The following is a 108,448-nucleotide window of genomic DNA, read 5'->3' on the forward strand; positions in this document are numbered from 1 at the left end:
AGTCATCACGCAGAACCTCGACAACGAAGACGTTTCCCGTGGCCACTCACCTCGATCACCGCAATAACCTGTCCCTCGACAGCCTGAATTTCTTCCTCGCCGACGTGCGTGACGGGCTCGGTCCTTATCTGGCGATTTACCTGCTGGCGGTTCACCACTGGGAGCCGGCGAGTATCGGTCTGGTCATGACCATCGCCGGGATCGCCGCGCTCATCACCCAGACCCCGGCAGGCGCGCTGGTCGACAGCACACGCTTCAAACGGGCGTTGATCGCGATTGCCGCACTGGTGGTGACCGGAAGCTGTCTGCTGCTGCCGTTCGTGACGTCGTTTACCCTGGTGGCCGTGACGCAAGCCATCAGTGCCGTCGCCGCTTCGATTTTCGCGCCGGCCATTTGCGCGATCACCCTTGGCATCACCGGGCCGCGCGCCTTCACGCGAAGAACCGGGCGCAACGAAACCTTCAACCACGCCGGCAACGCCTGCGCCGCGTTGTTGGCCGGTCTGTCGGCGTACCTGTTCGGTCCGGTTGCGGTGTTTTATCTGATGGCGGTCATGGCGCTGGCCAGTGTGATTGCCGTCTCGTTCGTATCGGCCGACGCGATTGACCACGATCTCGCCCGAGGTCTTTCACCCAGCGAAACGGGGCAGGGCAAACAGCCTTCGGGCTTGTCCGTGTTGCTCACCAACAAGCCGCTGCTGATGTTCGCGATTTGCTGTGCGCTGTTTCATCTGGCGAACGCGGCGATGTTGCCGTTGGTGAGCCAGAAACTGGCGCAGGCCAATCTGCAGATGGCCACACCGCTCACGTCTGCCTGCATCGTCGCGGCACAACTGGTGATGGTGCCGGTCGCGCTGCTGGTGGGGGCGAAGGCCGATCTGTGGGGACGCAAGCCGTTGCTGTTGGCGGGGTTTCTAATTTTGCCGTTGCGCGGTGTGCTGTATGTGCTGTCGAACGATCCGTGGTGGCTGGTTTCGGTGCAGTTGCTCGATGGCATCGGCGCGGGGATTTTCGGCGCGCTGTTTCCGGTGGTGGTGAAAGACCTGACGCTGGGGACCGGCCACTTCAACGTCAGTCTGGGGGCGATTTCGACAGTGTTCGGACTGGGCGCGGCATTGAGCAACAGTCTGGCGGGCATCGTGGTTCAAGAGGCCGGTTACAGCGCCGGGTTTCTGACCTTGGCGGCCGTGGCGCTGGTAGCGCTGGTGCTGCTTTGGGTGGCGGTGCCCGAGACAGTATCGGGTTCCAATGCCGACTCAATGGCACTGCAAAGCAAGGCGTCGCGGATGGTTACGCCTTGACTCAACGGTCCCAAGACCCGTTCAACCGGCGGGAATCGACAGCGTCGCCCGCAGGCCTCCCTCGACCCGGTTTTGCAGTGTGATCCGCCCACCCAGACGGGTGGCGATGGTATTGACGATGGTCAGCCCCAGGCCCGCGCCCTCGGGGTTGCCCCGGCTGTAGAACCGCTCGAACAATCGCGCCCGGTCCGTTTCATCGATACCCGGGCCCTGATCTTCAACGTCCAAATGGTAAAAACCGTCGACGCGGGTCAATTGCACGCTGATCACGCCTTGCTCCGGGGAGAAGTTGGCGGCGTTGGTGATGAGGTTGTTCAAGGCAATGTCGATGGTGGCAGCATCGGCGAACGCTGGAAAAGGTTGGTCGCTGACGTCAAAGGCCAGTTCCAGATGTTTGCTCAGCAACCATGGCGTGAGTTGCACCAGACTGTTGCGCACGGTGTCGCCAAGGTCGATGCGTTGGTTGGCAGGCGCACTGGCCTTGGGTTCGAGGCGGGCCATGGTCAGTAGCTGATTGACCAGTCGGCTGGTGCGATCCACCCCGGCGATCAGAAATTCGAGTGACTCGCGACGTTCCTGCTCGGTGCCAGCCTCCAGCAGGTTTTGCGCATGTACCCGCAGTACCGCCAGCGGCGTGCGCATTTCGTGGGCGGCGTCGGCGATGAACCGGCGTTCCCGACCGAGCACTTCCTGGATCTGCGCAAGCATGCGGTTGAGTGCGGCTTGCATCGGTTCCAGTTCGCTGGGCAGCGGCGTCAGTTGCAGCGGTTCGAGAGCGCCACTGTGGCGGGCGCGCAGGGTCGCCGCCATATTGGCCAGCGGCTTGAGCCCCCAGCCGATGGCCAGCCAGATCATCGCCGCAAGGACCAGACTGCCGATTACGTTCGGCCACAGGGTATGGCGGACGATCCGGTCAACCAGATCCGCTCGCACGTCGCCACGTTCACCCACCCAGATGCGCAAACCGTTCTGTTTGTCTTCCAGGACAAACGCCCGCCAGTGGCGCTTGTTCAGATCCTCCACGTCGCTGAAGCCTGGCTGGATCGGCGGCGTGCTGAAGGAGGGTGCACTGGCGGTGTGTACCAACACCTCGCCTTGGGGATTCCACACCTGAAAGGCGAGTTTTCGTTCGTAGGGGTGGCCATCGCCCCGAGGCACGGCTTCAGCCAGTGCCGAGTTGAAGGCCTGATACAGGTTCGTGTGTTCCGGCGCTGACAACGGCATGCGCATCACGCCTTGCAGCAGACGCGCGTTCTGCGCCAGTTGCGCGTCGTAGACCTCGGCGATTTCGTGGTTGCTGTCGTGCAGGTTGAACAGGCTGAGCACAGTCAGACCAGCGAGCATCAGGCCGATGATCAGGGTCAGGGTGCGGCGCCGGATCGAGGTCATCGGCGCTCCTCCACCAGATAACCCACGCCGCGAATGGTGCGGATCAGGTCGGTGGAGAATTTCTTGCGCAGGTGATGAATGTGCACTTCCAGGGTGTTGCTTTCGGCTTCTTCGTTCCAGCCGTAAAGCAGTTGTGTGAGGTGGTCGCGGGTCATGACCCGACCCGGCGGCGAGAGCAGTTCGTGCAGCAACTGATATTCCTTGGGCGTGAGCACCACCGGCTGCCCCAGATAGCTGACTTGCTGGGTGCCGGGGTTGAGACTGATGCCGGCGTGCTCGATCAGCATCTGCGCGCGTCCGGCACTGCGTCGCAGCAGGGCGCGCAGGCGGGCTTTGAGCTCGGCCAGGTCAAAGGGCTTGATCAGGTAATCGTCGGCGCCGGCGTCCAGCCCCGCAATGCGGTCTTCGGTGGCATCGCGGGCGGTGAGGATCAGCACCGGCAGGTTAGAACCAGTGCTACGCAGACGGCGTAGTACTTCCAGGCCGTCCATGCGTGGCAGGCCGAGATCGAGCACCGCCAGATCAAAGGTTTCGCTGAGCAGGGCGTGCAGGGCGCTGCTGCCGTCCTTGAGCCAGTCGACGGTGTAGCCCTCGCGCCCCAGTGCCTGATGAATGCCCTCGCCGAGGGCCACGTCATCCTCGATCAGTAATAAGCGCACACGGACTCCTGTCAGTCGAGTTTCTTGTTTACGTCCACCAGCAACGCGGCGATCTCTTTGCGGCGCCCGGCATCGGCACTTTCCCGGCCCGGGCGCGGAGCGGCTTGCAGGGCCTTGAGCAGCGCTGCTCTGGCTTCAGCGTAGCGTTTTTGACGGTAAAGGTGATCGCCCCAAAAGTACAAACTGTCGATGCCATCAGGGTTGAGTTGCAGGGCCTGCTTGAGCAGTTGCTCAGCCTTGTCGCTGTCGCCGAAACCGATCGGCCAGCCGGGCACCCGATCGTACAGCGCGGCGAGGCTGGTGTAGGCGGAACCTTGCAGCGCCTTGGGGTCCAGGGTCAGGGATTTTTCCAGATCGGCTTTGGCATCCTTGGCTTTACCCAGAGCACCCAGTCCGCCCTCGGCACCGGCCCAACTGCTGGTGACGATGCCTTTCCAGATCCAGGCCTCGGCGACGGCCGGCCGTTCGGTGGCGAAGTGCGTTGCCTGGACGGCCAACTGTTCAAATGCAGCGGCGCGCTGTTTTTCCGGTGTTTCGTACTGGATGTGTGCCCAGCTCTGCTGGATGCTGTTGAGGCGTTGTTGATCGGCAGCGTCCAGCGCCCAGACACTTTGACTGAGGGCGCCCAGCAGCACACAGGCGAGAAGTTTTTTCATGGTTTCGGCGTCTCGTTCTCGGTTTTTTCACTCAGGCGACGGATCAATGGCAATTGCTTGCGCAGACCGCGATCCACCAGATTGGGCAGCAGGCTGTTGAGGCGTACGAAGAAGCGCTCCGGCCAGCCCAGATAGAGGTCGCGGCGATCACCGGCAATCGCATGAATCACCGCAGCGGCGACGGCCTGCGGATCGTCGACGCTGGCTTTGAGTGCATCGTTCAATGCCTGGGCGGCGGGGCTGTTCATGCTGGTGCGTGTGGCGCGGGGCGCCACGTACAACACACCGACCCGGGTATCCGCCAACTCTCGGCGCAAGGCCTCGGAAAATCCGCGCAAGGCAAACTTGGTTGCGCAATAACTGGCATAACCGGGATAGCCGATCGACCCGTAGGTCGAGCCAACGTTGACCACCATGGCACTGTCGGCCTGTTTGAGCAGCGGCAGCAACAGTTTGGTCAGGCAGATCGGCGCACCGATGTTCACCGCCAGCATGGCGTTGATGTCGCTGTCGTCGAGCTGTTCCAGCATTGCGAAATGATTGACCCCGGCGGCGTTGATCAGCAGGTTGATGCCGCCGATGGCCTCGGCGGCGGCCATTACCTTGCGCCGGTCGCTGAGGAATGTCAGGTCGGCAGCGACCCAGCACAGATTCTGTGGGTAAAGATCGAGCAACGGGCGCAGCGATTCCTGATGTCGCGCCACCGCCAGTACTTGCGCACCGGCGGCGCACAGGGCACGCGTGATCGCTATCCCGATGCCGCCGCTGGCACCGGTCAGCACCACACGGGCTTCATGCAGCTGCATGTTGAACCTCCGCGTCACGGGACAGGCTTCGGAACATGTCGGTGTAGAGCCGATAGACGACTTTCGAGGCATGAATCACCGCCGCCTGGTCGGCCGGATCTTCCAGCTGATTCATCAGCCGGCGATAGGTTTGCATGTGCTCGATGTCCAGCGAGCCGTGGGAGCTGAGGTAGCTGAACGCCGTTTCCGGCAGGGCCAGACGTTCGCGGATGCTGCCTGCCGCGTGTGTGGCCAAAGCGATGCTGGTGCCTTCAAGCACATTCACCATGCCGAACAATCCCACCGGGTTGCCCCGGGCGATCAGGTCGTAAAGGAAACTGACCATCAGCTCGATCGGCAACGAAGGCTGACCGTCCCGGACCGCGTCACGATCACCGCCACAAGCGGCGATGTCGTCGAGTACCCATTGCTCATGACCGTATTCGTCCTCGATGTATTCGCACACGGCTTTGCGCAGCCATTCCAGATGCGTCGGCAGGCGCGCACCACAAGCCATCATCAGTGGTACGGTGTGGCGCACGTGGTAGTAGGCCTGGGCGAGAAACGCGCGATAGCTTTCAAGGCTGACCTTGCCTTGCAGCGCATCGAGGATGATCGGCAAATTGAACAGCTCGTGGCGTTCCTGGTGCGTGGCTTCTTGCAAGGTGTCAAAAAAGCTCATGGTGCGGATTCCTCGGAAAAGGCGGATTCGGTAAGCACGGCGCGGTACTGCGTGACGATTGCCTCGCGGCGGGGGCGACCGTTGGCGGTGAGCAGGCCGTTGGTGGCCGTGAAAGGTTGTTCGAGGCGTGTCCAGTGATGCACCTGGGCGTAATCGGGCAAGGCCTCGTTGGCAGCGGCGACGGCGGCTTCCAGTTGTGCATCGGTGCAATCAGGGCGATGTGGCCAGAGCAGGGCGTGGTTGTGCGGCAAGGCCTCGCCATATACAAAGGCCTGGGCGATGTGCTGGCGCTGAGTCAGTTCGGACTCGACCCATTCCGGGTTGACGTTGCGTCCGAAACTGGTAACGAACTGATGCTTCTTGCGGCCCTTGAGGTAGAGAAAACCTTCCGGGTCGAACTCGCCCAGATCGCCGCTGGGCCACCATTCATCGCTGTACATCGGCTCGCCAAGGTAACCGAGCAAGGTCGAGCCCTTGATCAACACCTCTCCGTCTTCGGCAAGGCGCACGTCGACATGGGGCAGGGGCCGCCCGACACTGCCCGGACGACGTTCGCCGGGTCGGTTGAGGCAGACCACCGAGGCGCACTCTGACAGGCCGTAACCTTCGTAGACCGGCAGGCCGATTCGTTGCGCGCGGTGCAGCAGATCCTCGGAAACCCGTGCGCCACCAACGGCGGCAAAACGCAGCGATTGCGGATCGAAGGCTTTCTGTTCGGCAGCGCTGACCAACAGCAAAAGCAATTGCGGCACCAGGATCAGACTCTCGGGCGCCCGGTGGGCCAGGCAGCCCAGCAAGCGCGGCAGGTCGACGCCGCTGGCGCCCTGGATGCCCAGGGTTTTCTGGCTCGGCACGCTCAGCGTTGCGCCGGCGTACAGAGCCGCGTAACAGCCAAGGTTTTCCAGCAGGATTGCCAGCGGCAGCAACGCCACGTGATGTTGAGGGGCTGTGGGTTTGCTGGCCTCTTCCAGCTCCCGAGCGACCCGCAGCAGACTGTCGGCGCTCAGGCACACGCCTTTCGGTGTGCCGGTTGTGCCGGAGGTAAACGTCAGTTTTGCGGTACCGGCGGGCAGGCGGTTCGGGCCTTCAAAGGCGCGGCACCAGAATTCACCGCGTTGTTCATAACCGGCAGCGAGCAATTCTGGCTCCAGCTCCGGTTCGGCGATCACTCGTTCGGCCTGGCTTTGTTCCAGACAATGGGCACGTTGTGCCGGACTGAAGAACGGCGGCAGGGTCACGCACGTCAAGCCTTCAAACAACGCCGCCAGATCCCAGAGTATGGCTTCGACGCCGTTGTCCAGCGCCAGGGCGATGACCGTCACCTGCTCATCGCGCAGGCGCTGCTGGCGGTACATCACCTCGGCGTACAGCGACGTGTAACTGATTTTCAGCGTGTCGCCCCACAATGCCAAAGCGTTGTCATTGCGCCCTGCATGGCTGCGCAGGGTTTCCTGGAATCGTTGCCGTTCAAGCGACATGGCAGGCTCCTTCGATAGACGTCGGCAATCCCAGCCGGCTGAACAGACCGATGTTGCGCAGATGGATGAAACCGGCGCGGATGTTGCCGACATGCACCCAGGGTTTGCTTTCGTAGTAACTGCCCCAGTGGTGACGGTCATCGCCCAGGCGTTCCGGGTCGGCGGCGCACAGCGTCACGGGTTTCAGACCCAGGCGATGGAAGCTGTTGACCAGCCCGATATTGCCGGTAAACGTCACCCACTCCAGACCGCCCATGGCCAGCAGGTAAGTGATGGCAATGATGCTCAGGCGCGCGCTGCCGGTGTCGTTGGCGGCAAGGTTGCCGACTTCGACAATCGCGCTGCGCTCCACCGGATGGTCTGCCGCCGCGCTGATCAACGGCTCGACCGGTTCATCCAGGTAACGTTCGAGAAAAAGTGGTTCAAGGTGCGCACGACGTACTCCGGCAACCGCGCAAAGGTCGCCGGAGTCGTTGTGCACACCAAACAGTTCGGGCATGAAATGGCGGATATCGGCGCCGTGGGCCTTGCGAAAACGTTGTTGAATAAACGCTTCGAACGCCGCTCGTTGAGCGTCGCCGGGTGGGGCGCTCGACAGTTGCATCTGCGGTGTTTCGCCTTGGCCGAAACGCAGGGGCAGGGAGATGTTCCAGTCAGAATCGGGCATGGGCTGAACGCCTCCCTCAATAGGTTTGAGTGGAGTATCCGGACCATTTCTTAACGAAGTCTGAAGGTGAAAAAAGGTTAACGAACGACGGATCTTCAGATTGTCTTAAGACTGTCACGGCAGGGTGACGCCGTCGGTCCACCCGGCAACCGGATCGAGACAGCCGAACGAATCGGCCTTCGCTTACAACAATCACGAGGCAACTATGACCCGCGACCTGGCCGCACCCCGTTATGGAAAACTGTCGATCACCTTGCACTGGCTGATGCTGGCGCTGTTCGTGGGCGTGTATGCCTGCGTTGAAATAAAAGGCTTCATGCCCCGAGGCAGCGAAGCGCGAGGCCTGTTAATGGGCCTGCACGGAATGTTCGGCGCGAGCATTTTTGTTCTGGTTTGGGTGCGCCTGTTTGGCCGCCTGACGCCACGTCCGCCGATTATCCCCAAACCGCCTGCCTGGCAGACGGCAATCGCGCACCTGATGCACCTGGCCCTGTATGGGCTGATGATTGTCACGCCAGTGCTGGCCTGGCTGATGCTCGCGGCCGGCGACAAACCTTTTCCGTATTTCGGCTTTCATGTGCCGGCGCCGGTGGCGGTCAATCCGGATCTGGCCAAGCAGATCAAGTACTGGCATGAACTGCTGGGCAGTACGGGCTATTGGCTGATCGGCCTGCACGCGGCGGCGGGGCTGTTTCATCACTATTGGGTGCGGGACAACACGCTGCTGCGCATGCTGCCGTTGCGTCAGCGTTGAGTTCGTTATCAAAAAGCCAAAGGCAGTCTGCCGGGCAGGTTGCCGAACGCACGATCAGCGTCCAGTCTGTTGCCTGACAACAGGAAGTGAGGACATCTTCACGATGATCCGGCCAGCGGTTCGTTTTCCGCTGGTCAAACAGCGTATTGACATATCGAATAATCTCGATATTCTCGCGGCATGGACCTGATCGAAGTATTCAAAGCACTCTCAAACCCGGTACGGCTTGAAATCCTGAAAGGCTTGAAAGACCCCGTAAAGAACTTCCCCCCGCAGGACGAGGGCGACGTTCACACGGTGGGCGTGTGTGTGAGCAGTATTCAAGAGGGCATCGGACTCTCGCAGTCAACGGTGTCCGGTTATCTTGCAACGCTGCAGCGTGTGGGCCTGGTTGAAGTCAGGCGCATCGGTCAGTGGACCTACTACAAGCGCAATGAAGCCAACATCAGCGCCTTGGCCGAGGTCATAGGGAAAGAGCTGTAAAAAAATTTACCGCACGATATCGAGATATCTCGATATCCCTTATTGTCGATACGAGGATTCACCATGAAAGCGATGCTGCTTGAATCATTTGGCAACCCGGAATCGTTCACGCTCTGCGACGTGCCCAAACCCGTGCCGGAAGCGGGACAAGTGCTGGTCCGGGTTCACGCTACCTCGATCAATCCACTGGATTACCAGGTCCGACGCGGCGACTATCCGGATCTGGTGCAACTGCCGGCCATCACCGGACATGACGTCTCCGGCGTAGTCGAAGCGGTTGGCCCCGGCGTGACGGCTTTCGCCCCCGGAGACGAAGTCTGGTACACGCCGCAAATCTTCGACGGCCCCGGCAGCTATGCCGAGTACCACGTGGCGTCCGCCAGCATCATCGGCAAAAAGCCTTCCTCGCTCAGCCATCTCGAAGCGGCCAGCCTGAGCCTGGTGGGCGGGACAGCATGGGAAGCCTTGATCGTGCGGGCAGCGCTCAGAGTGGGGGAGAGCATCTTGATCCATGGCGGCGCAGGCGGCGTCGGACACGTCGCCATCCAGCTCGCCAAAGCGATGGGCGCCAAAGTGTTCACCACCGCACGCGAAGCAAACACCGAGTTCGTCCGCCGCATGGGCGCCGATGTGATCATCGACTACGAAAAAGAAGACTACGTCGAAGCCATCCTGCGGGAAACCAATGGCCTCGGAGTAGACGTGGTATTCGACACTATCGGCGGCGACACCCTCGCGCGCAGCCCCGACGCCCTCGCACAACTTGGCCGCGTGGTCTCGATCGTCGACATCGCCAAACCACAAAATCTCGTCCAAGCCTGGGGCAAGAACGCGAGCTATCACTTCGTTTTCACCCGCCAGAACCGCGGCAAGCTTGATGAATTGAGTGCCCTGGTGGAGCGCGGTCAACTGCGGCCCCACGTTGGCGCGGTGTATTCACTTGCAGAGATTCCGCTGGCCCATGCGCGGCTGGAAAGTCCTAACAATGGTCTTCAAGGGAAGATTGCGATTGCGGTCGTGCCGTCGCTTCGGGCGGGTTCCGTGGGGGATGCGTCATGATTTATGAGATCGCTTTGCTGCCTGTTCACGCAGAACGTGTTGATGAGTTCCGGCGTGCATTTGCCGAGGTTGCGCCTTTGCTCCGCCGCGCGAATGGGTATGGCGGGCACATGCTTGCGCAGGGGATTGAAACGCCGGAGCGGCTCAATTTGATCGTGCGGTGGGAGTCGCTTGAGGCTCACACGCAGTTTGAAGCAGGGGAAGACCACAGGGTCTTTATGCTGGGATTGGAGGGGTATTTTTCGGAGGAGCCGCAGGTTTATCACATTGAAGGGGCGGCTTTTACTGCTGGCGAAGGTGATGGGGCTTTTTGGCCAGGAAACTGAAATGTGCTTTTGTGACGAGGGGGCCGGACTGGGTGACAGTCCGGCTTCTGCTCGGAGTTAAACGCGGCGCGCATTGGTTGTTTAAATCAGTCCTGAAGTCACACCCAGATGCCCACAGCGCCTTGCGCCGTCCCCTACACCTAAGACAGAATCCGCCGGCTTGTGCGTCTGGACCTCCGACCGTAACTTGATTCCCGTCACTGCCCATCAGTGATCGGGTCTGCAAGCCCGCCGGAAAACCAGTCGCACAGCCTGCCAAAAGGACGCTTGTTTGCGTCCGCTCAATGGCGGCTTTGTGCGGGAGACCCTCGGGTCTGCCGGGTGCCTGGTTTCCCGGTCTTGCAGACCCGCACATGGCTGCCACCCATCATCTGCAAGTGATGCTGGTAGCTCCTATTGAAAATCAGGAGTTTCACCATGATCAAACCAACACCGAATCCCCCGGAAACCGATCCGGTTTCACCCTACAAATTCCCCGACTCCCGAACCCTGAACGAGGCAGCCGAACGCGCGCTCGACCATTACCTGACTCCGCAGCAACGGGTTATGGGGAGTCATCACAAACATGATCCGATGTATCTGGCCAATCCGGCGTACGACACTGAATCCCTGCTCGCCAATGCCAGCGAATCTCTCGGTTCGGCCAGCGAAATGCTGAACAACTTTGCGGCCACGCTGGAGCCCGCTCACCGTAAGACCGCGATAGGGATTGCGCAGATTGTGATGCTTGGGGAATTGGCGGTGAATCAGGCGTTGGATAACGTCGAACTGAAGACCTAAGGCAGTACTTCAGTAAAAAGGGAGCAGATTCATTACCTGAATCTGCTCCCTTTTTTGTTTGTTTGAGCTCAGCCGTTCGCGTTTGCTCTCTTTTCCGCCGTCACGATGCAAGCCTTGTAGAAATTGGAATGGAAATCTCTGATCGCTTTCTGTTGCAAACTCTCGCTTGAGTATTGAGGAATCTCGTACGCCTCGCGAATCAACGACTTGAACACCTCACCCACATACTCGTTCTGCTTACCTGCCGCTTCGGCCAGTTCCAACACCGAAGCCATGGGCACGCCTTGCTGCCTGGTCTTCATGACCTGTTTGGCCGAGTTTTCTATTCGTTGGCACTCTTCGAGCTCTTCCTGCGGCACAGGAGAGGCAAGAGCGGTAAAACTGATGGCGAAGGTTACTGCTGCTGCCAGACATTGTTTGTGCACGAGGTGTCGTCCCTGGTTTTGAGGCTGAACCATATCATTCGTGGCTCGGCGCCACCATTGCAGGCAGGGAGAAAGAGCGCCAAGTGCTGGCTCGCGGCCACGCCTTGCGCCCCCCGATTTCCGCTGTCACCCTTCGGCCCGTTCTTCAAGGATCAGAAGAAGGAATCAAGGATTGAGTGGCTACATTCCCAACCCGCCAAAAAACTATCGCAACAAAGGAACCGACCCCGTCGATATTCATGCCCAGCGTTGGGCTGAATATGAGAAACACGGGAAGGAACCGGCATCGGCACGTGAAAAAATTGGCATAGCCCTGCGGATCGGAGTGTTCTTCGATGGGACGGGGAATAATGCCAATAACGCGGCGGCCGGGCTTCTGTGCGGTGCTCATCATCCGATTGCGGCTCAAGATATTGATGCGAGTTGCAAGCCGTATATGAGTGATCCGGATAGTAGTTATGGCAACGATGTCAGCAATATCAAAAAGCTGAGTGAGCTGTATGACGCGGTTCCTGTAGCGCAAGGGGGACGAGCCTCCCGCGTTGTCTACGTCGAGGGCATCGGCACGCGATCTGGCGAAAAAGACAGCACACTCGGTGCTGGTACCGGGCGCGGAGAAACAGGTGTCGCAGGGCGAGTCGAGTCCGTGTTTCCCATGATCCAACAAGCGATCAATCGAGTCCTGGAAGATAACCCGGACAGTGAAATCACCTCACTGACGTTCGATACGTTTGGTTTCAGTCGTGGCGCCGCAGCCGCACGGCATTTCGCCAACGAAATTGTTCGCACCAGTCGCGGCCCTCTTGGTCATGTACTGCGAAATCTACCGAGAGCATTCGGTCCTAGATTCAATGACCAGTATAAAAGCGACATCAATATGGGGTTTATCGGCTTATTCGATACAGTGCCCTCGATTGCTGGTTGGTCGAATTTGGGAAACATCAAAAGTCCAATTGCGACGGGTATCAAGCTTTACCTTGATCGTCGTTTTTTCAGTGATGTCGCTCAGTTGGTTGCTCGTGATGAATGCAGAGCCAACTTCGCACTCAGTCGCGTCAAACCTGATCATCTGGAGATTATTCTGCCTGGAGTGCATTCCGACATCGGCGGAGGGTATCTGGAGGAAGCGCAGGAGTGTGTTCTTGTTAGCCCAATGCAAACACTGATCGTGCCATTGAACACCGACGTCGTGACTACCTCGATCTACAGCGATGCGGTTAATGTTAGAAACCAGTGGTTATCCAAGGGATGGCCTGCAGACATGCTTGAGATTGTGACTCCAGAAGCGCTTCTGGTGCCGAATAGTCCGCAAGATCGGCTGAGTCCAAGCGCTAAACGTGTTTACGCAGCTGTACAGCTCAAGCGTCCGGTGAGTGGCATGCTATCCAGGGTTTACCTGAGAGTGATGCATCATCTGGCAAAAGAGAAAGGCGCTCGATTCAACGATATTCCTGACACTCCGGATTTGACCGTCCCCGCAGAACTTCAAGCTTTGTGTGATCGGTTCGTTGCGGGTGACTACAGCACCACGCCTGAAGAGGAGCAGTTGCTGAAACTCAAGTACATTCATATGTCCGCAAACTGGAACCATCCACTCGGCCGCAGAGATGGCAGCGGACTAAATGCGGTATACATCAACGCCCCTACCGCCGATGCCATCCGCGTGCTACACCCACACGTACCTGATTGGACGCTTTGGTAATGAGAGTTTTTGTAACCCTGTTTTGTGCTTTGTTCATGACTGGCTGTCAGTCTGCGGACCCGCTGTCTGCCAAAAGCGACCCTAAGTCCGAGTCGTGGGAGCTCGCATTTACTGAGCCTTACTATATGACAGTGTGGGTGGAGGACAGTGCCGTCGAAGATATAAACGGCAAGCTGTTCAAACGTACGGGAGGAGGTACGGCCGCTGGTGGGGAGCCTGAAGACGGTAAAGAATCTGCACGTGGATGGCACGCTGTAGGCGCTGCTGCAAAGCCAGTAATTGGTGCAGATCTCCCCAAACGCATTTACGTGCGTTGGCAATCGATTGTCGAACCTCAGACCTATAGTGTTTGGTTGGATGTGCCCGAAGAGGCCAGACAATTAATGAGAACGTCGGTCGATCAGCGTTGTCCGGAAACTCCGAAGGAGCAAGCGAGTTATTCCGCTTCTATCTACTTGGGACTGGCTCCCGGCGGGGTTGTACAAGTCTGGGTCAGGGACTCGTGCCACCATCCAGTGAGAGTGGCCAGGGCCAAAGCCGAAATCGAACCGCTTGGTCCGAGCCAGGGTAAGAACCAAGGGCGTTACGCTTATCCGGTCAGTGAGAAGTCGCAACGCTACATTGAGAAATTTGGCATTCCGTACGGCAGCTGGTAACAGTCAGCAAATGAGGCCATTCATAAGTTTTCTATGTGTGGTGTTGATTGCTGGTTGTCATTTGACCGATCCGTTGTCAGGCGAAAATGATCCCAAGTCCGAATGGTGGGAGCTGGGTTTCACAGAACCTCACTACATGAAGGTTTGGGTGGAAGATACTTCGGTGGAAGACATCAAAGGAAGAACGTTCCTACGCACCGGCGGGGGTTCCGCTTCGGGCGGGCAACCAGAGGATGGCACAGAGTCAGCCCGAGGTTGGCATGGCGTAGGCGGCTCTGCAAAAGCAGTAGTAGGCGCCGATCTTCCCAAGCGAATCTTTGTTCGTTGGCAATCTATTGTGGAGCCTCAGACCTATCGTGCTTGGGTGGATATACCGGAAGAAGCCAGGCAACTAATGCTGACATCGATCAATCAGCGATGCGCGAAGACACCGGATCAAACGGCCACCTATATTTCTTCGGTTTATTTAGGGTTGGCGCCGGGCGGAGTTGTGCAAGTGTGGGTTAGAGACTCATGTCATCACCCGGTCAAAATGGCTAGGACGCAAGCTGAGATTGAACCGCTGGGTCCAAACCAAAGCAAAAACCATGGGCGTTACGCATATCCTGTCAGTGAAAAATCCAAGCGTTATATCGACCAATTCGGCATTCCATATGGCAGTTGGTAATTCTGGGAAAACTGGGGGGAGTCGGAAAGATAGGACGGGTCTTTTGATAAATAGATGCGTCCCCATTTTTCTCTATATAGAGAAGTTTGGAATTCCGTAAGGCAATTGGTAATGCTTGAGAAACACGGGGGAGGGGGGGGCTCCCGAGGAGTCCGCCCTTCTTTTGATAATGTGAGCACTATTGTTCTGACCATTCGCGATTTTTTACATATGTCCATCCTTCTCCGCCACGCGTGAGGGTAAAACCTCGAGCACCAAGTTCAATTAACAAACGTCTACAGTTTTCAGGCTCGGCGCCTGTAACCCGACATAGAGTTTCTAAAGAACGACCTTCCGGAAATCTTGAGTTGTCGAGCATTTTTTTCAATAGTTTTTTTCTCAGGTTGTCTAGTGAGTTTGCTCTTTTGTTTTGATACCAATAAATCAATAGGTTTCCAATTATCGATACAATTGAGCCAACCAGTACGCCTAGTAATGCGATCAGTGCTGCCCAGAATTGAGCGTCGCTAGCTATCTTTAATGCGACATCTTGTGTGATTAATTGGTCTGTCATGGTCTGCTTCTCTATGTGGTTGTTTTGCGTGGTTTTGCATTTGTTTTTGAATGGTTACATAGATGTGTAGATTTTTAATTGGATCGTTGTTTTGCTGATTTTGGGATTGCATAAACACGCATGTTTTCTCGTAATTTCCCCATGCTTTCTGGCCACCGGAATCCTGCCGAGTCACCCACGGTAGCAGTTTCAACGGTAGTGTTGTTTATCTGGATTGAGTTTACTTCAAATTCCGAGAAATAAATGTCTCCTTCTATTGCTAGGAAGTCACCAACTGTGATTGTGTTGTTTGTAATGTGCGTGCCGAAGAAATCGGTGAATATTTTGTCTACTGTGCCTATGTATAGGTAGTGGGTTGGAATCGCGAAAATTCGTTGGTGGTGATAAAAGATTGGTTTAATAAATTCTGTTGGCCAGTTGTGCTTTTGCTTGTTGACGACCATTCGGTATAGGTCGAAAGTCGTTAAAAGTCCAAGACCGGTTTCGCCCGCGAAATCCAATATCTCTTTTCGAAATGCATTGGCGTTGTCTCTGTCTAAAGGAGGTATGTTTCTTTGCTGATTGATTATTGATAGGCCTTGTATGTTGGTTTTTTTTAGTTCTCTCATATTGATTAATGCGTGTTTGTTTGCTTGCATTATATCATCGTCGCTTGCGCGCCCTTTAACACCTTTGATGTCTACGACTAACAACGTCTCACCATCTTCTATGCGAAGATCTTCGCGGCGACTTTTGCTCTCGGCGTCCCGAATCTCATCCACATCGATGATATGCTTAAATCCTAACTCCGAAAGAGCGTTTTTAATAGCGGTTACTAAGTCGTCGCCTGTTGTTGTAAGTAAGTCGTGTATCCAGCCATTTGTTTTTCGCTGTGTGGCAATTTCCTTTAGTATTTCATTTATCTCTTTTTCTTTTTCGGATATTATCAGGTTTTTTCTATTTTCTAGTTCTTTAATTCGTTCTAGTTCGTACTCGGGCAGATGAGTCCATTTGCCTCGCTCGATTTCTGTAAATAAGTCAGGTCTTAGTTCTGGAAGAACGCTTTCTAATAGTTCCTCAATGAAACTTGACTTGCTGATGATTTGGGGAACTATTATGACTAGGCCTTTTCCATATTCTGTAATCGCAGAAACGCTCATGTCGAATTTGTTTTTGGCAATCGTTCTCCAAGCGGTATCCTTGCTCCACAAATATCTGAAAGTGCATGTAAATTTTGCATCCTGCAGATGTCGATTGAGAAGCGTTGCTAGCAAGGAGTCTTCGGTAATTTCAATCGTTGATCCTGACTCTGGAATGAGTTCTAATCGTTCGAAAGGAGTTGTTAGATTCCATACTCCTCCTGAAATTTTATTTTCTGTAACTAGATTGTTGCGGTTAGCATATGCCCATTGAAATTTCATTGGACTGTCAGGCGCAGAAAAAGCGATAAGTATTCCTCCGTTTTTGACTATTCGGTCTAGATTTTCTTTTATCAGAAGAGATGTTCTAGTTCGAGCATCAATCCATCCTTTGTCGCATTTTGCCCATAAATCGGTCTCTTGTTCTGGAGCATGTTTCCCGTGTGGCGCATGCATCGTTATTTCTTTTGATGCGAGGTCAACTATTACTATATCCGACTCTTCGAAGTTTTTTAGGGATTTGGGTTGGATTACTGGGTCCCAGTGGCTTGAAGATGAAACATGGTATGGCGTTCCTAATGTGCCGGAGTTCACGCTTGACCATTTTTTTAGTATGGTCTCATGGGCCTCTTTCTCAATATCGATTAAGAATATCTTGGGTTGATGAAACATGTGTCTTGCTCCTGAGTTTTACCACCTAAAGCCCTGAGGTTTGTAATTTATGTTGGTTTTTCTCGGTTGTGTCTTATATTTATTTGGTTTATTGGTTATAGGTGTAATTCGAATGAGGGGGTTTTATAGTTGACGCCATTAATTAAGAGGTGTATTTGATGTTGTCCGGCATGATGCTTCCTCGTAGTGAAATCCTTAATCACCTGTCGCCGCGCAACAACCTCACGCTCAAACCCCGCCAACTCCAACGTCTTCAACTTGAAAACCTTCGCCGAAGTCCCGCCATTCGCCTTCACATAGTCAATCGCATAATCAATCACCAACCGCTGTTCCACCGGCACCAACGACCGCACGGTAAACGACAATGTAATCGTATCCCCAAGCCGCACAACCGCCGGCTCCACTTTCACATCCAGCAATTCAACCTCAGCCTTCGCCCCTGCGCCTATAACCGTGAGCGCCCGCGAATTCCCCTGTTTGATCAAATTCCGCAACGCATGTCTGGCAATCCACGCCGTGTGCCTGTTCTCCAGTGACCACCCCTCAACCGTATCCAGCACCCATTCCGGATGCTCCTTGGTTACATCATTCAAATGATTCGCCACGGACTTGCGCACGTACAAACTTTCATCCGCCTTCAACCGGTCGAGAATCCCGGCAGCCAACAGCGGATCCGCCTGCACCGGTTCCAGCCGAAACGACCACGGCAGGCGAGGGCGGCTGCCTTCGCTGGCTAGTCTTCGGACGTGGTGGTTTTCGTCTCGGGTCCAGTCGTGCATCAGTTCCAGCGAGCGTTCCAGGTCGCTGCGCAGGAAGTGGCGGATGGCGAATTCGGAGGAGCCGAAGGTGGTGAAGTACTTCAGGGCTTCCATCGAAGTGTCGAACGCGTGCGCGCCGTAGCACGCGACGTAGTGCGGCAGGCACATGCTCACGAAGCCGCTGTTCAGTCGCGGGGCAAGTTCGCGCAGCACAGCGAGGGAATCTGCGTAATCCAGCGGCAGCACCGCGTGCAGGCTTTCGCTGACGCGGGCCATGCGTTGCATGACGGAGAGGTCGGCGAGGCCGTCGTTGGCGTGCTTGAGAAATGCCTTGGCCTTGAATGCCGGGTACACGGCGCTCATTTCTGTGGCGATGTGTTGCAGGCGTTCGGCGTTGAAGATTTCTTTGAGGGCCGGGGCGGCGGTTTCGGTGGCGCTCATGGTCAGGTCATCGGGGTGTTGATGAACGCCTGGGTGCTTTCGGCGTACGCGGTGTATTGGGCTATGCGCGGGAAACGTTGAGCGTCGATCTGGTCGGGGACGACGAGGCCGGTGAAGCTCCAGGCGACGGCGAGAGTGATGCCGTCCTGCTGGAGAGGGCCGTCGGTGGGCAGTGGGTGTTTTTCGAGTTCGTGTTCAAGGGCGGTGAAGGCGGCGGCGAGTTGACCTTCGACGCGTTCGACCCACGGCTGGTATTGAATGTCGGCCGGGCGCAGGTTGCGTTCGTAGTAGAGCTGCACGGCTTTTTCGCAGGCGGCAAGGCCGAGGCCGGTCAGGCGCAGGGCTTTGGCGCGTTGCGGCAGGTCGGCGGGCAGCAGGGTTTTGCCGGACAGGGCTTCGAGATAGTCGAGGATCAGGGTCGAGTCGATCAGCACTTCGCCGTCATCGAGCACCAGGGTCGGCGCCTTGACCACCGGGTTGATCTGCTGGAAACGTTCGAAGTGGCGGAACACCGAGACCGGGTCGTGTTCCAGTTCGACCCCCAGGCATTTGGCAGAGATCGCCACGCGGCGCACGTAAGGGGAGTCCAGCATGCCGATCAGTTTCATGACGCGTTCCTTCAAGTCGAACCGGGGAGCGCATAACGTAGCCGAGGTTGGGGGGATTTGTCAGTCTTTGAGAGGGGTGGGTTTTACGGTCAGCGACCGTGACAAATTGCGACAAAGCGCCGCTCGTCTGACGTTTGTCTTCTATATACAGCCGCTCGACTGAATTTCTTGCTATAAACGCACTCCGATGAGCGCTGTGAAGCCTGTGTCAGAGCAGTTTCCGGGCCTTGTCGGACAAATTCCCGGTATTTACAGTTGCTGAGGCCTCAAACGGGCCTTAGACTGCCGCCCCTTCGTAAATTGAGTGCCGGGTGGCGTTTGCAATAAACGATGCCTTTCCGATGACCGCAGGCGGTTCGCCGGAACGCTCCCTAATTCGCCTTAATGCACGTTTTTTATAGAGATATCAATGACAAAGGACAAGTTGCTGGCCATGCCGGCAGATGACTACATGAATGCCGAGCAACACGCTTTCTTTCAAGAGCTGTTGCAGAACATGAAAGTCGAAACCCATGAGCGCATTGAGCAGAACCGTATTGCCATCGAGAGCCTGGACACCCCGGCTGACCCGGCGGACGCCGCATCGGTGGAAGAAGAGCGCACCTGGCTGGTAAACGCGATCGATCGTGACCAGCGCATGCTGCCGCAACTCGAGCAGGCCCTTGAGCGTATCAAGGAAGACAGCTTTGGCTGGTGCGACGACAGCGGCGAGCCGATCGGCCTGAAACGCCTGCTGATCAGCCCGACCACCAAGTACTGCATCGAAGCTCAAGAGCGTCACGAGCAGATCGACAAGCACCAGCGTCAGGCCTGATTCCTGAGGCGACTCCTTCAATGCGGGTCGTCGCGAAAAGATCGCAGCCTTTTGCAGTTTCTCCGGGAACTGCAAAAGGCTGCGATCTTTGCTTTTTCTCGTCTGCCGGAAAGTCTCCCCGCCATTCCATTGACCTGCCACAGACCCACGACTAACGGACCATGGATAATGGCTTTGTAGTGGCGTTTAATGCAGTCACAACAATGAGAACAAGCGTGGGGTAACAAAATGACGAGAGATGGATCTCTGGTTGCGGCTCTGCCTGCACCAGTTGTTTTGCCGAAGAATCGCTGGTTGACGCCGACCCTGCAAAGCATCGCCCTGATGCTGTTGCTGGCCGGGATGAGCCTGGGCGAATGGCCCTTGTACATCGGCATGCCGCTGGCGGTGCTGATCGTCTGGCTGCCGCGCCTGCGTTCCCGGGCGGTTCCCGATGCGCAACCGGTCGACAGCAGCAACGCGATGTCCGAGCTGACTCGCGACCTTTCCTACACCACCAGTCATAACGCGCTATCAGCTGCTGGCGTGGCGTTTTCCGTCAAGGAGCTGGCCGGCAAGCTTCAATCGCAACTCGACGCCGCCGCGCAGATCGTCAACAACGCTGAAGTGATGATCGCCACTGAGCAAGCCACTTCGCAGCTCAGCCGTGAAGCCTTGGGCGCTGCCAGCGAAGCCCATCACAGCAGCGCGGCGGGGCGCACCGAGCTGGTGGATTCCATTTCGCGCATGCATCAGCTCAGCCAGCGCGCCAATGCCAGCCGCGAACTGATCGAAGCCTTGAGCCAGCGCAGCGATGACATTCAGCGCGTGACGCTGGTGATTCAATCCATCGCCAGTCAGACCAACCTTCTTGCATTGAATGCCGCCATCGAAGCAGCCCGGGCCGGCGAGCACGGTCGTGGTTTTGCGGTGGTGGCGGATGAAGTGCGCGGTCTGGCGGCGCGTACCGCGACAGCCACCGGTGAAGTGGGCGAGATGGTCGCCGACATCCAGCAACGCACGGCGCAGGTGGTGGAGCAGATTCGCCAGCTCTCCGACGATTTGCACACGGGCGTCGAGCAGGTCGAACACACCGGTCAGCACCTGGAAAACATTGCGCGACTGGCGGCCGGGGTGGAAACCCAGGTTGGCGAAATCGCCCGAGGCGCGGAAACCAATCGTGAACAGCTCGACAGCCTGTTCACCGCCATCGAACAGATGCGCAGCGATCTGGCGATCAGCGACCAGCAGACCCGGCGTCTGGCCGAGGCCGCCGTGCAGATGGAAGGGCAGGCGGAAACCATCAGCGAGCGTCTGGCCGAAGTCGGGCTGGATGACTATCACCAACGCATCTACGACCTCGCCCGCGAAGGGGCTAGCCAGATTGCCGCGCGGTTCGAGGCCGATGTCGAGCAGGGACGCATTAGTCTTGAAGACCTGTTCGACCGCCAATATCAACCGATTCCCGACACCCAGCCCGCCAAGTTCCAGACTCGTTTTGATCGCTACACCGATCAGGTGCTGCCGGCCATCCAGGAACCGTTACTGCCGCGTCACGAAGGTCTGGTGTTCGCCATCGCCTGCACGCAGCAGGGTTATGTGCCGACCCACAATCAGGCATTCAGCCAACCGCTGACCGGTAATGTGCAGGTCGATACCGTCAACAATCGCACCAAACGCAAATTTGCCGACCGCACCGGAATCCGTTGCGGCAGCCACCAGCAACCGGTGCTGTTGCAGACTTACACCCGCGATACCGGCGAGTTGATGCACGACCTGTCGGTGCCGATCATGGTCAAGGGCCGGCATTGGGGCGGGTTGCGTCTGGGCTATAAACCGGAGAAGCCGCGCTCAGCCATTGTTGCCGGAACTGCAATTAAGCTGTGCAGCGGCGTTGCTGTTTCCTCTTGATCCAAATCATTAACATGCCCACATAGTTAGGTTGCTAATGAAGTTGGGAGGTCAACATGCAATGCAGAGTCGATGTCGCGGTGATGATCGGCAGCGGTGTACCCGCCGGTCTGCGCGCGATGGGGCAAAGTGTCTGCTGGGTGGTGCTGCTCAATGGCGAACGCCGGGGCACTGCGTTTGCAAGTCGTAACGAGGCGGAAGAGTGCAGGGCCGCATGGCTGGCGCAATTGAGCGCTGAAACCGGTGACAGCCTGCACTGATCAAGATTACTTGCCCCGGTGCAGGCGCACATTCAGCTCATCGACCATGATGGCTTCCTCGCCATCGGCCCGCAGCCACTCCTTGAGCATTTGCGCCTGTTGTGGGCTCCAGAAGTCGGCGTCGATCAGCTTGGTATCGGCATCCAGCGGATGGGCTTCGATGAAGTCGTCGATCGCCGTTTCCTCCGAAGGCAGCCCTAATTGGTCGAACAGGGTTGTCAGATTGTACGCAGGCAGTTCCATGGTTTACTCCTTGAAGGATGGTGGGGTCGATCGCTCTCTTTATCTGAGGTGCTCGCTGGCCAGGAGTTCGATCCGGGATTCCAGTGAACGGGCGAGGGCGCAAGCGGCGTTGTGATTCTCACGGAAACCTCTGACAAGCCCCGTCGACTTTTCCCTGATATGGAAAAAGCCGTTGCCCGCCGGGATTACCTGAAACAACGGTGCCTGACCGCAACACTCGATTGCAGGAACAGTCTCGAAGGCTGGAGTGTTCAAGGCAAAGGCGGGTTCGTGAGTCACGGCAAAATGCGTCATAGTGCACATATGAAGTCCTTTTCATGGATTGACCCGCATTTACAGGGTGTTGCGGGTAGTCGCGAACAGCATCGCTGCTCTAGAATCGCCAACACCTGTTGTCGGCATGGCGCTATCTAAAGCAATTTTTTGCGTGCGATATGTCGGAAAAATGCTTTTGTTGGTGAGTTTTTTCCCTAAAGTTCGTAGTCAGTTTTTCCTGGCCGGCCGTGATGCGTTTTCCTTCAACATTTGGAGAACGTCTTTGCAGGTTTCGCGAGTGGCATTCCAGTAGTCTTGTGCAACTCGCGTTGAATGAGCACTTCGCTCGCTCAGGCGTATATTCGAGTCATCGCGCAACACCTTCGGCCCGGCCGACTTTTTCTGCTGTGCGCGCTTTCGCGTATGGCACTCTTTTCAAGTGTGGGGATGTTTCTTTGGCAGTCAGTAACCTCGATATGCATGCTTTGTTCGTGCTGGGTGATTTGCGGGCAAAGCTGGTCAAGCAGTTTCAATCACGTTTTGTTTACATCACCGAGCAAAACGCCGAAGGCATTTACGTTGCCGAGATCGACACCGAAAGCGCATTGGTGGTCGATGACAAACCTGGCCTCAAGCTCAAGGTCGGCGATCATTTCAGCGCGTCGGTACTGCCCAGCCGTGAAGGCGGCAAGATGGACATCCGCTTTCGCGAAATCAAAATGACCGTGTACGGTCTGGGCGACTACGCGTTCGTCACCACGGCCGATGGCCACGCCATCGTGTTCAAGGAAGGCCACAGCGCGGTTACCGTGTTTGCCGCCAATGAACAACTGCAGGAAGGCCTGACCAAAACCCTGAAAGCCGTCACCGCCAAAGCCGCCAAGTGGCGCAAGGGCGAACTGGTGACGTTCAAGGCCAGCGAGTGAGCCGCGCCGATTTCCATTTGCAGAACCTCGACAGCGCCCGTGAAGAAGCACGTCGATTGTTCACTGCAAAGGCTGAGTTGAAGGGCGCCTGGCTGGGGTGGGTCGCCTCGCAGATCTACGCCTTGCAGCCTGCGGAATACGCCAGCATGGTCAGACGCGAGCTGAAGATCCTGCAGGAAATGTCTGAAAAGTAGCCTCGTGCGTGTCATGCCCCTGAAAAAGCAGGAACCTCGTCTACAGTCAGTTGACTGAGTATTCAGAGGCTTGCGGTCTTCTGTCAGGCCATCCTGCTATTGCTGTGAACGGCACGAGGTGCAAAAGCATGAACGGATTTCGACGGTTGCTGGCTGCCGGGTTGACCACATTCGGCCTGATGACGGTGGTGCCTTCGGTGAGCGCGGCACAGGCGCCGATTCACTTTGCCGATCTGAACTGGGAAAGCGGCAGCCTGATCACCGACGTCCTGCGGATCATTGTCGAGAAGGGCTATGGCCTGCCGACCGATACCTTGCCGGGCACCACCATCACCCTTGAGACTGCGCTGGCCAACAATGACATTCAGGTCATCGGCGAAGAGTGGGCCGGGCGCAGTCCGGTATGGGTCAAGGCGGAGGCCGAGGGCAAGGTCGTCAGCCTGGGCGACACGGTCAAAGGCGCTACCGAAGGCTGGTGGGTGCCGGAATACGTGATCAAAGGCGATCCGGCCAAGGGCATCAAGCCATTGGCGCCGGACCTGCGAAGCGTCAGCGATCTGAAGAAGTACAAGGACGTGTTCAAGGATCCGGAAACCCCGAGCAAGGGCCGATTCCTCAACAGCCCGATCGGCTGGACATCGGAGGTAGTGAACAAGCAGAAGCTCACGGCGTATGGCTTGCAGAATGACTTCACCAATTTCCGCAGTGGTTCCGGTGCTGCGCTGGATGCCGAGATCAGTTCATCGATCCGCCGGGGCAAGCCGGTGCTGTTCTATTACTGGTCGCCGACGCCGTTGCTCGGCAAGTTCAAGCTGATCCAACTCGAAGAGCCGCCGTTCGATGCCGAGGCCTGGAAAACCCTGACCGACGCCGACAACCCCAATCCGAAACCGACCCGGTCACTGGCCTCTAAGCTGTCGATCGGGGTGTCCACGCCGTTCCAGAAACAGTATCCGCAGATCGCCGAGTTCTTCAGCAAGGTCGACTTTCCGATTGATGATCTGAACAAGGCGCTGGCCGAGATGAGTGAAAAACACACACCACCTCGGGATGCGGCGACAGCGTTCATGAAGGCGCATCCGGATGTGTGGCAGGCGTGGCTGCCGAAGGATGTGGCAGATAAGGTTTCAGCTGATTTGAAATAGAGGTTGAATCAACGGACCTCATCGCGGGCAAGCCCGCTCCCACAGGTTTTTCGGTGTGCTCTGAGCTTTGAAAACACATCGATTCCTGTGGGAGCGGGCTTGCCCGCGAAGCTTTTAGAAGCGGGTTTGCACAGCCAGCTCAAAGGTGCGCGGTGTGCCGAGGTAATACGCCGGCGATACATGGGCGAACTCGGCATACACCTCATTCGTCAGGTTGCGCACTCGTCCGGTCACGGTGGTGTGCGAGTCCACCTTGTAGCTGAGAAAGCTGCCAAACAACGTGTACGACGGCACGGTCATGGTGTTGGCCGTGTCGGCGAACACCGACGCCACGTACCGCGCATCGACCCCGCCTTGCCACTGCGGCGAGAAATCATAGGTCAGCCACAGATTGCCCACCCGGTCCGGCACGTTGGTCGGTGTATTGCCCTTGCGCGAAACCACTACGCCGGCGGCGTTCTTCTCGTTGAACTCATCGTATTGCGCATCGACCCAGGCGAAGTTGCCTTCGGCCAGCAACTTTTCGGTGATCCGCAGCGAGCTGGCAATCTCGATGCCCTTCGAAGTCTGCTGGCCGACCGGAATGCTGCTGGTCGGGTCCAGTGGATCCGTCACCGCGAAGTCCTTGCGCTCGATGGTGTAGGCGGCCACCGTCGCCGAGCCGCGTCCGTTCAGGTAGTCGAACTTGCTGCCGATTTCCCATTGCTTGCCGGTCGAGACATCGAAGTCCTGCGTGCCATTGGGTTGCTCGGCGGCGGTGCTGTATTGCACGTACACATTGGCTGACGGTATGAATTGGTATGTCATGCCGACACGCCCTGTGACCGGTTCCCAACTGCGCTTCAAATGACGCGGGTTGCTCGCGGTCACCGTGCGATGGTTGGTCACATCGAGGTCGATGTCGTCATAGCGCAGACCGGTTAACAGCGAGAGCTTGTCGGTCAGTGCCAGGCGGTTTTCGGCAAACAGCGCTTTGGTCGTGACTTCGTTGGTCTTGTCGCTGACGAAACCCGGCATCGTTCCGGGGATGTCATAGAAATGCCCCGGTTGGTAGTTGTTCGGGTCCACCGCGCTGGCGCCTTTGACGTTCAGCGGCGAGTTGGTGGTCTGGTTGACCTTGTATTCGAATCCGCCGGACCAGGTGGTGTCGAGGCCGAACAGGGTGTTGTCGTGGCGCAGTTCGAATTGGTTGCCGTTCTGCTCGCCCTGATGTCGCACCTGATACGCAGTGGAGCGGTTCACCGCGCTGTTGTCGGCGTTGTATTGATAGGTTTCCAGGTTGCGGTAATCACGCTGACTGTCGAGGTGATAGAGGGTGTTGCGCAGGGTGGTGCTGTCGTTGATCCGGTAATCGATGATCGAGCGCACCCAGATCGTCCGCTGCTCGTAGCGGCCGTCCTCGACGTTGTAGTTGTTGAAGCGGTTGTGCTTGTCGATCTTCAACTCGCCGGCCTTGGGGTTGAGCACCGGCGTGCCCCAGTACGGGCTGTCTTCGTGTTCGTCCTGATATTCCAGGGCCAGGGTGTGCGACAGGTTCGGCGTCAGATCGCTGAGCAGCGAGAACGCCACGCTCCAGGCATCGCGTTCCTGGCGGTCAATGTAGCCGTTGCTGGTGTTGTGACTGACGTCGAGTCGCGCGTAATGCTGAACGTCGGCACCGGGTTCGGTCAGCGCGTGATTGAGGCCGAACGCGGTTTCGGTGGTGTCGTAGGTGCCATAGCTGACCCGGCCTTCAATGGCTTGCTCGGCGCGGCTGGCCAGTTTGGTCACGTAGTTCAGCGAGCCACCGACCGAGCCCGCGCCGTTGATCAACGATGACGGGCCGCCGACCAGTTCCACCCGGTCATAAATCCATGAATCCACTGGCCGCGCCAGCCCGCCGGAAACGTTGACGCCGTTGAACATCTGGGTGATCTGGCTGCTGGTGAAACCGCGATAGGAGACGAACCCGCCAAAGCCCGGCGGTGCACTGGCGTTCACGCCCGGCAAGGTGTTGGCCGCGTCCTGAAAGTTTTGCGAACCGCGACGTTCGATGTCACTGCGGTTGGCAATGGCCACCGAGGCCGGGGTGTCACGCACGCTGAGGCCGAGGCGCGAGGCCATGCCGCTGGACTGGTCGAGGCTCAGGCCGGGTTCGGCGCCGGACTCGCCGTCAATAGTGATCGGCGCCAGATCCACGGTGGATTGCGCCCAGGCGTTGACGGACAGGCAGCCGCACAGGCTCGCCAGCAAGGTAAGTTGTTTCATTGATTGAATCCTGAATGCTTGTTCTCGGAGTCAGCGCACAGGCGAACGCCGCGCGTTGGCGCAGTGGGCTGACAGATCAAAAAGGCAAGGGCACTCAGGCGAGCGGCGGGGCGCGGGGATTGGCCGAAGGCCAGATAAAGCGGGCAGGAAGGTCGGCGCTGACGATGGCCGGCAGCGGCGGGCTGTGTTGTTCCGGCAGAATCGCCAGGGTCAGGCTGGAGTTGAACGCCGGGCCCATGCCTCCGGTGGAGCACAGCGGACAGCCGAAGGCTTTGGCCAGGGTAGGCAGTTTTTCTTCGGCGGGATTTGAGGCGAGCGGCGCCTGGGTGCTCGGGTCGACGGCACAGAACTGTCCGCCGATACCGTTGAGCTGCATACCGACCATTTGTCCGTGACCGATGCTGCAGGCGAACACGTTGAACAGGACGCAGCAATAGAGCATCCAGGCCAGCAGTGAGCGATCGGTACGGGTGAATTTCATGGGGCGGCACTTTACCGCACCGCCGATCGGTCGTGCACATGGAAAAATGCCGACTAGGATGTTTTGTTCAAATCCCTTTCAAGGATTCTCGACCATGACCTTTGTGTTGGCTCAATGGCTGGTGACGATATTCGCGGTGATCAGCCTGATGCATGTGTATTGGGCGATGGGTGGGCAGTGGGCGGCCGTGGCGGTGGTGCCGCAGGTTCCGGTGGATAACGGCGGGCTGACCCTCAGGCCTGCGTTCAAGCCGTCAGGCTGGATCACGCTGGTGGTGGCGGCAGCCCTGCTACTGATTGCCGCACTGGTGTGCATGCGAGTGGGGTGGTGGCTGCCCGCCGTGCATCACTGGGCGCTGCAATGGGTGATCAGCGCGATTGCGCTGTTGATGTTTGCGCGGGCGATCGGCGATTCGGAGCTGGTGGGTTTTTTCAAGGAAGTGAAGGGGTCGCGGTTTGCCCGGCTCGACACTTGGGTTTACTCGCCGCTGTGTTTGATTTTGGGAGCCGGGCTATTGGCTGTTGCCTGGATCTAGCTGCCGGTTTCAGTACGTCGGCTGCTGACCTCGGCCGGCACATCATCCCCGGCCATACGCTTGCGGAACAACGCCGCCCGCGCCAGCAGCAGGGTGGTCACCGGCACGGTGATCGACAGCAGAATCGGGATCAGCCATGCGTGCAGCACCGGCCCGGACTTGAGTGCGGAAAAACAGATGATCGAGGCTAGCGCCACGCACCACGCGCCCAGCGTCGAGGCCAGCGCTGGCGGGTGCATGCGCTGGAAGTAATCCTTCATCCGCAGCAGGCCGGTCGCACCGATCAGGGCGAAAATACCGCTGAGCACCAGCAGAATCGCCACCGGGATTTCCACCCACAAAGACAGTTCAGCGTTCATTCGATCACCTCGCCACGCAGGAGGAATTTCGCCAGGGCAAACGAGCCGACGAAGCCGAACAGCGCGATCAGCAGCGCCGCTTCGAAGTAGGTGTCACTGGCATAACGAATCCCCAGGGTCAGCATCATCAGCATGGCGACGATGTACAGGTAATCCAGCGCCAGTACCCGGTCCTGCGCCGACGGGCCTTTGAACAGGCGCACCAGCGTGAGGACCATGGCCAGGGAAAACAGGAACAGCGTCAGCAGAATGGCGTTCGACAGCAGCGGGCTCATTCGAAAATCTCCATCAACGGCCGCTCGTAAGTGACCTTGAAGTGCTGGATGAACTGCGCCTCGTCATCCAGATCCCAGACGTGCAGCAACAGAATGCTGCGATCCAGCGCCAGTTCCGACCAGACTGTGCCGGGAATCACCGTGGTGATCATCGACAATGCTGCCAGGCCGTTGGCGTCGCGCAGGTCCAGCGGCACCTTGATGAAGCGCGAGCGAGGCGGGCGGCGACCGGCGTTGAGCACGCCCCAGGCCACCTGCAGGTTCGAGACGATCACGTCACGCCCGACCAGCAGAAACAATCGCAGGATCGTGCCCGGGCGGCGGATGTGAATCCGCTGCGGGCGCAATTTGCGCATCATCAGCGGGGCGCAGAAACCGAGTACGGCACCCAGCAGCAGGTTGCCCGGGCTGACCGACAGGTTCAGCACCAGCCACAGCAACCACAGCGCAAGCGACAACCACGGAGCCGGAAACAGACGCTTCATGGCTGCACCTCCAGCAGCGCAGCCTTGGCTTCCGGGCTCGGCACGGCGCGGGTGCCGAGCACCGCCATCACGTATTGCTGCGGATTGTTCAGGGCATCGGCCGCTGCCTGGGTGTAACGCAGCAGTGGTTCAGCCTTGAAGGTCAGGGCGATGCTCAGACCGAGCAGCAGGAAAATCGGTGTGCATTCCAGTTTGCGCAGCAGCGGCGACGGGCGCTCCTCGGGCGACCAGAAGCGCTGGATCCCCAGGCGCGAGAACGCCATCAGCGAGCCGAGGCCTGTAAGAATCAGCAAGGCCAGTAAGCCCCAGGCGGCATTCGAGATCGGTTCGCCTGCGCCGAGGCCCAGCGGATTGAGCAGGGCACCGATCAGGCTGAGCTTGCCGATGAACCCGGACAGCGGCGGCATGCCGATGATCAGTAGCGCGCAGGCAATGAAGCTCAGACCGAGGAAGGCCATGGTCCATGGGATCACCTGACCGACCACCGCTTTCTGATCGTCGTCGAGGTTGATGCCCTTGACCGGACGCTGCCATTCCTGCGGACGCGGCAGCAGTTCGTTCTCGTCTTCCAGCGGCACTTCGATGGCGGTGCGCGAACGTTCGATCAATTCGGCCAGCAGGAACAGCGCACTCAGCGCCAGGGTCGAGCTGACCAGATAGAACAGCGCGGCGCCGATCAGGTTTGGCTGGGCGAAACCCACGGCCGACAGCAGGATCCCCGCGGACACCAGAATGCTCAGGCTGGCCATGCGTTCCAGGCGTTGCGCGGCAATGATCGCCACGCCCGCGCCGGCCATGGTCGCCATGCCGCCGTAGATCAGCCAGTCACCACCAAAATACGCCGAAGCGCCGGCCTGGCCCGAGAACAGCAGCGTCCACAGGCGCAGCAGGGTGTAGACGCCGACCTTGGTCATGATCGCGAACATCGCCGCGACTGGCGCGCTGGCCGACGAGTAGGCCGGCACCAGCCAGAAGTTCAGCGGCCACATGCCGGCCTTGGCCAGGAACGCCACGGCCAGAATTCCCGCGCCGGCGTGCAGCAGGCCACGGTCGGCTTCCGGCACCAGCGGGATCTTCAGGGCCAGATCCGCCATGTTCAACGTGCCGGTCACGCCGTAGATCAACGCAGCGCCGATCAGGAACAGCGACGAGGCCAGCAGGTTGATCGAGATGTAATGCAGCCCCGACGACACCCGCGCCCGGCCCGAGCCGTGGAGCAGCAAACCGTAGGACGCGGCCAGCAATACCTCGAAGAACACGAACAGGTTGAACAGGTCCGCCGTCAGGAATGCGCCGTAAAGGCCCATCAACTGAATCTGGAACAAGGCGTGGAAGCTCGACCCGGCGCCGTCCCAGCGGGCCATGGCGAACAGCAAGGCGCTGACGCCAATGATTCCGGTCAGCACCAGCATCAATGCCGATAGGCGATCGACCACCAGCACGATGCCGAACGGCACCTGCCAGTTGCCCGGCAGATAAACCCCAATCGAACCGGGCACGCCGGTGGTCTGGGTCCATTGCAGCAGCGTCACCGAGATGCCGAGGCCGAGGAGGCTGGAGAACAGGTTGATTTTCGCCTTCAGCGGACGGTGCTTTTCGCCGAGCATCAGCATGATGCCGGCGGTCAGCAGCGGCAGCAGGATCGGTGCGGCGATCAGGTGAGTCATCGCCGTCATTCCTTGGGCTCCCTTCCGTCAACGTGGTCGGTGCCGGTCAGGCCTCGTGAGGCCAGCAGTACCACCAGAAACAACGCGGTCATGGCGAAGCTGATGACGATGGCCGTCAGCACCAGCGCCTGGGGCAACGGGTCGGTGTAATTGAGCAGATCCTGTGGCACGCCGTCCTTGATGATCGGCTCCTTGCCGATGAACAGGCTGCCCATGCTGAAGATGAACAGATTGACCCCGTAGGACAGCAGGCACAGGCCCATCACCACCTGGAACGTCCGTGGTCGTAGGATCAGCCAGACCCCAGACGCGGCGAGCACACCGATGGCGATTGCGATGACTTCTTCCATCAGGCGGCTCCTTTGGCGGCAGCGGTTTTATGGCCCCGGACCGATTGGTGGGCGAGGGCGGTGAGGATCAGCAAGGTCGAGCCGACCACCACGGCGTAGACGCCGATATCGAAGAACAGCGCGCTGGCGATATGGATATCACCCAGCAGCGGCAGGCTGAAGTGCCAGGTGTGGGTGGTCAGGAACGGATAGCCCACCGCCATCGCCCCGAGGCCGGTGACGGTGGCGAACAGCAGGCCGGTGCCCATCCAGCGCAGTGGGCGCAGGCTCATTTGCGCCTCAACCCACTGAGTGCCGGCGACCATGTATTGGAGGATGAACGCCACCGACATCACTAGACCGGCGACGAAGCCGCCACCCGGCTGGTTGTGCCCGCGCATGAACAGGTAGAACGACACCACCAGCGCAATCGGCAGCAGCAGGCGCACCAGTACCGCCGGCACCATCATGAAACCGAGCGCGGTGTCGCTGGCCGAGCGCGGGTTGACCAGATCGGTCACCACGTCGGGGGCGAGCAAGCGTTGCTGGGCCGGCAGTTGCAGGCTTTCTTTCGGCGGGCGGAAACGACGCAGCAGGGCGAACACGGTCAGGGCCACGGCGGCCAGCACTGTGATCTCACCAAGGGTGTCGAAACCACGGAAATCCACCAGCATCACGTTGACCACGTTGCTGCCGCCGCCCTCGGGCAGGGCGCGACTCAGATAGAATGAGGAAATGTCGTTCGGCGTCTGCCGGGTCAGCATCGCGTAGGACAGCAGCGCCATGCCGCCACCGACGGCAATCGACAGCAGCAAGTCGCGCAGACGTCGAACCCGCGCCTTGCGCAGGCTGCTTGGCAGCGGCGAAACCTCTTCGATCCGCCGTGGCAGCCAACGCAGGCCGAGCAGGATCAGCACGGTGGTCACCACTTCGACCACCAGTTGTGTCAGGGCCAGATCCGGCGCCGAGAACCAGACGAAGGTCACGCAGGTCATCAGGCCGCAGACACTGACCATGGTCAGGGCGGCGAGACGGTGATACTTGGCTTGCCACGCGGCGCCGAGGGCGCAGGCGATTGCCAGCAGCCACAGGGTCACGAACACGATCGAGCCCGGGATCTTCGGCCGGTCGCCCCAGCTCAGGCTGCTGTGCAGCATCGGGATCAGGCCGGCCAGCACCGCCGCCAGCACCATCAGGAACAATTGCGCTTGCAGGCGCTTGGTGCCGATTCGTCGCTCCAGGCGTCGAGCCAGGCGCATCATCGCCACCAGGCTGCGTTCGAACATTCGCTTGCCGTTAAGGCGACCCGCCAGCGGCGGATACTTGAAGCGGCCGCGCTTGAGTTGGTTGCGCAGTAGCAGATACAGCACGATGCCGCCGGACATGGCGATCAGACTCATGATCATCGGTGCATTGAGGCCGTGCCAGATCGCCAGGCTGTATTCCGGCAGCACGCCACCCACCACCGGCAACGCGGCAGCGGCGAGCAACGGGCCGACCACCTGGGCCGGGAAAATCCCCACCAGCAGGCAGGTGAACACCAGCAACTCAACCGGTGCACGCATCCAACGCGGCGGCTCGTGCGGGGTGTGCGGCAGGTCGGTGGCGGTCGGGCCGAAGAATACGTCGACGGTGAAACGCAGCGAATAGGCCACGCTGAACATACCGGCAATGGTCGCGACGATCGGCAGGCTGGTTTCAACCCAGGCGGTGGCGTTGATGAACACGGTTTCGGCGAAGAACATCTCCTTGGACAGGAAACCGTTGAGCAGCGGCACGCCGGCCATGGACGCACTGGCGACCATCGCCAGGGTGGCGGTGAATGGAATCAGTTTGAACAGGCCGTTGAGCTTGCGGATGTCGCGGGTGCCACTTTCGTGGTCGATGATCCCGGCGGCCATGAACAGTGAAGCCTTGAAGGTCGCGTGGTTGAGAATGTGGAACACCGCCGCCACAGCGGCCAGCGGACTGTTCAAACCCAGCAGCAGGGTGATCAGGCCGAGGTGGCTGATGGTCGAGTAGGCCAGCAGCCCTTTGAGATCGTTCTGGAACATCGCGCAATACGCGCCGAGCAACAGCGTGGCGGCGCCGGCGCCACTGACAATGTAGAACCATTCTTCACTGCCGGACAGCGATGGCCACAGGCGGGCCAGCAGGAAAACCCCGGCCTTGACCATGGTTGCCGAGTGCAGGTACGCCGAAACCGGTGTGGGGGCCGCCATCGCGTGGGGCAGCCAGAAGTGGAAGGGGAACTGGGCGCTTTTGCTGAGCGCGCCGATAAGAATGAGGGGAAGCAGGATGGGGTAGAGAGCGTGTGCGCGAATCAGATCGCCGGCGGCCAGGACCTTGTCCAGGTCATAGCTGCCGACCACATGGCCGAGGATCATGACCCCCGCCAGCAAGCACAATCCTCCCGCGCCGGTAACCATCAACGCCATGTACGCGCCACGACGCGCGTCGTGGCGGTGGTGCCAATAGCCGATCAACAGGAACGAGAAAAGGCTGGTCAGCTCCCAGAAAAACACGATCTGGATCAGGTTGCCGGAGATCACCAGCCCGAGCATGGCGCCCATGAATGCCAGAAAGAACGCGAAGAAACGCGGCACCGGATCGTCCGGCGACATGTAATAACGGGCATATAAAGAGACGAGGGTGCCGATGCCCAGCACCAGCATCGAGAACAGCCAGGCGAAGCCGTCCATGCGCAGGACGAAGTTCAGGCCCAGGCTGGGCAGCCAGGTGAATTCTTCGCGGATCACGCCGCCGTGGGCGATCTGCGGATACAGCATCGCGACCGAGACAGTGCCGATCAGTGCGACCAGACCTGCCAGCAGGGATTCGGCGTTACGTGCGTTGTGCGGCAGCACGGCTGCCAGACAACTGCCCAGAAAAGGCAGAAGCAGTAGAACTATCAGGGACATAGGCTTCTAATCTGCGGAAGTTTGTGAAGCATCATACGTGCCAGCTCCCGGATCGCCAAACGCGAGGATGTCTCTGAATCCTACAAAGTAGCCGTAAAACCCCCGTTTAGCCTTCGGTCTCGTGCTCCAATTCTTCCGTGACCGTTTGTGTCTCTTTGCCTTTGGTCTTCAATTCACTGACGATCACGGCCGCCACGATCAGCCCCGCACCCACCAATGCAATCGCTGGCAGACGCTCCCCCGCGATGCGCCCGACGATTCCGGCCCACACCGGCTCACCGGCGTAGATCAAGGTCGCGCGGGTCGGCGAAACACTTTTCTGCGCCCAGTTCATCGCCACCTGAATCGCCGCGCTCATCGCGCCCAGGCCCAGGGCGGTGCTCAGCAACAGCCACGAGAAATCCGGAATCGCCTCGCCGGTCGGCACCACCATCAAGAAAGACAGGGCCGAGGTTACCGCCAGTTGCACCACCGTCACTCGGCGCACATCCACCTGCCCGGCGTAGTTACTGATGAGGATGATTTCGGCCGCAATCGCGATGGCGCTGATCAGCGTGGCGATTTCACCGGGGCTGAAATTCAGCGAAGCCCCGGATGGCCCGGAAAGCAGCATCAGTCCGGTAAACGCCAGCATGATGCCGATGCTCGGCATCAAACCCGGGCGCCGGCCCAGCACCAGCCATTGCAACAGCGGCACGAACGGCACGTACAACGCCGTGATGAACGCCGACTGGCTGCTTGGGATACTCTGCAACCCAACGGTCTGCAAGCCATAACCGAGCAGGATCGCCACGCCGATAAAGGCGCCAGCCTTGAATTCGAACAGGGTCAGTTCCCGCAAGTGTTTCCAGGAGAACAGCGCAACAATGCCTGCGGCGGCGGCAAAGCGCAGGCCGACGAAAAACATCGGGCCGCTGACGGTCATGGCGTGCTGCACCAGCAGGAAGGTGCCGCCCCAAAGCATGGTGATCAACACCAGCACGCACTCGGCTTTGCTGAACCGGGAAAACCGCAGGGGAGTTTGAGGGGAGTTGGCTGACGTCATGACCTTGCGCACTTTTAAGAAGGAGACGCACAATGCGCCAAATGGTGCGCAGTATACTGCCCAACCCCAGCCAGTGAGCAATATAGTGCACAGAGATTCCGTTCAGCGGGCTTCAGTCCTGCAACACGTCAGCCAGAACGTCCGGCGCCTGCGCCACGCCGCCGACATGAGCCAGACGGCCCTCGCCGAAAAGTCCGGGGTCAGCCGCCGAATGCTGGTGGCCATCGAGGCGGGTGAGAAGAATGTCAGTCTGACCACCCTCGACCGCGTCGCCGAAGCCCTCGAAGTGGCCTTCAGCGATCTGATCCAGGCCCCGGACAATCGCGATCCCGGCCGTATCAACGAACTTGCCTGGGCCGGCAGCATCCCCGGCAGCAAAGCCGTCTTGCTATCCAAGGCCAACGCCACCCGCGCGGTGGAGCAGTGGGAATGGTGCCTGCAACCGGGTGAGGTCTATCCGTCGCAACCGGACGCCGAGGGCTGGAGCGAACAGATCTTTGTGTTCGAAGGCTGCCTGACGCTGATGCTCGGCAATCAACCCCAGCGCATCGCCGCCGGCGAGTTTTTCATGTTCGCCAGCAATCAGCCGCACACCTACCGCAATGACGGGGAAGTGGCCGCGCGCTTCGTGCGCAATGTGGTGATCTGACGCCAGTCACCGTCGGTCGGATATAGCCTTTTACCTGTTATTTCTGACAGTAGACGTACATATCTCGTCGCCATTCAATGGTTCCAGGCAACGTCGTTGCTCAGCTCTCCTCTTTGGGCAGAGTTCACCCTCGTTAAGAAGGAATAAAGAAATGGAACCGGAAGCGCTCGAAATGAAAGAAGCAATTGGAACGGTACTCAGCCTGAAGAACGTGCCTGCAAAGGGGGCGACGGCCTTAATTCCAGTTCCTCCTCTTACCGATCCCGACGATCTTGTCGAATTGAGAATCAACGCTAAGGTGGTAGTCCCGGCTCAGTCGCCGGGCCCTGATATTGGTGGTTATTATGAGTTGCTGATTCCACGAACGGCGCTACTTGACAATCTTGGTGCTGGAAGGACGTTCGACTATATTCACTGGGCGGGGGGGGCTAACGACCAAAAATCTAAACCCGTCCAATACGACATCACCCACTGATTGTTAACTCCATGGCAGGTCCCGCATCTTTGGTGGCCTGCATTTTCATGTGTTTGCTGATCAACAGTAAAACCACATTCTGTTGAGTGGTTTCGAGGTACGGGATCAGATTTTTATCTTAACTATTTGATTTAAAACAACTAATAAAGCTGGCACGACTTCTGTATTGACGTCTGTGAAAACATTCTTCGCTGGAGTCGCTTCATGCCCATCTTTGTCCAATGCTTACCTTCCTCTCCTGTTATTCATGGAGTGCAGGGCAGGTACAATTTCAATCGTCACAGAAGTGATGTTTCTTGTGGCAGTTTTCGAATTAGCAGCATTGCTACTCCAATTTTTCGGAGCGCCATCTGATGCCCCGCGAAGTCCGCCTCAACGCCTTCGACATGAACTGCGTCGGCCATCAGTCGCCGGGCCTGTGGGCTCACCCTCGGGATCGCTCCTGGCAATACAAGGATCTGGAGTACTGGACCGATCTGGCGAAAGTCCTTGAGCGTGGCAAGTTCGACGGCTTGTTCATCGCCGACGTGCTGGGCATCTACGACGTCTACAACGGCAATGGCGAAGCGGCGATCCGGCAGGCGGCGCAGGTGCCGGTCAACGATCCGTTGCAACTGATTCCGCCGATGGCGCTGGTCACCGAACACCTCGGTTTCGGCCTGACTGCTTCGCTGTCCTTCGAACATCCGTATCCATTCGCCCGACGCCTGTCGACCCTCGATCACCTGACCAAGGGCCGGGCCGGCTGGAACATCGTCACCTCTTATCTGGAGAGCGGCGCGAAGAACATTGGCCAGCACGCCCAGACCGAACACGATGCGCGCTACGACTTCGCCGAGGAATACCTGGAGGTCTGCTACAAACTGTGGGAAGGCAGCTGGGAAGAGGGCGCGATCCTGCGGGATCGCGAGCGGCGGATTTTCAGTGACCCGAGCAAGATCCACGAGATCCGCCACCACGGCAAACACTTCCAGGTGCCGGGCATTCACCTTTGCGAACCGTCGCCGCAGCGCACGCCGGTTCTCTACCAGGCCGGCGCGTCCAGTCGTGGCAAGCAGTTTGCTGCCGAGCATGCCGAGTGTGTATTTGTCGCGGCACCGTCGAAAGTGCTGCTGAAGAAAACGGTGGCCGACATCCGCCGCCGCGCCGCCGAGGCCGGGCGCGATCCGTCGAAGATCCTGATCTTCAACCTGCAAACCGTGATCCTCGGCGAAACCGACGCCAAGGCCAAAGCCAAATTCGAAGAATACAAATCCTGGGTCAGCTACGAAGGCGCAATGGCGCTGATTTCCGGCTGGACCGGCATCGACTTCAGCCGCTTCAAACCGGACGAACCGCTCAAGCACGTACACACCAACGCCATTCAGTCGGCGGTCGAAGCGTTTTCCACGGCCGATCCGAACAAGGTCTGGACGCCCAGCGAACTGGCGGATTGGGTCGGTATCGGCGGCTTCGGCCCGTTGTTCGTCGGCAGCCCGGAAACGGTGGCGGACCTGTTGCAGGAATGGGTCGACGAAACCGACGTCGACGGCTTCAACCTGGCCTACGCGCTGACCCACGAAACGTTCATCGACGCGGTGGAATTGCTGGTGCCGGAGTTGCAGAAGCGCGGTGTCTACAAGACCGAGTACGCGCCGGGGACCTTGCGCGAGAAGCTGTTTGGCGAAGGGCCGAGACTGCCGGAGATCCATCCGGGCAGCGGCTATCGAAACCTCGGCGAGTTGCATCGGCAGGAGAAAAAGGTCGCGTCTGTCTAGACTCGCTCGCAGCGTCTGCACGAAACTGACTTGAGCAAACCCTCTGCAGCGAGAACGGCATGACTCAAACCGATACGGCCGACATCCTGATTGTCGGTGGCGGCCTCAGCGGCACGATGCTGGCGGTGCAACTGCTGCGCCTGCCGGGTCGGCGACGGATTCTGGTGATCGAGCCCCGGGCCGAACTGGGCCGGGGCGAAGCGTACAGCGCGGTTGAACTGGGCCACACGCTCAATGGCAACGCGGCGCGGATGAGCGTCGACCCGGACAATGCCGATGACCTGACTCAATGGCTGACCGATCACATTGCCGGTGGCGGCTGGCCGGAATCGGATCAGCAGCATGTGCCAGTCAGTGAACTGTTTCCGCCACGGGGCCTGTTTGGCGTCTATGTGCAGCAGCGTCTGACCGAAGCGCAGCAGGTGGGCGCGCAGCACGGTTCGACGGTCGAGCACGTGCGCGCAGAGGTGATTGATGTACAGGCTGCAGTTGATTCGGTGCAGCTCACCTTGAGCGACGGCCAGCGACTGCAAGGCGCTTTTGCGGTGCTCGCCACCGGCATGTTCCCCGCCGCCCGTACGCCGCAAAAGCAATCCAGCGGCCTCAACGCCGCAGGGCTGGATCCTTGGGATGTGGGCGCCATGCGCCAGCTCGATCCGCAATCCACGGTGTTGATCATCGGCTCCGGCCTGACCATGGTCGATGCCGTGGTCTCGCTGGAGCAGGCCGGGCATCGCGGGCCGATCGAAGTGTTTTCCCGGCACGGGCTGTTGCCCCATGTGCGTCGGCAGCCGCCTGCGTGGGTGGACTTCCTCGCCGAGGATCACAGCATCCGCACGCCGCGCCAGTTACTGCGCGAATTGCGCCGGCATTGCCGCGACGCCATCGCCCAAGGCATCGACTGGCAGGCGCCGCTCGACACCGTGCGGGCGCACATCGGTCGCTTGTGGAGCCAGGCCAGCGATGCGCAGCGCCGGCAGTTCGTGCGCCATGTGCGACCGTGGTGGGAAAGTCATCACCATCGTTCACCGCCGCTGAGCGCGGAACTGGTCGAGCGTCTGCACCGGGAAGGGCGATTGCGCATTCATGCGGCGTCTTACAAGGGGCTTGAGCCGGCGCCGGACGGCGTGAGTATCCGCATTCGCCCTCGCGGTGAGGCCGAAACCCGCGTAGTGCAGGGCGCGGCGTTGATCAATTCCAGCGGCATCGAATACGACTGGCGCCGGGTCGCGCGACCGTTGCCGCAGCAGTTGCTGGCGCGCGGTCTGGTTCGGCCGGGGCCATTGGCGCTGGGCATCGCGGCAGCGGTGGACGGCGCTGTGCTGGATGAAGAGGGTCGGGTCTCGAACCGCCTGTTCGCCATGGGCCCGCCGTTGCGCGGGATGTGGTGGGAGAGCACCGCCGTCACCGATGTGGCGTTGCAGGCCAAGGCACTGGCCGCGCGTCTGGTTCGCTGACACCCAAATGCAAGAAACCCCGCTTCGGCGGGGTTTCCTGTTTCTGGCAGCTCAAACCGATCACTCAGTAGCGCTGATATTTGGACCCGAATTCCGGGCGATTTTCCGCGACGTACAGTTTGGTCTGTTCGGCGTTCTGTTGGAGTTTGAGGCCTTGGTGTTCGGCGTCGTTGCTGACGGTGTCGACGTTCAGGGTGCCGGACTGGCCAACGGTCGCAGCCGCGACAACTGGAGTGCTGGCGTGTGGGGCAGCGATGGCGGAAGTGGCGCCGATCAGGGAAACAATGAAGCCGAGTGCGATGATGTCTTTCATGATGTTGCTCCAGAGAGTGGGGAGAAGATGGGGCCCACTGTAGTGCTGGAGGGTTTTGATGTGAAAACACCCTTGCGCATAGTTGTTATCGAAGGTGTTGATGCGCGATCAGCGCGGTAGGGTATTGCTCAGCCAGCGCTGGCGCAGCTTCTCCAGACGGCCGTCGGCCCGCAATGTATCCAGCGCCTGCTGCCAGCGTGCGACCTGTTTCGGATCGGTCTGCGGCGAAAAGGCAATGTAGGTGTTCTGTTTCATCAACGGGATCTGGTACTGCAAGCGTCCCGGCTCCATGCCTTGTTCGCGGGCGAGGGCGGCTTTGGACCAGGTATCGGAGACCACGAAATCGGTACGCCCCAGGCTGAACAGCCGCATCATCTGCTCCGGGGTTTCCACGCCGTAGAGGTTGTTCAGGTCTTGTCCTTGCAGGTAGCTGTAGACCAGCCATTTGCGCGGCACGGTGATCCGGCCCAGATGATCGGCTTCACGCAGGCTGTGCACTGGAGGCTGGAGATTGTCGCGGGCGTACAGTGCGGTTTCGACTTCGATCAGCGGCCCGACCCATTGATAGCGATCGTCGCGTTCGTCGGTACGCAGCACGGTGAATACGCCGGTGTCGGGGGTGTCGCTGGCCATGCGCAGGGCGCGCAGCAGCGGGACTTGTTGCAGATGGATACGGTCGCCGGTCTGGGTCGCCAGGGCCTGTACCACGTCCACACCGAATCCCGCGAGCTGATCACCTTGCATGAAATGCAGGGGCGGGTGGTTGTCGGTGAGCAGTTGCAGGTCCGCCGCAGTGGCCGTCAGGGCCAGCATTGACAGCAGACAGGCGGCAAATCGTTTCATGGATCGTCCCTGAACAAATCAATCGCGCAGCTTAGTACGAGCCATGACGGCTGTCGTGGGGAAACAGCGGGGCTTTTGTGTCAGAGAACAAGGCTTATCGGTAGTAGCGAGGGGCCCAGGCTACCTGATTAATGACTGATAGTAGTTATCCTGTGGTTCTTGCTCAAAGTGCACGTTCCGCAGGAACGTGTGTAGAGAACCGAAGTTTCGTTCCCCAGCTAGGCACCGGGCTTGCTCAAAATGAAGCTCAATGGTCTTGAAACTGTCTTCCATGATGTTCATCGCTCGGGTGAAAACTCCGGCATCACCCCAGTCAGAAATGATTCTGCGCTTCTGCAAGTCCGTTCTTTTACTTTTGATTAATGGACTGTTGGCCAGGATCATGAGAAACGTTTTCGGACCTCCTTCCAAATCAGGGGCAAAGCCTTTTTTCTTGAAGTGGGGCGTGTGATTTATATCGCAGTAGTCATTGATGTAGCGGTAATAGACGGCAAGTTCCAGCATCAAGTCCTGCAATGCCAAATAAACTGCTACCGGCATCGGATTGAGGCTTTGGCATGAGTCCAGGATAAACATGAAAAAGCATCCGGTATTGGCTTGTGCAATAAAACGATATTGATCCAGCGTCGGTAGGCTGTCGCCTGCACTCAACTGCGTGTCGAGGTGCTGACCGATGTGCAACGCCTCGAGACTTCCCAGGGCTGCGTGAATAAGATTCGGATCCCCCAAAGCGTTCAACTTTTGCAGGCCTTCAATGTAGCCATACATACCGGATACCAGTGCGCTGGCGATACCGAATTTCACCCAGACGGACGGGGCACCACGACGTGTAGGGTCTTCGTCAATGATGTCATCGTGTACCAGAGACGCCGTGTTGAAGAGCTCGACAATCTGGCAAAGCGTTTGCGCATGCATCGGCGCTAATTGGTAAATGTCCGCAAGCGCGAGCGTCAGTGCTGTCCTGACTTTCATGCCGGCGTGCTGTTCTTGATAGTTAAAGGCCAACGTCCAGAGTTCTCTGGCTTGCGCGTAGGTTGAGCTGGTTGATTGCAACATTGCAGAAGACTCTTTGGGCGGGTTGCCAACAGCGTACTTCTGGCAAGGGCGGGTTATACGGGAGTGACAGTTGAAACGTAGCGTATTTTTTGTGGCGATTCATGCTCAAGTAAAAACCGATTGGTTATCGACTGTAGAATTTTCAGATATATCCAGATGTTGTCTGAAGAGAGGTTGAGTGCCGAACTTGTCACTTGCTCAAATTTGTCTAGTTTTAGAATGAAGTTTTAACCCCACATGCAAAGTGAAGCCTGGTCCGACGTATCGTCCAGTCTTGAAGGGCGACGGTGACGAGAATGGAAGAGCTGATTCTTGTAGATGAATACGATCGGGAAACCGGAACTGCCGAAAAAATGCAGGTTCACCGCGACGGACTTTTGCATCGCGCCTTCTCCATCTTCATTTTCGATTTGAAAGGCCGACTGCTCCTGCAAAAACGGGCGCTGGGCAAATATCACTCTCAAGGATTATGGACTAATACGTGTTGTGGTCATCCTCGAGCCGGCGAACCGATCCTTGCGGCAGCCAGACGACGATTGTTCGAAGAAATGGGACTGGACTGCCCAGCGCTGATCGAGGTCGAGGCCTTCGTTTATCGGACACCGGTTTCGAATGGTTTGATCGAGAACGAGTATGACCACGTCTTTGTCGGGCTCAGTCGAGTGGATCCCAAGGTGAATTCCGATGAAGCGATGGATTGGAGATGGTCAAGTCTGCATGCGGTTTTTGGCGAAATCAGGCGAGATGCGGCACAGTTCACCGTCTGGCTGCAGTTAATTTTCAGGCAGCACGACATCTCGACCGTACGCGGGTGGCACAAGCAGCTTCGTGACCGTGACGCGTTAATCAAACAGCATCGAAAAGACTTCGCTCTTCCACCTCGGCTGCAACGGCTTTCATTTGCGCTAAGCCCCCATGCTCAGGCAGCGGAACTGCATACTCGCCAATGGCTGATTCGACTGGGGCTGGAGGATGGGCCGCATGCGCGTCATCAACTTGATATATACCAGCCAGGGCTCTACGCCGGTTATATGTGGCCCGATGCAGGCTGTGAGGACCTTCTGTTGTTTGCTCACCTCACCGGGTGGTTCAGTTGTCAAGACGATCTGGCCGATGAGGATTTGAGTCAGGCACCTGAGTTACTGGAGCAGAGCATCCGTGACGTGCATGAGATGGCAAGCCGCGATGGACAACCGTTTTGCACCGGTCTGGCGGGCGGTCTGGCGGACATCATTCAGCAGGCGGGGGCGCAGATGCCCGCGCAGTGGCGACAACGAACGCTTGAGCAATATGAAAGTTATCTCTATCCCTGTTTGCGCGCAGCGATGCATCGGCTTGAAGGTTCGCAGCCGGCCGAACAGGATTTTGAAAGTGTCTGGCGCAATGCCGGCGGGTTTCAGGTGTGTGTGGAATTCAATTACTTCGCCGATCGTGTACACCTGCCATCTCGTGTTTATTACAGCGACATCTGGCAGGCGCTACGCAGGCTGAGCTTGAACCTGCTGAAGGCTGTTAATGACTTGTTGTCTTTCTCCATCATGAAAAACCCCATGGAGGACGTGTACAACCTGCTGACTCATCTCATTCATCATCGACAATGTTCCCCGCGTGAAGCTGCCAGCGAGGTTCGCCGTCGAATCGATGTGTGGGCCGGTGAGTTTTTCAAGCTGCAACGGCGCTTGCCGCGCGAGCTGGATCGACTTGAGTGCGACGATGTTTTACGCGAACAAGTCTTGCGCAGTGCCCGGACGCTCGAGGTGCAATGGCACGGCAATATTGCATGGCATCTGACAGTGCCTCGTTACCGGGAAGTCGTGATCGCTGCGGGGGTGTGACACCCCCGGCAGGAATCGAGTACGACGGGTACAGCCGATCAGTAGCGCTGATACTTGGAACCGAACTCGGGACGGTTCTCGGCGACCAGTACGCTGCGGGCCGAGCGCTCGCGCAGTTCCTGCAAGCGGTCGGCGCCACCTTCAGCGACGCGTTCGCGCAACTCTTGCAAACGGTCAGCACCGCCTTCGGCTACGCGTTCACGCAGTTCCTGCAAGCGATCGGCACCGCCTTCAGCCACGCGTTCACGCAGTTCCTGCAAACGGTCCGCGCCACCTTCGGCAACGCGATCCTTCTGCAGGTTTTCCGAACCGTACTCGGCAACCAGTGGTTGGGAGCTGGCGGACGCCAGGTCGGCCATGGCCAGGCCGCCCAGCAGGCTGAGTGCGAGTACCAGGGATTTCGAGGACTTGAACATGGTGCTTCTCCTTGCGTTTGATGATGAGTGAACCAGTGCTTTCTGGTGGGTTCATTCAAACGCGAGGGTGTATCGCTGATATGTGGTGTTACGGCCCAAAAACACCGGTTACGTATCTGCGCGGCGAATTTATACAGAACGATACAAATCCGTCAGGATTCGGCGAGCATCTCCACGGCGAAGGAGAACACATAACCCTCGTTGCGCACGGTCTTGATGTAGGTCGGCTCGCGGGAGTCGTCCAGCAGCCGCTGACGCAGGCGGCTGACCAGCAAATCGATGGAGCGGTCGAACAGGTCGGCGTCGCGACCCTGAGTCAGATTGAGCAACTGGTCGCGGCTGAGCACCCGTTGCGGATGATCGAGAAACACCCGGAGCAGGCGATACTCGGCGCCGCTGAGGGCGACCATGGTGTCGTCTTCATCGAGCAGATGTCGGGCGGTGGTGTCCAGGCGCCAGCGACCGAACGCGAGCAGCCGCCCGGTTTCGGTGATCAGCAGATTGGGCGGCAGCATTCGCGTGCGGCGCAGCACGGCGTTGATCCGCGCCAGCAGCTCGCGGGCGGCGAAGGGTTTGGTCAGGTAATCGTCGGCGCCCATTTCCAGGCCGAGGATGCGGTCTGTCTGGTCGTCGCGGGCGGTGAGCATCAGGATCGGGATCGCCTTGTGCTTGCCGGCGCGCAACTCGCGGCACAGCACCAACCCGTCATCGCCGGGGAGCATGATGTCGAGCACGATCAGGTCGACCGTGTTGGCTTCCAGAAAGCTGCGCATCTGCCGGCCATCGGCGACCACGGTGCTGCGCAGGCCGTTTTTTGTCAGGTAATTGCCGACCAGTTCGCGGATCTCGCGGTCATCGTCGACGATCAGGATGTGGTTGATGTGATCCATGGTTCACACTCTTTTTGTGGGAGCGAGCTTGCTCGCGAAGGCGGTCCGTCAGTCAACAAAGATGCTGAATTCGATTGCCCCTTCGCCGGCAAGCCCGCTCCCACAGTGTTATGGGATGGCCTGAAGAATGGGTCTTCAGGCTTATTCATAGGCGGTGTCAGGACACCACGCGATAGCACGGCACATACGCCGCGCCGCCCGGCAGTTTCATCCGGTGCTGGGCGACGAAGGCTTTGAGCAGCAGATCGAGCGGCTGCATGATCGCGGCGTCGCCACGGATCTGATACGGCCCGTGTTCCTCGATCAGACGAATGCCCTTGTCCTTGACGTTGCCGGCGACAATCCCGGAGAACGCGCGGCGCAGGTTGGCCGCCAGTTCGTGGGGCGGCTGATCGCGGTGCAGCTTGAGGTTGGCCATGTTCTCGTGGGTCGGATCGAACGGGCGCTGGAAGCCTTCGTCGATCTTCAGCAGCCAGTTGAAGTGGAATGCATCGGCGCGTTCGCGGCGGAACTGCTTCACGGCCTTCAGGCCCGCGGTCATCTGCCGCGCCACTTCCGCCGGGTTGTCGATGATGATTTCGTAGTGCTTTTTCGCCGCTTCGCCGAGGGTGGCGGTGACGAAGGCGTCCAGTTGTTCCAGGTATGGCGCGGCGTGTTTTGGCCCGGTCAGGATCACTGGGAACGGCAGGCCTGCGTTATCCGGGTGCATCAGGATGCCCAGCAGGTACAGGAACTCTTCGGCAGTGCCGGCGCCGCCCGGGAAGATGATGATGCCGTGGCCGACGCGGACGAAGGCTTCCAGGCGTTTTTCGATGTCTGGCAGGATCACCAGTTCGTTGACGATCGGGTTCGGCGCTTCGGCGGCGATGATGCCCGGCTCGGTTAGACCGAGGTAACGGCCGCCGTGAATTCGCTGTTTGGCGTGGGCGATGGTCGCGCCTTTCATCGGGCCTTTCATCACGCCCGGGCCGCAGCCGGTGCAGATATCGAGGCTGCGCAGGCCCAGTTCGTGGCCGACTTTCTTGGTGTATTTGTATTCTTCGGTGTTGATCGAGTGGCCGCCCCAGCACACGACGATTTTCGGCTCGACGCCCGGGCGCAGGGTGCGCGCGTTGCGCAGCAGGTGGAAGACGTAGTCGCTGATGCCTTGGGAGGTGCTGAGGTCGATGCTCAAAGCGTCGAGTTCGTTCTCGGTGTAGACGATGTCGCGCAGGGCACTGAACAGCATTTCCCGGGTGCTGGCGATCATTTCGCCGTCGACGAAGGCGTCGGCCGGTGCGTTCAGCAGTTCCAGGCGCACGCCGCGATCCTGCTGGTGGATGCGGATTTCGAAGTCTTTGTAGGCTTCAAGGATGGTTTTTGCGTTATCGACATGGGCGCCAGTATTGAGGATTGCCAGGGCGCACTGGCGAAAGAGGGTGTAGGTGCTGCCGGTTCCGGCCTGGCTCAGTTGCTGAACTTCACGTTGGGAAAGGGTTTCGAGGCTGCCTTTCGGGCTGACCGAGGCATTGATTACGTGTCGTTGGGTCATGCAGTGATCCTTAAAACGATGTCATTGCCGGCATGGCCAATGGCATCCGAATAGTGTGTATCCATGAATGAAGATGGCACGATCTGCGTGGTATCGCCATGTCCCCGTTGGACTTTGAAAAGATGAAAAGGCGCTCCAGCATAGCTAAATCCGCCCCAGAGGCGATAATGCGCAGCCTCTTTTTAACTCAAGCCATGGAAGCCTGTCGCGATGTTCGAGATTCAACCGATCGATGCCATCACTTATCGCCAGCAGACCCGGCGCAGCACGCTGATCATCGCGGTGCTGTTTCTGGTGCTGGCGATGGCGTTTTCGACGGCGGCGGTGGCGCTGTTCGGCGAGCCGGGCGGGGATAATCTGCGGTTCAATGTCGGCGGGGTGTTTGGCGCATTTCTGCTGACGGCGGCGTTGCTGCGCGGACGTTTCTGGAACCAGACCTGGATGGCCCCGGCAGTGTACGGCTGGCGGCTCAAGCGCAGCCTGATGAGCGTCACCAACGTCATGCATCAAGTGACGGCGGCAGTGGAGAAGGGTGATCCGGTGGCAATGAAAGTGCTGCGTTTCTATCACCTGGGCCTGACCCAGATGCATGAGCTGGATGGCAACTCCAGCGATCACGCGCAATTGCACCGGGAAGTCGAAGCGCACAAGGCGCGGATGGAGGCGCTCGGTATGGACACCGATCAGACGCGCCTTGATCCGGCCTGGCTGGAAACGTTGAAAGCGGGTTAAAACGGAATGCGCGCGGCGCGTCTGAGTTTCCAGCGGCGGATCAGGCGCCCGTAGACCAGCAGGTTGACCACCAGCACCACGCTGCCCAGTACCAACTGAATCTGCGGGGTCAGCCCGGCCGGGTAGATGATCGGCCAGACGTAATGTTCGATGAAACCGCCGGCATACTCTGTTTGCCCGGCGGCGTGGCGCATCAGGTTTTCCCAATAGGTCAGCGGACAGGTCAGGTGCAACACCTCGACCGCCACGCCCCAGGCCGCCGCTGGCAAATGCAGCCACATCAGCCGCGGCCACTTGAGTACCAGCAGTCCGCCGAACAGCACGAACAGAATGAACAGCAAATGAAACAGCACCAGCCCGTCGGCGGCTATTCGATACAGCATGTCGTCTCCCTGACGCGTGTGTGAATGGTTGCCATGTTACGCCCGTAAACGACTGACGGAAGGAAGGATTTGCGCCAACTGCGCAAGATTGTTCAAGCCATGAAAGGGCGTTTGCTGGCAGAGTCCGGGGCCTTGTCTCACGGTTGAAGCGTGTTATGTCTGACTCATTAATGCCGCGCAGTGCCTTCCTTCGTGGCGCCGCGGCGATCATGCCGTTATCCCTGGCGACCGCCCCTTGGGGGCTGCTGGCCGGCTCAATGGCGATTGAAGCCAACCTCACGCCGCTGCAAGGGCAGGGCCTGTCGAGCATCGTGTTTGCCGGCGCTGCGCAATTGGTGGCGATCGGCATGCTCAAGGGCGGCGCCGGGATTTTCTCGATTCTGCTGACCACGCTGCTGCTGACCTCGCAGCATTTGCTTTACGGCATGAGCATGCGCCAGGTGATTTCGCCGTTGCCGGGGCGCTGGCGTATTGGCCTGGGTTTTTTGCTCACTGACGAGCTGTTCGCGCTGACCAGTCAGCACGATCGTCAGCAGTTCAATCGCTGGTACGCCTTGGGTGTCGGCCTGACGTTCTACATCGCCTGGAACCTTTTTACCCTGGCCGGCATTGTGCTCGGCAGCAGCATTCCGGGGCTTGAACACCTTGGGCTGGACTTCTCGATTGCCGCCACCTTCATCGCTCTGATCACACCGGTGGTGCGCAATGTGCCGACGGTGGTCTGCGTGGCGGTGTCGCTGTTTTGCTCGGTGTTGTTCAGTTATTGGCAATGGGGTTCGGCGCTGGTGCTGTCGGGGCTGGCCGGCATGACGGCCGGGTTCATCTGCAACAAGCTGTATCGGGAGCGCACATGATGGTCTGGGCAGTGATTTTCGGCATGGGGATTCTGGTGTTCCTCAATCGTTACGTGTTTCTCGAACCACGCTTGCCGGTACGGTTGAGCAGCAACGCGCGGCAATTTCTCGGTTTTGCCGTGCCGGGCATGTTGACCGCGATTTGCGGGCCGATTGTGTTCATGCCGGACAAACAACTGAATCTGCAGTGGGATAACCCTTATCTGCTGAGTTCGTTAGTGGCAATCGCACTGGTGATCTACACGCGCAACACGTTGCTCAGCATGCTATTGAGCATGGCGTTCTTCTTTCTATTGCGCTGGTGGCTTTAAGTTCTACGCTTAATGGATCAATTTCATGAGCGAGGTGAACATGGCAACCGAGCAGAAACGTCCTGAAGAAGATGACGAACCGAGCGAAGAAGAAATCGAGCGGGAGAAACACAAGGAGCAGACCTGGAAGCATGACGACAGCCGCGAGTTGTCCGAACGTGATCGGGAACCCCTGCTGAAACCCTGAACGCCACAACGAAAAGCCCCGCGATTGCGGGGCTTTTCGTTCATCAAAGATCGTCCAACTGCGTGAAATCTGGGTGGGAGGCCCGATAACCCAAGGTCTTGTCGATCCAGGCATTCAGCTCGTTGACCATCACCGGCGGGTGGCAGGGATAGCTTTCGAGGGTGGCGCGGAGGATGTGGTCGATATCGGGTACGTCACGCAGGTTTCGAGTCTTTATGTAGTGGCCGATAAAACAGTCGAGTTCAAAGCGTTCTGTCGGGGACAGATGAATACACTCCAGGCCTGTGACCTGTTTGATTGCAAAATCGTCGCGCAACTTAATTCTCTGCAAGGCTTGTAAGTTTGTGGGGGATTCCTGGTTTTGCTGACTCTTTGGTCAACTGGTATGCCAAAAGGAAATGCGGCGCGCATGCTATCCGTAGTGTTTGTAAATGTATGTATGACGGTTGAAATGTCAGACAGGCGGTTAGTTCAATCAAACGACTGTTTAGGTTGAATGTTTCGCGTTTGAAACACCGCGTGTAACAGGCAGGATTCGATTCGTGAGTTCCGGCTTTTGATAACGCACCGCGTCGACATTTATTTACGGTACGGCATCAATCAATTCCGCGCCCTGATTGCGGGAGTTGCCCACCGCTTTGCCGACTTTGTGCCATTGGAACGCTTCGCTGGGTTCGGCTTCGAACAACAGCATCTGCTCGGCACGCTCTGTGGGCGTGGCGGGATCGAGCCATTCCTGAACCCGGTCAGCGCGCAGCACGATCGGGCGCCGGTCATGCACATCGAGCAAGCCGCCTTCGCTGTTGGCGGTAATGATGACGAAGCCGTCGTCTTCCCGTGAAGGTTCGCCGGGTATCGGAAACTGGCCAATGGCGGCGCAGAAAACCGGCTGATGATCGGCCCGACGAATCAGCCACGGTTGTCGGCTCTTGTCGGGTGCATCGACCCACTCGAACCAGTTGTCGACCGGCACGATCAGTCGATGACGCCAGATCGCTCGAAAGAACGGCCCGTGGGCGACTTTTTCCAGCCGCGCGTTGATCGGTGCGGCGCGATCCCTGGCCCAGTGCGGGCGCCAGCCCCAGCGCAGATTGTTGGCGTATAGCCGTTGTTGGTGCTGATGAAGGATCGCCAGTGACGTGGTGGGCGCGGCGTTGTAATGCGCCAGCGGGGCGTCGCCGACGTGATTGATCAGCGCATCGGGAATACTCAGCACCGCGACGAAATCGTGGATACCCCGGTATTGCGACAGTCTTCCGCACATCGGCCGACCCTCCGCTGAACACCTGCCTGAAGGTTTGAGCTTAGTTGCACGGTTCAATCCTTGCTGCCCTGGCCGGTGAACGCGTCGCGCCAGACCAGCCAGCGACGTTCCAGCACGGCCAGCAGGCCGTCGCTGAGTTTGCCCAGCAGCGCCAGGACGATGATCGCGGCCAGCACGATGTCCGGCCGCGAAGTTTCGCGACCGTCACTGAGCAGGTAACCCAGACCTTTGGTCGCGGCGATCAGTTCGGCCGCCACCAGAAACATCCACGACAGGCTCATGCCGCTGCGCAATCCTGTGAACAGGCCGGGCAGGGCGGCGGGCAACAGAATCCGTTGCACCAGTTGCAGCGGGCTGAAGCCGTAGATGTGCCCGACCTCCACCAGTTTGCGGTCGATGTTGCGGATCGCCGCGACCACGTTGACGTACACCGGGAAGAACGCGCCGATGGCGATCAGAACGATTTTCGAGGTCTCGTCGATCCCCAGCCATAGCAGCAACAGCGGCACCCAGGCCAGGCTGGGAATCGACCGCAGTGCGGCGAACGTCGGTTCCAGATAGGCCTCGGCTTCACGGCTCAGGCCGACCCACGCGGCAAACACCAACGCCAGGCTCGCGCCGATGGCAAACCCCAGCAGCACGCGAATCAGGCTGGCGCCGATGTGCTTCCACAAGGCGCCTTCGGCCAAATCGGTGAGGGTCAGGGCAATCTCGCTCGGCGCCGGCATCTGGTAGGGCGGCAGCCAGCCGATGCGTACGATAAATTCCAGGGCGATCACGATCAGCAGTGGCAGGGCCAGGCCTTTAAGGCGCCGGCGCCAGAGCGGATTCAGCAGTGGGCCTTTGCGGCGTGGTGCCGGCACGGCGAGGCGGGCGGGCAAGTCGTTGCTCATGGACGGTTCTCCGCTCACGACAAATCCGCGACGGACGCGGACTTGTCATGGGCCTGATCGGTTACTGGGCGGCGGCGACTTGCTGGAAACCGGTGTCGATCAACTGATCGATGACCTGATCGACATTCACCCCACGGCGCACCAGTTCTTCGGAGACCAGAATCGGCGCGGCGGCTTTCGAGGCCAGCACGTCCCTGGCGGTCAGCTGCGGGCTGCTCAGGTCGGTGCGCGACAATTGCAGTTTGGCCACGTCCAGCGGCAGGCCGGATTCGCTGGCGAGCAATTTGGCCAATTCGTCGGGGTTCTTCACCGACCACTCGCGGGCCTGCTCATAGGCCTTGATCACGGTGTCGATGGTTTGCGGGTGTTGCTTGGCGTATTGCTCGGTGACGCTGACCACGCCGTAGCTGTTGAAGTCGCGATTGCGGTACAGCAGGCGCGAACCGGCCTGCACCTGACTGGCGGCCATGTGCGGATCGAGGCCGGCCCAGGCGTCGACATCGCCTTTCTCCAGCGCGGTGCGGCCGTCCGGGTGCTGCAGGTGTACCAGTTCCACGTCGTCCTTTTTCAGCCCGGCCTGTTTCAGGGTGCGCAGGGTAAACAGGTACGGATCGGTGCCTTTGGTGGCGGCGATTTTCTTGCCCTTGAGGTCGGCGACGGACTGGATCGGCGAGTCCTTGCGCACCACCAGCGCGGTCCATTCAGCGCGGCTATAGACGTAGACCGATTTGATCGGGCTGCCATTGGCACGGCTGAGCACGGCGGCGAGGCTGGCCGACGAGGCGAAATCCACGCCGCCGCTGTTAAGGTATTCCAGCGAGCGGTTGCTGCCCTGGCTCAGCACCCAGCTGACTTTGCTCTGGGGCAAGGCTTTTTCCAGGTAGCCCAGATGTTTCAGCGCCAGGCTGACCGGCGAGTAATAGGCGTAATCCAGATGCACTTCAGCGGGCGGCGCTTCGGCAGCGTGGGCCAGAGGTTGCAGACTCAGGGCTACTGCGCAGGCCGCGAGCAGCGTTTTGACGCGGGAAAACGGAAAGAAGGGTTTCATGGGCACGCTCCGGCAAGGCAACAGATTCTTATGTCCAAAAAGATATTTTTATCGAATGCTTCCTGCATGAATGGAATATTGCAGGCTCTGTGCCATGTACGCTTTTGTCCCGTATTTACGGGGGTTGACGCTGGTTTTGCAGGTTTGAAGTGTTGCAGGGAAAACACTCTGACGAGCCACTGTTGCTCGGCCAACAGTGCGGCGGGAAGGTGCTGAGCTTATGCGCTAATCGAATTTCAAATCTGATTTGTAAGAGCGTTATGGTCTATAAAAATCCCTTCTGCAGGACTCGCCATGAAGCTCTCACGTTTCCTACGCGCCGCGTTGACCAGCGCACTGTTTGCCACGCCATTGACCTACGCTGCCGAACCCTTGGTCCTGCACGTCGGCGACCAGAATTACTACAACATCCGCGCTTCCATAGAAGCGTCCGGCGTGTTGAAGGACGCGCCTTACACGGTTGACTGGAAACACTTCCAGGCTGCCGCGCCGTTGGCCGAAGCGTTGCAGACCGGGTCGCTGGATCTGGGTTTCCTGGGGGATTCGGGGTTTCTGTTTCTGGCCGCCAAACAGGCGCCGGTGAAACTGATTGGTGTGTCACGACAGAACCCGGACACTATCGCGCTGTTGGTGCCCAAGGATTCTCCGGTGAAAACTATCGAGGACCTGAAGGGCAAAAAAGTCGCTTACTGGCCGGGTGCCTGGAGTCAGCAACTGACCTTGCGGGCACTGGAGCAGGGCGGTTTGCCGGAAAATTACGTCGACTTCGTCAAACTGATGCCGATCGATGCGGCGGCCGCGCTACCGCAAGGCAGCATCGACGCGTTCCCGGTGTGGGAGCCGTACATTTCCCAGCAGATCGTGTTCTCCGGCGCCCGGCCGATTCTCACGGCGAAAAACCTGATGCCGGGCTTGAGCGCCATCGCCGCGTCTGCGCCGTCTATCGACAGCAAGCGCGAAGCGATCGCCGATTTCCTCGGACGTTTGAAGCAGGCCAGGGCCTGGGTCGACAGTCACACCGACGAGTACGCCGACCTGTGGGCGAAGAAGGCCAACCTCGATCAACAGGTTTCGCGGCACTGGTTGCGCCAGGCGCACATGACGGTCGGCCCGGTGGATCAGCAGGCCGCCGCCGATCTGCAAAGCACGGCCGACTTCCTGTTCAAGGTCAAGGCGCTGCCGGCTCCGCTGGCCACGGCCGGTATCATCGACAGCTCGTTTCAACAGGCGCTGGCGCGCTGAGCGAGCGCCGGAACCAAACCCTGTGTATCTTTATCCAACCTCGGCCCATCTAAATGGGTCGCAGGGAGGCAGCAGCGGCGAAGGAGTTTTGCCAATCGACAACATGACCGCAACGGTCGGGCTCAAGGCAAAACATGACACAGTGGTTCAAGCTTTTCTGTGCGATGGCGGTAGCCGTCGGGTTGGCCGGATGCATCGCCGCTCCCATCGAAATGACCGCGCAGACCGAAGCCCGGCTCAAGACTCAGGCGCCTGTGCGCTTTCTATTGACCTTCGATGACGGCCCCAGCGCTTCCAGTCTTTTCAATCCTACCGACACCGTGCTCGACAGCCTCAAGGACAACCCGCTGCAACCGGGGATCAAAGCGGTGTTTTTCGTCCAGACCCGCGCACCCCGAGCGGGCAACAGCGAGATCGGTCGGCGAGTCATGCGCCGCGAGTATGACGAAGGGCACATTCTGGGCTTTCACACCGCCACCCATTGGCACACCAATCATCGATTGCTCGATCCCCAAGAACTCGAAACCTCGCTGACCAACGGTTCGGCGGACATCGCGGCAATCACTGGCGCGCCGCCGACGTTATTGCGTCCGCCGTTCTGGAACTACGACAAACGTACCTTCGCCGCCTATCAACAGCACCATATGCAAGTGTTGCTGACCGACCTGAGCGCCAACGACGGCAAGATCTGGGGCTTCAACGCCAGCCCCCGGCGGCGGGCGAACATGCTGCGACAACTGTCGGAAGTCCGCGAACGGATTGCTCTTGGCGAACTGCCCACTGTGGACGGGGTGATTCCGGTAGTGGTGACCTTCCATGACCTCAACCGCTACACCGCGCGCCACACCCGCGAGTATCTGCAGATTCTGCTCGACAGTGCCGCCGCCACCGGCGTACGACTGGCAGGCAGACCGTTCTATGACGATCGCGCGGCGCTGGAAACAGCTGCGCTGGCGCGCACGGTGCGCGAGTCGTCGAAACCGGTGAACCTGCCGGGAATATGGAACTGGATCTGGGACCATGACGCCCATTGAGAGCCGCGATTTGAAGTTGTGAAGCGGTTGGCAATTTTTACACTGGGCGGCAGGGGCGGGGCAGTGAAAGCTCATCTATGCTCATCGGGTCGCTCGAGCCAACGCCTGTGAGGCGTGCCCACCATGATTGCCATTGCCGATATTTGCCGCATCGTCGAATCCGGCTTTTCGCCGTTGTATTGCGACTGCACCGAAACGGCGCAAGGCCTCTTGCAGATCAAGGTTTACGAACCCGACAGCGGGCGTGTCGAGTTGCTGCTCAATGGTGTTTCTCCTGAACATCTGGTCACTATTCGTGACATCTCCAATTTCATCGGTGAATTGCGCACGGAAATGAGCGCCGGACGCCGAGCGTTTGCCGGCTGAGAGTCAAAGGCGTCGTTGAAAGGCGCGGACGATGCTCAGCGTGGCGTCACTGACGTTCAGATTCTGCACCGCATCGAGCGGGTGCCAGAGGCAGTCGACGATTTCATTCAGCGGGCGAACCTGCTCGATGTTCAGCACCGACGCCTCGTAGACGTGGTGGCGGGTGCTGCCGTTCTGCAACTCCATCAGATAAAGCATGTCATCGCTGTCCAGGCCGGTCTCTTCCTTGAGTTCTCGGGCGGCGGCTTGCGCGCGGGTCTCTCCCGGTTCGACGGTGCCCCCCGGAAGCGTCCAGCGGCATCTGGGTTTGCGCACCAGGAGAATGTGTCGATCCTGCTCGCAGATGACGGTTGCTCGTACTTTCATGTGTTACCCGATAGCCGTTTGTCATAAATCTGTCATGAATTAGCAATATTTGGGCCGTTGCCGGTTTAGAGCGTCTGAGTGCCTGGCCAGGCTAAAAGTGCCGGAGACTTGACGCTGCTGCGGTGCGACGTCCGGTCGGCACGACTGCGCGTTGCGGGTGTAAGGTGCAAAAGTTCGTTAGAAGACAGGAGGTGCCTATGAGCATGGCGATGCTGAACAAAATGCACATGAATGGCTACGACGTACTCAGCGTGAACAACGGCCCGTGGCGGGTCTGCACGCAGGGTGACCGGCTCGCTTCGTTTGCCAGTCGCGAGGAAGCGCTGGCGTACGCCGCCGCACTGCCGGGCTATAAAGGTCGTACGCGCGGTCGCAAGTCAGGCTGACGACCTGTGAAGAGAAAGCCCCGGTTGTCCGGGGCTTTTTGCTGTGCGCAGCGTCAGGTTCAGTGGACTTTGGTTCGGCTGATGGCGCGGGCTTTCACTTCCCGGGCATACAGTTGCAGGCGCTCTTCATCGCTTTGCAGCACCTCGCAGGATCGCAGGACCGCCTGGGCGTCCGCCTCGTTGCCTGACTGGCGCAGTTGCTCGGCAATGCGCTTGAGGTCCACCGCCGACCATCTCAGGTCCGATGCCACGCTTTGCAGGTCACGTTGAAGTTCGTGTTCGTATTCATTGAGCCGCATGATCACCTCCGGAACATTCTCGGTAAAACAGAGTAGTCGCATTTTTTGGGAGTGGGGCAAGGTCATCTGTCGGTGAGCTGATTGTTCCGGTTTACGAGGAATACAGGCAGAGCGCTACGATGGATGTCCGAACAGTTACAAGGTACATTCGCGTTTTTTCAGATGAAGGAATCACCATGCGGATGTTGATCGGGGGGATGCTGTTGGTGGCATTGGCCGGTTGTTCGTTGCCCGCGTCACTGGTGCCGGGCGAGCCGAATGTCAGCAAGACCAGCGACAAGACTCCCAAGGACTACGCCGCGTGTGTATTGCCGCTCTGGCAGCAGGACGTTGCCAAGACGTCCCAGACAGCAATTTCCAATGGCTACCGGATCACTGCACCGAGCATCGTCACCGCCGACGAGATTCTCGATGTGGTCAAGTACAAGGACGGCAGCCGTGTCTCCCTTTACCAAGGGCCGCCGTGGGCGAAGTCCGGATCGTTGCGCAAGGCGGTACGCGATTGCCTGTAAGGTCGAAATAAAAAAGCAGAAACCGCTGATCGGTTTCTGCTTTTTTTGCCTGCTGATCGAGTTCAGTCCGAGATGTCGGTGACAGCCAGCCGAAATACGTGACCTGCCTCGAACTCGGCGCCTGGGGCGCGGTGTACACCGAAGGCTGGGGTCGCCAGGTAAAACTGGTCAGGGAGGAGGGCAAGTCGCTCAAGACCCAGATCAACACCCAGTGGATCTACCCGCCGGCGGCTGACCGTGCCAGCGCGCTGGCGGCTGCGGATCCGATGATCCCTGTCGTCGCGTAAAACGGCGTGTCACAGAAAATCTCGCCCGGTTGATGCCGGGCGGGATTTTTTTGTTCAGATTCCGCAAACCCCTCCGGCAAGGACCACTCGACCGAACTCGGCGTTGGCCTCCTGAGGTGTGATGGCGAGCAGTTGATCGAGGCGAATTTCCTGTTGCGCGCCTTGTTGCTCGATCACCAGGAATTCTTCCTTGTCACTGCTGGTTCGCGTGGTCACGGCCCGGGCCATCAGCCGCTGACCGTCTACCAACTCAATGTCCAGCTGATAGCCGCGCAGGCAGGCGATTTCCAGGTAGTCGTGCAGATCACAGTTCAACGGCTGATAACGGGTCATGGCGTTACTCCTCGAAACCTTGCGCGATGATGAAACGATCCGGCTCGTGCATCAACCTTCATGCGGCGGTGCTGATGGCGGCAGGGAACGGTGCGGATCAGATTCTGCGGGAAGTGTAATGCGCGGTGACAGTTGATTGCGGGCGTTTTTCCCGCGAGCACTAGGCTTTGAATGCCGGCCCGTTACGGGCCGGCATTGCTGTTTCTGGAGGATTGTTTTTGATTCAAGGAGCGACCGATCATGGATGATCTGGTGAAAGAAGTGATTCCGCTGTTGCAGTACCTGATTCCGGGGTTTGTCTCGACCTGGATTTTCTACACCCTGACGGCCTTCAAGCGGCCGGATACGTTCGGCCAGATTGTGCAGGCGCTGATTTTCACGTTTGTGATTCACGGCATGGTGCTGGGGATTGGGGCGGTTTGTGTGTGGGTGGGGGAGGAGGGGTTTTCCATAGGGAAGTGGGATGCGAAGGCTGAAGCGTCGTGGGCATTTTTTGCGTCGCTGGTACTCGGGTTGTTGGCCTGTTGCCTGTCAGCGAATGGCAAGTTACATGGTTGGTTGCGCAGCAGAAACGTCACGAAACAATCTTCCTACCCTAGTCAATGGTTCAGCGCATTTGCGAAATATGATCGCGTTATCACCCTGCATTTGGATGATGAAAGGCGCGTCCTGGGCTGGCCGGTGGACTGGCCATCCGAGTCAACCAGCGGGCAGTTTGTGATGCAGTACCCCTGCTGGATCAACGAGGATGGAACGGAGGTGCCTATTAGTGCGGAATTTTTGCTGATAGATTCCACACGGGTTAAATGGGTTGAATTCAGCCCTGTCTCAGAGGGTTCATCATGACCGCCAGAGCATCACAACCAATACCGCCACATATAAAGCGTCTTTTTGTAGGGCCGGACGGAAAGCGGCTGGAGAAACCGTTGATCGAGGCATCAAAGGCACCTCCACCGCCGAAATACCCTCCATATCCGCAAGCCCGTTCCTAACCCCATCCATCCTTCACCGCCCGGCGAATGCCCTCCAGCAACATCGCAAACGCCGGGTTGTCGTTGTTCTCCCGCCAGATCAGATGCAGTTCGCTCTGCACCCCTTCGCCCAGATCGATCTCGCGAAACACCACATTCCTGAACACCACACTGGTCGCGCAACGCGGCACCAGCGCCAGGCCCATGCCTGCGTTGACCAGCGCCAGAATCGTCAAGGAAGAACCCAGCCACTGCACATAATCCGGGGCGACCCGGGCCGAGCGCAGCATGCCGGTGAGCAATTCGTTGAACGGCGGATAGGCCGCGTGGGAATACATCAGGAACGGCTGCCCATCCAGGTCCTTCACTGAAACTTCGTCGGCCTCGGCCAGTCGATGGCCGCTCGGCACCGCCAGCACAAACGGCTCGCGCACCAGGCATTCGGTGGCGTAACCCGGCTCCAGCAACGGCGCGCGGACGATCCCCAGGTCAATGCGTCGAGCGCGCAGGGCTTCGTGTTGCTGGTAGGTGTTCATTTCAGTCAGGTCGATCTTCACCTGCGGCTGCTTGAGGCGCGCCTCGGCGATGACCTTGGGCAGGAATTCATAAACCGCGCTGCCAACAAAACTGATGTTCACCGAACCGATATCGCCCTCGGCAAAACGCCGGGCGGTGACGGCGGCTTGCTGGGCGCGCTCGAGCAGGTTCTGCGCCTCGATGAAGAATGCGCGGCCGGCAGCGGTGAGCGCCACACTGCGCGTGCTGCGGGTAAACAGTTCGACGCCCAGGTGATGTTCCAGCAACTGGATCTGCCGGCTCAATGGTGGCTGCGTCATGTTCAACCGCTCGGCAGCGCGGCGGAAGTTGAGTTCGGTGGCGACGGTGGTGAAGCAGCGCAATTGGGTCAGTTCGAACATTGATCTAATCCAGGTATCAATCGAATGCCAAGTTAGATTAGACGGGATCAATCACCCCCGTCCATGATCGCTCTACGCCTGAACAGGCCATCCCTACAAAAACAAAGATCGGGAGTCGCCCCTTGAAAACCCTCCAGAGTCCGCCGGACATCACGGTACTCGCCCGCGCCGCCGCCAAGGTCAAGCGCCATGTGCTGCCGTTGTTCGTGGTGATGTTCATCGTCAACTACATCGACCGGGTCAACATCGGCTTCGTGCGAAGTCATCTGGAAACCGATCTGGGTATCGGCGCTGCTGCCTATGGCCTTGGTGCCGGTTTGTTTTTCATCGGTTACGCCTTGTTTGAAGTGCCGTCCAACATGCTTCTTCAGCGCTATGGCGCCCGCGCCTGGCTGACGCGGATCATGTTCACCTGGGGCGCAGCGGCGATGGCCATGGCGTTCGTCAAAGGCGAAACCAGTTTCTACGTGCTGCGCTTCATCCTGGGCGCTGCCGAGGCCGGGTTCTTCCCGGGGATCATTTATTACTTCACCCAATGGCTGCCGGCCTCTGAGCGCGGCAAGACCATGGCGGTGTTTCTCAGCGGCTCGGCAATCGCTTCGGTAATTTCCGGTCCGGTGTCCGGTGCGCTGTTGCATATCAGCGGTCTGGGCCTGCACGGCTGGCAGTGGATGTTCCTGATCGAAGGTGCCGCGTCGGTAGTGCTCTGCGGGTTTGTCTGGTTCTGGCTGCAATCCCATCCGCGTCAGGCCAAGTGGCTAAGCGAGGAGGAGCGTGAAGCGCTGGTGACGGCAATCGCTGAAGAGCAGCGCGCCCGCGAAGCAACTCACGCCGCCAAACCATCGATGTTCAAACTGCTGGCGGACCGGCAGATCGCACTGTTCTGCTTCATCTACTTCTCCATCGCCCTGACCATCTACGGCGCCACTTTCTGGCTGCCGAGCATGATCAAGAAGATGGGCAATCTCGGCGACTTCCAGGTCGGGTTGCTCAACTCGGTGCCATGGATCATTTCCATCGTCGCGATGTACGGCTTTGCGGCGCTGGCCGGCAAGTGGAAATTCCAGCAGGCGTGGGTCGCGCTGACCCTGGTGATCGCCGCGTTCGGCATGTTCATGTCCACCACCGGCGGGCCGATTTTCGCTTTCGTCGCCATCTGTTTCGCGGCTATTGGTTTCAAAGCTGCCTCGGCGCTGTTCTGGCCGATTCCGCAAAGCTACCTGGATGCGCGCATCGCGGCGGCGGTGATCGCGCTGATCAACTCCATCGGCAATCTGGGTGGCTTCGTTGCGCCGACCGCGTTCGGTTTCCTGGAACAGACCACCGGCTCCATAGAAGGCGGCCTGTATGGCCTGGCCGCAACTTCGCTGGTGGCAGCAGTGGTGATCTTCTTTGCCCGCATGGCGCCCGGCGCCAAAGGCAAAACCCCGGCAAAGCCTGAACCCGAAACCGCCGTCGCGCCGCCGGCCAATCCGGTGGCGAGCCACTGGTTCCGACTCAACAGGAGCGTCATTTTGAAAATCACTCGCGTAACCGTCACTCCGATTGCCTTCCGTGATCCGCCGCTGCTCAACGCCAGTGGCATCCACGAACCGTTCGCCCTGCGCTCGATCATCGAGATCGAAAGCGACAACGGCTACATCGGCCTCGGCGAAAGCTATGGCGATGCCCCGGCGCTGGCGATCCAGCAACAGTTGCAGTCGCAGTTGATCGGCCTCGATCCGTTCAATCTCAATCAGTTGCGTCGGATCGTTCAGGCCACGGTCGCTGCCAACAAACCGGCCAGTCTGGCCGGTGCTGAACTCGCCCCTGGTTCCCACGCCAGTAAAGCGGTGAGCAACGCATATTCGGCGTTTGAAGTGGCGTTCCTCGACTTGCAGGCCCGCTACTTGAATGTGCCGCTGGTGGATCTGCTGGGCGGTGCGGTGCGCGATGAAGTACCGTTCAGCGCCTATCTGTTTTTCAAGTACGCGCAACACGTCGATTCACCGTACAAGCCGGACAACTGGGGTGAGGCGCTGAACGAGCAGCAGATCGTCGCCCAGGCCGCGCGGATGATCGAGGCGTACGGTTTCAAGAGCATCAAGCTCAAGGCCGGCACGTTGCCGCCGGAACACGAAGTGGCGTGCATCAAGGCGCTGAAAAAGGCCTTTCCCGGTTATCCGCTGCGCATCGATCCCAACGGCAACTGGTCGCTGGAAACCTCGATCCGCATGGCCGAGTTGCTGGGTGATGATCTGCAGTATTACGAGGATCCGACGCCGGGCCTCGACGGCATGGCCGAACTGCACAAACGCACCGGGCTGCCGCTGGCGACCAACATGGTGGTCACCGATTTCGACGAGTTCCGACGCAGCGTCGCGCTGAACAGCGTGCAGATTGTCCTCGCCGATCACCATTACTGGGGCGGCCTGCGCGACACCCAGACGCTGGCAAAAATGTGCGATACCTTCGGCCTCGGCGTGTCGATGCATTCCAATTCACACCTGGGCATCAGCCTGATGGCGATGGCTCACGTAGCGGCGGCTGTGCCGAATCTGGACTACGCCTGCGACACCCATTACCCGTGGCAGGAACCGGATGAAGAAGTGATCAAGGGCGGCAAACTGCCGATTGTCGATGGCTGCGTGAAGATCACTCGCGCACCGGGCCTCGGGCTGGAGCTGGATCACGATCAACTGGGCAAACTGCATGATCAGTACCTGACCTGCGGCATCCGCCAGCGCGATGATGTGCGACAGATGCAGCGCTACAAGCCGGACTGGAAAGCAGTTAAGCCGCGGTTCTGAGTTCACGGGTCTGGCGCCATCGCGAGCAGGCGCGCTCCCACATTGGAATATTGATCTCTGTGGGAGCGAGCCTTCTCGCGATGGCAATTGATCTGGCGATGTAGAGATTCAGAGCGTGCGCATCAACCAGTCGCGAAACGCCTTCAGCGACGCCAGCGATTCATTACGCGCCGGGTACACCAGGTAATAGCTGCGCCGGCTGCTGATCGGTTCGCCCAGTTGCAGCAAATCACCGTTGCGCAATTCATCCTCCACCAGAATCCTCGGCACCAGCCCGATACCGATATTGGCGCGCACGGCCTGAATCAGGTGCGAGGTCATCTCGAAACTCGGGCCGATGCGCATGCTGCGATGGGGCAGGGCGTGATGACTGAACCACTCGGACCAGGCCTGGGCGTTGCTGCTGACGTTGAGCAGCAGTTGCCCGGCGATATCCTTGTCGGCCGCTAGACGTTCGGCATCGGTCAGCTGCGCACTGGCGATCACCACCAGTTCTTCAGTGTGCAAGCGGTGGGCGGTCAGCCCCGGCCAGTCACCGCCGCCGACACAAATCGCCGCGTCGATTTCGCTGGTGTCGAAGTCGATGGTTTCGATGCGTGAATGCAGGTGCACAGTCATGCCGGGGTGGGCAGTGTAGAAATCCTTCAAGCGTGGCAGCAGCCATTTCGAGCCGAAGGTCGGCAAGGTCGCCAGGCGCAGGCTGTGGATTCCCGAACCAAACGCCATGGCCTGCAACGTCGCGCTGCGGATCTGGCCGAGGGCTTCGGACAGTTCGCGCTGATACATGCGCCCGACGTCAGTGAGGATCACTCGCCGTCCTTCGCGGCTGAACAGGCGCATGCCGAGCATCTTTTCCAGGATTTGCACCTGACGGCTGACCGCACTCTGAGTCAGCGACAGTTCGTGAGCGGCGCGGGTGTAGCTTTCATGGCGTGCAGCGGCTTCAAACGCCAGCAGCAACGACATCGAGGGAGTAAGGGTTCGCGGATTCATTCGTTTTAGTCATGGATTGCGGGTCGATTTTACGGTTGTCCCGGCATCGCTCTGCAATGAATATAAGGCCTATGAGATGGCGGGAGCGTGACGCAATCATTCATTGCGCACAACTGTTCACCGCCACACGGCCCGTTTTTGACCGAGATTGCACTTCCGATGATTGCTCAGCTGTCGCCTTCCACCACGTTGAATACCGACTACCAACAGTTTCTCAAAGCCCTTGAAACCAGCGGTTTTCGCGGCGAAATCAGTGCCGACTACGCCAGCCGCGTGGTGCTGGCCACCGACAACTCGATCTATCAACGCTTGCCGCAGGCGGCGGTATTCCCGCGTGACGCCGACGACGTGGCGCTGCTGGCACGCCTGATCGCCGAACCGGCCTACCAGAAAGTGGTGATCACCCCTCGCGGTGGCGGCACCGGCACCAACGGCCAGTCATTGACCGATGGTATCGTCGTCGACCTGTCGCGGCACATGAACCGCATTCTCGAAATCAACGTTGAACAGCGTTGGGTAAGGGTGCAGGCCGGCGTAGTGAAGGATCAACTGAACGCCGCCCTGAAATCCGCCGGGCTGTTTTTCGCCCCGGAACTGTCGACCTCCAACCGCGCTACGGTCGGCGGCATGATCAACACCGACGCCAGCGGCCAGGGCAGTTGCACCTACGGCAAGACCCGCGACCACGTGCTGGAACTGCACATGGTCCTGCGCGGTGGCGAGCGCTTGCACGGTCGCCCGCTGGAAGAAAGCGAGCTGACAGCGGAGTGTGCTCGCGAGGGTCGGGCCGGCGAAGTGTATCGCTGCGCGCGGCAGATCATTGATGAGCAGGGCGAGCTGATCCGGGAAACCTTCCCCGATCTCAATCGCTGCCTGACCGGCTACGACCTGGCGCACCTGCGCGAGGCCGACAACCGTTTCAACCTCAACAGCGTGCTGTGCGGCGCCGAGGGTTCGCTGGGGTTTGTGGTCGAGGCCAAACTCAACGTGTTGCCGATCCCCAAGCACACGATGCTGGTGAACATTCGCTACGCCGGCTTCATGGATGCCTTGCGCGATGCCCGTGCGCTGATGGCGCTCAAGCCGCTGTCGATTGAAACCGTCGACTCCAAAGTGCTGTTGCTGGCGATGCAGGACATCGTCTGGCACGGCGTCGCCGAGTACTTTCCGGAAAGCGCCGAGCGGCCGACGCTGGGGATCAACCTGGTGGAGTTCTGCGGCGACGATCCCGAGGAGCTGCAACGCCGGGTCGAAGCCTTCGTCCAGCACTTGGGCAACGACGCCACGGTCGAGCGCCTGGGGCATACGCTGGCCGTCGGGCATGCGGCGGTGAATCGCGTCTACGGCATGCGCAAACGCGCGGTGGGTTTGCTCGGCAACGTCGCCGGTGAAGCGCGGCCGCAGCCGTTCGTCGAAGACACCGCCGTGCCGCCACAACACCTGGCCGAGTACATCGCCGAGTTGCGCGACCTGCTCGACAGCCACCAATTGCAGTACGGCATGTTTGGTCACGTCGATGCCGGCGTGCTGCACGTACGGCCGATTCTCGACATGAAAGACCCACAGCAAGCCGCACTGGTGCGTCCCGTTTCGGACGGCGTCGCCGCGCTGACCCAGCGTTACGGCGGCCTGCTGTGGGGCGAACACGGCAAGGGCCTGCGCTCGGAATATGCGCCGGCCTTCTTCGGCGACTTGTACCCGGCGCTGCAGGCCCTGAAGGCGGCGTTCGATCCGTTCAACCAGTTCAATCCGGGCAAGATCGCCACGCCGAATATTCCCGGCGCGGCATTGCTGAAGATCGACGAAGTGACCCTGCGCGGCGAACTCGATCGGCAGATCGACGAAAAAGTCTGGCAGGACTACGGCGCGGCCATGCACTGCAACGGCAACGGCGCCTGCTACAACTTTGATCCCGACGACGCCATGTGCCCGTCGTGGAAAGCCACCCGCCAGCGTGCGCAATCGCCGAAGGGCCGCGCTTCGCTGATTCGCGAATGGCTGCGGTTGCAGGGCGAGGCAGGGGTCGACGTGTTGGCCGATGCCAGTCGCCGTCCGCCGTTTTTCAGCACGTTGCTGCAGCGCTGGCGCAACAGCCGTGCGCAGGAACAGGACTTCTCCCACGAGGTGTACGACGCCATGGCCGGGTGCCTGGCGTGCAAGTCCTGCGCGGGGCAGTGCCCGGTGAAGGTCAACGTGCCGGACTTCCGTTCGCGGTTTCTGGAGCTGTATCACACCCGTTATCTGCGGCCGGCGCGGGATTATCTGATTGCTTCACTGGAGTACACGATTCCGTACATGGCGCGGATTCCGTTTCTCTATAACGGCTTGATGGGCGCCTCGTTCAGCCGGCGCTTGATCGAACGTCTTGGCGGCATGGTCGATGTGCCGTTGCTCAGCCGTTTCGATTTCCACGCGGCTATGCGTCGCTGGCAGGTTCAGCCGGCGTCGGTCGAGGTGTTGTCGGCGCTGACTGCAGCCCAGCGCGAACGCAGCGTGGTGCTGGTGCAGGACGCCTTCACCCGGTATTTCGAGGCGCCGTTGCTGGCGGATCTGATCGAGCTGATTTCGCGTCTCGGCTATCAGGTCTACCTGGCACCGTTCAGTGCCAACGGCAAGCCGCTGCATGTGCAGGGTTTCCTCTCGGCGTTCAACCGCGCGGCGTTGCGCAATGCCGGGCAATTGCGCGCGCTGGCCGAGATCGGTGTGCCGTTGGTAGGGCTCGACCCGGCCATGACCCTGGTCTATCGCCAGGAATATCTGAAAGTGCCGGGGATGGAGCAATGCCCGGAGGTGGCGCTGGTGCAGGAGTGGCTGCTCAAGGTCATGCCGGAGCAAGTCGGAACGCGCCGCGACGAAACCTTCCGCCTGCTGGCGCACTGCACCGAAAAAACCAACGCTCCGGCTGCCACTCGGCAGTGGGAGCAAGTATTCGAGCGTGTCGGCCTGAAGCTCGCGACTCAGGCCACAGGTTGCTGTGGCATGTCCGGCACTTACGGACACGAAGCGCGCAATCGCGAAACCTCGGCAGTGATTTACGAGCAATCCTGGGCGAAGCAGATCGAGGCGCCGTTGGAGAAGGGCGAAGCACTGGCCACCGGCTATTCCTGCCGCAGTCAGGTCAAGCGCCAGGCCGATCGACAGTTGCGCCATCCGTTGCAGGTCGTGCTGGAAACCCTGCGCACCGCGTGATCGCTGTTTGAGAACCGCTAGCGATTGGATCGGTTTTTCATGTTATAAGGTAACGCAAATTTTACGGCCGCTTTCGGGCGGCTGCATCGATCAACCTTTCGATTGCGATACTTCCATGACGATTGCGGTTCCCCGTTCTGCCCCCTCGGCCACTGGCCGGTTGCTGTCCATTGATGCGCTGCGTGGCTTGGTGATTCTGTTCATGTTGCTCGACCACGTGCGCGAAACCTTTCTGCTGCATCGTCAGGTCACCGACCCGATGGACATCGCCAGCACGGAACCGGCGCTGTTCTTCAGTCGCACCCTGGCGCATCTGTGCGCGCCGGTGTTTGTGCTGCTGACCGGCTTATCGGCGTGGTTGTTCGGGGAAAAGTACGCCGGCAAGGCTGACGTCAGTGCCTTTCTGTTCAAGCGCGGTTTGTTTCTGGTGGCGCTTGAATTCACCCTGGTGAATTTCGCCTGGACATTCCAGCTGCCACCGACTGTGATCTACCTGCAAGTGATCTGGGCGATCGGCCTGAGCATGATCGCGCTGTCGCTGCTGGTCTGGCTGCCACGCTGGCTGTTGTTGACGCTGAGCCTGGCGATCATCGCCGGGCACAATCTGCTCGACGGACTGCACTTCGCAGCGGAGTCGGCGCTGCACATACCGTGGGCGATCCTGCATGACCGGGGCTGGATCGAGGCGGGCGAGACCTTGCGTCTGCGCACCTCGTACCCGTTGTTGCCGTGGATCGGCGTGATCGGGTTGGGTTACGCGCTGGGGCCGTGGTTCGCTCGTGCGGCCGATGCCGGGGTGCGTCAGCGCCGTTTGTTGATCGGTGGCATCGCCGGGCTGCTGGGGTTCGTGGCCCTGCGGCTGGTCAACGGTTACGGCGAGAAACCCTGGGCCTTCGGTGACAGCGGTGTGCAAACCCTGATGAGTTTTTTCAACATCACCAAATACCCGCCGTCGCTGTTGTTCATCACATTGACGGTGAGTGTCGGACTGTTGCTGTTGCTGGTGTTCGAACGCGCACAGGATCGACGCTGGATTCGCTGGCTGACGGTGTTCGGTTCGGCACCGATGTTTTTTTACCTGCTGCACCTGTATGCGCTGAAGGTGCTGTACCTGATTGGCGTGGCGCTGTTCGGGCTTAATCAGGGCACGTATTTCGGTTTCTCGTCGGTGACGGCGGTGTGGCTGGCGGCGATGGTGCTGGCGGTCGCGTTGTTCCCGGCCGTGCGCTGGTTTTCGGCATTGAAGGCCCGGCGTCGCGACATTGCCTGGCTGAAGTATCTGTAGAACGGCTCAGCCCGTTTTGCCATCGCGGGCATGGCGAGCGAAGTCGATAAACGCCTTGAGCGGCGCCGGTACGTGGCGCCGACTCGGGTAGTACAAATGCAGGCCGGGATAGTACGGACACCAATCCGCCAGCACCTGCACCAGCCGCCCGCTCGCCAAATGCTCGCGGGCCATATCCTCGAACACATACGCCAGTCCCAAGCCCTGCAACGCCGGGCCGACCATCAAGCTGACATCGCCCAGGGTCAGCGGGCCGTTGACCTCGATTTCCTGTTCTATACCACCCCGTTCGAATTCCCAGCGGTACATCGAACCGCTCGGGAACCGATGTCGAATGCAGGGAAGGGCATGCAGGTCTTCAGGTTTCTGTGGCGCGGGATGTAGTTCGAAAAAGCCGGGTGAGCCGACCACCACTGAACGCAGATTCGGGCCGATCGGCAGCGACACCATGTCCGCCTCCAGCCGATTGCCGAACCGCACCCCGGCATCAAAACCGGCGGCGACGATATCCAGCAGCGCATCGCTTTCGACCACTTCCAGGCGGATGTCCGGATAGGCCTGAAGGAACGCCCCGGCAATCGGTAGCAGGACCAGTTCGCAGGCCTGGCGCCCCGCAGTGATGCGCAGGTTGCCGGAAGGTTTGTCGCGAAAGTGATTGAGGTCTTCGAGCGCGTCGTCGATGTCGCGAAACGCCGGTTTCAGCCGCGCATATAACCGCTCGCCCGCTTCGGTCAGCGCCACACTGCGAGTGGTGCGATTGAACAGACGCACGCCCAGGCGATTTTCCAGAGCGCGCAATGAATGGCTCAGCGCCGACGGTGTCAGGCCCAGATCCACCGCTGCACGGCTGAAATTCAGGTGCTGGGCGATGCAAAGAAAGATCGACAGATCCGCCGTGGACGGGTTTTTCATTTGTGAACACCTTTCACAAAGTCATGCAAATTTGCTGGGATTATCACATCAGTAGCACGGCTTTAAAGTCGACTCAACTCATCAGGAAGGCCCGGCAATCTCGCCAGGGTCACCGACAGGAGGAGTTGATATGCGTACCTGGCTGATTACCGGAGCTTCCCGTGGTTTTGGCATCCTTATCGCCGAACAGGCCCTGCGTACCGCTGACGCAGTGATTGCCACCGCCCGCAACCCGCAAGACATCACCGACCGCCTCGGCGAACATCCGAACCTGCTGGCGGTGCGGCTGGACGTCACCCGCGAAGAGGAAGCCCATCAAGCGGTGGCACAGGGCATCAAGCGCTTCGGCCGCATCGACGTGCTGATCAACAATGCCGGCTTTGGCGTGTTGGGCGCCGTCGAAGAAACCAGCGCCAGCGAAACCGAGCGCCTGTTCGCCACCAACGTGTTCGGCCTGCTGAACGTCACCCGCGCCGTCCTGCCACACATGCGCGCCCAGCGCAGCGGACGGGTCATCAACATCTCGTCGATTGGCGGTTATCAGGCCTACGTGGGCTGGGGTGTTTACGGCTCGACCAAGTTCGCAGTGGAAGGCATCAGCGAAGCGCTGCATCAGGAACTGGCGCCGCTGGGCATTCATGCCACGGTGGTCGAACCGGGCTTCTTCCGCACCGACTTCCTGGACGAGCAATCGCTGATCAAGACCGCGCTGGTGCTGCCGGACTACGACGAAACCGTTGGCAAGATGCGCACGTTTGCCGAAGCTGCCAACCATGCGCAACCGGGCGATCCGCTGAAGTTTGCCGAAGCGATTCTGGCGCTGGTCAATGCGCCGAACCCGCCGCAGCGGCTGGCGCTGGGCAGCGACACGGTTGCACGGATCGAAGCGAAGAATCGTTTGGTGGCGCAGGAGTTGGCCGAGTGGAATGAGCTGGCGTTATCCACGGATTTCAAGGACTGACCTAGCCCCTCGTTGAAGCTATCGCAGGCTGCGCTCTATTGATCGCAGCCTGATTTTCTTTTCATTGGATGAAATCATGACAAACGTCTCCCAACACACGGACGCGCGCGACAAGCTGCTGATCCTCGCCGCCATTTGCCTGTCGGCGCTGGTCCTTCCGTTAAGTTTTACCGGTGGCGCGGTGGCGACGCCGGCCATTGGCCGTGACCTGGGCGGCAGCCCGGTGGCGCTGACCTGGATCACCAATGCGTTCATGTTGTCGTTCGGCAGTCTGCTGATGGCGGCGGGGGCGTTGGCCGATGTCTATGGACGCAAGCGCTTGTTCACCGCCGGCATGTTGTTGTTCACCGCGGCGTCGATTGCCCAGAGCCTGGCACCTTCGGTGTTCTGGCTCGACGTATTGCGAGCGGTTCAGGGCGTGGCCGGTGCGGCGGCTCTGGCCAGTGGTTCGGCGGCGCTGGCGCAGGAATTCGAAGGTCATGCGCGCACCCGTGCGTACAGCATGCTCGGCACCACGTTTGGTATCGGTCTCGCGTTCGGCCCGTTGGTGGCCGGAGCGTTGATCGAGGCGTTCAACTGGCGCGCGATCTTTGTGTTCACCGCGCTGATCGGTGTGATCGCGATGGTCTTCGGTCTGCCGCGCATGCGCGAAACCCGCGACCCCGACGCCAGCGGTCTCGACTGGGCGGGCACCGTGACATTCAGTTCGATGCTGGCGCTGTTTACGTTCGGTGTGATTCAGGCACCCGAGAGCGGTTGGGGCAGTCCGTTGGTGGTTGGTCTGCTGGGTGCTTCGACGTTGTTGCTGGCGCTGTTCGTCTTCATCGAAATGCGCGTCAAACGTCCAATGCTCGATCTGACGCTCTTCCGCTTTCCGCGCTTCGTCGGCGTGCAGATGCTGCCGATCGGCACCTGCTATTGCTACATCGTGCTGGTGGTCATGCTGCCGCTGCGGTTTATCGGCGTCGAAGGCTTGAGTGAAATCGATGCCGGTCTGCTGTTGCTGGCGCTGTCGGCGCCGATGTTGGTGGTGCCGATGCTTGCGGCGTCCATGACTCGTTTTGTTTCGGCGGGAGTCTTGTCGGGCGTGGGTTTTTTGATTGCCGCCGTGGGGCTGCACTGGCTGAGCCTGTACAACGTCGGCGAGCCGAAATTTGCGCTGGTGGTGCCGATGGTATTGATCGGAATCGGCGCGGGTCTGCCGTGGGGCTTGATGGATGGACTGTCGGTCAGCGTGGTGCCGAAAGAGCGCGCCGGTATGGCGGCCGGGATATTCAACACGGTGCGGGTGGCGGGTGAGGGGATTGCGTTGGCCAGCGTGGCGGCGATTCTTGCCTCGCTGCTGCATACCGATCTGCAGTCAGTGGCCAGCGGTGCAGACGCCGCGCTGATTGCGCAGACCGCGCACCGGGTAACCACCGGTGACATGGCGCATGCGATCAACACGGTTCCGGACCTGGCCAATGAGCGTCTGGTTCAAGGTTACGCTTCGGCGTTCCAGTATCTGCTGCACATCCTGACGATCATCACCCTGGTGTCGGCGGCTGTGGTGCTGGGGCTATTAAGCAAAGATCGGACGGTGTCGGAACCCCAACAGGCTGCGACATAAATGAAAAAGCCCGGAAGCGCAAAACGCTTCCGGGCTTTCTTTCATTGGATCAGCGGCGATCCAGCCATACCGTCTGCGCATTGCAGAACTCGCGAACGCCGAAGTGCGACAGCTCGCGGCCGAAACCGCTTTTCTTCACGCCGCCGAAGGTCACGCGCGGGTCGCTGGCGGAGTAACCGTTGATGAACACACCACCGGTTTCCAGTTCGCTGGTCAATTGCTGGGCCAGGGCGACGTTGGCGGTGTAGATCGTGGAGGTCAGGCCGAACTCGCTGTCGTTGGCCAGGGCCACGGCGTGAGCGCAATCCCGAGCGGTGATGATCGAGGCCACCGGGCCGAACAGTTCCTGCTTGAACGAAGTCATGCGGTCGGTGACGTCGGCCAGTACGGTCGGCTCGTAGTAGTTGCCCGAACCCTCTACTTTGCCGCCGCCGAGCAGCAGGGTGGCGCCTTCTTCGAGGGTGTCGCGCACTTGTTGATCGAGTTCGTCACGCAGGTCGAAACGGGCCATCGGGCCGATGTAGTTGTCGGCGGACAATGGATCGCCCATCTTCAACTGGCGGGTGGCTTCGACGAATTTGCGGGTGAATTCTTCGACCACGCCTTCTTCGATGATCAGGCGTTTGGCGGCGGCGCAAACTTGCCCTGAGTTCTGGTAACGACCGATCACCGCCGCTTGCACGGCCTCGTCGATATCGGCGTCATTGAGCACGATAAACGGATCGGAACCGCCCAGTTCCAGTACGCATTTCTTCAGCGCCGCACCGGCCTGTGCACCGATGGCCATGCCGGCGCGGACGCTGCCGGTCAGCGTTACGGCGGCAATGCGCGAATCGGCAATGGCGGTCGAAACGCCTTCCGGGGTGACGTTGATCACTTCGAACACGCCATCGGCAAAACCGGCGCGGGTGAAGGCGTCGCGCAACAGATAGGCGCTGCCCATCACGTTCGGCGCATGCTTGAGCACGTAGGTGTTGCCGGCGATCAGTGCCGGGACGGCGCCGCGCAGCACTTGCCAGATCGGGAAGTTCCACGGCATCACGGCGAGGATCGGGCCGAGCGGACGGTACTCGATGCGCGCCTTGCCGCCTTCGACCAGCGTCGCTTCGGCGTTGAGCATGGCCGGGCCGTGTTCGGCGTACCACTCGCAGAGCTTGGCGCATTTCTCGATTTCGCCACGGGCCTGGGCGATCGGCTTGCCCATTTCCCGGGTGATCATGGTCGCCATGGCTTCGCTGCTGTCCCGCAGGGCGCCGGCCAGCGCGGTCAGGGCGCGGGAGCGATCCTGCAGCGGTTTGCGTTTCCACTTGTTGAAGCCGAACGCCGCGCGGGTCAGCGCAGCATCGAGGGCTTCGGCGGATTCGAAAGCGTAGTGACCGATCTGCTCGCCCGTGGCGGGGTTGATCGAGATGGCGTGGGTCTGGCTGGAAATCGGGCTCATGGCATCGTCCTGCGAGGTCAGTGGATGCGCTCAGAGTAGGGTGGCGTTTGATTTCTGGAAACTGAATAATAAAGAGCGTTTCTTTCACGATTGGAGAATGATGATGGATCTGGTGCAACTGGAAATCTTCAAGGCCGTTGCCGAGCACGGCAGCATCAGTGCGGCGGCGGCGCAGATCCATCGCGTGCCGTCGAACCTGACAACGCGCATCAAGCAGTTGGAGGAGGACCTGGGCGTCGACCTGTTCATCCGTGAGAAAAGCCGCTTGCGCCTGTCACCGGCGGGCTGGAGTTTTCTCGAGTACGCGCGACGCATTCTCGACCTGGTACAGGAAGCCCGCGCCACGGTGGCCGGCGAGGAACCGCAAGGCGCTTTCCCGCTGGGGTCGCTGGAAAGTACGGCGGCGGTGCGGATTCCCGGTTTGCTGGCGACCTACAACCAGCAACACCCGAAGGTTGATCTGGACCTGTCGACCGGGCCGTCCGGGACGATGATCGACGGTGTGCTTTCCGGGCGCCTGGCGGCCGCGTTCGTCGACGGCCCGGTCCTGCACCCGGCGCTGGAAGGCATTCCGGCGTTCGAAGAAGAAATGGTCATCATCTCGCCGCTCCATCACGGGCCGATCGAGCGCGCGGCGGACGTGAACGGCGAGAACATCTATGCCTTCCGCTCGAACTGCTCCTATCGCCATCACTTCGAAAAATGGTTCAGCACCGACGCTGCGGTGCCCGGCAAGATCTTCGAAATGGAGTCCTATCACGGCATGCTCGCCTGCGTCAGTGCGGGTGCCGGCCTAGCTTTGATGCCGCGCAGCATGCTGCAAAGCATGCCCGGCTGCGCGACGGTCAGCGTATGGCCGCTGGCGGCGGATTTCCGCTTTCTGACGACGTGGCTGGTATGGCGGCGGGGTACGGTTTCGCGCAGTCTGAGCATGTTTGTGCGTTTACTGGAGGAGCGCGGTGTGGTGCGTGCAGAAGAGAATTGACGCTCTGGGTTCGGGTCTTCTCCATGAAGACCTGCTCATTTGATTGAAAAGCGTGCCCGGTTCGGTGATTCGCCGAACCGGGCATTTTTCATTGGCCGTCGATGCTGCGGGGCAGGTCGAGTGGATTGGCGTCGCGCAACACCTCCGGCAGCAATGCATCGGGAAAGCCCTGATACGCCACCGGCCGCAAAAAGCGCTCGATCGAGGTCATGCCGACCGAGGTGAAGCGGCTGTCCGAAGTGGCCGGGAACGGCCCGCCGTGTACGGTGGCGAAGGTCACTTCCTGCGGGTGGGCGAAGGCGTTGACCACGATGCGTCCGGTGCGGCGCTCGAGGATCGGCAGCAGACGCCGGGCCAGATCCAGATCGCGGTCTTCAAGGTGAATGGCTGCGCTCAGTTGGCCCTTGAACGAACGGGCAACTGCCAGCAGTTCTTCCTCATCGCTGACCGTCACCAGCAGTGCAGCCGGGCCGAACACTTCATGGGCCAGTGCGGTTTCGTTGAGAAAGTGCTGGCCACTGACTTCCAGCAACGCCGAGCGGCCTTCAAACGGGCCATCCGTCGGCGCGCCAACCGCCACCAGATTCGCCCCCGCGCTTTCCATTGCCACCAGCCCTTTGACGTATGAACCGTGAATCCCCGGCGTCAGCATCGTACGCGCCGACGCTTCGTTGACTCGCTTGATCATGGCGCTACGCAGCGCTTGCAGACCTTCGCCCTCGACCGCGATCAGGATCGATGGACACAGGCAGGCTTGGCCGACATTCACCAGCATCCGCTCGACAAAGCCATCGCCGATCTCACTGCCACGCGCGGCCAGCGCGGCGGGCAAAATGAAGGTCGGGTTGACGCTGGTCATTTCGGTAAACACCGGGATCGGATCAGGCCGCAATTGAGCGCGGCGATAAAGCGCCATGCCGCCCACCTCTGAACCGGTGAAGGTCACCGCTTTAATCAAAGGATGATCGACCAGCGCTTCACCGATGGCGTTACCACCACCGCGCACCATGGAGAAAACGCCTTCATGCAAGCCATGCGACTGCACCGCTTTGCGGATGGCGCGCGCCTGAATTTCCGATGCACCGGGATGCGCGTTATGCGCCTTGAGAATCACCGTCGCCCCGGCCGCGAGTGCCGACGCAGTGTCGCCGCCGGCCACCGAATAGGAGATCGGAAAATTGCTCGCACCGAAGATTGCCACCGGGCCGATGGCGACTTTCTGCAGGCGATGATCCATTCGGGGTCGCGGCTGACGCTCCGGCTGTGCCGGGTCGATTGCCAGCTGCAGGAAGCGCCCCTTGCGCACCACCTCGGCGAACTGGCGAAACTGGGTCGCAGCTTTGGTGGCTTCGCCTTCCAGTTGAGCCTGAGGCAGACCGGTTTCCAGGGCAGCGCGGGCGGCCAGTTCCTCACGGACGGCGTCGAGGTTGTCGGCGATGCTTTCGAGAAACGCCGCACGTTCTGCCAGCGAGGTGTGGCTGTAGGTGTCGAATGCCGCGTCGGCGAGGGTAGCCGCCTGATCGACCTGGGCCGTACCACCGAAGGCGAATTCCGGCTCGATCAGCGTGTTGGTTGCCGGATTCAGCGCCTTCATCGTGCCCTCGGTAGCGGGGACGTCAGCGGCGCCGATCAGCAGGTGGCCGGTCAGACTCATTTCGTTTCACCTTGCGACTGAAGAGTGGCGATCAGTTCGTCCGTGGTGGTGATGACATGAGCGAAGGTCGGGCCGTTGAGTTCGTGGGCGGCGTGCATCATTTCCTCTTTGAACGCGGCGGTCGCATCGCGCACCAGCGTGACGTGATAGCCGAGTTCCGATGCATAGCGCGCGGTGGCTTCGATGCAGGTGTTGGCCAGCAGGCCGACGATGATCACGTGGGTGACGCCTTGCTGTTTCAGGCGAAAATCCAGGTCGGTGTTGGCGAAACCGCTGGAGCCCCAGTGTTCCTGAACCACGATGTCGCCGTCCTTCGGTGCGAAATCCGGGTGCCATTCACCGCCCCATTCGCCGCGCGCAAAGTGGTGCATGTGCATGATCTTTTGTTGGGTAGGGGTTGGGTGATCCCAGTTCTCGTAGTCGCCTTTGACCCAGCGATGATGCGGTACGATGACCACCGGAATCGGCAGGGCCCGCACGGCGTGATCGAGTTTGCGCAGGTTGTCGAGCAGTCCGTTCTGCTCGGCCATCGGTTTGAGCAGCGGAAAGATCTTGCCGCCCTCGGAGAGAAAATCGTTGTATGGATCGACCAGCAGGTAGGCGGTTCTGTCGAGCGGATAAAGAGGTTTCGACATGACGATGTACTCCGGCAATGAGAGTGATCGATGCTCAGGGCTTGTTCCCGCATCGTGTTGATATGGTAATCATAGTAACTGTATAAGAGGCAAGCCCTGATGGCTGTAAACGATAGTCTTCCTGAGACCCTGTGCCCGATTTCCCGGGCCGAGGCGATCGTCGGCGACCGCTGGACGGTGCTGGTTTTGCGCGAATTGTTCATGGGCAGCCATCGCTATGACGAGATCCTGGCGCAGACCGGCGGCACGCCGCAGATGGTCGCCGCCCGTCTGAAAAGCCTGGAGGCGGACGGACTGGTCGAGCGCCGCTTGTACAACGAGCGGCCGAAACGCTACGAGTACCACCTCACCGCAAAGGGTGAGGCGTTTTACCCGGTGGTGATCGCGCTGCGCGCCTGGGGCGAGACCTGGTGCAAATCGCCGGAGGAGGGGCTGGCGGTGAACATGACCCACAAGAACTGCAACCACAGCGCCGGCCTCGGACCGATGTGCGATCACTGCGGTGAAGTGTTGCGCCGTGAGGATTTGATCAGCCAGCCGCAAGAGGCGTACGCCGCGGAACGACAGGCGCGGCGTGAGGCGTTCAAAAACAAATGACTGAAATCACGGCGTGCCATTTCGTCCGTGCAATCGGTAAGCGGGGTGTTGGCTCAGGCGTTCGTAATAAGCGCTCACTGCGGGCAGGTGCGGATGCTCCAGCGGCGTCTCGAACCAGCGATTGACCGACAGGCCGATAGGGATGTCGGCGAGGGAAAACTGCTCGCCGCTGACATAGGCGCCGGTTTTTTGCAGCTGCCGGTCGAGGATCTCCATGTGCCTTGCCCACTCTCGGCAACCGGCCGCAAGAGCAACGCTGTCCTGATGCGCGGGTGACTTGCGCACCAGCGAAAGGAACGCGTACGACCACGACTTGTTCAGCTCCGAAGCCTGCCAGTCGATCCATTGATCCACCCGCGCGCGGGCACGCGCCTCGCTCGGGTAAAGTTGCTCGCCGCCGTAGCGCGACGCCAGGTAGCGAATGATCGAGTTCGATTCCCACAGCGTGAAGTCATCGTCCTGAATCACCGGCACCATCGCGCAGGGATTGAGTGCGAGAAACTGCGGCGTCAACGTTGATTGAAAACCTGAGCCCCAGTCTTCGCGTTCGAAGGGAAGATTCAGTTCAGCACAGGTCCACAGCACTTTGCGCACATTGATCGATGAGGCTTTGCCCAGAATTCGCAGCATTGGATTTCCATCTCCGGTTGTCGTCGGGCGTAAAGAAATAGCACAACGCAAAGCAGAAGGCCCGCGAATGGCGGGCCTTGTTGGTGCATCGAGTCAATCTCAGAGACTGCCCGCCAGTTTTCCGGAGGTCAGCCGCCGACGATAAGCACTGTCACGGGTCGCCAGCCAGAAATACAGCGGCGAAGTCACCAGCAAGCCAACCAGCCACGACAGGTCCGCGCCGTTGATGTGCGCCGACACCGGCCCGACGTATAGCGGCGTGTTCATGAATGGAATCTGCACCGCAATGCCGATCGCATAGGCCAGCAGGGCCTGCGGGTTGTAACGGCCGTAAATGCCGCCATCGACCTGGAAGATCGAGCCGATGTCGTACTGGCCTTTGTGGATGGCGTAGAAGTCGATCAGGTTGATCGCGGTCCACGGCACCAGTACGACCAACAACACCAGCACCATGTCGACGAAGTGGCCGATAAAGTCCGCCGAGGCGCCGACCGCAGCGAAACAGCAGGCCAGCAGCACGATGATCGAAATCACTGCGCGGCTCTTGGCAGTTGGAATCCAGCGGTAGGCAAAGGTCTGCACCAGCGTGATCAGCGACAGCACCGCGCCGTACAGGTTGAGGGCGTTGTGGCTGATGACGCTGAGCAGGAACAGCACCAGCATCAGCGGGCCGATGGCACCGGTGGCGAGTTTCACCGCGTCCATGGTGTCCATGCCCACCGGGGTTGCCAGCACGGCGACGGCGCCGAACACGAACGACAGGCTCGAGCCCAGCGCCGATCCCAGATAGGTCGTCCAGAAGGTCGCCGCCACCGGCACGTTCGCCGGCAGGTAACGCGAGTAGTCCGACACGTAAGGCGCAAACGCGATCTGCCACAGCGCCGCCAGCGACACGGTGGCGAGCCAGCCGGAAATGTTGAAGCTGCCGCGCGTGAGGAAATCATCGGTCTGGATGTGGGTGAGAATGTAGCTGAAACCGATCACGATGCCGATCCCCAGCACCCAGGTGCCGATGCGGTTGAGCACGTGGATGAAGCGGTAACCGATGATCCCGATGATCCCCGAACCCAGCGCACCGATGACGATGCCGACGGGCACTGGAACGCTGTCGACCACGCCATGCAGGGACTTGCCGGCGAGCACGATGTTGGAGGCGAAGAAGCCGATGTACATGACGCCGGCAATCAACACCACCAGCAGTGCGCCAAGGGAACCGAATTGTGCGCGGCTCTGGATCATCTGCGGGATGCCCATCTGCGGGCCTTGCGCCGAGTGCAGCGCCATCAGCACACCGCCGACCAGATGGCCGACCAGAATGGCGACGATGCCCCACACCAGGTTCAGGTGAAACAGCTGCACGCCGAGGGCGCCGGTGACGATGGGCAGCGGCGCGATGTTGCCGCCGAACCAGAGGGTGAACAGATCCCGAACCTTTCCGTGGCGATCTTCGGGCGGCACGTAGCCGATCGTGTGTTTTTCAATGAGCGGTGCAGACGTTGATGCAGAGGTGGTCATGACGAACTCCAAGGCAAGGACGAGTACGTGTACGTACTTCAATGAGCGCCGGCACGGACGGCGCATTTCTTGTTGGGGTGATCATGGGCAAGGAAAGGGCAGAGATAAATTAGTAGTTTTGTTGCTTCAGGCGTTAAAAAAACGAGGCTCTCCGGTCAGCTGAAAACGCTCTGTTGCGGGCGTTTCAGCGCCATGAGCGACAACGCAGCTGACCTCCATCGGAGCAGCTGTCTGTCGGTGATCCTGCGGCTCGGCTGCGGACATGACTCCAGCAGCCAGACCGGTTTTTTCAGAGGCGAATCGAAGCCAGCATCCGTTGCAGCATTTCATCGCAGGCCTTGAGCTGTTCGAGGCTGACAAACTCGTCCGGCTTGTGGCCCTGATCCATGCTGCCGGGGCCGCACACCACCGTGGGAATCCCCACCGCGTCGAACAATCCGCCTTCAGTGCCAAAGGCCACGGTGCCGAAATCGTCCGAGCCGCAGAACGTGGCGATCAGTTCCGCAGCCTGGCTTCGGGCATCCGTCGCCAGCCCCGGATACGCCGACAGTTCGCTGAAACGGATATCGCTCTGCTCGCTGACGGCTCGCATGCGCGGCAGCATTTGCTGTTCGGCGTAGGCCTTGAGTTGCTGCGCGACCAACGCCGGGTCCTGCGAGGGCAGGGCACGGATTTCGAAGTCGAAACGGCAATCGGCGGGGACGATGTTCAACGCCTTGCCACCGCCGATCACGCCGGTTTGCACCGTGGAATACGGCGGGTCGAAACGCGGGTCGAGGTGTTCATCCTTGAGCTGTCGACCGATGCGTCCCAGCTCGCCGATCAGCTCGGCGGCGCATTCGATGGCGTTGACCCCAAGTGGCGCGTAAGCCGAGTGACAGGCGTGACCCTGGACATCGCAGCGCATCGCCAGTTTGCCCTTGTGCCCGAGCACCGGTTTGAGTTCGGTCGGCTCGCCGATGATGCACAGCAGCGGTTTGACCGGACGTTGCTCCAGCACCTTGAGCAACGAGCGCACGCCGAGGCAACCAACCTCTTCGTCGTAGGACAGGGCGATGTGCACCGGCAGGCGCAAAGGTGCTTCGATCAATGACGGCACCAGCGCCAGCACGCAGGCGATGTAGCCTTTCATGTCCGCCGTGCCTCGCCCGTAAAGCTTGCCGTCGCGCTCGCTGAGTTCGAACGGCGGCAGCGTCCACGGCTGGCCATCGACCGGCACCACATCGGTGTGCCCCGACAGCACGATGCCCGGCTGATCGGCGGGGCCGATCGTGGCAAACAGATTGGCCTTGCTGCGCTCATCGTTGTAGATCAGTTCGCACGGCACATCGAAACTTTCGAGGTAGTTGCGCACGAACTCGATCAATTGCAGGTTGGACTCGCGGCTGGTGGTATCGAACCCCACCAGCGTCTTGAGCAACGCGACGCTGTTGCTCATCGGTCGTCTCCGGCAACTCCATAACCCGGCGCCTTGGCCGGATCGAGGGCGCGGTCAATGTAGTCCTGAAGCTGCGGACGATAGGCGTCCCACAGTTTTTGCAGTTGGCCGATCGGGTCCTCATCGGCCCAGTCCACCCGCAGGTTGACGATGGGCCAGGTCAGCTCACCGACCACGACCACGGCCGCCGAATGCACCGGGCCCGCTTCACCGCCCAAGGCCTGGGCGGCGTGCAAGGCCTTGATCAGGCGATCGGCCAGTTGGCCTTCGCCGTCCTCGAACGCGCTGACCATGGCTTCGATCACCGAGCGCCCGGCGAGCATGTTGCCCGCCGCCACGCATTGCTCGCCCGACACGGCGTTGTGCACGCCGAGGGTCTGCGCGCCGCTGAAATGCGCGGTCTGGCCGAGGTGATTGATCGCCGTGATCTGCCGGTACTGACTGTAGCCGTTGCGGGTCAGCACCCTATCCAGCGCCGTCTCGGGCGCCAGACCTTGCTCCATCAGGGCGAGCACTTCCGGGCCGAGCGACGGCAGAGTGATGTTCTGGCTCGACACCGCGCCGACCCCCGGCAACAGCCACGGGCAGCGTGCGCCGACGGCGATGCTGGAGGAACTGATGGCGATGCCGAACTGACCGGTTTCGGGGCAACGGGCGGCGATGGAAAATGTCATGTGTGGCCTCCTTTCGCTAAGGTCGAATTACTCGGGAATCACCGCAACCACATCAATCTCCATCAGCCACTGCGGCTGACCCAGGGCCGACACCACCAGCCCGGTGGAGATCGGGAACACGCCTTTCAGCCATTTGCCGACTTCCTGATACACCGGCTCGCGGTAGCGCGGGTCGATCAGGTAAGTGGTGGTCTTGACGATATGGCTCAGGTCGCTGCCTGCCTCTTCGAGCAATTGCTTGACGTTGCGCATCGCCTGTTCGGTCTGCGCGCGCGGGTCGCCGAGGCCGACCAGTTCGCCATCGAAATTGGTCCCGACCTGACCACGCACATACACGGTGTTGCCGGCGCGCACAGCCTGGCACAGGTCGTTGTCCAGGGTCTGGTTCGGGTAGGTGTCCTTGGTGTTGAACATACGGATGCGGGTGTGGGTTGGCTGACTCATGTGAGGCTCCTGACGAAATCGAACCCGGCGCGACAGGCGCCGGTACTGAAGAGGGGAATCAAGCGTCGACGGTGTCGACAGCGTGGTTGTGCAGCGCGGCTTCGCGTTGTTCGGCATCGCGATAAGCCAGGTATTTGCGCTGGGTGGCGATGTGATCGGCCACGTGCTTGGCGTCGTGCCAAACGCCCCAGATGAACGACGAACCGCGTCGCGACTGCCAGGGCAAGCCGAGGAAATACACACCCGACTCGCTGGACACACCGCGCTGGTGCTGCGGCTTGCCGTTGTCGTCGAAAGCGGCGACTTTCAGCCACGAATAGTCCACGGCAAACCCGGTGGCCCAGATGATCGAGGTGATACCGGCGGCGGCCAGATCGAGACCGGTCAGCGGGTTTTTCACGCATTCAGGATCCTGATAAGTTTCGCGGGCTTCCGGTTCCAGCGGCAGGTCGAGGCCGTTGCGTTCGATGTAGGCGTCGGCGGCATCCAGCAGCGCGAGGTAGTTCTCGTCGCCACGTTTGAGGTTGTCGCGCAAGTCCTGTTTGAAGGTCACCACGCCGTCGCTGAACGATTCGGTGACGCCGACCAAGGTCATGCCGCGATGGGCCAGGCCACGGAAGTCGATGGTGCGACCACCATGGGCGCCGCTGACGGCGATGGTCACGTGCTCGCGGCCGGGTTTCATCGCGGCTTGATCCCATTCGCCGAGCACACCAAGCCACCAGCAGAAATCACGGTTGCGGTAAGCGCGAGGAGGGCGGTCATGGGCGCCGACCGAGAGGTAAACCTGCTTGCCAGAGCGCTGCAATTCGTCGGCGATCTGCACGCCCGACGAGCCGGCGCCGACCACCAGCACCGCGCCGGCCGGCAGTTGTTGCGGGTTGCGATAGTCGGCCGAGTGAATCTGCAGCAGACGCTCATCTTTCGGCGCAATCGCCGGGATCACCGGACGCTGGAACGGGCCGGTGGCGGCGACGACGCGGGCGGCTTCGATCACGCCCTCGGAGGTCTCGACAGTGAAACCCGGACGCCCGACATTGCGCACCACGCTTTTCACATCGACACCGGTGCGGATCGGCGCGTTGAATTTCTTCGCATAGGCTTCGAAGTAATCGGCGACACGTTCCTTGTTGGCGAAACCGTCCGGATCGACGTCATCGAATTCCATCCCCGGAAACCGGTCGTGCCACGCCGGACCGTTGGCCACCAGCGAGTCCCAGCGCCCGGTGCGCCAACGTTCGGCAATGCGGTTGCGCTCCAGAACGAGGTGCGGCACACCGAGTTTGCTCAGGTGTTCACTCATGGCCACACCCGCTTGACCGGCGCCGACAACAAGCGTGTCTGTTTTTATTATTTCAGTGGTCATCTCTGATCCCTTCTCACGAGGCCGTTGGATTCAGGTCGCTGTCGACCTGTTCTCTGTGCTTGGGATCAGACTAGGGAGGGGGTGGTTATCGGTAAAATATTATTAAGCTGGCATGTGAAGATAAAAACGTGATGCAGAGGTCTGAAAGCCCCGTAAACAAAGGGGTTCGCCCTGGAGACGGAATCCGGGACAACGAAAAAAAGGGCCGTCGACAGGTGTGTCGACGGCCCTTTTCAGTTGGCGCTTGATTTACATCGAACTCAACGATTGAGGAAAGCCAGCAGGTCTTCGTTCAGTGCCTGCGCATGCGTCACGGCAAACCCGTGCGGCGCACCGGCGTAAACCTTCAGCTCGGCACCCTTGATTTGCTCGGCGGCGCGTTTGCCGGTGGTTTCGAACGGCACGATGACGTCGCCGTCGCCATGGATCACCAGGGTCGGTACATCGATTTTCGCCATGTCAGGGCGGAAGTCGGTTTCCGAGAACGCGGTGACGCAATCCACGGTGCCTTTGAGCGAGGCCAGCAGCGCAATATTCAGGGTTTGTGTCAGCACGCCGTCCGAAACTTTCTGACCTTTATCGAGGCCATAGAACGGCGTGTTGAAGTCTGCGATGAACTGCGCGCGATCCTTCAAAAGACCCGCCTTGATCCCGTCGAATACCGACTTGTCGACGCCCTCGGCGAAGTCCGGTTTCTTGCCGAACAGCGGCGTTACCGCGCCCAGCAACACCAGCCCGGCGACACGCTCGCTGCCGTGACGCGCGATGTAGCGGCTGACATCGCCGCCGCCCATGGAGAAGCCGACCAGGGTCACGTCACGCAGGTCGAGGTGCTCGATCAGTTGCGCGATGTCATCGGCGAAGGTGTCGTAGTCGTAGCCGGTCCACGGCTGCTCGGAGCGCCCGAAACCACGACGGTCGAAGGCGATGGTGCGGTAGCCGCGGCTGCTCAGGTATTCCATCTGGTATTCCCACATGTCGGCGTCCAGCGGCCAGCCGTGGCTGAACAGCACGGGCTTGCCGCTGCCCCAGTCCTTGAAATAGATCTCGGTGCCGTCTTGGGTCGTGAAGGTGCTCATGAAAACTCCTTGTGTCGGGGCGTGTGTGGTTGCCGGGATGGCATCGCTGACTATCGCGGTTAAGCGTCTGGTCTACTTGTACGCAGGTGCTAAGTTTCGCCAGCCGATCAGCGTAGACGCTCGCGGGCGCCAGAGTTGTAAGATGCAACCACGATTTGATGACCGTTTTGCTGGAGAGCGCTGAATGAAACGCAAAAGCCTGGAGGGCAACATCTGCCCGGTTGCCCGGACGCTGGACCTGATCGGCGACTGGTGGTCGTTGCTGATCATCCGCGACGCGCTGGAAGGCATCAGTCGTTTCAGCGATTTCGAGAAGAGCCTGGAAATCGCCAAGAACATGTTGAGCATGCGGCTCAAAGGGCTGGTGGAGCGGGGCATCCTGCGCCTGGTGCCGGCGTCCGACGGCAGCGCCTACAAGGAGTACGTGCTGACTGAAAAGGGCCGGGCGTTGCAAACCGTGATTGTTGCGCTGTCGCAGTGGGGGGGGGAGTTCATGTTCGAGCCTGGCGAGGCGGGGTCGGTGATGGTGGATGCGCAAAAGCGAAAGCCGATCAGGAAGCTGGAGTTACTGTCGGCCGATGGACGCCATTTGGCGCCGGAAGATATCGAGACAACTTCGACTGCGTACTGACACCTGTGTCAGACGAAAAAAAGCGCCCCGACGTTCTGTTCGGGGCGCTTCTACATTCAGGGTCGCTTAGCGTATTTAACGAAACGCCGGCACCACATGCTTGATAAACAACTCCAGCGACTTCTTCTTCTCCGCATGCGGCAAGCTGTTGTCGCACCAGAAGCTGAACTCATCCACCCCCAGTTCCTGGTAGTACTTGATCCGCGGAATGATCTCTTCCGGCGTGCCGATCATCGCCGTCTTGTGCAGGCTCTCCAGTTCAAACTCCGGACGCCCGGCAAATTTCTCTTCCGGGCTTGGCGCCAGGAAGCCGTTCACCGGCACTTCCTTGTTGCCGAACCACGCATCGAACGTGCGATAGAAACGTGAGATGGCTTTCGCGCCCACCTTCCAGCCTTCCGGGTCATCCGCCGAGTGCACGTGGGTATGACGCAGCACCATCAATTGTGGACGCGGCACATCGGGGTTGTTGTCCAGCGCAGTCTGGAACTTGTTCTTCAGATCGAGGACTTCTTCGTCGCCCTTCATCAGCGGCGTGACCATCACGTTGCAACCGTTGGCAACGGCGAAGTTGTGCGAGTCCGGGTCGCGGGCGGCGATCCACATCGGCGGGTTCGGCTTCTGGATGGGTTTCGGCACGCTGGTGGAGGTGGGGAATTTCCAGATGTCGCCGTTGTGGGCGTAGTCGCCTTGCCACAGGGCGCGCACCACCGGGACCATTTCCCGCAGTGCCTGTCCACCGCTGGAGGCGGGCATGCCGCCGGCCATGCGATCGAATTCCACCTGATAAGCGCCGCGTGCCAGGCCGACTTCCATTCGGCCGTTGCTGATCACGTCGAGCAACGCGCATTCACCGGCGACCCGCAGAGGGTGCCAGAACGGCGCGATGATGGTGCCGGCGCCCAGGTGAATGGTGGTAGTCTTGGCCGCGAGGTAGGCCAGCAGCGGCATCGGGCTCGGCGAGATGGTGTATTCCATCGCGTGGTGTTCGCCGATCCACACGGTGCTGAAACCACCGGCCTCGGCCATCAACGTCAGTTCGGTCAGGTCTTCGAACAGTTGACGGTGGCTGACGCTTTCGTCCCAGCGTTCCATGTGTACGAACAGGGAAAATTTCATGACGCTACCTCGAATCTCTTGTGGTCGGCCGGTCGCTTGCCGGCCTGTTTAAATGCAATCGTGCGGATCAGGCGAAGGCGGGCAGGGCGCCCATCTTGCCGTGGCAATACACCAGCGGGCCGGCGTCTTGCTGAGGGACGATGAGGTTTTTCACCGCACCGACCATGATCGCGTGGTCGCCGCCTTCGTATTCGCGCCACAGCTCACATTCGATGATAGCTGTCGCGTTGGCCAGGATCGGGTTGCCCAGTTCGCTCAGCGTCCACTCGATCCCCTGCGCCTTGTCCTTGCCTTTGCGGGCGAACGCGTAGGCTTCGCTTTGCTGACCGCCGGACAGGACGTGAATGGCAAAGCGTTTGTTCTTGATCAGGACAGGGTAGGAATCGGAACTGTAGTTGGGACAGAACAGTACCAGCGCCGGGTCCATCGACAGCGAGCTGAAGGCGCTGGCGGTGAGGCCGACGATCTGGCCGTCGTCATCCAGCGTGGTGATGACGGTAACGCCGGACGGGAACGAGCCCATGACTTGTTTGTAGACGGCAGCATCGATCATTGGTCAATCCTCGAGTGCGGTGAAGCGTGTTTTTATGTGTTTATGGGTCTGATGGTATACCGTAATACATCGATTGCAAGCGCTTTTTTGGTGAAACGATAAACGTGGTTCATCCGTCGGAAACTCAGCATTTACGGGGCTTTGCTCTAGCCGTGAGCGCTGGCTATCAGGGAGGATGCCGGATCAGATGCCGTCGTAAAGAGCGGATCAGTCTTGTGAAAATGTTGGAATACCATAATATGGTCTTCATCTGAGGGGCGGCCACGAAGCACCCCCGGTTTGGCTTCATACAACGATAAGAACAGACCCAATCGAGTTCATTTTTATGTCCCAGATGTCCCGGCAAGATCCGTTGATCGAGAATCACACGGTCGACTACGTCCCACTCGCGGAACGCCACGGGAAGGCCCGCGACCTGTTCACCCTTTGGTTCAGCACCAACATTGCGCCACTGCCCATCGTCACTGGCGCCATGGTGGTCCAGGTGTTTCATCTCGACCTGTTCTGGGGGCTGCTGGCGATCGCGCTGGGGCACATGATCGGCGGCGTGGTGATCGCCCTGGCGTCGGCGCAAGGCCCGCGCATGGGCATTCCGCAGATGGTGCAGAGTCGCGGTCAGTTCGGGCGCTACGGTGCGCTGCTGATCGTGTTCTTCGCGGCGATCATCTATATCGGGTTCTTCATTTCCAATATCGTGCTGGCCGGTAAATCCATTGTCGGCATTGCACCGTCGGTGCCGGCGCCGCTGAGTATTCTGATCGGCGCCCTCAGCGCCACGGCCATCGGCGTGATTGGGTACAACTTCATCCACACGCTGAACCGAATCGGCACCTGGGTGATGGGCAGTGCGCTGCTCGCCGGTTTCATCTACATCTTTGCCCATGAGTTGCCGGCGGACTTCTTTACCCGTGGCAGCTTCAATCTCTCGGGATGGCTGGCGACGGTGTCGCTGGGGATCATCTGGCAGATCAGCTTTTCGCCGTACGTCTCCGACTATTCTCGTTACCTGCCGGCGGACATCGGTATCGGCAAGCCATTTATTGCGACTTATCTGGGCGCCACGCTGGGCACGATTCTGTCGTTCACGTTTGGCGCGGTGGCGGTGTTGGCGACTCCGGAAGGCACGGAAGCGATGGCGGCGGTCAAGCAGTCCACCGGTTGGCTGGGGCCGATTCTGATGGTGCTGTTTCTGCTCAACATCATCAGCCACAACGCGCTGAATCTGTATGGCGCGGTGTTGTCGATCATCACCTCGATCCAGACCTTTGCCAGCCAATGGACGCCGAGCATCAAGGTGCGGGTGATCTTGTCGAGCGTGGTGCTGACGGGTTGCTGCGTGGTGGCGCTGGGCGCGTCGGCGGATTTCATTTCCGAGTTCATCGGGCTGATTCTGGCGTTGCTGCTGGTACTGGTGCCATGGGCGTCGATCAACCTGATCGACTTCTATCTGATCAAGCGCGGCAGCTATGACATCGCCTCGATCTTCCGCGCCGACGGTGGCATTTATGGGCGCTTTAACCTGCACGCGATCATTGCCTACTTCATCGGCATCATCGTGCAGCTGCCGTTCGCCAACACGTCGTTGTATGTCGGGCCGTACGCCAATCTGGTGGAAGGCGCGGACCTGTCGTGGCTGGTCGGCCTGATCGTGACGTGCCCGCTGTATTACTGCCTGGCGACCCGTGGGCAGGCGCAGCAGAGCAGGGCGACGCGGTTGGGTTTTACCGACTGAGCGTTCGCAAGCTGTTCAAACAATGCCCGGCACATCGTCGGGCATTGTTGTTTCCGCATCCCGGCGGTCACGCAAATTGGCCATTTCGATCCCCTTTTGGCCAACCGGCTACTGTGCTGCGTCTACGCTGTCAGCAAGAATCGAAGCCACAACTAAATGCTGCACCTTCCTTGCCCATGGCTGATTTTGCCAGCCACTGCCGTGTACAGAACATAAAAACCATCGACTCACGCTGCATTCGGGGAAACACAACATGGTCACGATGAAACGCATTCTGGGCGCTACTGTTTTCGGGCTGACGCTGCTGGCCAGCGCCGTACAGGCCGAACAGCGCGAACTGCGGGTGTACAACTGGGCGGATTACATCCTGCCGTCGGTGCCCAAGGAGTTCGCCGCCAAAAGCAACATCAAAGTGACCTGGGACACCTTCGACACCAACGAATCCCTCGAAGCCAAATTGCTGACCGGCAACTCCGGCTATGACCTGGTGGTGCCGTCGAATCAGTTCCTCGATACCCAGATCAAGGCCGGTGTGTTCCAGAAACTCGACAAGTCCAAGCTGCCGAACTGGAGCCACCAGGACCCGGCGCTGCTCAAGTTGCTCGACGCCAACGACCCCGGCAATCAGTACGGCGTGCCCTACATGGTCGGCACGGTACTGATCGGTTTCAACCCGGCCAAGGTCAAGGCTGCGCTCGGTGAGAATGCGCCGGTGGACAGCTGGGATCTGGTGTTCAAGCCGGAGAACATGGAAAAGCTGAAATCCTGCGGCGTGGCAATGCTCGATTCGCCGTCGGAAATCCTGCCGCTGGCTCTGCACTACCTGGGCCTGGACCCGAACAGCCAGAACCCGGCCGACTATGAGAAAGCCAAGGACCTGATGCTCAAGGTTCGCCCTTACGTCACCTACTTCAACTCGGCCAAGTACATGACCGACATCGCCAACGGCGATATCTGCGTGGCCATCGGTTATTCCGGCAGCTTCTACCAGTTCGGCAACCGTGCCAAAGAGGCGGGCAATGGCGTGGTGGTCGACTGGCGCTTGCCGAAGGAAGGCGCGCCGATCTGGTTCGACACCTTCGCCATTCCGAAGAGCGCGAAGAACGTCGAAGAGGCCCACGAGTTCCTCAACACCTTGCTCGATCCGAAAGTCATCGCTTCGATCAGCGACTTCCTCGGCTACCCGAATGCCAACAAGGATTCGCTGCCGCTGATCAACAAGGAAATCACAGGCAACCCGAACCTGACGCCGACCAGCGAAGCGCTGAAGAAGCTGTACGTGGTGCAACCGTTGCCGCAGAAACTGGAGCGGGTGCGGACCCGGGTGTGGACCAGTATCAAGTCGGATAAATGAGCTCAAAGCCGAGGGAGCGAATCCGTTCGCTCCCTCGGCCGTTATTTCGCCTGACTTTCTTCGGGCGACTTGTCCTTCGTCAGCATCAGACTCAGCACCACCGACGCCAGAATCAGCCCGCCAACAATCGCCAGCGACCACTCCACCGGCATGTGAAACCACGGCATCACCGTCATCTTCCCGCCGATGAACACCAGCACCAGCGCCAGTCCGTACTTGAGCAGATGAAAACGGTCGGCCATGTCTGCCAGCAAAAAGTACAGCGCCCGTAGGCCCATGATCGCGAAGATGTTCGAGGTGAAAATGATGAACGGGTCGGTGGTCACCGCGAAAATCGCCGGGATGCTGTCGACCGCAAACATCAGGTCGCTGGCCTCGATCAGCACCAGCACCAGAAACATCGGCGTGGCCCAGCGCACACCGTTCTGCAGCACGAAAAACCGCTCGCCGTGAAAGCCGTTGGTGATCCGCAGATGTCCGCGCACCCAACGCAGCAGCGGGTTGTTATCGAGATCCGGTTGCTGCTCGGCGAACACCAGCATCTTGATCCCGGTGATGATCAGGAACACGCCGAACACATACAGCAGCCAAGTGAATTGCGACACCAGCCATACGCCGGCAAAAATCATCGCCGCGCGCATCACGATTGCCCCGAGCACGCCGTACAGCAGCACCCGGCGCTGCAACTCCGGCGGCACGGCAAAGTAGCTGAAGATCATCACGAAGACGAACATGTTGTCGATCGACAGCGACTGCTCGATCAAGTAACCGGTGAGAAATTCCAGGGTCTTGACCTTGGCGATTTCGGGGCCGAATTCGCCGTTCAGATACCACCAGAGCAATCCGGCGAAGGCCATCGCCAGCATGCACCAGGCGAACACCCAGGATGAGGCTTCACGTACCGAGACCCGATGCGCCTTGCGCCCACCGAAGACAAACAGGTCGACGGCCAGCATGGCGAGGACAAAAACGATGAAGGCGACCCACATCCAGGGTTCGCCGATGTTGATGGGGTGCATGCCGTTCTCCCTGTCTTTATGTTTTTCGGGGTAGACGGGGCCATGCTAGTAGGAGCTTTCCGACAAAGAAAAATCGTTTATTTCGTGGGTATTGTTCGTTATTAACGAAGTGTCTACCTTGGCAACGGGGTGACGGAAGGTATTTCAGTCTGTGCTTCTTTGCTAACCTCCCTTCGAGCCAGTCCATCATCCCTTGGGAGTCACGATCATCGAAACGCCAGATCCTCAAGCCGTCTGCAGCCCGATCACCAGCGCTGCCATATTCATTGTGGCGACCCTCAACGCCGATTCAGATGCAGCGGAAAAAGTCCGCGGCTGGTGCGCCGATGTCGCGGGGCTGACGCGCTCGGTCGGCAAGCGTGTCCCTTCGGGAAGCCTGTCCTGTGTTTGCGGGTTCTCTTCCAACGCCTGGGATCGTCTGTTCGGCAGTCCACGCCCGGCATCCTTGCACGACTTTCGCGAATTCGGCGTAGAAGGGCGACGCGCCGTTTCCACGCCGGGCGACTTGCTGCTGCACATTCGCGCCGATCAAATGGACCTGTGTTTCGAACTGGCGACGCAGTTGATGTCGGCGCTGGACGACGCTGTGACGGTGACCGACGAGGTGCAGGGTTTCCGCTATTTCGACATGCGCAGCATCATCGGTTTCGTCGACGGCACGGAGAATCCGGTCGGCCGCAAAGCCGAGCATTTCACCCTCGTGGGTGATGAAGATCAGACGTTCTGCGGCGGCAGTTACGTGCTGGTGCAGAAGTATCTGCACAACATGAAGGCCTGGAACGAATTGTCGGTCGAGGCGCAGGAACGGGTGATCGGGCGCACCAAACTGTCTGATATCGAGCTGGACGATTCGGTCAAGCCGAGCAACTCCCACAGCGCCTTGACGACCATCACCAAGGACGGCGAAGAGGTGAAGATCCTGCGCGACAACATGCCGTTCGGCCGACCTGGCGCAGGCGAGTTCGGCACTTATTTCATTGGTTATGCGCGTTCGCCGGAGCCGCTGGAGCAGATGCTGGAGAACATGTTTGTCGGCAAACCACCCGGCAATTACGATCGACTGCTGGATTTCAGCACCGCCGTCACAGGCAGTCTGTTCTTTGCGCCTTCGGCGGATTTACTGGAAGAACTGGCAGAACGTTAAGAAAAACCAGGACAGGTAGCCGAACTGACTTCGTTGTTTTTGAATTTTCAGTTCTGAAGTTGAATTGGGAAGGGGCTCGTCAACGATTAAATTTAGCTCTTATCGAAAGATTGCCCTTCACCCTGTGTTGAAAAGAACATTGGCCTGTTTAAAGCGGGCCAGTTGCTTTCACTTTAAATTCAACTCGTGATACTCGGTACTCAACGCCTTCTCCAAAGTCAATTTTGAAATCGGCCGTGCCTTCGATTGAGTTATTGGTGGTGTTTCGTTTGAACGTTACAGAACCTTTTCGAGCATGTGTAAACACACCGTCTGCAAGCAGTACTGCTGTGACGTCCACTGCTTGGAAACCACTCACCTTATAGGTGCCATCTGGGGTGTGTTCGTTGATAAGGATAGCTATTTGCTTCATTTTTTCCCCAGCGCCAGAGCGCCCCAACACACTAATAGTGTCTGGAATAAATTTCTCATACCAAAACTCCTCTGCCTTGAATTTATCAGTTCCGGAGGGGAGTGCAGGTTCAATGATTGCGGTGAAAGTTTGGTCGGCGGCGCTTGATTTTTGAGTGGCAGGCAGAGGCTTCAGGTTGTTATCAATGCCCAGTGCTTCATACAGTTTGTCTGTGGTCATGATTTTACGTTCCTTCGAAATCAGAGTGCGTGAAAGTCAGTCTTGGGTTATTAACGACCCAATCAATCGTCACGCTACGCTTGCGTTTTCCAAGGGGCAACTGTCAGAACTTACAGTTGTAAAAGGTGGGAATGTATGAGCGCGTTCTTGATATTAGAGAAGTGGGGCCATTATTGACTTCATGGCGCCCGCTTCTCTAAGCGAAGTGCGTTAAGACTGCGAGAACCTATCGGGTTACCAGTGCTGGCGTACGTGGCGGTACCAGACGCTTGGATTGCCCCGAGCACGCCGTACAGCAGCACCCGGCGCTGCAACTCCGGCGGCACGGCGAAGTAGCTGAAGATCATCACAAAGACGAACATGTTGTCGATCGACAGCGACTGCTCGATCAGGTAACCGGTGAGGAATTCCAGGGTCTTGACCTTGGCGATTTCGGGGCCGAATTCGCCGTTCAGATACCACCAGAGCAATCCGGCGAAGGCCATCGCCAGCATGCACCAGGCGAACACCCAGGATGAGGCTTCCCGTACCGAGACCCGATGCGCCTTGCGCCCACCGAAGACGAACAGGTCGACGGCCAGCATGGCGAGGACAAAAAAAGATGAAGGCGACCCACATCCAGGGTTCGCCGATGTTGATGGGTGCATGCCGTTCTCCCTGTCCATCACCAAGGACGGCGAAGAGGTGAAGATCCTGCGCGACAACATGCCGTTCGGCCGACCTGGCGCAGGCGAGTTCGGCACTTATTTCATTGGTTATGCGCGTTCGCCGGAGCCGCTGGAGCAAATGCTGGAGAACATGTTTGTCGGCAAACCACCCGGCAATTACGATCGACTGCTGGATTTCAGCACCGCCGTCACAGGCAGTCTGTTCTTTGTGCCTTCGGCGGATTTGCTGGAAGTACTGGCAGAACCATAGAAAAGCGGCGGGATCAATTGATCCCGCCCTTTTATGTCCCTCTTCAGGTTCTGCACCGGACTGCTAAACACCAAAGTTTTTATTCAATGGTTGGTTGTTTGGCAGTGTGCTTATTCAAATGGGCCTGTTGCATCTAGATAGAGCTTTCCTTTCAACTCGTAATCGAGTTCGTCTGTTTTTATAGAGAATTCAAAGGTCGCTTCAATCCTCTGGTTGGCGTCGTCGCGGGTGAATTTTATGAAGCCACTCCTTGCGCTGTAACCGTTGGGGTAGTGTCCAGCATAGGCGTGGGGGAAGTCCATGTCGGAGTTTTTGAAAGGATATTCACCAGGCGGCAAGCGTTTTGGAAGAATAATTGAAATCTGATCTTCTGGAAAACCATCTGGTCTTTTTCTATATCCCAGGAGGCTGTGGCTGTCTGGGGTCAGGCTTGCGTAAATGTATCGCTCCGCAATAAATTCAGTACCAAGACCCGGGTGCCTCGGTGCAATACTTACCCGGAATATGGAAGCTTCTTTTTCCTCATTGGAGATGACAGTTATAGCTTCATTGTTGCCGTCTAAACCTAGCGCAGCTTTGATTTCTGGCGGGAATTTATCGATTTCCATAACCATTGTCCTTCATCAAATTGGTAGTTTGGCAAACGCAATTGTGAGTTCTGCCGTTCTTGCAATTCGAATCTAGTTGTCAATTTTTTTATTTACAACTGTCAGAGTTGACAGTTGATTAAAAGTTGAAGGCGTGGGTTGGTGTCTGGAAATATGTGCCGCGAACAGGCTCACGGCACACGTTTAAAGCGCGGACTCACAGGGTGAGAGTCAATCAACGCTCGCTGGAAAGTGCTGGTGTACGTGGGGGAACCCGACGCTTCGACCCGGTGGCTTCAAACGCCGCCGCCAGTCGCAGCAGCGTCGAATCGTCATAGGCCCGCCCGGCAAACGTCAACCCCACCGGCATGCCGATATCGGCCATCACGCCCATCGGCACGGTGACGGTCGGTACGCCGAGGTGGCGGATTGCGAGGTTGCCGTTGGCGACCCAGATGCCGTTGCTCCAGGCGATGTCCGCCGAGGCCGGGTTGACGTCGGCGTCGGCCGGACCCACGTCGGCGTTGGTCGGGAACAATACGGCGTCGAGGCCGAGGCGATCCATCCAGTCTTCGAGGTCGAGCTTGCGGGTCTTCTCCAGACCGCGCAGGCCGTCCGGCAGGGTCGGGATCTGATCCCACGGCGTGATGCCGCGCTGGGCCATGCGCACGTATTCGTCCATGCCGGCGGCGAGGTCGCCTTCACGGTTGGGCAGGGTGCCCGGGTCGTGGGGGAAGATTTTCGGGCCGTCGACGTCCGCCAGACGGTTGAGTGTCGGATCGCCGTTGGCCCGCAGGAAATCATCGAAGGCCCAGGCCGACAGGTCCCACAGTTCGTGATGCATGAACTCTTTGGAGACGATGCCGCGATTGAACACGGTCGGCGCGCCCGGACGGTCGCCCTCGCAGTTGGAGACCAGCGGGAAATCCACTTCGATCACTTCGGCGCCGGCGGCTTCGAGGGCCTGACGGGCCTGTTTCCACAGATCGATCACCGACGCGCGGGTGTTGATGCGTTGCCCGGTCGGGCCGCCGATACCCGGCGTTTCGCTGGTGCCGGCTTCAGGGTCGGCGTTGATGTACATGCGCGGAACGCCCAGGCGTTTGCCGGCCAGTGCATCGCTCTTCACTGCCAGATCGAGATAGGACGCCGGGCGCACCGAGGCCACGCTCGGGATCGGCACCCACGGTTGCAGGCGCCACAGGTCGCCACGGGTGTCGCTGTCTTCGGCGACCACCACGTCGAGCACTTCCAGCAGGTCGGCCATGGTGCGGGCGTAGGGCACCACCACGTCCATGGTCGGTGTCAGCGGCCAGTTGCCGCGTACCGAGATCACGCCGCGCGACGGCGTGTAGGCGCACAGCCCGTTGTTCGACGCAGGGCCGCGACCGCTCGACCAGGTCTCTTCCGCCAAACCGAATGCCGAGAAGCTGGCAGCGGTAGCAGTGCCGGCACCGTTCGACGAGCCAGAAGCAAACGGCGCGGTCAGGTAATCAGCGTTATACGGGCTTTCGGCACGGCCATAGACGCCGCGCTGCATCCCGCCATTGGCCATCGGCGGCATGTTGGTCTTGCCCAGGCAGATCGCACCGCCCGCACGCAGACGCTCAATGGTGAACGCATCGCGCTGTGCCACCAGATCGGCGAAGGCCGGGCTGCCGGACGCGGCGGTCAGGCCTTTGACCAGATAGCTGTCCTTGGCGGTGTAGGGGATGCCGTCCAGCGGACCGAGGGTTTCGCCCTTGGCACGACGGGCGTCCGAGGCTTGCGCTTCTTTCAGTGCGTCGGGGTTACGCACGATCACCGCGTTCAGCGCAGTGGCGGTGTCAGGGCCGTCATAGGCGTCGATGCGCGCCAGATAGGCCTGCACCAACTCGACCGCCGTGGTCTGGCCGGACTCGAGCGCCGCGCGCAATTGGGCAATGGAAACTTCAGTGACTTCGATCATGCTGTTACCGCCGACAGGTTCGCTAAAGGGTGGTTGATCATTGTTATCGTCGAAAGATGTCAAAGGTTCTTGATGGGCGAAACTCTACCCTGAAATTTGCCCAATGGCATGCACAAAGTCGATAAATATCGGTTAATTTCATCGGAAAAACTCTCCTGGCGTCTCGCCGAACTGTTGGCGAAACGCCGCAATAAAGGCCGATGTCGAGTCATAACCACAGGCCAAAGCCACGTCGGTGACGCGTTCGCCGCGTTCCAGCGGCGTCAGCGCACCCAGCAGACGCAGGCGCTGGCGCCAGGTGCGGAAGGTCAAACCGGTATCGCGCAGGAACAGCCGAGTCAGAGTTTTCTCGGTTATGCCGAATTTTTCGCTCCAGTGCGCCAAGGTGGTCTGCTGTTCCGGATGTTGCTCCAGACTCTGATAGATCTGCCGCAGGCGACTGTCCTGCGGCAGTGGCAGCATCAGATCGATGGGCGGCGCCTCGGCCAGTTGATCGAGGATCACCTGGGCCAGGCGCCCGTGCGGGCCGCTCTGGTCATATTCGACAGGTATCTGACTGAAGGCCCGAATCAGCTCACGCAAAAGATCACTGACGCCGAGCACATGACACCGCTCCGGCGCCCAGTCGGCGACGCTGCAATCGATGTACAGGCTGCGCATTTCCGTGTGCGGCGAACTGAAAACCCGATGCGGTACGCCCGCCGGAATCCACACTGCCCGCTCCGGTGGCGCAACGAAACGACCGACGGCAGTCTGCACTTCGAGTACGCCCTGGATTGCGTAGGACAACTGCACCCACGGATGACTATGACGGCGGGTGAGCGCTCGATTGGGCAGCGATTCGGTGCGCCCATACAACGGACGCGGCAGGCTGGGCAGCCCGGGAATGCTGCGTCTGACGCTTTTGTCGTGTCCTTTTGGCGGCATCTGTGGTTTCTTCGGCGTTAGTCGGTAATTTCCAGTCACGTTAGAGTCGCTTCCACGTACTGGCAACCCCCGGATGAGCAAACCATGACGCGACCACGATTTTTGCCCGACAACTTCACCTTGACCCTGATCGGCGTGGTGCTGCTGGCCAGCTTCCTGCCCGCCAGCGGTCAGGTCGCGACCGGTTTCGGTTGGCTGACCAACATCGCCATTGCGCTGCTGTTTTTCCTGCACGGCGCCAAGCTGTCGCGCGAATCGATCATCGCCGGCGCCGGCCACTGGCGCCTGCATTTGCTGGTGTTCGGCCTGACCTTTGTCCTGTTCCCGCTAATGGGGTTAGCGCTCAAGCCGCTGTTGTCGCCGCTGATCGGCGATCAGCTGTACATGGGCATGCTTTACCTGTGTGCGTTGCCGGCCACGGTGCAGTCGGCGATTGCCTTCACCTCTCTGGCGCGGGGCAACATTCCGGCGGCGATCTGCAGCGCGGCGGCGTCCAGTTTGTTCGGGATTTTCCTCACGCCGCTGCTGGTGACGCTGCTACTGAACGTCCACGGTGACGGCGGCTCGACCCTCGACGCAATCGTGAAAATCAGCGTGCAATTGCTGCTGCCGTTCATTGCCGGTCAGATCGCCCGTCGCTGGATCGGCGCGTGGGTCGGTCGCAACAAGAACTGGCTGAAATTCGTCGATCAGGGCTCGATTCTGCTGGTGGTCTACGGCGCGTTCAGTGAAGCGGTTAACGAGGGCATCTGGCACCAGATTCCGGTGATCGACCTGCTGGGGCTGGTGGTGGTGTGCTGCATCCTGCTGGCGCTGGTGCTGTTGGCGTCCACGCTGCTGGGCAGGGCGTTCGGTTTCAGTCTTGAGGATCGCATCACCATTCTGTTCTGCGGCTCGAAAAAGAGTCTGGCCACCGGTGTGCCGATGGCGCAGGTGTTGTTCGCCGGCAGCACGATTGGCGTGTTGATTCTGCCGCTGATGCTGTTCCATCAGATTCAACTGATGGTCTGCGCGGTGCTGGCGCAGCGGTATGCGAAGCGGCAGGAATCGGTGCCTGAACTGATGGCGCAGGTTGATCCTTGATCCTCATCGAGCGGGCCAGCGGTTATGCAGGAACTCCTGCAAAAACTCGGTGAAGGCCTTGACCTTGGAAGTCATGGCGGCGCGCTCCTGCACGCAGGCGTAGATCTCGAGCGGTGCGGCGCTGGCAAAGGTCGAGCCGCCGCCCGGTTCGAATAAAGAGACCAGTTGACCACTCTCCAGATAGGGCGCGGCAACGAATTCCGCCAGTCGGGTGATCCCGGCACCATGAGCAGCCATTTGCGCCAGGGCGTCGATATCGTCGCTGATGGCGGTCGCATTGATCGCAGCCTCAAAGCGCTGACCCTGCTCAACGAACCACCAGCGCAGTAACCGTCCGTCCAGCGGATAGCGGAACGCCAGACAGGCGTGCTGTTGAAGATCCGCCGGAGTCGACGGCCGACCGGCCTTTTGCAGGTAGTCAGGGCTGGCGCAAATCACGAACGGCACCGTCGCAACCTTGCGCGCGATGATGCCGTCTTCCAGTTGCGGCTCGATGCGCAGACTCAGGTCGATACCTTCGTGGAGGTGATTGATTTTGCGGTCGGTCGTCGAGAGCTCAAGCGTCAACTGCGGGTAGCGTTCGGCGAAACCGGCAATGACCGGGGCCAGTACATGGCGCCCGAACCCGGCGGTGGAGGCGATACTCAAGTGTCCCTGGAGTTGCGTCTGCGCGTGGCTGATGGCGCTCTGCGCGGACTCCAGATCGAGCGCGATACGTTTTACTTTCTCGAAATACACCGAACCGCTCTCCGTCAGCGCCATGCTGCGGGTGGTGCGTTGCAGCAGGCGTGTGTCGAGGTGAGTCTCAAGGCGACCAAGGGTCTGACTGACGGCGGCGGCACTCACCCCGAGGGTTTTGGCGGCGCCGACAATCGATCCCGCCTCAACGACTTTTATAAAACAATCGATTGCACCCAAGAGGTTCATGCGTGGATCCCGGCGAGGACGAATTAATAAGATTTTGTTTATAAAGTGCTCACGGCGATCAGTCTAGTTACGGCTTGGCAGACTTGTTAGGGTGCTCGGCGCCTATCCACTTCGGTCAACAAGGACTGACATGAATCAGAGACTATCCCCAAGAACCAAGGCGTTCAGCCCGCGCAAGCTGTCTGCCCGTGCCATGCCGTACGTATTTGCGTTGTACATGGCGACAATCATGGCGTTTCTGATGTCGCTGGTGATCACCGCCTCCAATTTCGGAATTGATGCCGATTACCTTAGCAATGCGCTGCGCGCCTACAAACTGGCGATGCCCGTGGCATTTCTGTGCATTCTCGTGGTCCGGCCGATTGTGGTGAAACTGGTCGCACTGACCGTCCACCCGCACGCCTGATTTGGAGGCACGCTACAAGGCCCCGGAGTATTTCACCGCCGCCGCAGCTCGCGACGGCACGTTGAGCACCCGCAACAACGACGACACATGAATCCGCACCGTGAACGGCGAAATATCCAGTTCGCGGGCGATTTCCTTGTTGGTCTTGCCTTGGGCGATCAGCCGCAGCACCTCTTGCTGACGCGGGGTGAGGGCGGTGCCGGAGTCCAGCGGCAGCAGGCCGGACGGGGCGAATTTCACCAGAACCTCACCTTCACGAATCGCCTGGATCGCCTGACCGATCTCATCCGGGGCGATGTTCTTGCCGATAAAACCATCGATGCCGGCCGCCATGACTTCGCCGATCAGCGCCTCGTCATCGACCATCGACACCACAATCAGCGTGGTTCGCGGCAAACGCCGGCGCAGTTCCGCGAGCTGGCTGACACAGGTCAGGCCGGGGAAGCGCAGGTCGAGGATCAAGGTGTCAGGCTCATCGCCCGCCGGCAGCAGGGCGAGCACTGTGTCGAGGTCGCCGGCTTCTTCGATCAGGGCTTCGGGCAGCAGACGCTGGACGGTGCGCAGCAGCGCTTCGCGAAACAACGGGTGATCGTCGGCTATGATGATTCGGCACGCCATGGCGCAACCCTCCCTGGGTCTGCATTGCTCATGGCATGCACCTTAGCATCGGGCGAAGGCATTGCCTGTTGATTCGTGCGTTTATGACGACTGCTGCACAAGGACGTTCCCCCATGAAGTTCGAAAAGAACACCGAGCTCGACCAGGCCAATCTGCGCATCATCATCGCCAGCATTGCGCTGGTTTACATGGGCGTGCTTGGTTTCCTGCCGGGCCAGCGCTTCGATACTTACCTGCCGGTGGTCACCTACATTTCCCTGTTTCTGCTGGCCTCCGTCGTGCTGCGCCAGGCCATTGTGCGCTGGCCGGGGCATTATCCGGCGCGGCGGATTTTCGGCATGCTCCACGATTACACCGGCACCAGTTTCGGGCTGGTGGTCGGCGGCGAGGCGGCGTTGCCCATCTATGCCGTCATGGTCTGGGTCAATCTCGGCAACGGCATGCGCTACGGCTCGCGCTACCTGGCGATCGCCACGGTGCTGGCATTGCTGGCGCTGCTGGCGGTCTATCGGTTGACGCCGTACTGGCAGGCACAACCGTTCATGGTGTTGATGCTGATGATCACCAGCACGGTGATTCCGGTGTATGCGCACCTGCTGCTGGAGCGCACGCGCAAGGCGTCCGAAGAGGCGGTCGCCGCCAACCTTGAAAAATCACGGTTCCTGGCTCAGGCCAGCCATGACCTGCGTCAGCCGATCCACTCCATCGGCCTGTTTACCGCATGCCTGCGCGAGTCGCGACTGGGCGAAGAGGAGCGGCGGCTGGTGGACAGCATCGACCGTTCGCTGCTCAACGTGTCGCAGTTGTTTCGTTCGATTCTTGATCTCTACACCCTCGACAACGGGCGGATTCTGCCGCGCTTGCAGACGCTTGAGCTGGGCGAATGGCTGGCGGATCTGATCCGTCAGAACGCCGAAGCCGCACGCTGGGCGGGTGTGGAGTTGCGTCTGCGACCTTGTGAACACTGGGTACGCACCGATCCGGCGTTGCTGGCGACCATGGTCCAGAACGTGTTCTCCAACTGCTTCAAATACGGTGCGCACCGACCGGTGCTGATCGGTGTGCGCAAGCGCGGCGCGGGGTTGGCCATCGCGATCTATGACCGGGGCAGCGGCATCGCCGAAGAGCATTTGCCCAAGGTGTTCGAGGAGTTTTATCGGGTTCGCCAGTTGCGCGACAAGGACGTCGAAGGCGTGGGCCTGGGGCTGTCGATTGTCCGGCGTCTGGGGCAATTGATCGGTGTCGACGTTGCGATCCGCTCACGGCTGGGGCATGGCACGGCCGTGACCTTGTATGGGCTGCCACTCGCACCGCCGCAGGTGCCGGTCAATCGGGAGGAGGCCCGACAGGTCGGGTTGCTGACGGGGTTGAAGGTGTGTCTGGTGGAGGATGATCGCAACGTTTTGCTGGCGACTTCGGCGTTGCTCGAGCGTTGGGGCTGCGTTGTGCAGGCCGAGCTGAGCGGGCAGGGCCTGGTCACGGACTGCGACATCATCGTTGCCGACTATGACCTCGGCTCCCACAGTACCGGCATCGAATGCATAGACGAGGTTCGTCGTCAGCGCGGTTATGCGGTGCCGGCCATGATCATCACCGGGCATGACATCGAAAAAATCCAGGCGGCGCTGCATGACCGCCGGATTGCCATTCTGTCCAAACCGGTACGCCCGGCCGAGCTGCGCGCGACCCTGCGTGCGCTGCGCGACCGGCAGACCGAAGGGGTCAGCGCTTACACAGATAGTCCTGCGTGATGGTGGTTTGCAGGCAGTTGTACTGGCCCATGGTGCGGCAGATGTTTTTCTCCGAGCCCGACACTTCGGCGCTCTTGTAGCCCCAGACCTTGCAACGGCCTTCTGCCGTGGCCAACCCTTGAGCGGCGGAGGTTTGCCCGCTTTCGAACTGGCCCAGTTCATAGGAGACCTGGACAACGCCGTCGGTCTTGCTGCCGCCGGTGGCTTCCCATTGCTTGGGGGTGGCGCAGCCGGTGAGAACGACGGCCGCGAGGCTGAGGGTGGCGATGAGTGTTTTCATGGTCGAACGGAATCCTTTACCGGGATGAGAAGAGGCGTTGAACGGTTTTCCTGCGCCGGATTACTGGTACGGAATCGGCGATGCGCCTTTGGGCAGGCAAGACAGCGGAGGCGTCATGATGCCCATGCTGGCGACGGCCATGATGACGCCGCTGGGCTGCTCGCAGTTGTATTCGCCGGCGGCGGTGTAGGCCGTGTAGTAGGTGAGGGTGCTGTCGTTGCGGACGTTGGCGATTTTGCTGACCGGTTGGCCAATGACCGTCTGCGCACGTTCTTTCATGCTGTCTTCGGTAGGTTTTATGGTCTGGCAACCGGCGGCGCCGAGGAGCAGGGCACCGAGAACCGTGATTTTGGCGAGGCTGAGCTGCAGTTTCATGGTGTTTCTTCCTTGGTGTTGTTGTTTTTCCAGGCACAACGATCCCGCGCACTGCACAGCGGCAATGTTGGGGAGCGTCGGGGGTTGCGAGGGAATATAACGCCAGGGATCGGGGTGGTCGATTAGCACAAATGTGCTAGTGCGGCGCAACCAGCGGTGGGCTGATTGCGCCGATAGCGGTTATTGAGGGCTGTTGAACTGGTCGGAATAGCTGCCGCTCATGAGGGCGGAAGCCACCTGGTCCGAACCGACGCCTGCGCGGGAGTAGGCGAGTCGGTTGGCACCGACCTTGTCTGCGCCATCGGCGGCGACTGCGCCTGCGCCGACGTGATCCGCACCGTCAGAAGCAACGGCTCCGGCGCCGACGTGATCGGAGCCGTCAGAAGCAACGGCTCCGGCGCCGACGTGATCGGAGCCGTCAGAAGCAACAGCGCCAGCGCCGACGTGATCCGCGCCGTCGGAAGCAACGGCTCCAGCGCCGACGTGATCGGAACCGTCAGAGGCAACGGCGCCAGCGCCAACGTGATCGGAACCGTCAGAAGCAACGGCACCGACGCCAACGTGATCGGAACCGTCAGAAGCAACGGCGCCAGCGCCAACGTGATCGGAGCCGTCAGAAGCAACGGCACCGACGCCAACGTGATCGGAACCGTCAGAAGCAACGGCGCCAGCGCCAACGTGATCGGAACCGTCAGAAGCAACGGCGCCAGAGCCAACGTGATCGGAGCCGTCGGAGGCAACTGCTCCGGCGCCGACGTGGTCCGCGCCGTCAGAAGCTACCGCGCCAGCACCGACATGATCGGAGCCGTCAGAGGCAACGGCGCCGGCGCCAACATGATCCGCCCCATCCGACGCCAATGCCTGCGCCTGCGCAGCCCAGACATTGGGCATTGCCACTGTTGCCGCAACTGCCAGGACGAAGCCCGGCCAAAGCGTGTGCTTCATGATTTTCTCCACGCCCCATCAGCCACACAGCAACCGAGCATTACCCGTCATTCGTTTATCGACGGAAGGCTCGTTGGCCCGGGGTCAACCAGATTGGTGAATGGCACGGGGGCACCGGAGGGTGCACGGGTGTCGACGGTTTACAGGAAATCTGGACAGCGAACTGAAAAGTATAGTTCGCCCTTGGCGGGAGGCAGGCTGAAGGGTCGTGAAGGCGATAGTCGGTTAGCTTCCTTGCAGGCCTGCGCTAGAAAACAATCAGTCTAAAAACCGCGTAGCGCAATGCAGTGTGTTTGCTAGGCTCAAGAATGTAGGCGAAGACGCAGACTGATGCGCAAGCGGATAGCGAGGAAGCGTTGGGCGCGTTCCGAAGGGTACACGGTTAGAAAGAACCCCGCGCTGGGTTCCAGCCCTTATGCCGTGTGAAGCAGCAGAGCACATTGCCTGTACTGTGGGAGTCCTGAGAAACCTCGTAAGCCAGAGACCAGCACTGGCCGCCTACTCAAACACCAAAGCCCGCCTTGTGCGGGCTTTGACGTTTTCGGGCGTTAAATGCTGGCCAGCGCCTGCGCCAGATCGGCACGCAGGTCTTCGATGTCCTCGACGCCCACCGACAGACGCACCAGGCTGTCACCGATGCCGAGTTTGGCACGGGTTTCGGCCGGAATGGTCGCGTGAGTCATGATTGCCGGGTGCTCGATCAGGCTTTCCACACCGCCAAGGCTTTCGGCCAGGGCGAAGATCTGCACGTTCTCCAGGAAGCGCCGGGCGCCGGCCAGATCACTGTTCAGATCCAGGGAAATCATCCCGCCGAACCCACGCATCTGCCGCTTGGCCAGCTCGTGCTGCGGATGGGATTCCAGACCCGGGTAGTAGACGCGTTTGACCTGCGGCTGTTGCTCCAGCCAGCGCGCCAGTTCCAGCGCGTTGCTGCAATGACGCTCCATACGTAGCGCGAGGGTCTTCACGCCACGCAGGGTGAGGAAGGCGTCGAACGGGCCGGAGATGGCACCGACTGCGTTCTGCAGAAAGCCCAGGCGCTCGGCCAGCGCAGGATTGTCGCCAACCACCGCGATCCCCCCGATCACGTCGGAGTGACCGTTCAGGTATTTGGTGGTCGAGTGCAGCACGATGTCGAAACCCAGTTCCAGCGGACGCTGGATCCACGGGCTGGCGAAGGTGTTGTCGGCCACGCAGATGATCCCGCGCGCCTTGCAGATACGGGCGATGGCGGCGAGGTCGGACAGACCCAGCAGCGGGTTGGTCGGGCTCTCCACGATCACCATGCGCGTGTCGTCCTGCAACGACGCTTCGAACGCCGACAGATCCGCCAGATCGACGTAGCTGAAACGATGCCCGGCACTGCGCTGACGCACCTTGTCGAAGAGACGGAACGTGCCGCCGTACAGGTCATTGCCGGACACGATGTGCGAGCCGGCGTCGATCAGTTCGAGCACGGTGGAAATCGTCGCCAGCCCGGACGCGAAGGCGAACGCCTGGGTGCCGCCCTCCAGATCCGCCACGCAGCGCTCCAAGGCAAAGCGCGTCGGGTTGTGCGAGCGGCCGTAGTCAAACCCCTTGTGCACGCCGGGGCTGTCTTGCAGGTACGTGGAGTTGGCGTAGATCGGCGGCATCAGCGCGCCGGTGGTCGGGTCCGGCGTTTGCCCGGCGTGGATCACGCGGGTGGCGAAGCCTTGTTGACGGGCGTTCTTGTCGTGCTGGCTCATGCCAGGGATCTCCGTAATTGATTGAGCATGTCGACGCGGGTGATCAGGCCGTGGAAGCCTGAAGCGTCGGCGATGATGGCCACCAGACCGCTGCTGAGTACGGCTTCCAGTTCTGCCAGCGTCGCGCCGGGGGCGAGGGTTTGCAACTTGTCGGTCATCGCGCTGGCGACGGGTTTGCTGAAGAGCGAGGCGTCTTCGTGCACACGCACCAGAATGTCCGATTCGTCGATCACGCCGACCAGTTGCTTGCCATCCACCAGCACCGGCAGTTGCGAAACATCGGCCAGGCGCATGCGTTGGAACGCGGTCATCAGCGTATCGTCCGGGCCGACGCTGACAACTTTGCCGTCCTCGAAGCGTCGGGCGATCAGGTCGCGCAGGTCGCCGTAGCGTTTGCGCTGCAGCAGGCCCTGATCGGTCATCCACTGGTCGTTGTAGACCTTCGACAGATATCGGGTGCCGGTGTCGCAGACGAAGCTGACCACGCGCTTCGGCTCGGTCTGTTCGCGGCAGTAGCGCAGCGCGGCAGCGAGCAGGGTGCCGGTGGACGAACCACCGAGAATGCCTTCGGCTTTCAGCAGCTGGCGCGCGTGATCGAAGCTTTCCTCGTCGCTGATCGAGTAGGCGTTGCGCACGCTCGACAGGTCGGTGATCGACGGAATGAAGTCCTCACCGATGCCTTCCACCGCCCACGAACCTGCGGTGCCGAGATGCTTGCTGCGGCTGTATTCAGCCATCACCGAACCGACCGGATCGGCCAGGACCATTTCCAGATCCGGTTGCACGCGCTTGAAGAAGCGGGTCAGGCCGGTCAGCGTGCCGGCCGAGCCAACGCCAACCACGATCGCGTCCAGGTCATGCTCGGTCTGGGCCCAGATTTCCGGCCCGGTGCTGCACTCGTGGGCCAGCGGGTTGGCCGGGTTGTTGAACTGGTCGGCGAAGAACGCGCCGGGAATGTCCTTGGCCAGACGCGCGGCGACATCCTGGTAATACTCGGGATGACCCTTGCCGACATCGGAGCGGGTGATGTGCACTTCGGCGCCCATGGCTTTGAGATGCAGGACTTTTTCGGTGGACATTTTGTCCGGCACCACCAGCACGACGCGGTAGCCCTTGGCGCGGCCGACCAGAGCCAGGCCCAGACCGGTGTTGCCGGCGGTGGCTTCGACGATCGTGCCACCGGGTTGCAGGCGACCGTCGCGCTCAGCGGCGTCGATCATGGCCAGACCGATGCGGTCCTTGATCGAACCGCCGGGGTTCTGTGATTCGAGTTTGAGAAACAGGGTGCAGGGACCGGTATCGAAGCGGGTGACTTGTACCAGCGGCGTATTGCCGATCAGCCCAAGTACGGCAGGGCGTGAATCCTTTGACATCTCTTCACCTCTTTGTGGTGTTGATCGCGTTCCATTCGCGGGGAAAAAGCTCGCGTGCAACATAGGCTCTGACCTGCGCTGTCGCAACCTTTAAACAGCCGGAAATACTGCCATTTCGATCTAACGATAGAACGAAATCGGAGAGGTGAAGGAAGTGATTTGCAGGGGTTTATACGCAGGCGTCATCGAGTATTGAAAGGGCGTCTTCAGCGTCATGAAGCGCTTGATCCGATAGTAAAAATCTTGCAGCGAAAAATGCTGATTGATTGCTCGTCAGAACGTGAAATACACACAGCCGCAAAGTCACGTCATACCAGTCTCCGGTGCCGGGCAGATTTTTTTCGCCGCGATTTACCGGGTATGCAGCGTTTGCAATCCCGGGCGATACACGATTAATATACGATCCATATACACTTCGTATCGGATATTGCCATGGGCATCGTAAAGATTTCAGAGGACATGCACGAGAATCTGCGCATCTCCAGCAACGCACTCAGCCGCTCGATCAACGCGCAGGCCGAACACTGGATGCGCATCGGCATGCTCGCCGAGCTGTATCCAGACCTTGATCACCACGCCATTTGTCGGTTGCTGATTCGCGCCGAGCAGTCGGGCGGTCTGGATTTGCAGCAAGTCTGCGCACTGGCGGATGCCGCGCAGAACGCCTCGGTCAAAGAGGCAGTCAAGGCATGAGAAACCCGATCAAGATCAACACCCAGGCCGAAATCGCTCAATCCCGCGAGGCCGGCAGACTGGCCGCCGAGGTGCTGGCGATGCTGGTGCCGCACGTCAAGGCTGGCGTGACGACCGATCAACTCGATCAGTTGTGCAACGACTACATCGTCAATGTGCAGAAAGCCATTCCGGCCAACGTTGGCTATCACGGTTTCCCGAAAACCGTCTGCGCGTCGGTCAACGAAGTGGTGTGCCACGGCATTCCGTCGAAGCGCGTGCTGAAGGACGGCGACATCGTCAACCTCGACATCGCGGTGATCAAGGATGGCTGGTTCGGTGATACCAGCCGCATGTACGTGGTGGGCGAGCCGACGCCCGAGGCGCGGCATCTGATCAAGACAACCTACGACGCCATGTGCGCGGGCATCCGCGTCGTGCGGCCGGGCGCTACGTTGGGTGACATCGGTCATGCGATCCAGACGCTGGCGGAGAAAGAAGGGTTCAGCGTGGTGCGCGAGTATTGCGGGCACGGGATCGGCAAGGTTTATCACGATGAGCCGCAGGTGCTGCATTACGGTTATCCGGAGCAGGGCTTGAAGCTGAAGGCGGGGATGATTTTCACCATCGAGCCGATGCTCAATGCCGGCAAGCGCCATGTGAAGAGTCTGGCGGATGGCTGGACGGTGGTGACCAAGGATCAGTCGTTGTCGGCGCAGTGGGAGCATATGGTGGCGGTGACGGAGGATGGGTTTGAAGTGTTGACGGCGTGGCCTGACGAAATTGATGGGTTTGCGCCGATCAACTGATACCGAGTCGCCTGCTGGCCCTCACCCCAGCCCTCTCCCGGAGGGAGAGGGAGCCGATTGGGGAATATTGGAGAATTACGCCGACCTGAAAACTCCGCAGTGAATCCATAATCGCCGCCGACCAGAATGCTGTGCCAAATCCACAATCGACTCGGTTTTTCAGGTCGATGTACAGCGCAAGACACCTCGGTCGGCTCCCTCTCCCTCCGGGAGAGGGCTGGGGTGAGGGCGGGCAGGCGACTCGGTGTTAATGAGCCCCCGCCGCTTTGTTCAAATCGCTCTCCGCCCACTCCGTATAAACGCAAGCATCCGCCGTCGCCCAACGCACCCGAACCGGATCCCCAGCCTTCAACGGCATCCCCGCCGCCGACAATGCCTTCACCGTCATCGCAGTCCCGCCCGACGTCACCACACTGCACGTCTGGCTCTCACCCAGAAACAACACCTCGACCACGTTCGCCGAAACCTCGTTCCAGCCCGCCGCCAGCCGTTCATCGATCGCTTGCTGCACACTCAACGCCAACGCCTTTTCCGGCCGCACCATCAGCAGCACATCCTGCCCGGTCTGCAATCCAGCGGTCAGGCGAATCGACAGCGACTGCCCCTCAAAACTCGCCGCCGCATTGCCCTGCGCCTTGAGCTTGAGAAAGTTCGAGTTACCCAGAAACGACGCCACAAACGCATTCGGCGGATTCTGATAAAGGTCATAACCGCTGCCGAGCCCGACAATCTTGCCGTGACTGAAAATCGCGATGCGCTGGGACAGACGCATGGCTTCTTCCTGATCGTGGGTCACGTAGACGATGGTGATGCCGAGGCGGCGATGCAGCTGGCGCAGTTCGTCCTGCAGGTCTTCACGCAGTTTCTTGTCGAGCGCCCCGAGCGGTTCGTCCATCAACAGAATGCGCGGTTCGTAAACCAGCGCCCGTGCAATGGCGACCCGTTGCTGCTGACCGCCGGACAGTTGCGAAGGACGGCGATGAGCGAATTGCTCCAACTGCACCAGTTTCAACATCGCATCGACACGCTTGTCACGTTCAGCGGCGGCGAGTTTGCGGATCGCCAGCGGGAACGCGATGTTGTCGCGCACCGACAAATGCGGGAACAGCGAATAACGCTGGAACACCATCCCGATGTCGCGCTTGTGCGGCGGCACGTTGACCAGCGACTGGCCGTTGACCAGGATCTCGCCGCTGCTCGGGGTTTCGAAGCCGGCGAGCATCGACAGCGTGGTGCTTTTGCCCGAGCCGCTGGAGCCGAGGAAAGTCAGGAATTCGCCGTCCTTGATGTCCAGCGAGATGTTGTCCACGGCCGCGAAATCGCCGTAGTGCTTGTTCAGGTTGCGCAGGCTGACCAAGGGTTTGTCGTTCTGCTGGGATGCGTCTTTGATCACGGCACTCATGTCGTACTCCTGGGCGCTCAGGCGCTGATTTCGTTGCGCCGGCGCAGCGCGGCGGCGATCACCATGACCAATACCGACAGGCCGATCAGCAGCGTCGAGGCGACGGCGATCACGGGCGTCAGGTCCTGGCGCAGGGTGGTCCACATTTTCACGGGAAGGGTTTGCAGGGTGGGGCTGGCCATCATCACGCTGAGCACCACTTCGTCCCACGAAACCAGGAAGGCGAAGAGGGCGCCGGCCACCATCCCCGGGCGAATCGCCGGGAAGGTCACCTTGAACACCGCTTGCAGGCGTGACGCACCGCAGATCACCGCCGCGTCTTCAATCGACTGATCGAACAGCTTCAGCGAATTGATGATCGAGATGATGGTGAACGGCAGCGCGACGATCACATGGCTGACGACGAAGGCAAACATCGTCCCGGTGTAGCCGAGCTTGAGGAACAGCGCGTACACCGCCACGGCGATGATCACCAGCGGTACGATCATCGGCAGGGTGAACAGACCGTAGAGCATTTCCCGGCCGGGGAAGCGTCCGCGCACCAGCGCAAAGGCCGTCGGCAAACCGAGGGCGACGGCGCAGATTGTGGTCAGCACCGCGACCTTGAGGCTGGCCAGCGCTGCGCTCATCCAGTCGGCATTGGAGAAGAACTGTACGTACCATTTCAGCGTCCAGCCCGGCGGCGGGAACACCAGCCACTGGGACGAACCGAACGATAGCAGGACGATGAACACGATCGGCAACAGCAGGAACAGGCCGATCAGCCCGGTGGTGAAATACAGGCCGAAGCGCATCCGGCGACTCATGGCATTGGGCGTCAGGAGCATGTCGGTTTACCTCGCGTTACTGGCGCCAACCGGGGATTCCGGTTGCAGCTTCAGGTAGACGTAGAACAGCACCAGCGTGATGACGATCAGCAACGCGGCGCCGGCGCTGGCCAGACCCCAGTTGAGGAACGACTGCACCTGCTGAATGATGAATTCCGGCAGCATCATGTTCTGCGCCCCGCCCAGCAGCGCCGGGG

General features: G+C 59.8%; 114 protein-coding genes and 4 pseudogenes (1 of these 118 cut by a window edge). 50 read left to right on the plus strand and 68 right to left on the minus strand.

The genetic code is table 11. The features are described 5' to 3' along the window. The first annotated feature begins 38 nt into the window (after positions 1-38). Positions 39-1,301 carry an MFS transporter gene (locus tag ACKUG4_RS24230; RefSeq protein ID WP_445434989.1) on the plus strand — a complete coding sequence of 421 codons (1,263 nt, stop codon included), beginning with the start codon at positions 39-41 and terminating at the stop codon, positions 1,299-1,301. 21 nt (positions 1,302-1,322) lie between these two features. Here ACKUG4_RS24230 and ACKUG4_RS24235 read toward each other — a convergent pair whose 3' ends face one another. The 7 genes from ACKUG4_RS24235 to ACKUG4_RS24265 are packed head-to-tail and all read right to left on the minus strand — an operon-like array spanning position 1,323 to position 7,617. Beyond that, entirely contained in the window at positions 1,323-2,690 is a 1,368-nt protein-coding gene (locus tag ACKUG4_RS24235) for an ATP-binding protein (protein WP_064597446.1), read from the minus strand. Continuing rightward, positions 2,687-3,349 (minus strand): response regulator, encoded by a 663-nt coding sequence (locus ACKUG4_RS24240; protein WP_064597443.1) that lies wholly within the window; start codon positions 3,347-3,349, stop codon positions 2,687-2,689. The genes ACKUG4_RS24235 and ACKUG4_RS24240 overlap by 4 nt, the downstream gene beginning before the upstream one ends. 11 nt (positions 3,350-3,360) lie before the next feature. Next, positions 3,361-4,005: a tetratricopeptide repeat protein gene (locus tag ACKUG4_RS24245; RefSeq protein ID WP_064597437.1), complete on the minus strand. Its 645-nt coding sequence runs from the start codon at positions 4,003-4,005 to the stop codon at positions 3,361-3,363. After that, positions 4,002-4,811: an SDR family oxidoreductase gene (locus ACKUG4_RS24250; protein ID WP_445434990.1), complete on the minus strand. Its 810-nt coding sequence runs from the start codon at positions 4,809-4,811 to the stop codon at positions 4,002-4,004. The genes ACKUG4_RS24245 and ACKUG4_RS24250 overlap by 4 nt, the downstream gene beginning before the upstream one ends. Then, a complete protein-coding gene (locus ACKUG4_RS24255) occupies positions 4,798-5,472 on the minus strand; it encodes an iron-containing redox enzyme family protein (protein WP_064597433.1) in 675 nt (224 codons plus the stop codon). The genes ACKUG4_RS24250 and ACKUG4_RS24255 overlap by 14 nt, the downstream gene beginning before the upstream one ends. Next, a complete protein-coding gene (locus tag ACKUG4_RS24260; protein WP_445434991.1) occupies positions 5,469-6,950 on the minus strand; it encodes an AMP-binding protein in 1,482 nt (493 codons plus the stop codon). Before ACKUG4_RS24260 ends, ACKUG4_RS24255 begins: the two co-directional genes overlap by 4 nt. Next, a complete protein-coding gene (locus ACKUG4_RS24265) occupies positions 6,940-7,617 on the minus strand; it encodes a thermostable hemolysin (RefSeq protein WP_445434992.1) in 678 nt (225 codons plus the stop codon). Before ACKUG4_RS24265 ends, ACKUG4_RS24260 begins: the two co-directional genes overlap by 11 nt. Positions 7,618-7,822: 205 nt before the next feature. Between ACKUG4_RS24265 and ACKUG4_RS24270 the strand changes: the two genes are divergently transcribed. From ACKUG4_RS24270 to ACKUG4_RS24290, 5 genes are all read left to right on the plus strand, one after another. Continuing rightward, entirely contained in the window at positions 7,823-8,371 is a 549-nt protein-coding gene (locus ACKUG4_RS24270; RefSeq protein WP_064597427.1) for a cytochrome b, read from the plus strand. A gap of 180 nt (positions 8,372-8,551) precedes the next feature. Then, on the plus strand, positions 8,552-8,854 hold the full coding sequence (locus tag ACKUG4_RS24275; RefSeq protein ID WP_007950555.1) for an ArsR/SmtB family transcription factor: 303 nt from the start codon (positions 8,552-8,554) through the stop codon (positions 8,852-8,854). Between the two features lie 63 nt (positions 8,855-8,917). Continuing rightward, on the plus strand, positions 8,918-9,913 hold the full coding sequence (locus ACKUG4_RS24280; protein WP_445434993.1) for a zinc-dependent alcohol dehydrogenase family protein: 996 nt from the start codon (positions 8,918-8,920) through the stop codon (positions 9,911-9,913). Continuing rightward, entirely contained in the window at positions 9,910-10,239 is a 330-nt protein-coding gene (locus ACKUG4_RS24285; RefSeq protein ID WP_085610624.1) for an antibiotic biosynthesis monooxygenase family protein, read from the plus strand. Before ACKUG4_RS24280 ends, ACKUG4_RS24285 begins: the two co-directional genes overlap by 4 nt. 417 nt (positions 10,240-10,656) lie before the next feature. Next, positions 10,657-11,019 carry a DUF6124 family protein gene (locus ACKUG4_RS24290; protein ID WP_074688720.1) on the plus strand — a complete coding sequence of 121 codons (363 nt, stop codon included), beginning with the start codon at positions 10,657-10,659 and terminating at the stop codon, positions 11,017-11,019. A gap of 68 nt (positions 11,020-11,087) precedes the next feature. Here ACKUG4_RS24290 and ACKUG4_RS24295 read toward each other — a convergent pair whose 3' ends face one another. Next, positions 11,088-11,444: a hypothetical protein gene (locus ACKUG4_RS24295; protein ID WP_445434994.1), complete on the minus strand. Its 357-nt coding sequence runs from the start codon at positions 11,442-11,444 to the stop codon at positions 11,088-11,090. A 172-nt stretch (positions 11,445-11,616) separates the two neighbouring features. On the opposite strand from ACKUG4_RS24295, the gene ACKUG4_RS24300 reads away from it, so the two are divergent. From ACKUG4_RS24300 to ACKUG4_RS24310, 3 genes are read left to right on the plus strand one after another with little or no spacing between them, the layout of a single operon-like run. Then, the gene (locus ACKUG4_RS24300) at positions 11,617-13,146 is read left to right on the plus strand and encodes a phospholipase effector Tle1 domain-containing protein (protein WP_039767056.1); all 1,530 of its coding nucleotides are present in this window, start codon (positions 11,617-11,619) and stop codon (positions 13,144-13,146) included. Beyond that, positions 13,146-13,802: a DUF2931 family protein gene (locus ACKUG4_RS24305; protein WP_445434995.1), complete on the plus strand. Its 657-nt coding sequence runs from the start codon at positions 13,146-13,148 to the stop codon at positions 13,800-13,802. The genes ACKUG4_RS24300 and ACKUG4_RS24305 overlap by 1 nt, the downstream gene beginning before the upstream one ends. A gap of 10 nt (positions 13,803-13,812) precedes the next feature. Beyond that, on the plus strand, positions 13,813-14,469 hold the full coding sequence (locus ACKUG4_RS24310; RefSeq protein WP_445435038.1) for a DUF2931 family protein: 657 nt from the start codon (positions 13,813-13,815) through the stop codon (positions 14,467-14,469). A 178-nt stretch (positions 14,470-14,647) separates the two neighbouring features. On the opposite strand, the gene ACKUG4_RS24315 is transcribed toward ACKUG4_RS24310, so the two are convergent. The 4 genes from ACKUG4_RS24315 to ACKUG4_RS24330 form a co-directional block, all read right to left on the minus strand. Further along, the gene (locus ACKUG4_RS24315) at positions 14,648-15,022 is read right to left on the minus strand and encodes a hypothetical protein (protein ID WP_445434996.1); all 375 of its coding nucleotides are present in this window, start codon (positions 15,020-15,022) and stop codon (positions 14,648-14,650) included. Positions 15,023-15,096: 74 nt separating this feature from the next. After that, positions 15,097-16,812 carry a hypothetical protein gene (locus ACKUG4_RS24320; protein WP_445434997.1) on the minus strand — a complete coding sequence of 572 codons (1,716 nt, stop codon included), beginning with the start codon at positions 16,810-16,812 and terminating at the stop codon, positions 15,097-15,099. 95 nt (positions 16,813-16,907) lie between these two features. Further along, positions 16,908-18,011 (minus strand): DNA alkylation repair protein, encoded by a 1,104-nt coding sequence (locus tag ACKUG4_RS24325; RefSeq protein WP_445434998.1) that lies wholly within the window; start codon positions 18,009-18,011, stop codon positions 16,908-16,910. A gap of 2 nt (positions 18,012-18,013) precedes the next feature. Then, positions 18,014-18,619, minus strand: a complete 606-nt coding sequence (locus ACKUG4_RS24330; protein ID WP_445434999.1) for a glutathione S-transferase — start codon at positions 18,617-18,619, stop codon at positions 18,014-18,016. Positions 18,620-19,028: 409 nt separating this feature from the next. On the opposite strand from ACKUG4_RS24330, the gene ACKUG4_RS24335 reads away from it, so the two are divergent. The 3 genes from ACKUG4_RS24335 (at position 19,029) to ACKUG4_RS24345 (ending at position 21,583) form a co-directional block, all read left to right on the plus strand. Beyond that, entirely contained in the window at positions 19,029-19,433 is a 405-nt protein-coding gene (locus ACKUG4_RS24335) for a TraR/DksA family transcriptional regulator (protein ID WP_039767046.1), read from the plus strand. A gap of 609 nt (positions 19,434-20,042) precedes the next feature. Next, a complete protein-coding gene (locus ACKUG4_RS24340; RefSeq protein ID WP_445435039.1) occupies positions 20,043-21,323 on the plus strand; it encodes a methyl-accepting chemotaxis protein in 1,281 nt (426 codons plus the stop codon). 56 nt (positions 21,324-21,379) lie between these two features. Next, complete coding sequence (locus ACKUG4_RS24345; protein WP_039767042.1) at positions 21,380-21,583, plus strand: hypothetical protein; 204 nt, start codon at positions 21,380-21,382, stop codon at positions 21,581-21,583. 6 nt (positions 21,584-21,589) lie between these two features. On the opposite strand, the gene ACKUG4_RS24350 is transcribed toward ACKUG4_RS24345, so the two are convergent. Then, entirely contained in the window at positions 21,590-21,826 is a 237-nt protein-coding gene (locus ACKUG4_RS24350; protein ID WP_039767041.1) for a DUF2789 family protein, read from the minus strand. Between the two features lie 39 nt (positions 21,827-21,865). Beyond that, positions 21,866-22,129 (minus strand): hypothetical protein, encoded by a 264-nt coding sequence (locus ACKUG4_RS24355; protein ID WP_064597411.1) that lies wholly within the window; start codon positions 22,127-22,129, stop codon positions 21,866-21,868. Between the two features lie 407 nt (positions 22,130-22,536). On the opposite strand from ACKUG4_RS24355, the gene ACKUG4_RS24360 reads away from it, so the two are divergent. The 3 genes from ACKUG4_RS24360 to ACKUG4_RS24370 all read left to right on the plus strand — a co-directional run bounded on the left by ACKUG4_RS24360 (position 22,537) and on the right by ACKUG4_RS24370 (position 24,346). Next, the gene (locus ACKUG4_RS24360; RefSeq protein WP_007950541.1) at positions 22,537-23,007 is read left to right on the plus strand and encodes a hypothetical protein; all 471 of its coding nucleotides are present in this window, start codon (positions 22,537-22,539) and stop codon (positions 23,005-23,007) included. Next, positions 23,004-23,201 carry a hypothetical protein gene (locus ACKUG4_RS24365; protein ID WP_064597410.1) on the plus strand — a complete coding sequence of 66 codons (198 nt, stop codon included), beginning with the start codon at positions 23,004-23,006 and terminating at the stop codon, positions 23,199-23,201. Before ACKUG4_RS24360 ends, ACKUG4_RS24365 begins: the two co-directional genes overlap by 4 nt. A 128-nt stretch (positions 23,202-23,329) precedes the next feature. Then, positions 23,330-24,346 (plus strand): ABC transporter substrate-binding protein, encoded by a 1,017-nt coding sequence (locus ACKUG4_RS24370; RefSeq protein WP_064597408.1) that lies wholly within the window; start codon positions 23,330-23,332, stop codon positions 24,344-24,346. Positions 24,347-24,460: 114 nt separating this feature from the next. Here ACKUG4_RS24370 and ACKUG4_RS24375 read toward each other — a convergent pair whose 3' ends face one another. Together ACKUG4_RS24375 and ACKUG4_RS24380 are read right to left on the minus strand one after the other, a co-directional pair. Then, positions 24,461-26,593 (minus strand): TonB-dependent receptor, encoded by a 2,133-nt coding sequence (locus ACKUG4_RS24375; RefSeq protein ID WP_445435000.1) that lies wholly within the window; start codon positions 26,591-26,593, stop codon positions 24,461-24,463. A 94-nt stretch (positions 26,594-26,687) separates the two neighbouring features. Next, positions 26,688-27,074, minus strand: coding sequence for a DUF2946 domain-containing protein (locus ACKUG4_RS24380; RefSeq protein ID WP_011334690.1), 387 nt, complete (start codon positions 27,072-27,074; stop codon positions 26,688-26,690). A gap of 94 nt (positions 27,075-27,168) precedes the next feature. Here ACKUG4_RS24380 and ACKUG4_RS24385 point away from each other — a divergent pair, with 94 nt between their 5' ends. Then, complete coding sequence (locus ACKUG4_RS24385) at positions 27,169-27,609, plus strand: DUF3995 domain-containing protein (RefSeq protein ID WP_007950535.1); 441 nt, start codon at positions 27,169-27,171, stop codon at positions 27,607-27,609. On the opposite strand, the gene ACKUG4_RS24390 is transcribed toward ACKUG4_RS24385, so the two are convergent. The 7 genes from ACKUG4_RS24390 to ACKUG4_RS24420 form a co-directional block, all read right to left on the minus strand. Next, a complete protein-coding gene (locus ACKUG4_RS24390) occupies positions 27,606-27,968 on the minus strand; it encodes a Na+/H+ antiporter subunit G (RefSeq protein WP_064379433.1) in 363 nt (120 codons plus the stop codon). The two genes, ACKUG4_RS24385 and ACKUG4_RS24390, sit on opposite strands and share 4 nt — an antisense overlap. Further along, positions 27,965-28,243 carry a K+/H+ antiporter subunit F gene (locus ACKUG4_RS24395; protein ID WP_011334688.1) on the minus strand — a complete coding sequence of 93 codons (279 nt, stop codon included), beginning with the start codon at positions 28,241-28,243 and terminating at the stop codon, positions 27,965-27,967. Before ACKUG4_RS24395 ends, ACKUG4_RS24390 begins: the two co-directional genes overlap by 4 nt. Next, positions 28,240-28,728: a Na+/H+ antiporter subunit E gene (locus ACKUG4_RS24400; protein WP_039767025.1), complete on the minus strand. Its 489-nt coding sequence runs from the start codon at positions 28,726-28,728 to the stop codon at positions 28,240-28,242. Before ACKUG4_RS24400 ends, ACKUG4_RS24395 begins: the two co-directional genes overlap by 4 nt. Further along, positions 28,725-30,404, minus strand: a complete 1,680-nt coding sequence (locus ACKUG4_RS24405) for a monovalent cation/H+ antiporter subunit D (RefSeq protein WP_445435001.1) — start codon at positions 30,402-30,404, stop codon at positions 28,725-28,727. The genes ACKUG4_RS24400 and ACKUG4_RS24405 overlap by 4 nt, the downstream gene beginning before the upstream one ends. Beyond that, positions 30,401-30,745, minus strand: a complete 345-nt coding sequence (locus ACKUG4_RS24410; protein ID WP_003192163.1) for a Na+/H+ antiporter subunit C — start codon at positions 30,743-30,745, stop codon at positions 30,401-30,403. Before ACKUG4_RS24410 ends, ACKUG4_RS24405 begins: the two co-directional genes overlap by 4 nt. Then, positions 30,745-33,645 carry a monovalent cation/H+ antiporter subunit A gene (locus ACKUG4_RS24415; protein ID WP_445435002.1) on the minus strand — a complete coding sequence of 967 codons (2,901 nt, stop codon included), beginning with the start codon at positions 33,643-33,645 and terminating at the stop codon, positions 30,745-30,747. Before ACKUG4_RS24415 ends, ACKUG4_RS24410 begins: the two co-directional genes overlap by 1 nt. Before the next feature lie 106 nt (positions 33,646-33,751). Continuing rightward, complete coding sequence (locus tag ACKUG4_RS24420) at positions 33,752-34,690, minus strand: DMT family transporter (protein ID WP_085648382.1); 939 nt, start codon at positions 34,688-34,690, stop codon at positions 33,752-33,754. Positions 34,691-34,775: 85 nt separating this feature from the next. Here ACKUG4_RS24420 and ACKUG4_RS24425 point away from each other — a divergent pair, with 85 nt between their 5' ends. The 4 genes from ACKUG4_RS24425 (at position 34,776) to ACKUG4_RS24440 (ending at position 39,028) form a co-directional block, all read left to right on the plus strand. Then, positions 34,776-35,339: a helix-turn-helix domain-containing protein gene (locus ACKUG4_RS24425; protein WP_445435003.1), complete on the plus strand. Its 564-nt coding sequence runs from the start codon at positions 34,776-34,778 to the stop codon at positions 35,337-35,339. 151 nt (positions 35,340-35,490) lie between these two features. After that, the gene (locus ACKUG4_RS24430) at positions 35,491-35,814 is read left to right on the plus strand and encodes a hypothetical protein (protein WP_445435004.1); all 324 of its coding nucleotides are present in this window, start codon (positions 35,491-35,493) and stop codon (positions 35,812-35,814) included. A 353-nt stretch (positions 35,815-36,167) separates the two neighbouring features. Beyond that, positions 36,168-37,571, plus strand: coding sequence for an LLM class flavin-dependent oxidoreductase (locus ACKUG4_RS24435; protein WP_445435005.1), 1,404 nt, complete (start codon positions 36,168-36,170; stop codon positions 37,569-37,571). A gap of 59 nt (positions 37,572-37,630) precedes the next feature. Next, complete coding sequence (locus ACKUG4_RS24440) at positions 37,631-39,028, plus strand: FAD/NAD(P)-binding protein (RefSeq protein WP_445435006.1); 1,398 nt, start codon at positions 37,631-37,633, stop codon at positions 39,026-39,028. Positions 39,029-39,092: 64 nt separating this feature from the next. On the opposite strand, the gene ACKUG4_RS24445 is transcribed toward ACKUG4_RS24440, so the two are convergent. The 3 genes from ACKUG4_RS24445 to ACKUG4_RS24455 form a co-directional block, all read right to left on the minus strand. Next, the gene (locus tag ACKUG4_RS24445) at positions 39,093-39,341 is read right to left on the minus strand and encodes a hypothetical protein (protein ID WP_039767006.1); all 249 of its coding nucleotides are present in this window, start codon (positions 39,339-39,341) and stop codon (positions 39,093-39,095) included. Between the two features lie 108 nt (positions 39,342-39,449). Further along, on the minus strand, positions 39,450-40,184 hold the full coding sequence (locus ACKUG4_RS24450) for a substrate-binding periplasmic protein (RefSeq protein WP_064597387.1): 735 nt from the start codon (positions 40,182-40,184) through the stop codon (positions 39,450-39,452). A gap of 120 nt (positions 40,185-40,304) precedes the next feature. Next, positions 40,305-41,240 carry a polyprenyl synthetase family protein gene (locus ACKUG4_RS24455; protein ID WP_064597385.1) on the minus strand — a complete coding sequence of 312 codons (936 nt, stop codon included), beginning with the start codon at positions 41,238-41,240 and terminating at the stop codon, positions 40,305-40,307. A gap of 296 nt (positions 41,241-41,536) precedes the next feature. Here ACKUG4_RS24455 and idi point away from each other — a divergent pair, with 296 nt between their 5' ends. Then, entirely contained in the window at positions 41,537-43,075 is a 1,539-nt protein-coding gene (idi, locus tag ACKUG4_RS24460) for an isopentenyl-diphosphate Delta-isomerase (protein WP_237233727.1), read from the plus strand. A gap of 38 nt (positions 43,076-43,113) precedes the next feature. On the opposite strand, the gene ACKUG4_RS24465 is transcribed toward idi, so the two are convergent. The 3 genes from ACKUG4_RS24465 to ppnN form a co-directional block, all read right to left on the minus strand. Continuing rightward, the gene (locus ACKUG4_RS24465) at positions 43,114-43,491 is read right to left on the minus strand and encodes a hypothetical protein (RefSeq protein ID WP_011334679.1); all 378 of its coding nucleotides are present in this window, start codon (positions 43,489-43,491) and stop codon (positions 43,114-43,116) included. Between the two features lie 152 nt (positions 43,492-43,643). After that, the gene (locus tag ACKUG4_RS24470; protein ID WP_039766999.1) at positions 43,644-44,381 is read right to left on the minus strand and encodes a response regulator; all 738 of its coding nucleotides are present in this window, start codon (positions 44,379-44,381) and stop codon (positions 43,644-43,646) included. A 157-nt stretch (positions 44,382-44,538) separates the two neighbouring features. Then, positions 44,539-45,912, minus strand: a complete 1,374-nt coding sequence (gene ppnN / locus ACKUG4_RS24475; protein ID WP_039766997.1) for a nucleotide 5'-monophosphate nucleosidase PpnN — start codon at positions 45,910-45,912, stop codon at positions 44,539-44,541. A 210-nt stretch (positions 45,913-46,122) separates the two neighbouring features. On the opposite strand from ppnN, the gene ACKUG4_RS24480 reads away from it, so the two are divergent. Then, positions 46,123-46,644 carry a DUF3087 domain-containing protein gene (locus ACKUG4_RS24480; protein ID WP_445435007.1) on the plus strand — a complete coding sequence of 174 codons (522 nt, stop codon included), beginning with the start codon at positions 46,123-46,125 and terminating at the stop codon, positions 46,642-46,644. Here the strand turns inward: ACKUG4_RS24480 and ACKUG4_RS24485 are convergent. After that, on the minus strand, positions 46,641-47,027 hold the full coding sequence (locus ACKUG4_RS24485; RefSeq protein WP_039766992.1) for a DUF2784 domain-containing protein: 387 nt from the start codon (positions 47,025-47,027) through the stop codon (positions 46,641-46,643). The genes ACKUG4_RS24480 and ACKUG4_RS24485 overlap by 4 nt on opposite strands. Positions 47,028-47,182: 155 nt before the next feature. Here ACKUG4_RS24485 and ACKUG4_RS24490 point away from each other — a divergent pair, with 155 nt between their 5' ends. The 3 genes from ACKUG4_RS24490 to ACKUG4_RS24500 are packed head-to-tail and all read left to right on the plus strand — an operon-like array spanning position 47,183 to position 48,379. Further along, on the plus strand, positions 47,183-47,881 hold the full coding sequence (locus ACKUG4_RS24490; protein WP_085648391.1) for an AzlC family ABC transporter permease: 699 nt from the start codon (positions 47,183-47,185) through the stop codon (positions 47,879-47,881). Further along, positions 47,881-48,192: a branched-chain amino acid transport AzlD family protein gene (locus tag ACKUG4_RS24495; protein ID WP_176472272.1), complete on the plus strand. Its 312-nt coding sequence runs from the start codon at positions 47,881-47,883 to the stop codon at positions 48,190-48,192. Before ACKUG4_RS24490 ends, ACKUG4_RS24495 begins: the two co-directional genes overlap by 1 nt. A 25-nt stretch (positions 48,193-48,217) precedes the next feature. After that, positions 48,218-48,379, plus strand: a complete 162-nt coding sequence (locus ACKUG4_RS24500; RefSeq protein ID WP_158090459.1) for a hypothetical protein — start codon at positions 48,218-48,220, stop codon at positions 48,377-48,379. Between the two features lie 43 nt (positions 48,380-48,422). On the opposite strand, the gene ACKUG4_RS24505 is transcribed toward ACKUG4_RS24500, so the two are convergent. The 4 genes from ACKUG4_RS24505 to ACKUG4_RS24520 form a co-directional block, all read right to left on the minus strand. Beyond that, positions 48,423-48,695: a hypothetical protein gene (locus tag ACKUG4_RS24505; protein WP_445435008.1), complete on the minus strand. Its 273-nt coding sequence runs from the start codon at positions 48,693-48,695 to the stop codon at positions 48,423-48,425. Between the two features lie 267 nt (positions 48,696-48,962). After that, the gene (locus ACKUG4_RS24510; protein WP_445435009.1) at positions 48,963-49,643 is read right to left on the minus strand and encodes an SOS response-associated peptidase; all 681 of its coding nucleotides are present in this window, start codon (positions 49,641-49,643) and stop codon (positions 48,963-48,965) included. A 53-nt stretch (positions 49,644-49,696) separates the two neighbouring features. Then, on the minus strand, positions 49,697-50,536 hold the full coding sequence (locus tag ACKUG4_RS24515) for an ABC transporter permease (protein ID WP_445435010.1): 840 nt from the start codon (positions 50,534-50,536) through the stop codon (positions 49,697-49,699). A 61-nt stretch (positions 50,537-50,597) separates the two neighbouring features. Then, positions 50,598-51,584, minus strand: coding sequence for an aliphatic sulfonate ABC transporter substrate-binding protein (locus ACKUG4_RS24520; protein ID WP_445435011.1), 987 nt, complete (start codon positions 51,582-51,584; stop codon positions 50,598-50,600). 294 nt (positions 51,585-51,878) lie between these two features. On the opposite strand from ACKUG4_RS24520, the gene ACKUG4_RS24525 reads away from it, so the two are divergent. From ACKUG4_RS24525 to ACKUG4_RS24535, 3 genes are all read left to right on the plus strand, one after another. Next, positions 51,879-52,826, plus strand: a complete 948-nt coding sequence (locus ACKUG4_RS24525; RefSeq protein WP_011334669.1) for an ABC transporter substrate-binding protein — start codon at positions 51,879-51,881, stop codon at positions 52,824-52,826. 134 nt (positions 52,827-52,960) lie between these two features. Beyond that, entirely contained in the window at positions 52,961-53,860 is a 900-nt protein-coding gene (locus ACKUG4_RS24530) for a polysaccharide deacetylase family protein (protein WP_445435012.1), read from the plus strand. A gap of 123 nt (positions 53,861-53,983) precedes the next feature. Continuing rightward, complete coding sequence (locus tag ACKUG4_RS24535) at positions 53,984-54,226, plus strand: DUF1652 domain-containing protein (RefSeq protein ID WP_011334667.1); 243 nt, start codon at positions 53,984-53,986, stop codon at positions 54,224-54,226. Between the two features lie 3 nt (positions 54,227-54,229). Here ACKUG4_RS24535 and ACKUG4_RS24540 read toward each other — a convergent pair whose 3' ends face one another. Further along, positions 54,230-54,592 carry an NUDIX hydrolase gene (locus ACKUG4_RS24540; protein WP_039766972.1) on the minus strand — a complete coding sequence of 121 codons (363 nt, stop codon included), beginning with the start codon at positions 54,590-54,592 and terminating at the stop codon, positions 54,230-54,232. Positions 54,593-54,789: 197 nt separating this feature from the next. Between ACKUG4_RS24540 and ACKUG4_RS24545 the strand changes: the two genes are divergently transcribed. After that, positions 54,790-54,978, plus strand: a complete 189-nt coding sequence (locus tag ACKUG4_RS24545) for a hypothetical protein (protein ID WP_064597356.1) — start codon at positions 54,790-54,792, stop codon at positions 54,976-54,978. Between the two features lie 59 nt (positions 54,979-55,037). On the opposite strand, the gene ACKUG4_RS24550 is transcribed toward ACKUG4_RS24545, so the two are convergent. Next, a complete protein-coding gene (locus tag ACKUG4_RS24550; RefSeq protein WP_007950501.1) occupies positions 55,038-55,277 on the minus strand; it encodes a hypothetical protein in 240 nt (79 codons plus the stop codon). Between the two features lie 176 nt (positions 55,278-55,453). On the opposite strand from ACKUG4_RS24550, the gene ACKUG4_RS24555 reads away from it, so the two are divergent. Both ACKUG4_RS24555 and ACKUG4_RS24560 read left to right on the plus strand, forming a co-directional pair. Continuing rightward, entirely contained in the window at positions 55,454-55,789 is a 336-nt protein-coding gene (locus tag ACKUG4_RS24555; protein ID WP_064597355.1) for a hypothetical protein, read from the plus strand. A gap of 83 nt (positions 55,790-55,872) precedes the next feature. Beyond that, positions 55,873-56,076, plus strand: a pseudogene (locus ACKUG4_RS24560) (NAD(P)/FAD-dependent oxidoreductase); the annotation flags it as partial. Between the two features lie 54 nt (positions 56,077-56,130). On the opposite strand, the gene ACKUG4_RS24565 reads toward ACKUG4_RS24560, so the two are convergent. Beyond that, positions 56,131-56,409, minus strand: a complete 279-nt coding sequence (locus ACKUG4_RS24565) for a Rho-binding antiterminator (protein ID WP_064597351.1) — start codon at positions 56,407-56,409, stop codon at positions 56,131-56,133. 240 nt (positions 56,410-56,649) lie between these two features. On the opposite strand from ACKUG4_RS24565, the gene ACKUG4_RS24570 reads away from it, so the two are divergent. After that, positions 56,650-57,255, plus strand: a complete 606-nt coding sequence (locus ACKUG4_RS24570; RefSeq protein WP_445435013.1) for a DUF6338 family protein — start codon at positions 56,650-56,652, stop codon at positions 57,253-57,255. A 142-nt stretch (positions 57,256-57,397) separates the two neighbouring features. On the opposite strand, the gene ACKUG4_RS24575 is transcribed toward ACKUG4_RS24570, so the two are convergent. Continuing rightward, positions 57,398-58,297, minus strand: coding sequence for a LysR family transcriptional regulator (locus tag ACKUG4_RS24575; RefSeq protein ID WP_007950480.1), 900 nt, complete (start codon positions 58,295-58,297; stop codon positions 57,398-57,400). 122 nt (positions 58,298-58,419) lie between these two features. On the opposite strand from ACKUG4_RS24575, the pseudogene ACKUG4_RS24580 reads away from it, so the two are divergent. Beyond that, positions 58,420-59,760, plus strand: a pseudogene (locus ACKUG4_RS24580) (MFS transporter); the annotation flags it as partial. A gap of 51 nt (positions 59,761-59,811) precedes the next feature. Next, the gene (locus ACKUG4_RS24585; protein ID WP_445435040.1) at positions 59,812-61,086 is read left to right on the plus strand and encodes a glucarate dehydratase family protein; all 1,275 of its coding nucleotides are present in this window, start codon (positions 59,812-59,814) and stop codon (positions 61,084-61,086) included. A gap of 108 nt (positions 61,087-61,194) precedes the next feature. On the opposite strand, the gene ACKUG4_RS24590 is transcribed toward ACKUG4_RS24585, so the two are convergent. Beyond that, on the minus strand, positions 61,195-62,079 hold the full coding sequence (locus tag ACKUG4_RS24590) for a LysR substrate-binding domain-containing protein (RefSeq protein ID WP_445435014.1): 885 nt from the start codon (positions 62,077-62,079) through the stop codon (positions 61,195-61,197). 159 nt (positions 62,080-62,238) lie between these two features. Here ACKUG4_RS24590 and ydiJ point away from each other — a divergent pair, with 159 nt between their 5' ends. After that, positions 62,239-65,268: a D-2-hydroxyglutarate dehydrogenase YdiJ gene (gene ydiJ / locus ACKUG4_RS24595; RefSeq protein ID WP_445435015.1), complete on the plus strand. Its 3,030-nt coding sequence runs from the start codon at positions 62,239-62,241 to the stop codon at positions 65,266-65,268. Between the two features lie 115 nt (positions 65,269-65,383). Beyond that, positions 65,384-66,553: an acetyltransferase domain-containing protein gene (locus tag ACKUG4_RS24600; RefSeq protein ID WP_445435016.1), complete on the plus strand. Its 1,170-nt coding sequence runs from the start codon at positions 65,384-65,386 to the stop codon at positions 66,551-66,553. A 6-nt stretch (positions 66,554-66,559) separates the two neighbouring features. Here ACKUG4_RS24600 and ACKUG4_RS24605 read toward each other — a convergent pair whose 3' ends face one another. Beyond that, positions 66,560-67,465, minus strand: a complete 906-nt coding sequence (locus ACKUG4_RS24605; protein WP_445435017.1) for a LysR family transcriptional regulator — start codon at positions 67,463-67,465, stop codon at positions 66,560-66,562. A gap of 130 nt (positions 67,466-67,595) precedes the next feature. Between ACKUG4_RS24605 and ACKUG4_RS24610 the strand changes: the two genes are divergently transcribed. Next, positions 67,596-68,426 carry an oxidoreductase gene (locus ACKUG4_RS24610; protein ID WP_445435018.1) on the plus strand — a complete coding sequence of 277 codons (831 nt, stop codon included), beginning with the start codon at positions 67,596-67,598 and terminating at the stop codon, positions 68,424-68,426. 76 nt (positions 68,427-68,502) lie between these two features. Then, complete coding sequence (locus tag ACKUG4_RS24615) at positions 68,503-70,035, plus strand: MFS transporter (RefSeq protein WP_445435019.1); 1,533 nt, start codon at positions 68,503-68,505, stop codon at positions 70,033-70,035. Positions 70,036-70,084: 49 nt separating this feature from the next. On the opposite strand, the gene ACKUG4_RS24620 is transcribed toward ACKUG4_RS24615, so the two are convergent. Continuing rightward, a complete protein-coding gene (locus tag ACKUG4_RS24620) occupies positions 70,085-71,476 on the minus strand; it encodes an aldehyde dehydrogenase family protein (RefSeq protein WP_445435020.1) in 1,392 nt (463 codons plus the stop codon). A 103-nt stretch (positions 71,477-71,579) separates the two neighbouring features. Here ACKUG4_RS24620 and ptrR point away from each other — a divergent pair, with 103 nt between their 5' ends. Next, entirely contained in the window at positions 71,580-72,461 is an 882-nt protein-coding gene (gene ptrR / locus ACKUG4_RS24625) for a putrescine utilization regulator PtrR (RefSeq protein ID WP_445435041.1), read from the plus strand. Between the two features lie 88 nt (positions 72,462-72,549). Here the strand turns inward: ptrR and ACKUG4_RS24630 are convergent, their stop codons facing one another. Together ACKUG4_RS24630 and ACKUG4_RS24635 are read right to left on the minus strand one after the other, a co-directional pair. Next, positions 72,550-74,115 (minus strand): aldehyde dehydrogenase (NADP(+)), encoded by a 1,566-nt coding sequence (locus tag ACKUG4_RS24630; protein WP_445435021.1) that lies wholly within the window; start codon positions 74,113-74,115, stop codon positions 72,550-72,552. Continuing rightward, the gene (locus tag ACKUG4_RS24635) at positions 74,112-74,750 is read right to left on the minus strand and encodes a cysteine hydrolase family protein (RefSeq protein WP_085610575.1); all 639 of its coding nucleotides are present in this window, start codon (positions 74,748-74,750) and stop codon (positions 74,112-74,114) included. Before ACKUG4_RS24635 ends, ACKUG4_RS24630 begins: the two co-directional genes overlap by 4 nt. A gap of 99 nt (positions 74,751-74,849) precedes the next feature. Between ACKUG4_RS24635 and ACKUG4_RS24640 the strand changes: the two genes are divergently transcribed. After that, positions 74,850-75,347 (plus strand): winged helix-turn-helix transcriptional regulator, encoded by a 498-nt coding sequence (locus ACKUG4_RS24640; protein WP_085648408.1) that lies wholly within the window; start codon positions 74,850-74,852, stop codon positions 75,345-75,347. 6 nt (positions 75,348-75,353) lie between these two features. On the opposite strand, the gene ACKUG4_RS24645 is transcribed toward ACKUG4_RS24640, so the two are convergent. The 7 genes from ACKUG4_RS24645 to ACKUG4_RS24675 form a co-directional block, all read right to left on the minus strand. Then, the gene (locus tag ACKUG4_RS24645; protein WP_085610573.1) at positions 75,354-75,977 is read right to left on the minus strand and encodes a glutathione S-transferase family protein; all 624 of its coding nucleotides are present in this window, start codon (positions 75,975-75,977) and stop codon (positions 75,354-75,356) included. A 99-nt stretch (positions 75,978-76,076) separates the two neighbouring features. After that, positions 76,077-77,492, minus strand: coding sequence for a purine-cytosine permease family protein (locus ACKUG4_RS24650; protein ID WP_445435022.1), 1,416 nt, complete (start codon positions 77,490-77,492; stop codon positions 76,077-76,079). A 289-nt stretch (positions 77,493-77,781) separates the two neighbouring features. Continuing rightward, on the minus strand, positions 77,782-78,930 hold the full coding sequence (gene argE, locus ACKUG4_RS24655; protein ID WP_445435023.1) for an acetylornithine deacetylase: 1,149 nt from the start codon (positions 78,928-78,930) through the stop codon (positions 77,782-77,784). Beyond that, positions 78,927-79,604: a DUF1028 domain-containing protein gene (locus ACKUG4_RS24660; RefSeq protein WP_445435024.1), complete on the minus strand. Its 678-nt coding sequence runs from the start codon at positions 79,602-79,604 to the stop codon at positions 78,927-78,929. The genes argE and ACKUG4_RS24660 overlap by 4 nt, the downstream gene beginning before the upstream one ends. 27 nt (positions 79,605-79,631) lie before the next feature. Further along, positions 79,632-80,048 (minus strand): RidA family protein, encoded by a 417-nt coding sequence (locus ACKUG4_RS24665; protein WP_007950460.1) that lies wholly within the window; start codon positions 80,046-80,048, stop codon positions 79,632-79,634. A 58-nt stretch (positions 80,049-80,106) separates the two neighbouring features. Next, entirely contained in the window at positions 80,107-81,414 is a 1,308-nt protein-coding gene (locus ACKUG4_RS24670) for a flavin-containing monooxygenase (protein WP_445435025.1), read from the minus strand. 260 nt (positions 81,415-81,674) lie between these two features. Beyond that, positions 81,675-82,493, minus strand: coding sequence for an alpha/beta fold hydrolase (locus ACKUG4_RS24675; RefSeq protein WP_064597308.1), 819 nt, complete (start codon positions 82,491-82,493; stop codon positions 81,675-81,677). A gap of 184 nt (positions 82,494-82,677) precedes the next feature. On the opposite strand from ACKUG4_RS24675, the gene ACKUG4_RS24680 reads away from it, so the two are divergent. Beyond that, positions 82,678-83,124 carry a winged helix-turn-helix transcriptional regulator gene (locus ACKUG4_RS24680; RefSeq protein WP_085648415.1) on the plus strand — a complete coding sequence of 149 codons (447 nt, stop codon included), beginning with the start codon at positions 82,678-82,680 and terminating at the stop codon, positions 83,122-83,124. 75 nt (positions 83,125-83,199) lie between these two features. On the opposite strand, the gene ACKUG4_RS24685 is transcribed toward ACKUG4_RS24680, so the two are convergent. Continuing rightward, positions 83,200-84,243 (minus strand): LLM class flavin-dependent oxidoreductase, encoded by a 1,044-nt coding sequence (locus tag ACKUG4_RS24685; RefSeq protein ID WP_064597304.1) that lies wholly within the window; start codon positions 84,241-84,243, stop codon positions 83,200-83,202. 67 nt (positions 84,244-84,310) lie between these two features. Beyond that, positions 84,311-84,796, minus strand: coding sequence for a flavin reductase family protein (locus ACKUG4_RS24690; protein ID WP_007950450.1), 486 nt, complete (start codon positions 84,794-84,796; stop codon positions 84,311-84,313). 325 nt (positions 84,797-85,121) lie between these two features. Between ACKUG4_RS24690 and ACKUG4_RS24695 the strand changes: the two genes are divergently transcribed. Next, positions 85,122-86,528: a purine-cytosine permease family protein gene (locus ACKUG4_RS24695; RefSeq protein WP_445435026.1), complete on the plus strand. Its 1,407-nt coding sequence runs from the start codon at positions 85,122-85,124 to the stop codon at positions 86,526-86,528. Positions 86,529-86,781: 253 nt separating this feature from the next. Then, a complete protein-coding gene (locus ACKUG4_RS24700) occupies positions 86,782-87,882 on the plus strand; it encodes a polyamine ABC transporter substrate-binding protein (RefSeq protein WP_064597297.1) in 1,101 nt (366 codons plus the stop codon). Between the two features lie 41 nt (positions 87,883-87,923). On the opposite strand, the gene ACKUG4_RS24705 is transcribed toward ACKUG4_RS24700, so the two are convergent. After that, on the minus strand, positions 87,924-88,901 hold the full coding sequence (locus tag ACKUG4_RS24705) for a TerC family protein (protein ID WP_064597295.1): 978 nt from the start codon (positions 88,899-88,901) through the stop codon (positions 87,924-87,926). 193 nt (positions 88,902-89,094) lie between these two features. On the opposite strand from ACKUG4_RS24705, the gene ACKUG4_RS24710 reads away from it, so the two are divergent. Next, the gene (locus ACKUG4_RS24710; RefSeq protein ID WP_445435027.1) at positions 89,095-90,045 is read left to right on the plus strand and encodes a Dyp-type peroxidase; all 951 of its coding nucleotides are present in this window, start codon (positions 89,095-89,097) and stop codon (positions 90,043-90,045) included. 148 nt (positions 90,046-90,193) lie between these two features. Here the strand turns inward: ACKUG4_RS24710 and ACKUG4_RS24715 are convergent, their stop codons facing one another. Both ACKUG4_RS24715 and ACKUG4_RS24720 read right to left on the minus strand, forming a co-directional pair. Then, positions 90,194-90,676, minus strand: coding sequence for a hypothetical protein (locus ACKUG4_RS24715; protein WP_445435028.1), 483 nt, complete (start codon positions 90,674-90,676; stop codon positions 90,194-90,196). Between the two features lie 245 nt (positions 90,677-90,921). Beyond that, positions 90,922-91,294 (minus strand): annotated as a pseudogene (locus ACKUG4_RS24720) (TerC family protein); the annotation flags it as partial. A 42-nt stretch (positions 91,295-91,336) separates the two neighbouring features. Between ACKUG4_RS24720 and ACKUG4_RS24725 the strand changes: the two are divergent. Then, positions 91,337-91,594: pseudogene (locus ACKUG4_RS24725) on the plus strand (Dyp-type peroxidase); the annotation flags it as partial. A gap of 110 nt (positions 91,595-91,704) precedes the next feature. On the opposite strand, the gene ACKUG4_RS24730 reads toward ACKUG4_RS24725, so the two are convergent. From ACKUG4_RS24730 to ACKUG4_RS24740, 3 genes are all read right to left on the minus strand, one after another. Then, positions 91,705-92,202, minus strand: a complete 498-nt coding sequence (locus ACKUG4_RS24730; protein WP_064597287.1) for a hypothetical protein — start codon at positions 92,200-92,202, stop codon at positions 91,705-91,707. A 214-nt stretch (positions 92,203-92,416) separates the two neighbouring features. After that, the gene (locus ACKUG4_RS24735; protein WP_445435029.1) at positions 92,417-94,129 is read right to left on the minus strand and encodes an amidase; all 1,713 of its coding nucleotides are present in this window, start codon (positions 94,127-94,129) and stop codon (positions 92,417-92,419) included. A gap of 138 nt (positions 94,130-94,267) precedes the next feature. Further along, the gene (locus tag ACKUG4_RS24740) at positions 94,268-95,056 is read right to left on the minus strand and encodes an AraC family transcriptional regulator (RefSeq protein WP_221397533.1); all 789 of its coding nucleotides are present in this window, start codon (positions 95,054-95,056) and stop codon (positions 94,268-94,270) included. Between the two features lie 84 nt (positions 95,057-95,140). On the opposite strand from ACKUG4_RS24740, the gene ACKUG4_RS24745 reads away from it, so the two are divergent. Further along, positions 95,141-96,139 carry a bile acid:sodium symporter family protein gene (locus ACKUG4_RS24745; RefSeq protein ID WP_445435030.1) on the plus strand — a complete coding sequence of 333 codons (999 nt, stop codon included), beginning with the start codon at positions 95,141-95,143 and terminating at the stop codon, positions 96,137-96,139. Between the two features lie 3 nt (positions 96,140-96,142). Here the strand turns inward: ACKUG4_RS24745 and ACKUG4_RS24750 are convergent, their stop codons facing one another. Beyond that, positions 96,143-97,066: a LysR family transcriptional regulator gene (locus ACKUG4_RS24750; RefSeq protein ID WP_445435031.1), complete on the minus strand. Its 924-nt coding sequence runs from the start codon at positions 97,064-97,066 to the stop codon at positions 96,143-96,145. A 130-nt stretch (positions 97,067-97,196) separates the two neighbouring features. Here ACKUG4_RS24750 and ACKUG4_RS24755 point away from each other — a divergent pair, with 130 nt between their 5' ends. Beyond that, positions 97,197-97,472 carry a DUF2798 domain-containing protein gene (locus ACKUG4_RS24755; RefSeq protein WP_445435032.1) on the plus strand — a complete coding sequence of 92 codons (276 nt, stop codon included), beginning with the start codon at positions 97,197-97,199 and terminating at the stop codon, positions 97,470-97,472. Between the two features lie 12 nt (positions 97,473-97,484). On the opposite strand, the gene ACKUG4_RS24760 is transcribed toward ACKUG4_RS24755, so the two are convergent. Continuing rightward, complete coding sequence (locus ACKUG4_RS24760) at positions 97,485-98,090, minus strand: LuxR C-terminal-related transcriptional regulator (protein ID WP_440812176.1); 606 nt, start codon at positions 98,088-98,090, stop codon at positions 97,485-97,487. A 113-nt stretch (positions 98,091-98,203) separates the two neighbouring features. Here ACKUG4_RS24760 and ACKUG4_RS24765 point away from each other — a divergent pair, with 113 nt between their 5' ends. Further along, positions 98,204-99,841 carry an ATP-binding response regulator gene (locus ACKUG4_RS24765; protein WP_445435033.1) on the plus strand — a complete coding sequence of 546 codons (1,638 nt, stop codon included), beginning with the start codon at positions 98,204-98,206 and terminating at the stop codon, positions 99,839-99,841. Here ACKUG4_RS24765 and yecR read toward each other — a convergent pair. From yecR to ACKUG4_RS24790, 5 genes are all read right to left on the minus strand, one after another. Beyond that, positions 99,813-100,121 (minus strand): YecR family lipoprotein, encoded by a 309-nt coding sequence (gene yecR, locus ACKUG4_RS24770; protein ID WP_007950440.1) that lies wholly within the window; start codon positions 100,119-100,121, stop codon positions 99,813-99,815. The genes ACKUG4_RS24765 and yecR overlap by 29 nt on opposite strands. Before the next feature lie 60 nt (positions 100,122-100,181). Next, positions 100,182-100,496, minus strand: a complete 315-nt coding sequence (locus ACKUG4_RS24775; RefSeq protein ID WP_445435034.1) for a hypothetical protein — start codon at positions 100,494-100,496, stop codon at positions 100,182-100,184. A gap of 180 nt (positions 100,497-100,676) precedes the next feature. Continuing rightward, positions 100,677-101,441: a hypothetical protein gene (locus ACKUG4_RS24780; RefSeq protein ID WP_445435035.1), complete on the minus strand. Its 765-nt coding sequence runs from the start codon at positions 101,439-101,441 to the stop codon at positions 100,677-100,679. Positions 101,442-101,989: 548 nt separating this feature from the next. Beyond that, positions 101,990-103,168 carry a trans-sulfuration enzyme family protein gene (locus ACKUG4_RS24785; protein WP_445435036.1) on the minus strand — a complete coding sequence of 393 codons (1,179 nt, stop codon included), beginning with the start codon at positions 103,166-103,168 and terminating at the stop codon, positions 101,990-101,992. Beyond that, the gene (locus ACKUG4_RS24790) at positions 103,165-104,541 is read right to left on the minus strand and encodes a pyridoxal-phosphate dependent enzyme (RefSeq protein WP_064597269.1); all 1,377 of its coding nucleotides are present in this window, start codon (positions 104,539-104,541) and stop codon (positions 103,165-103,167) included. The genes ACKUG4_RS24785 and ACKUG4_RS24790 overlap by 4 nt, the downstream gene beginning before the upstream one ends. Positions 104,542-104,973: 432 nt before the next feature. Here ACKUG4_RS24790 and ACKUG4_RS24795 point away from each other — a divergent pair, with 432 nt between their 5' ends. Both ACKUG4_RS24795 and map read left to right on the plus strand, forming a co-directional pair. Then, positions 104,974-105,234: a ParD-like family protein gene (locus tag ACKUG4_RS24795; RefSeq protein ID WP_039766896.1), complete on the plus strand. Its 261-nt coding sequence runs from the start codon at positions 104,974-104,976 to the stop codon at positions 105,232-105,234. Next, entirely contained in the window at positions 105,231-106,022 is a 792-nt protein-coding gene (gene map, locus ACKUG4_RS24800) for a type I methionyl aminopeptidase (RefSeq protein WP_085648427.1), read from the plus strand. The genes ACKUG4_RS24795 and map overlap by 4 nt, the downstream gene beginning before the upstream one ends. Before the next feature lie 247 nt (positions 106,023-106,269). On the opposite strand, the gene ACKUG4_RS24805 is transcribed toward map, so the two are convergent. The 3 genes in view from ACKUG4_RS24805 to ACKUG4_RS24815 are tightly spaced (at most 17 nt apart) and all read right to left on the minus strand, a layout consistent with a single transcriptional unit that may run on beyond the window. Then, positions 106,270-107,424, minus strand: a complete 1,155-nt coding sequence (locus ACKUG4_RS24805) for an ABC transporter ATP-binding protein (protein WP_445435037.1) — start codon at positions 107,422-107,424, stop codon at positions 106,270-106,272. Between the two features lie 17 nt (positions 107,425-107,441). Next, entirely contained in the window at positions 107,442-108,251 is an 810-nt protein-coding gene (locus ACKUG4_RS24810; RefSeq protein ID WP_007957396.1) for an ABC transporter permease, read from the minus strand. 6 nt (positions 108,252-108,257) lie between these two features. After that, on the minus strand, positions 108,258-108,448 hold the 3' end of the coding sequence (locus ACKUG4_RS24815; RefSeq protein ID WP_039766889.1) for an ABC transporter permease. Its footprint extends 754 nt past the window's final position; the window shows 191 of its 945 coding nt (coding positions 755-945); its start codon lies off the right edge, out of view; the stop codon is at positions 108,258-108,260.

The organism is Candidatus Pseudomonas auctus (assembly GCF_048654275.1).
GTDB classification, from domain to species: Bacteria; Pseudomonadota; Gammaproteobacteria; order Pseudomonadales; family Pseudomonadaceae; genus Aquipseudomonas; species Aquipseudomonas pharyngis.

What these genes read in the sequence shown, in the direction of transcription:
- ACKUG4_RS24235 (WP_064597446.1), bottom strand. Translation starts at nt 2,690, where the DNA reads ATGACCTCGATCCGGCGCCGCACCCTGACCCTGATCATCGGCCTGATG.
- ACKUG4_RS24245 (WP_064597437.1), bottom strand. Translation starts at nt 4,005, where the DNA reads ATGAAAAAACTTCTCGCCTGTGTGCTGCTGGGCGCCCTCAGTCAAAGT.
- ACKUG4_RS24250 (WP_445434990.1), bottom strand. Translation starts at nt 4,811, where the DNA reads ATGCAGCTGCATGAAGCCCGTGTGGTGCTGACCGGTGCCAGCGGCGGC.
- ACKUG4_RS24255 (WP_064597433.1), bottom strand. Translation starts at nt 5,472, where the DNA reads ATGAGCTTTTTTGACACCTTGCAAGAAGCCACGCACCAGGAACGCCAC.
- ACKUG4_RS24260 (WP_445434991.1), bottom strand. Translation starts at nt 6,950, where the DNA reads ATGTCGCTTGAACGGCAACGATTCCAGGAAACCCTGCGCAGCCATGCA.
- ACKUG4_RS24265 (WP_445434992.1), bottom strand. Translation starts at nt 7,617, where the DNA reads ATGCCCGATTCTGACTGGAACATCTCCCTGCCCCTGCGTTTCGGCCAA.
- ACKUG4_RS24270 (WP_064597427.1), top strand. Translation starts at nt 7,823, where the DNA reads ATGACCCGCGACCTGGCCGCACCCCGTTATGGAAAACTGTCGATCACC.
- ACKUG4_RS24275 (WP_007950555.1), top strand. Translation starts at nt 8,552, where the DNA reads ATGGACCTGATCGAAGTATTCAAAGCACTCTCAAACCCGGTACGGCTT.
- ACKUG4_RS24280 (WP_445434993.1), top strand. Translation starts at nt 8,918, where the DNA reads ATGAAAGCGATGCTGCTTGAATCATTTGGCAACCCGGAATCGTTCACG.
- ACKUG4_RS24285 (WP_085610624.1), top strand. Translation starts at nt 9,910, where the DNA reads ATGATTTATGAGATCGCTTTGCTGCCTGTTCACGCAGAACGTGTTGAT.
- ACKUG4_RS24290 (WP_074688720.1), top strand. Translation starts at nt 10,657, where the DNA reads ATGATCAAACCAACACCGAATCCCCCGGAAACCGATCCGGTTTCACCC.
- ACKUG4_RS24305 (WP_445434995.1), top strand. Translation starts at nt 13,146, where the DNA reads ATGAGAGTTTTTGTAACCCTGTTTTGTGCTTTGTTCATGACTGGCTGT.
- ACKUG4_RS24310 (WP_445435038.1), top strand. Translation starts at nt 13,813, where the DNA reads ATGAGGCCATTCATAAGTTTTCTATGTGTGGTGTTGATTGCTGGTTGT.
- ACKUG4_RS24315 (WP_445434996.1), bottom strand. Translation starts at nt 15,022, where the DNA reads ATGACAGACCAATTAATCACACAAGATGTCGCATTAAAGATAGCTAGC.
- ACKUG4_RS24320 (WP_445434997.1), bottom strand. Translation starts at nt 16,812, where the DNA reads ATGTTTCATCAACCCAAGATATTCTTAATCGATATTGAGAAAGAGGCC.
- ACKUG4_RS24325 (WP_445434998.1), bottom strand. Translation starts at nt 18,011, where the DNA reads ATGAGCGCCACCGAAACCGCCGCCCCGGCCCTCAAAGAAATCTTCAAC.
- ACKUG4_RS24330 (WP_445434999.1), bottom strand. Translation starts at nt 18,619, where the DNA reads ATGAAACTGATCGGCATGCTGGACTCCCCTTACGTGCGCCGCGTGGCG.
- ACKUG4_RS24335 (WP_039767046.1), top strand. Translation starts at nt 19,029, where the DNA reads ATGACAAAGGACAAGTTGCTGGCCATGCCGGCAGATGACTACATGAAT.
- ACKUG4_RS24340 (WP_445435039.1), top strand. Translation starts at nt 20,043, where the DNA reads ATGATCGCCACTGAGCAAGCCACTTCGCAGCTCAGCCGTGAAGCCTTG.
- ACKUG4_RS24345 (WP_039767042.1), top strand. Translation starts at nt 21,380, where the DNA reads ATGCAATGCAGAGTCGATGTCGCGGTGATGATCGGCAGCGGTGTACCC.
- ACKUG4_RS24350 (WP_039767041.1), bottom strand. Translation starts at nt 21,826, where the DNA reads ATGGAACTGCCTGCGTACAATCTGACAACCCTGTTCGACCAATTAGGG.
- ACKUG4_RS24355 (WP_064597411.1), bottom strand. Translation starts at nt 22,129, where the DNA reads ATGTGCACTATGACGCATTTTGCCGTGACTCACGAACCCGCCTTTGCC.
- ACKUG4_RS24370 (WP_064597408.1), top strand. Translation starts at nt 23,330, where the DNA reads ATGAACGGATTTCGACGGTTGCTGGCTGCCGGGTTGACCACATTCGGC.
- ACKUG4_RS24375 (WP_445435000.1), bottom strand. Translation starts at nt 26,593, where the DNA reads ATGAAACAACTTACCTTGCTGGCGAGCCTGTGCGGCTGCCTGTCCGTC.
- ACKUG4_RS24380 (WP_011334690.1), bottom strand. Translation starts at nt 27,074, where the DNA reads ATGAAATTCACCCGTACCGATCGCTCACTGCTGGCCTGGATGCTCTAT.
- ACKUG4_RS24385 (WP_007950535.1), top strand. Translation starts at nt 27,169, where the DNA reads ATGACCTTTGTGTTGGCTCAATGGCTGGTGACGATATTCGCGGTGATC.
- ACKUG4_RS24390 (WP_064379433.1), bottom strand. Translation starts at nt 27,968, where the DNA reads ATGAACGCTGAACTGTCTTTGTGGGTGGAAATCCCGGTGGCGATTCTG.
- ACKUG4_RS24395 (WP_011334688.1), bottom strand. Translation starts at nt 28,243, where the DNA reads ATGAGCCCGCTGCTGTCGAACGCCATTCTGCTGACGCTGTTCCTGTTT.
- ACKUG4_RS24400 (WP_039767025.1), bottom strand. Translation starts at nt 28,728, where the DNA reads ATGAAGCGTCTGTTTCCGGCTCCGTGGTTGTCGCTTGCGCTGTGGTTG.
- ACKUG4_RS24405 (WP_445435001.1), bottom strand. Translation starts at nt 30,404, where the DNA reads ATGACGGCGATGACTCACCTGATCGCCGCACCGATCCTGCTGCCGCTG.
- ACKUG4_RS24410 (WP_003192163.1), bottom strand. Translation starts at nt 30,745, where the DNA reads ATGGAAGAAGTCATCGCAATCGCCATCGGTGTGCTCGCCGCGTCTGGG.
- ACKUG4_RS24415 (WP_445435002.1), bottom strand. Translation starts at nt 33,645, where the DNA reads ATGTCCCTGATAGTTCTACTGCTTCTGCCTTTTCTGGGCAGTTGTCTG.
- ACKUG4_RS24420 (WP_085648382.1), bottom strand. Translation starts at nt 34,690, where the DNA reads ATGACGTCAGCCAACTCCCCTCAAACTCCCCTGCGGTTTTCCCGGTTC.
- ACKUG4_RS24430 (WP_445435004.1), top strand. Translation starts at nt 35,491, where the DNA reads ATGGAACCGGAAGCGCTCGAAATGAAAGAAGCAATTGGAACGGTACTC.
- ACKUG4_RS24435 (WP_445435005.1), top strand. Translation starts at nt 36,168, where the DNA reads ATGCCCCGCGAAGTCCGCCTCAACGCCTTCGACATGAACTGCGTCGGC.
- ACKUG4_RS24440 (WP_445435006.1), top strand. Translation starts at nt 37,631, where the DNA reads ATGACTCAAACCGATACGGCCGACATCCTGATTGTCGGTGGCGGCCTC.
- ACKUG4_RS24445 (WP_039767006.1), bottom strand. Translation starts at nt 39,341, where the DNA reads ATGAAAGACATCATCGCACTCGGCTTCATTGTTTCCCTGATCGGCGCC.
- ACKUG4_RS24450 (WP_064597387.1), bottom strand. Translation starts at nt 40,184, where the DNA reads ATGAAACGATTTGCCGCCTGTCTGCTGTCAATGCTGGCCCTGACGGCC.
- ACKUG4_RS24455 (WP_064597385.1), bottom strand. Translation starts at nt 41,240, where the DNA reads ATGTTGCAATCAACCAGCTCAACCTACGCGCAAGCCAGAGAACTCTGG.
- idi (WP_237233727.1), top strand. Translation starts at nt 41,537, where the DNA reads ATGGAAGAGCTGATTCTTGTAGATGAATACGATCGGGAAACCGGAACT.
- ACKUG4_RS24465 (WP_011334679.1), bottom strand. Translation starts at nt 43,491, where the DNA reads ATGTTCAAGTCCTCGAAATCCCTGGTACTCGCACTCAGCCTGCTGGGC.
- ACKUG4_RS24470 (WP_039766999.1), bottom strand. Translation starts at nt 44,381, where the DNA reads ATGGATCACATCAACCACATCCTGATCGTCGACGATGACCGCGAGATC.
- ppnN (WP_039766997.1), bottom strand. Translation starts at nt 45,912, where the DNA reads ATGACCCAACGACACGTAATCAATGCCTCGGTCAGCCCGAAAGGCAGC.
- ACKUG4_RS24480 (WP_445435007.1), top strand. Translation starts at nt 46,123, where the DNA reads ATGTTCGAGATTCAACCGATCGATGCCATCACTTATCGCCAGCAGACC.
- ACKUG4_RS24485 (WP_039766992.1), bottom strand. Translation starts at nt 47,027, where the DNA reads ATGCTGTATCGAATAGCCGCCGACGGGCTGGTGCTGTTTCATTTGCTG.
- ACKUG4_RS24490 (WP_085648391.1), top strand. Translation starts at nt 47,183, where the DNA reads ATGTCTGACTCATTAATGCCGCGCAGTGCCTTCCTTCGTGGCGCCGCG.
- ACKUG4_RS24495 (WP_176472272.1), top strand. Translation starts at nt 47,881, where the DNA reads ATGGTCTGGGCAGTGATTTTCGGCATGGGGATTCTGGTGTTCCTCAAT.
- ACKUG4_RS24500 (WP_158090459.1), top strand. Translation starts at nt 48,218, where the DNA reads ATGAGCGAGGTGAACATGGCAACCGAGCAGAAACGTCCTGAAGAAGAT.
- ACKUG4_RS24510 (WP_445435009.1), bottom strand. Translation starts at nt 49,643, where the DNA reads ATGTGCGGAAGACTGTCGCAATACCGGGGTATCCACGATTTCGTCGCG.
- ACKUG4_RS24515 (WP_445435010.1), bottom strand. Translation starts at nt 50,536, where the DNA reads ATGAGCAACGACTTGCCCGCCCGCCTCGCCGTGCCGGCACCACGCCGC.
- ACKUG4_RS24520 (WP_445435011.1), bottom strand. Translation starts at nt 51,584, where the DNA reads ATGAAACCCTTCTTTCCGTTTTCCCGCGTCAAAACGCTGCTCGCGGCC.
- ACKUG4_RS24525 (WP_011334669.1), top strand. Translation starts at nt 51,879, where the DNA reads ATGAAGCTCTCACGTTTCCTACGCGCCGCGTTGACCAGCGCACTGTTT.
- ACKUG4_RS24530 (WP_445435012.1), top strand. Translation starts at nt 52,961, where the DNA reads ATGACACAGTGGTTCAAGCTTTTCTGTGCGATGGCGGTAGCCGTCGGG.
- ACKUG4_RS24535 (WP_011334667.1), top strand. Translation starts at nt 53,984, where the DNA reads ATGATTGCCATTGCCGATATTTGCCGCATCGTCGAATCCGGCTTTTCG.
- ACKUG4_RS24540 (WP_039766972.1), bottom strand. Translation starts at nt 54,592, where the DNA reads ATGAAAGTACGAGCAACCGTCATCTGCGAGCAGGATCGACACATTCTC.
- ACKUG4_RS24545 (WP_064597356.1), top strand. Translation starts at nt 54,790, where the DNA reads ATGAGCATGGCGATGCTGAACAAAATGCACATGAATGGCTACGACGTA.
- ACKUG4_RS24550 (WP_007950501.1), bottom strand. Translation starts at nt 55,277, where the DNA reads ATGCGGCTCAATGAATACGAACACGAACTTCAACGTGACCTGCAAAGC.
- ACKUG4_RS24555 (WP_064597355.1), top strand. Translation starts at nt 55,454, where the DNA reads ATGCGGATGTTGATCGGGGGGATGCTGTTGGTGGCATTGGCCGGTTGT.
- ACKUG4_RS24565 (WP_064597351.1), bottom strand. Translation starts at nt 56,409, where the DNA reads ATGACCCGTTATCAGCCGTTGAACTGTGATCTGCACGACTACCTGGAA.
- ACKUG4_RS24570 (WP_445435013.1), top strand. Translation starts at nt 56,650, where the DNA reads ATGGATGATCTGGTGAAAGAAGTGATTCCGCTGTTGCAGTACCTGATT.
- ACKUG4_RS24575 (WP_007950480.1), bottom strand. Translation starts at nt 58,297, where the DNA reads ATGTTCGAACTGACCCAATTGCGCTGCTTCACCACCGTCGCCACCGAA.
- ACKUG4_RS24590 (WP_445435014.1), bottom strand. Translation starts at nt 62,079, where the DNA reads ATGAATCCGCGAACCCTTACTCCCTCGATGTCGTTGCTGCTGGCGTTT.
- ydiJ (WP_445435015.1), top strand. Translation starts at nt 62,239, where the DNA reads ATGATTGCTCAGCTGTCGCCTTCCACCACGTTGAATACCGACTACCAA.
- ACKUG4_RS24600 (WP_445435016.1), top strand. Translation starts at nt 65,384, where the DNA reads ATGACGATTGCGGTTCCCCGTTCTGCCCCCTCGGCCACTGGCCGGTTG.
- ACKUG4_RS24605 (WP_445435017.1), bottom strand. Translation starts at nt 67,465, where the DNA reads ATGAAAAACCCGTCCACGGCGGATCTGTCGATCTTTCTTTGCATCGCC.
- ACKUG4_RS24610 (WP_445435018.1), top strand. Translation starts at nt 67,596, where the DNA reads ATGCGTACCTGGCTGATTACCGGAGCTTCCCGTGGTTTTGGCATCCTT.
- ACKUG4_RS24615 (WP_445435019.1), top strand. Translation starts at nt 68,503, where the DNA reads ATGACAAACGTCTCCCAACACACGGACGCGCGCGACAAGCTGCTGATC.
- ACKUG4_RS24620 (WP_445435020.1), bottom strand. Translation starts at nt 71,476, where the DNA reads ATGAGCCCGATTTCCAGCCAGACCCACGCCATCTCGATCAACCCCGCC.
- ptrR (WP_445435041.1), top strand. Translation starts at nt 71,580, where the DNA reads ATGGATCTGGTGCAACTGGAAATCTTCAAGGCCGTTGCCGAGCACGGC.
- ACKUG4_RS24630 (WP_445435021.1), bottom strand. Translation starts at nt 74,115, where the DNA reads ATGAGTCTGACCGGCCACCTGCTGATCGGCGCCGCTGACGTCCCCGCT.
- ACKUG4_RS24635 (WP_085610575.1), bottom strand. Translation starts at nt 74,750, where the DNA reads ATGTCGAAACCTCTTTATCCGCTCGACAGAACCGCCTACCTGCTGGTC.
- ACKUG4_RS24640 (WP_085648408.1), top strand. Translation starts at nt 74,850, where the DNA reads ATGGCTGTAAACGATAGTCTTCCTGAGACCCTGTGCCCGATTTCCCGG.
- ACKUG4_RS24645 (WP_085610573.1), bottom strand. Translation starts at nt 75,977, where the DNA reads ATGCTGCGAATTCTGGGCAAAGCCTCATCGATCAATGTGCGCAAAGTG.
- ACKUG4_RS24650 (WP_445435022.1), bottom strand. Translation starts at nt 77,492, where the DNA reads ATGACCACCTCTGCATCAACGTCTGCACCGCTCATTGAAAAACACACG.
- argE (WP_445435023.1), bottom strand. Translation starts at nt 78,930, where the DNA reads ATGAGCAACAGCGTCGCGTTGCTCAAGACGCTGGTGGGGTTCGATACC.
- ACKUG4_RS24660 (WP_445435024.1), bottom strand. Translation starts at nt 79,604, where the DNA reads ATGACATTTTCCATCGCCGCCCGTTGCCCCGAAACCGGTCAGTTCGGC.
- ACKUG4_RS24665 (WP_007950460.1), bottom strand. Translation starts at nt 80,048, where the DNA reads ATGAGTCAGCCAACCCACACCCGCATCCGTATGTTCAACACCAAGGAC.
- ACKUG4_RS24670 (WP_445435025.1), bottom strand. Translation starts at nt 81,414, where the DNA reads ATGACCACTGAAATAATAAAAACAGACACGCTTGTTGTCGGCGCCGGT.
- ACKUG4_RS24675 (WP_064597308.1), bottom strand. Translation starts at nt 82,493, where the DNA reads ATGAGCACCTTCACGACCCAAGACGGCACCGAGATCTATTTCAAGGAC.
- ACKUG4_RS24680 (WP_085648415.1), top strand. Translation starts at nt 82,678, where the DNA reads ATGAAACGCAAAAGCCTGGAGGGCAACATCTGCCCGGTTGCCCGGACG.
- ACKUG4_RS24685 (WP_064597304.1), bottom strand. Translation starts at nt 84,243, where the DNA reads ATGAAATTTTCCCTGTTCGTACACATGGAACGCTGGGACGAAAGCGTC.
- ACKUG4_RS24690 (WP_007950450.1), bottom strand. Translation starts at nt 84,796, where the DNA reads ATGATCGATGCTGCCGTCTACAAACAAGTCATGGGCTCGTTCCCGTCC.
- ACKUG4_RS24695 (WP_445435026.1), top strand. Translation starts at nt 85,122, where the DNA reads ATGTCCCAGATGTCCCGGCAAGATCCGTTGATCGAGAATCACACGGTC.
- ACKUG4_RS24700 (WP_064597297.1), top strand. Translation starts at nt 86,782, where the DNA reads ATGGTCACGATGAAACGCATTCTGGGCGCTACTGTTTTCGGGCTGACG.
- ACKUG4_RS24705 (WP_064597295.1), bottom strand. Translation starts at nt 88,901, where the DNA reads ATGCACCCCATCAACATCGGCGAACCCTGGATGTGGGTCGCCTTCATC.
- ACKUG4_RS24715 (WP_445435028.1), bottom strand. Translation starts at nt 90,676, where the DNA reads ATGACCACAGACAAACTGTATGAAGCACTGGGCATTGATAACAACCTG.
- ACKUG4_RS24730 (WP_064597287.1), bottom strand. Translation starts at nt 92,202, where the DNA reads ATGGAAATCGATAAATTCCCGCCAGAAATCAAAGCTGCGCTAGGTTTA.
- ACKUG4_RS24735 (WP_445435029.1), bottom strand. Translation starts at nt 94,129, where the DNA reads ATGATCGAAGTCACTGAAGTTTCCATTGCCCAATTGCGCGCGGCGCTC.
- ACKUG4_RS24740 (WP_221397533.1), bottom strand. Translation starts at nt 95,056, where the DNA reads ATGCCGCCAAAAGGACACGACAAAAGCGTCAGACGCAGCATTCCCGGG.
- ACKUG4_RS24745 (WP_445435030.1), top strand. Translation starts at nt 95,141, where the DNA reads ATGACGCGACCACGATTTTTGCCCGACAACTTCACCTTGACCCTGATC.
- ACKUG4_RS24750 (WP_445435031.1), bottom strand. Translation starts at nt 97,066, where the DNA reads ATGAACCTCTTGGGTGCAATCGATTGTTTTATAAAAGTCGTTGAGGCG.
- ACKUG4_RS24755 (WP_445435032.1), top strand. Translation starts at nt 97,197, where the DNA reads ATGAATCAGAGACTATCCCCAAGAACCAAGGCGTTCAGCCCGCGCAAG.
- ACKUG4_RS24760 (WP_440812176.1), bottom strand. Translation starts at nt 98,090, where the DNA reads ATGGCGTGCCGAATCATCATAGCCGACGATCACCCGTTGTTTCGCGAA.
- ACKUG4_RS24765 (WP_445435033.1), top strand. Translation starts at nt 98,204, where the DNA reads ATGAAGTTCGAAAAGAACACCGAGCTCGACCAGGCCAATCTGCGCATC.
- yecR (WP_007950440.1), bottom strand. Translation starts at nt 100,121, where the DNA reads ATGAAAACACTCATCGCCACCCTCAGCCTCGCGGCCGTCGTTCTCACC.
- ACKUG4_RS24775 (WP_445435034.1), bottom strand. Translation starts at nt 100,496, where the DNA reads ATGAAACTGCAGCTCAGCCTCGCCAAAATCACGGTTCTCGGTGCCCTG.
- ACKUG4_RS24780 (WP_445435035.1), bottom strand. Translation starts at nt 101,441, where the DNA reads ATGAAGCACACGCTTTGGCCGGGCTTCGTCCTGGCAGTTGCGGCAACA.
- ACKUG4_RS24785 (WP_445435036.1), bottom strand. Translation starts at nt 103,168, where the DNA reads ATGAGCCAGCACGACAAGAACGCCCGTCAACAAGGCTTCGCCACCCGC.
- ACKUG4_RS24790 (WP_064597269.1), bottom strand. Translation starts at nt 104,541, where the DNA reads ATGTCAAAGGATTCACGCCCTGCCGTACTTGGGCTGATCGGCAATACG.
- ACKUG4_RS24795 (WP_039766896.1), top strand. Translation starts at nt 104,974, where the DNA reads ATGGGCATCGTAAAGATTTCAGAGGACATGCACGAGAATCTGCGCATC.
- map (WP_085648427.1), top strand. Translation starts at nt 105,231, where the DNA reads ATGAGAAACCCGATCAAGATCAACACCCAGGCCGAAATCGCTCAATCC.
- ACKUG4_RS24805 (WP_445435037.1), bottom strand. Translation starts at nt 107,424, where the DNA reads ATGAGTGCCGTGATCAAAGACGCATCCCAGCAGAACGACAAACCCTTG.
- ACKUG4_RS24810 (WP_007957396.1), bottom strand. Translation starts at nt 108,251, where the DNA reads ATGCTCCTGACGCCCAATGCCATGAGTCGCCGGATGCGCTTCGGCCTG.